The sequence below is a fragment of the Streptomyces sp. NPDC001514 genome, from assembly GCF_053597075.1.
On the sequence record NZ_JBSFHO010000006.1, the window covers coordinates 1 to 115343 of the forward strand.

Annotated in this window: 92 protein-coding genes, 1 pseudogene and 1 riboswitch (1 of these 94 running past the window's edge); of the genes and pseudogenes, 55 read left to right on the plus strand and 38 right to left on the minus strand. The window is 71.0% G+C overall.

What is annotated here, in order from left to right; genetic code table 11:
- Window positions 1-113 precede the first annotated feature (113 nt).
- From ACWCXB_RS08995 to dhaK, 8 genes are all read right to left on the minus strand, one after another.
- Window positions 114-2129, minus strand: coding sequence for an oxidoreductase (locus ACWCXB_RS08995; protein WP_450720597.1), 2016 nt, complete (start codon window positions 2127-2129; stop codon window positions 114-116).
- A gap of 94 nt (window positions 2130-2223) precedes the next feature.
- Complete coding sequence (locus ACWCXB_RS09000) at window positions 2224-3060, minus strand: energy-coupling factor ABC transporter ATP-binding protein (protein ID WP_450720599.1); 837 nt, start codon at window positions 3058-3060, stop codon at window positions 2224-2226.
- On the minus strand, window positions 3057-3806 hold the full coding sequence (cbiQ, locus tag ACWCXB_RS09005) for a cobalt ECF transporter T component CbiQ (protein WP_450720601.1): 750 nt from the start codon (window positions 3804-3806) through the stop codon (window positions 3057-3059). The genes ACWCXB_RS09000 and cbiQ overlap by 4 nt, the downstream gene beginning before the upstream one ends.
- 6 nt (window positions 3807-3812) lie before the next feature.
- Window positions 3813-4235, minus strand: a complete 423-nt coding sequence (locus ACWCXB_RS09010) for an energy-coupling factor ABC transporter substrate-binding protein (protein WP_450720603.1) — start codon at window positions 4233-4235, stop codon at window positions 3813-3815.
- Window positions 4232-4927, minus strand: coding sequence for an energy-coupling factor ABC transporter permease (locus tag ACWCXB_RS09015; RefSeq protein ID WP_450720605.1), 696 nt, complete (start codon window positions 4925-4927; stop codon window positions 4232-4234). The genes ACWCXB_RS09010 and ACWCXB_RS09015 overlap by 4 nt, the downstream gene beginning before the upstream one ends.
- A gap of 29 nt (window positions 4928-4956) precedes the next feature.
- Window positions 4957-5176, minus strand: a riboswitch (cobalamin riboswitch).
- A gap of 17 nt (window positions 5177-5193) precedes the next feature.
- Complete coding sequence (gene dhaM / locus ACWCXB_RS09020; protein WP_450720607.1) at window positions 5194-5595, minus strand: dihydroxyacetone kinase phosphoryl donor subunit DhaM; 402 nt, start codon at window positions 5593-5595, stop codon at window positions 5194-5196.
- Window positions 5592-6188 (minus strand): dihydroxyacetone kinase subunit DhaL, encoded by a 597-nt coding sequence (gene dhaL / locus ACWCXB_RS09025; RefSeq protein ID WP_450720945.1) that lies wholly within the window; start codon window positions 6186-6188, stop codon window positions 5592-5594. The genes dhaM and dhaL overlap by 4 nt, the downstream gene beginning before the upstream one ends.
- A 27-nt stretch (window positions 6189-6215) precedes the next feature.
- Window positions 6216-7208, minus strand: coding sequence for a dihydroxyacetone kinase subunit DhaK (gene dhaK, locus ACWCXB_RS09030; protein WP_450720609.1), 993 nt, complete (start codon window positions 7206-7208; stop codon window positions 6216-6218).
- A 260-nt stretch (window positions 7209-7468) separates the two neighbouring features.
- On the opposite strand from dhaK, the gene ACWCXB_RS09035 reads away from it, so the two are divergent.
- Window positions 7469-7954, plus strand: coding sequence for a hypothetical protein (locus ACWCXB_RS09035; RefSeq protein ID WP_450720611.1), 486 nt, complete (start codon window positions 7469-7471; stop codon window positions 7952-7954).
- A gap of 142 nt (window positions 7955-8096) precedes the next feature.
- On the opposite strand, the pseudogene tnpA reads toward ACWCXB_RS09035, so the two are convergent.
- Window positions 8097-8491: pseudogene (gene tnpA / locus ACWCXB_RS09040) on the minus strand (IS200/IS605 family transposase).
- A gap of 50 nt (window positions 8492-8541) precedes the next feature.
- On the opposite strand from tnpA, the gene ACWCXB_RS09045 reads away from it, so the two are divergent.
- Window positions 8542-9699 (plus strand): RNA-guided endonuclease InsQ/TnpB family protein, encoded by a 1158-nt coding sequence (locus tag ACWCXB_RS09045; RefSeq protein WP_450720613.1) that lies wholly within the window; start codon window positions 8542-8544, stop codon window positions 9697-9699.
- 116 nt (window positions 9700-9815) lie between these two features.
- On the opposite strand, the gene ACWCXB_RS09050 is transcribed toward ACWCXB_RS09045, so the two are convergent.
- The 6 genes from ACWCXB_RS09050 to ACWCXB_RS09075 form a co-directional block, all read right to left on the minus strand.
- Entirely contained in the window at window positions 9816-10409 is a 594-nt protein-coding gene (locus ACWCXB_RS09050; protein ID WP_450720615.1) for a hypothetical protein, read from the minus strand.
- 49 nt (window positions 10410-10458) lie between these two features.
- Window positions 10459-11556 (minus strand): baeRF3 domain-containing protein, encoded by a 1098-nt coding sequence (locus ACWCXB_RS09055; RefSeq protein ID WP_450720617.1) that lies wholly within the window; start codon window positions 11554-11556, stop codon window positions 10459-10461.
- A 122-nt stretch (window positions 11557-11678) separates the two neighbouring features.
- Window positions 11679-12167, minus strand: a complete 489-nt coding sequence (locus ACWCXB_RS09060; RefSeq protein ID WP_450720619.1) for a DUF1269 domain-containing protein — start codon at window positions 12165-12167, stop codon at window positions 11679-11681.
- 81 nt (window positions 12168-12248) lie between these two features.
- Window positions 12249-13127 carry an alpha/beta fold hydrolase gene (locus ACWCXB_RS09065; RefSeq protein WP_450720621.1) on the minus strand — a complete coding sequence of 293 codons (879 nt, stop codon included), beginning with the start codon at window positions 13125-13127 and terminating at the stop codon, window positions 12249-12251.
- Between the two features lie 29 nt (window positions 13128-13156).
- A complete protein-coding gene (locus ACWCXB_RS09070; RefSeq protein ID WP_450720623.1) occupies window positions 13157-14191 on the minus strand; it encodes an extracellular catalytic domain type 2 short-chain-length polyhydroxyalkanoate depolymerase in 1035 nt (344 codons plus the stop codon).
- 59 nt (window positions 14192-14250) lie between these two features.
- On the minus strand, window positions 14251-15690 hold the full coding sequence (locus ACWCXB_RS09075; RefSeq protein ID WP_450720625.1) for a long-chain-fatty-acid--CoA ligase: 1440 nt from the start codon (window positions 15688-15690) through the stop codon (window positions 14251-14253).
- Window positions 15691-15939: 249 nt separating this feature from the next.
- Between ACWCXB_RS09075 and ACWCXB_RS09080 the strand changes: the two genes are divergently transcribed.
- The 14 genes from ACWCXB_RS09080 to ACWCXB_RS09145 all read left to right on the plus strand — a co-directional run bounded on the left by ACWCXB_RS09080 (window position 15940) and on the right by ACWCXB_RS09145 (window position 31989).
- Window positions 15940-16701, plus strand: coding sequence for an ABC transporter ATP-binding protein (locus tag ACWCXB_RS09080; protein WP_450720627.1), 762 nt, complete (start codon window positions 15940-15942; stop codon window positions 16699-16701).
- The gene (locus ACWCXB_RS09085) at window positions 16694-17434 is read left to right on the plus strand and encodes an ABC transporter ATP-binding protein (protein WP_450720628.1); all 741 of its coding nucleotides are present in this window, start codon (window positions 16694-16696) and stop codon (window positions 17432-17434) included. Before ACWCXB_RS09080 ends, ACWCXB_RS09085 begins: the two co-directional genes overlap by 8 nt.
- A 34-nt stretch (window positions 17435-17468) precedes the next feature.
- Window positions 17469-18719: an ABC transporter substrate-binding protein gene (locus ACWCXB_RS09090; protein ID WP_450720630.1), complete on the plus strand. Its 1251-nt coding sequence runs from the start codon at window positions 17469-17471 to the stop codon at window positions 18717-18719.
- 14 nt (window positions 18720-18733) lie between these two features.
- Window positions 18734-19600 (plus strand): branched-chain amino acid ABC transporter permease, encoded by an 867-nt coding sequence (locus tag ACWCXB_RS09095; protein ID WP_450720632.1) that lies wholly within the window; start codon window positions 18734-18736, stop codon window positions 19598-19600.
- Window positions 19597-20604, plus strand: a complete 1008-nt coding sequence (locus tag ACWCXB_RS09100; RefSeq protein WP_450720634.1) for a branched-chain amino acid ABC transporter permease — start codon at window positions 19597-19599, stop codon at window positions 20602-20604. The genes ACWCXB_RS09095 and ACWCXB_RS09100 overlap by 4 nt, the downstream gene beginning before the upstream one ends.
- A 15-nt stretch (window positions 20605-20619) precedes the next feature.
- Entirely contained in the window at window positions 20620-22440 is a 1821-nt protein-coding gene (locus tag ACWCXB_RS09105) for a helix-turn-helix domain-containing protein (RefSeq protein WP_450720636.1), read from the plus strand.
- A 33-nt stretch (window positions 22441-22473) separates the two neighbouring features.
- On the plus strand, window positions 22474-23160 hold the full coding sequence (locus ACWCXB_RS09110) for a FadR/GntR family transcriptional regulator (RefSeq protein WP_450720638.1): 687 nt from the start codon (window positions 22474-22476) through the stop codon (window positions 23158-23160).
- Window positions 23157-24587, plus strand: a complete 1431-nt coding sequence (locus ACWCXB_RS09115; RefSeq protein ID WP_450720640.1) for a hypothetical protein — start codon at window positions 23157-23159, stop codon at window positions 24585-24587. Before ACWCXB_RS09110 ends, ACWCXB_RS09115 begins: the two co-directional genes overlap by 4 nt.
- Window positions 24584-26452 carry an FAD-dependent oxidoreductase gene (locus ACWCXB_RS09120; protein WP_450720642.1) on the plus strand — a complete coding sequence of 623 codons (1869 nt, stop codon included), beginning with the start codon at window positions 24584-24586 and terminating at the stop codon, window positions 26450-26452. Before ACWCXB_RS09115 ends, ACWCXB_RS09120 begins: the two co-directional genes overlap by 4 nt.
- Window positions 26453-26556: 104 nt before the next feature.
- Window positions 26557-27843, plus strand: a complete 1287-nt coding sequence (locus ACWCXB_RS09125; RefSeq protein WP_450720644.1) for an ATP-binding protein — start codon at window positions 26557-26559, stop codon at window positions 27841-27843.
- A gap of 196 nt (window positions 27844-28039) precedes the next feature.
- Window positions 28040-28501 carry a cyclic nucleotide-binding domain-containing protein gene (locus tag ACWCXB_RS09130; RefSeq protein WP_450720645.1) on the plus strand — a complete coding sequence of 154 codons (462 nt, stop codon included), beginning with the start codon at window positions 28040-28042 and terminating at the stop codon, window positions 28499-28501.
- Window positions 28502-28531: 30 nt separating this feature from the next.
- On the plus strand, window positions 28532-28819 hold the full coding sequence (locus ACWCXB_RS09135; RefSeq protein ID WP_450720647.1) for a dsRBD fold-containing protein: 288 nt from the start codon (window positions 28532-28534) through the stop codon (window positions 28817-28819).
- 175 nt (window positions 28820-28994) lie between these two features.
- On the plus strand, window positions 28995-31379 hold the full coding sequence (locus ACWCXB_RS09140) for a phosphoketolase family protein (protein ID WP_450720649.1): 2385 nt from the start codon (window positions 28995-28997) through the stop codon (window positions 31377-31379).
- Between the two features lie 142 nt (window positions 31380-31521).
- Entirely contained in the window at window positions 31522-31989 is a 468-nt protein-coding gene (locus ACWCXB_RS09145; RefSeq protein ID WP_450720650.1) for a universal stress protein, read from the plus strand.
- A 78-nt stretch (window positions 31990-32067) separates the two neighbouring features.
- Here ACWCXB_RS09145 and yczR read toward each other — a convergent pair whose 3' ends face one another.
- Window positions 32068-33555: a MocR-like transcription factor YczR gene (gene yczR / locus ACWCXB_RS09150; RefSeq protein WP_450720652.1), complete on the minus strand. Its 1488-nt coding sequence runs from the start codon at window positions 33553-33555 to the stop codon at window positions 32068-32070.
- A 102-nt stretch (window positions 33556-33657) separates the two neighbouring features.
- On the opposite strand from yczR, the gene yczE reads away from it, so the two are divergent.
- Together yczE and ACWCXB_RS09160 are read left to right on the plus strand one after the other, a co-directional pair.
- Entirely contained in the window at window positions 33658-34437 is a 780-nt protein-coding gene (yczE, locus tag ACWCXB_RS09155) for a membrane protein YczE (protein WP_450720654.1), read from the plus strand.
- A 141-nt stretch (window positions 34438-34578) separates the two neighbouring features.
- Window positions 34579-35316, plus strand: coding sequence for a helix-turn-helix domain-containing protein (locus ACWCXB_RS09160; protein ID WP_450720656.1), 738 nt, complete (start codon window positions 34579-34581; stop codon window positions 35314-35316).
- A gap of 61 nt (window positions 35317-35377) precedes the next feature.
- Here the strand turns inward: ACWCXB_RS09160 and ACWCXB_RS09165 are convergent, their stop codons facing one another.
- Genes ACWCXB_RS09165 through ACWCXB_RS09175 form a run of 3 tightly spaced genes read right to left on the minus strand, consistent with a single transcriptional unit; the run spans window position 35378 to window position 37992 of the window.
- Window positions 35378-36400 carry an Acg family FMN-binding oxidoreductase gene (locus ACWCXB_RS09165; protein ID WP_450720658.1) on the minus strand — a complete coding sequence of 341 codons (1023 nt, stop codon included), beginning with the start codon at window positions 36398-36400 and terminating at the stop codon, window positions 35378-35380.
- A 6-nt stretch (window positions 36401-36406) separates the two neighbouring features.
- The gene (locus ACWCXB_RS09170; RefSeq protein WP_450720660.1) at window positions 36407-37273 is read right to left on the minus strand and encodes a universal stress protein; all 867 of its coding nucleotides are present in this window, start codon (window positions 37271-37273) and stop codon (window positions 36407-36409) included.
- A 29-nt stretch (window positions 37274-37302) separates the two neighbouring features.
- Entirely contained in the window at window positions 37303-37992 is a 690-nt protein-coding gene (locus tag ACWCXB_RS09175; protein ID WP_450720662.1) for a CBS domain-containing protein, read from the minus strand.
- 242 nt (window positions 37993-38234) lie between these two features.
- Between ACWCXB_RS09175 and ACWCXB_RS09180 the strand changes: the two genes are divergently transcribed.
- Window positions 38235-39959, plus strand: coding sequence for a GAF domain-containing protein (locus tag ACWCXB_RS09180; protein ID WP_450720664.1), 1725 nt, complete (start codon window positions 38235-38237; stop codon window positions 39957-39959).
- 101 nt (window positions 39960-40060) lie between these two features.
- Here the strand turns inward: ACWCXB_RS09180 and ACWCXB_RS09185 are convergent, their stop codons facing one another.
- The 6 genes from ACWCXB_RS09185 to ACWCXB_RS09210 all read right to left on the minus strand — a co-directional run bounded on the left by ACWCXB_RS09185 (window position 40061) and on the right by ACWCXB_RS09210 (window position 45674).
- Window positions 40061-40759, minus strand: coding sequence for a response regulator (locus tag ACWCXB_RS09185; protein WP_450720666.1), 699 nt, complete (start codon window positions 40757-40759; stop codon window positions 40061-40063).
- A 195-nt stretch (window positions 40760-40954) separates the two neighbouring features.
- Window positions 40955-41548 (minus strand): Rv1733c family protein, encoded by a 594-nt coding sequence (locus ACWCXB_RS09190; protein ID WP_450720668.1) that lies wholly within the window; start codon window positions 41546-41548, stop codon window positions 40955-40957.
- A 4-nt stretch (window positions 41549-41552) separates the two neighbouring features.
- Window positions 41553-42065: a flavodoxin domain-containing protein gene (locus ACWCXB_RS09195; protein ID WP_450720670.1), complete on the minus strand. Its 513-nt coding sequence runs from the start codon at window positions 42063-42065 to the stop codon at window positions 41553-41555.
- 72 nt (window positions 42066-42137) lie between these two features.
- The gene (locus tag ACWCXB_RS09200; RefSeq protein ID WP_450720672.1) at window positions 42138-42644 is read right to left on the minus strand and encodes a hydrogenase maturation protease; all 507 of its coding nucleotides are present in this window, start codon (window positions 42642-42644) and stop codon (window positions 42138-42140) included.
- Window positions 42645-43656: 1012 nt separating this feature from the next.
- Window positions 43657-44874 carry a nucleotide disphospho-sugar-binding domain-containing protein gene (locus ACWCXB_RS09205; RefSeq protein WP_450720674.1) on the minus strand — a complete coding sequence of 406 codons (1218 nt, stop codon included), beginning with the start codon at window positions 44872-44874 and terminating at the stop codon, window positions 43657-43659.
- On the minus strand, window positions 44871-45674 hold the full coding sequence (locus ACWCXB_RS09210; RefSeq protein ID WP_450720676.1) for a MerR family transcriptional regulator: 804 nt from the start codon (window positions 45672-45674) through the stop codon (window positions 44871-44873). Before ACWCXB_RS09210 ends, ACWCXB_RS09205 begins: the two co-directional genes overlap by 4 nt.
- 182 nt (window positions 45675-45856) lie before the next feature.
- Between ACWCXB_RS09210 and ACWCXB_RS09215 the strand changes: the two genes are divergently transcribed.
- On the plus strand, window positions 45857-46192 hold the full coding sequence (locus tag ACWCXB_RS09215) for a hypothetical protein (RefSeq protein WP_450720678.1): 336 nt from the start codon (window positions 45857-45859) through the stop codon (window positions 46190-46192).
- Here ACWCXB_RS09215 and ACWCXB_RS09220 read toward each other — a convergent pair.
- A complete protein-coding gene (locus ACWCXB_RS09220; RefSeq protein WP_450720680.1) occupies window positions 46151-47350 on the minus strand; it encodes an RNA-guided endonuclease InsQ/TnpB family protein in 1200 nt (399 codons plus the stop codon). The two genes, ACWCXB_RS09215 and ACWCXB_RS09220, sit on opposite strands and share 42 nt — an antisense overlap.
- A 26-nt stretch (window positions 47351-47376) precedes the next feature.
- Here ACWCXB_RS09220 and merB point away from each other — a divergent pair, with 26 nt between their 5' ends.
- Window positions 47377-47934: an organomercurial lyase gene (merB, locus tag ACWCXB_RS09225; RefSeq protein WP_450720682.1), complete on the plus strand. Its 558-nt coding sequence runs from the start codon at window positions 47377-47379 to the stop codon at window positions 47932-47934.
- A 654-nt stretch (window positions 47935-48588) separates the two neighbouring features.
- Here merB and ACWCXB_RS09230 read toward each other — a convergent pair.
- Together ACWCXB_RS09230 and ACWCXB_RS09235 are read right to left on the minus strand one after the other, a co-directional pair.
- The gene (locus ACWCXB_RS09230) at window positions 48589-49311 is read right to left on the minus strand and encodes a 2OG-Fe(II) oxygenase (RefSeq protein WP_450720684.1); all 723 of its coding nucleotides are present in this window, start codon (window positions 49309-49311) and stop codon (window positions 48589-48591) included.
- 98 nt (window positions 49312-49409) lie between these two features.
- Complete coding sequence (locus tag ACWCXB_RS09235; RefSeq protein WP_450720686.1) at window positions 49410-50408, minus strand: extracellular catalytic domain type 1 short-chain-length polyhydroxyalkanoate depolymerase; 999 nt, start codon at window positions 50406-50408, stop codon at window positions 49410-49412.
- A gap of 70 nt (window positions 50409-50478) precedes the next feature.
- On the opposite strand from ACWCXB_RS09235, the gene ACWCXB_RS09240 reads away from it, so the two are divergent.
- The gene (locus ACWCXB_RS09240; RefSeq protein WP_450720947.1) at window positions 50479-53796 is read left to right on the plus strand and encodes a BTAD domain-containing putative transcriptional regulator; all 3318 of its coding nucleotides are present in this window, start codon (window positions 50479-50481) and stop codon (window positions 53794-53796) included.
- A gap of 305 nt (window positions 53797-54101) precedes the next feature.
- On the opposite strand, the gene ACWCXB_RS09245 is transcribed toward ACWCXB_RS09240, so the two are convergent.
- Window positions 54102-54971, minus strand: a complete 870-nt coding sequence (locus ACWCXB_RS09245) for a siderophore-interacting protein (protein WP_450720688.1) — start codon at window positions 54969-54971, stop codon at window positions 54102-54104.
- Window positions 54972-55224: 253 nt separating this feature from the next.
- On the opposite strand from ACWCXB_RS09245, the gene ACWCXB_RS09250 reads away from it, so the two are divergent.
- A complete protein-coding gene (locus ACWCXB_RS09250) occupies window positions 55225-56403 on the plus strand; it encodes an acyl-CoA dehydrogenase family protein (protein ID WP_450720690.1) in 1179 nt (392 codons plus the stop codon).
- Between the two features lie 288 nt (window positions 56404-56691).
- Here the strand turns inward: ACWCXB_RS09250 and ACWCXB_RS09255 are convergent, their stop codons facing one another.
- The 3 genes from ACWCXB_RS09255 to ACWCXB_RS09265 all read right to left on the minus strand — a co-directional run bounded on the left by ACWCXB_RS09255 (window position 56692) and on the right by ACWCXB_RS09265 (window position 60642).
- The gene (locus ACWCXB_RS09255) at window positions 56692-58005 is read right to left on the minus strand and encodes an MFS transporter (RefSeq protein ID WP_450720692.1); all 1314 of its coding nucleotides are present in this window, start codon (window positions 58003-58005) and stop codon (window positions 56692-56694) included.
- Between the two features lie 106 nt (window positions 58006-58111).
- A complete protein-coding gene (locus ACWCXB_RS09260) occupies window positions 58112-59506 on the minus strand; it encodes a pyridoxal phosphate-dependent aminotransferase (protein ID WP_450720694.1) in 1395 nt (464 codons plus the stop codon).
- A gap of 98 nt (window positions 59507-59604) precedes the next feature.
- Window positions 59605-60642, minus strand: coding sequence for an NAD(P)/FAD-dependent oxidoreductase (locus ACWCXB_RS09265; protein WP_450720696.1), 1038 nt, complete (start codon window positions 60640-60642; stop codon window positions 59605-59607).
- Between the two features lie 654 nt (window positions 60643-61296).
- On the opposite strand from ACWCXB_RS09265, the gene ACWCXB_RS09270 reads away from it, so the two are divergent.
- The 13 genes from ACWCXB_RS09270 to ACWCXB_RS09330 all read left to right on the plus strand — a co-directional run bounded on the left by ACWCXB_RS09270 (window position 61297) and on the right by ACWCXB_RS09330 (window position 76163).
- Window positions 61297-62445 (plus strand): hypothetical protein, encoded by a 1149-nt coding sequence (locus ACWCXB_RS09270; RefSeq protein ID WP_450720698.1) that lies wholly within the window; start codon window positions 61297-61299, stop codon window positions 62443-62445.
- 86 nt (window positions 62446-62531) lie between these two features.
- A complete protein-coding gene (locus tag ACWCXB_RS09275) occupies window positions 62532-63269 on the plus strand; it encodes a class I SAM-dependent methyltransferase (RefSeq protein WP_450720700.1) in 738 nt (245 codons plus the stop codon).
- On the plus strand, window positions 63266-64555 hold the full coding sequence (locus ACWCXB_RS09280) for a preATP grasp domain-containing protein (RefSeq protein ID WP_450720702.1): 1290 nt from the start codon (window positions 63266-63268) through the stop codon (window positions 64553-64555). The genes ACWCXB_RS09275 and ACWCXB_RS09280 overlap by 4 nt, the downstream gene beginning before the upstream one ends.
- Before the next feature lie 4 nt (window positions 64556-64559).
- Entirely contained in the window at window positions 64560-65174 is a 615-nt protein-coding gene (locus ACWCXB_RS09285; protein ID WP_450720704.1) for an SET domain-containing protein, read from the plus strand.
- Between the two features lie 128 nt (window positions 65175-65302).
- Window positions 65303-66922, plus strand: a complete 1620-nt coding sequence (locus tag ACWCXB_RS09290; protein WP_450720706.1) for a class I tRNA ligase family protein — start codon at window positions 65303-65305, stop codon at window positions 66920-66922.
- A gap of 35 nt (window positions 66923-66957) precedes the next feature.
- Entirely contained in the window at window positions 66958-68286 is a 1329-nt protein-coding gene (locus ACWCXB_RS09295; protein ID WP_450720708.1) for a lysine N(6)-hydroxylase/L-ornithine N(5)-oxygenase family protein, read from the plus strand.
- The gene (locus ACWCXB_RS09300; RefSeq protein ID WP_450720710.1) at window positions 68286-68630 is read left to right on the plus strand and encodes a cupin domain-containing protein; all 345 of its coding nucleotides are present in this window, start codon (window positions 68286-68288) and stop codon (window positions 68628-68630) included. Before ACWCXB_RS09295 ends, ACWCXB_RS09300 begins: the two co-directional genes overlap by 1 nt.
- A 40-nt stretch (window positions 68631-68670) precedes the next feature.
- Window positions 68671-70053, plus strand: coding sequence for a KamA family radical SAM protein (locus ACWCXB_RS09305; RefSeq protein ID WP_450720712.1), 1383 nt, complete (start codon window positions 68671-68673; stop codon window positions 70051-70053).
- Window positions 70044-70967, plus strand: a complete 924-nt coding sequence (locus tag ACWCXB_RS09310; protein ID WP_450720714.1) for a GNAT family N-acetyltransferase — start codon at window positions 70044-70046, stop codon at window positions 70965-70967. Before ACWCXB_RS09305 ends, ACWCXB_RS09310 begins: the two co-directional genes overlap by 10 nt.
- The gene (locus ACWCXB_RS09315; RefSeq protein ID WP_450720716.1) at window positions 70964-72247 is read left to right on the plus strand and encodes an ATP-grasp domain-containing protein; all 1284 of its coding nucleotides are present in this window, start codon (window positions 70964-70966) and stop codon (window positions 72245-72247) included. The genes ACWCXB_RS09310 and ACWCXB_RS09315 overlap by 4 nt, the downstream gene beginning before the upstream one ends.
- Complete coding sequence (locus ACWCXB_RS09320; protein WP_450720718.1) at window positions 72248-73930, plus strand: serine hydrolase domain-containing protein; 1683 nt, start codon at window positions 72248-72250, stop codon at window positions 73928-73930. It begins immediately after the preceding gene.
- Window positions 73927-75333, plus strand: a complete 1407-nt coding sequence (locus ACWCXB_RS09325; RefSeq protein WP_450720720.1) for an aminotransferase-like domain-containing protein — start codon at window positions 73927-73929, stop codon at window positions 75331-75333. The genes ACWCXB_RS09320 and ACWCXB_RS09325 overlap by 4 nt, the downstream gene beginning before the upstream one ends.
- Window positions 75330-76163, plus strand: coding sequence for a DNA-methyltransferase (locus tag ACWCXB_RS09330; RefSeq protein ID WP_450720722.1), 834 nt, complete (start codon window positions 75330-75332; stop codon window positions 76161-76163). The genes ACWCXB_RS09325 and ACWCXB_RS09330 overlap by 4 nt, the downstream gene beginning before the upstream one ends.
- 220 nt (window positions 76164-76383) lie before the next feature.
- Here the strand turns inward: ACWCXB_RS09330 and ACWCXB_RS09335 are convergent, their stop codons facing one another.
- The 3 genes from ACWCXB_RS09335 to ACWCXB_RS09345 form a co-directional block, all read right to left on the minus strand.
- On the minus strand, window positions 76384-77991 hold the full coding sequence (locus tag ACWCXB_RS09335) for a right-handed parallel beta-helix repeat-containing protein (protein WP_450720724.1): 1608 nt from the start codon (window positions 77989-77991) through the stop codon (window positions 76384-76386).
- Between the two features lie 343 nt (window positions 77992-78334).
- Complete coding sequence (locus ACWCXB_RS09340; protein WP_450720726.1) at window positions 78335-80011, minus strand: IS1182 family transposase; 1677 nt, start codon at window positions 80009-80011, stop codon at window positions 78335-78337.
- A 137-nt stretch (window positions 80012-80148) separates the two neighbouring features.
- A complete protein-coding gene (locus ACWCXB_RS09345) occupies window positions 80149-82407 on the minus strand; it encodes an LPXTG cell wall anchor domain-containing protein (protein ID WP_450720728.1) in 2259 nt (752 codons plus the stop codon).
- Between the two features lie 236 nt (window positions 82408-82643).
- Here ACWCXB_RS09345 and ACWCXB_RS09350 point away from each other — a divergent pair, with 236 nt between their 5' ends.
- The 4 genes from ACWCXB_RS09350 to ACWCXB_RS09365 all read left to right on the plus strand — a co-directional run bounded on the left by ACWCXB_RS09350 (window position 82644) and on the right by ACWCXB_RS09365 (window position 87590).
- Window positions 82644-83348 carry a DUF6333 family protein gene (locus ACWCXB_RS09350; RefSeq protein WP_450720730.1) on the plus strand — a complete coding sequence of 235 codons (705 nt, stop codon included), beginning with the start codon at window positions 82644-82646 and terminating at the stop codon, window positions 83346-83348.
- Between the two features lie 75 nt (window positions 83349-83423).
- Window positions 83424-83768 (plus strand): transposase, encoded by a 345-nt coding sequence (locus tag ACWCXB_RS09355; RefSeq protein ID WP_450720732.1) that lies wholly within the window; start codon window positions 83424-83426, stop codon window positions 83766-83768.
- Window positions 83769-84225: 457 nt separating this feature from the next.
- Window positions 84226-86199, plus strand: a complete 1974-nt coding sequence (locus ACWCXB_RS09360) for a collagenase (RefSeq protein WP_450720734.1) — start codon at window positions 84226-84228, stop codon at window positions 86197-86199.
- Between the two features lie 512 nt (window positions 86200-86711).
- Window positions 86712-87590 (plus strand): universal stress protein, encoded by an 879-nt coding sequence (locus tag ACWCXB_RS09365; RefSeq protein ID WP_450720736.1) that lies wholly within the window; start codon window positions 86712-86714, stop codon window positions 87588-87590.
- 100 nt (window positions 87591-87690) lie between these two features.
- Here ACWCXB_RS09365 and ACWCXB_RS09370 read toward each other — a convergent pair whose 3' ends face one another.
- The gene (locus tag ACWCXB_RS09370) at window positions 87691-88359 is read right to left on the minus strand and encodes a CBS domain-containing protein (protein WP_450720738.1); all 669 of its coding nucleotides are present in this window, start codon (window positions 88357-88359) and stop codon (window positions 87691-87693) included.
- Between the two features lie 462 nt (window positions 88360-88821).
- Here ACWCXB_RS09370 and ACWCXB_RS09375 point away from each other — a divergent pair, with 462 nt between their 5' ends.
- The 9 genes from ACWCXB_RS09375 (at window position 88822) to ACWCXB_RS09415 (ending at window position 105210) form a co-directional block, all read left to right on the plus strand.
- The gene (locus tag ACWCXB_RS09375) at window positions 88822-89910 is read left to right on the plus strand and encodes a zinc-dependent alcohol dehydrogenase family protein (RefSeq protein ID WP_450720740.1); all 1089 of its coding nucleotides are present in this window, start codon (window positions 88822-88824) and stop codon (window positions 89908-89910) included.
- 569 nt (window positions 89911-90479) lie between these two features.
- Window positions 90480-91307, plus strand: a complete 828-nt coding sequence (locus tag ACWCXB_RS09380) for an FAD binding domain-containing protein (RefSeq protein ID WP_450720742.1) — start codon at window positions 90480-90482, stop codon at window positions 91305-91307.
- Entirely contained in the window at window positions 91304-94033 is a 2730-nt protein-coding gene (locus ACWCXB_RS09385; RefSeq protein WP_450720744.1) for a molybdopterin-dependent oxidoreductase, read from the plus strand. Before ACWCXB_RS09380 ends, ACWCXB_RS09385 begins: the two co-directional genes overlap by 4 nt.
- Complete coding sequence (locus ACWCXB_RS09390) at window positions 94030-95001, plus strand: antibiotic biosynthesis monooxygenase (RefSeq protein WP_450720746.1); 972 nt, start codon at window positions 94030-94032, stop codon at window positions 94999-95001. The genes ACWCXB_RS09385 and ACWCXB_RS09390 overlap by 4 nt, the downstream gene beginning before the upstream one ends.
- A 194-nt stretch (window positions 95002-95195) precedes the next feature.
- Window positions 95196-98570, plus strand: coding sequence for a pyruvate carboxylase (locus ACWCXB_RS09395; RefSeq protein WP_450720748.1), 3375 nt, complete (start codon window positions 95196-95198; stop codon window positions 98568-98570).
- 88 nt (window positions 98571-98658) lie between these two features.
- Window positions 98659-99555 carry an oxygenase MpaB family protein gene (locus ACWCXB_RS09400; RefSeq protein WP_450720750.1) on the plus strand — a complete coding sequence of 299 codons (897 nt, stop codon included), beginning with the start codon at window positions 98659-98661 and terminating at the stop codon, window positions 99553-99555.
- The gene (locus ACWCXB_RS09405) at window positions 99537-101786 is read left to right on the plus strand and encodes a tetratricopeptide repeat protein (protein WP_450720752.1); all 2250 of its coding nucleotides are present in this window, start codon (window positions 99537-99539) and stop codon (window positions 101784-101786) included. The genes ACWCXB_RS09400 and ACWCXB_RS09405 overlap by 19 nt, the downstream gene beginning before the upstream one ends.
- A 463-nt stretch (window positions 101787-102249) precedes the next feature.
- Complete coding sequence (locus ACWCXB_RS09410) at window positions 102250-103587, plus strand: DUF2252 domain-containing protein (RefSeq protein ID WP_450720754.1); 1338 nt, start codon at window positions 102250-102252, stop codon at window positions 103585-103587.
- A 57-nt stretch (window positions 103588-103644) separates the two neighbouring features.
- Complete coding sequence (locus ACWCXB_RS09415) at window positions 103645-105210, plus strand: phytoene desaturase family protein (RefSeq protein WP_450720756.1); 1566 nt, start codon at window positions 103645-103647, stop codon at window positions 105208-105210.
- Window positions 105211-105293: 83 nt separating this feature from the next.
- Here the strand turns inward: ACWCXB_RS09415 and ACWCXB_RS09420 are convergent, their stop codons facing one another.
- Complete coding sequence (locus ACWCXB_RS09420) at window positions 105294-106622, minus strand: ROK family transcriptional regulator (RefSeq protein ID WP_450720758.1); 1329 nt, start codon at window positions 106620-106622, stop codon at window positions 105294-105296.
- Between the two features lie 151 nt (window positions 106623-106773).
- On the opposite strand from ACWCXB_RS09420, the gene ACWCXB_RS09425 reads away from it, so the two are divergent.
- From ACWCXB_RS09425 to ACWCXB_RS09440, 4 genes are read left to right on the plus strand one after another with little or no spacing between them, the layout of a single operon-like run.
- The gene (locus tag ACWCXB_RS09425) at window positions 106774-108084 is read left to right on the plus strand and encodes an ABC transporter substrate-binding protein (RefSeq protein ID WP_450720760.1); all 1311 of its coding nucleotides are present in this window, start codon (window positions 106774-106776) and stop codon (window positions 108082-108084) included.
- Window positions 108085-108103: 19 nt separating this feature from the next.
- Window positions 108104-109120 carry a carbohydrate ABC transporter permease gene (locus ACWCXB_RS09430; RefSeq protein ID WP_450720762.1) on the plus strand — a complete coding sequence of 339 codons (1017 nt, stop codon included), beginning with the start codon at window positions 108104-108106 and terminating at the stop codon, window positions 109118-109120.
- Entirely contained in the window at window positions 109113-109988 is an 876-nt protein-coding gene (locus ACWCXB_RS09435) for a carbohydrate ABC transporter permease (protein ID WP_450720764.1), read from the plus strand. The genes ACWCXB_RS09430 and ACWCXB_RS09435 overlap by 8 nt, the downstream gene beginning before the upstream one ends.
- Window positions 109989-110023: 35 nt before the next feature.
- Window positions 110024-111388, plus strand: a complete 1365-nt coding sequence (locus ACWCXB_RS09440; protein WP_450720766.1) for a GH1 family beta-glucosidase — start codon at window positions 110024-110026, stop codon at window positions 111386-111388.
- A 75-nt stretch (window positions 111389-111463) separates the two neighbouring features.
- Here ACWCXB_RS09440 and ACWCXB_RS09445 read toward each other — a convergent pair whose 3' ends face one another.
- Complete coding sequence (locus ACWCXB_RS09445) at window positions 111464-113278, minus strand: serine hydrolase (protein ID WP_450720768.1); 1815 nt, start codon at window positions 113276-113278, stop codon at window positions 111464-111466.
- Window positions 113279-113440: 162 nt separating this feature from the next.
- Here ACWCXB_RS09445 and ACWCXB_RS09450 point away from each other — a divergent pair, with 162 nt between their 5' ends.
- Together ACWCXB_RS09450 and ACWCXB_RS09455 are read left to right on the plus strand one after the other, a co-directional pair.
- Window positions 113441-114550: a nitronate monooxygenase gene (locus ACWCXB_RS09450; protein WP_450720770.1), complete on the plus strand. Its 1110-nt coding sequence runs from the start codon at window positions 113441-113443 to the stop codon at window positions 114548-114550.
- Window positions 114547-115343 carry the 5' portion of an acyl-CoA synthetase gene (locus ACWCXB_RS09455; RefSeq protein ID WP_450720772.1) on the plus strand. It continues 769 nt past the right edge of the window, so only the first 797 of its 1566 coding nucleotides appear in the window; the start codon lies at window positions 114547-114549; its stop codon lies beyond the right edge, outside the window. Before ACWCXB_RS09450 ends, ACWCXB_RS09455 begins: the two co-directional genes overlap by 4 nt.

The following is a 115343-nucleotide window of genomic DNA, read 5'->3' on the forward strand; positions in this document are numbered from 1 at the left end:
CTCGGACAGCACGATCTCCACAGCAGAAGGTCCCGGATGCGACATGCCAACAAGGTACTGACTAACACTCAGGATTTCAGGCGCATGACACTAGGGAGGGTGTCCGACAGGTCCTAGATCGCCGCCGCCAGCCGCGTGCCCTGGTCGATGGCGCGCTTGGCGTCCAGCTCCGCGGCCACGTCGGCGCCGCCGATGAGGTGCACGGTGTGTCCGGCTGCGGCCAGCTCGTCGTACAGATCGCGCCGCGGCTCCTGGCCCGCGCACAGCACGACCGTGTCCACGGCGAGTGTCGTGGACGTGCCGTCGACGGTGATGTGCAGACCGTCGTCGTCGATCCGGTCGTACGTGGCCCCGGCGACCATGGTGACCCCGCGGTGCTTGAGCTCGGTGCGGTGGATCCAGCCGGTCGTCTTGCCGAGGCCCGCGCCGACCTTGCTCGTCTTGCGCTGCAACAGATGCACGGTGCGCGGCGGCTCCGGCCGCTCGGGGGCCCGCAGCCCGCCCGGCGTCGCGTATGCGGTGTCCACGCCCCACTGCCGGAAGTACGTCTCCGGATCCAGGCTCGCACCCTCGCCCCCGTCGGTGAGGAACTCCGCGACGTCGAAGCCGATTCCGCCCGCGCCGACGATGGCCACGCGGTCGCCGACCTTGGCCCCGTCGCGCAGCACGTCGAGATAGCTGACGACGCTCGGGTGACCGACGCCCTCGATCGCGGGCGTGCGGGGCGAGACTCCGGTGGCGACGACGATCTCGTCGTACCCGGTGAGCAGCTCCGGCGTGACCAGGGTCTTCAGCCGCACGTCCACACCGCGCAGTTCGAGCTGGGTACGGAAGTAGCGGAGCGTCTCCTCGAACTCCTCCTTGCCCGGCACGCGCTTGGCGATGTTGAGCTGCCCGCCGATCTCGTCGGCGGCGTCGAAGAGCGTCACCTCGTGCCCGCGTTCGGCAGCCGACACGGCAAAGGCGAGGCCCGCGGGGCCGGCGCCGACGACGGCGAGGCGCTTGCGCAGCCGGGTGGGGGAGAGGACCAGCTCGGTCTCGTGGCACGCGCGCGGATTGACCAGGCACGAGGTGATCTTGCCGCTGAAGGTGTGGTCCAGGCAGGCCTGGTTGCAGCCGATGCAGGTGTTGATCGTCTCGGCGCGGTCCTCGCGCGCCTTCGCGACGAAGTCCGGGTCCGCCAGGAAGGGCCGTGCCATGGAGACCATGTCGGCGCGTCCCTCGGCGAGCAGCTGTTCGGCCACCTCGGGCGTGTTGATCCGGTTGCTGGTGACCAGCGGGACCGACACCGCGCCCATCAGCTTCTGTGTCACCCAGGTGTACGCGCCGCGCGGCACCGAGGTCGCGATCGTCGGGATACGGGCCTCGTGCCAGCCGATACCGGTGTTGATGATCGTCGCGCCGGCCTCCTCGATCTCCTTGGCGAGGGCGACGACCTCCTCGAGCGAGGAGCCGCCCGGCACCAGGTCGAGCATCGAGAGACGGTAGATGATGATGAAGTCCTCGCCGACGCGCTCGCGCGTGCGGCGGACGATCTCGCGCGGGAAGCGCGTCCGGTTCGCGTACGAGCCGCCCCAGCGGTCGCTGCGGCGGTTGGTGGCGCTCGCGATGAACTCGTTGATGAGGTAACCCTCGGAGCCCATGATCTCGACACCGTCGTAGCCCGCGGACCTGGCCAGCTCCGCGGCCCGTACGTAGTCGTCGACCGTCCGCTCGACCTCTTCGTCGGTGAGGGCGCGCGGGACGAACGGGCTGATGGGCGCCTGGAGCGCGCTGGGCGCGACGAGCTGCGGGTGGTACGCGTACCGGCCGAAGTGCAGGATCTGCATCGCGATCCGGCCGCCCGCCGCGTGCACCGCGTCGGTCACCGTGCGGTGCTGTGCGGCCTCCTCCTCGGTGGTGAGCTTGGCGCCGCCGTCGTAGGGACGCCCCTCCTCGTTGGGCGCGATACCGCCGGTGACGATCAGGCCGACGCCGCCGCGCGCGCGGGCGGCGTAGAAGGCGGCCATCCGGTCGAAGCCGTTCTCCGCCTCCTCCAGGCCGATGTGCATGGAGCCCATCAGCACCCGGTTGGGGAGCGTCGTGAACCCGAGGTCGAGCGGGCTCAACAGGTGCGGGTACGGGGTCATCCGGCGCCTCCTCGCGCAGTGTCGTCGTCCCCCTTTGTAGACGCCGAGGAGCCGTTGTGCAACAAGTTGCACAACGGGCGTGGAGTGAGATGCGCTACGCCGGCACCGCCCAGCGGTCCAGTTCCTCCGGGGTGCGCGGGCCCGGAGCGTCCCCGGTCAGCAGGCCGTGCGCGCGCAGCACCTCCGTCGCCGCCATCGCCCACGGCCTGCGCAGCCGTGCCGCGTCGAGGAGCTCCTGGTCGGCGAGGAGCTCGGCGATCGGGCCCGTGCGCAGGCCCGCGGGGGACAGGACCGCCGCGTCGTCGGCCCAGCGCAGGGCGAGGTCCACGTCGTGCGTGGCCATGACCACGGTCGTGCCCGTCTTCCGGAGCCGGTCCAGCACCTCAAGGAGGCGCTCCTGGCCATGCGGGTCGAGGCCCGCGGTCGGCTCGTCCAGGATCAGCACCCGCGGCCGCATCGCCACCGCGCCCGCGATCGCCGCCCGTTTGCGCTGACCGTAGGAGAGGAGATGCGTCGGCCGGTCCTCGAGCGCCGTGATGTCCAGCGCCTCCAGCGCCTCGGCGACCCGCGCCCGTACCTCGTCCTCCGCCAGCCCCAGATTCATCGGCCCGAACGACACGTCCTGGCCGACGGACGCCGCGAAGAGCTGGTCGTCCGGGTCCTGCACGACGAGCTGCACGGTCGTGCGCAGCCGGGTCAGCCCGGCGCGGTCGTACGCCACCGGCTCGCCGTCCAGGAGCAGCCGCCCCTGGCCGCACTGCAGCCCGCCGCTGAGCAGCCGCAGCAGGGTCGTCTTGCCGCTGCCGTTGCGGCCGAGCAGCGCCAGCGAGCGGCCCGCGGGCACGGCGAAATCGACGCCGGCGAGCACCTGTGGTCCCTCGGCGTACGCGTACCCGGCATCGGCCAGCTCCACCACGGGTGACGTGCTCATAGAACGGACCTTTCCAGTACGAGGGTGAGGGCGACGATCCCCGCGAGCAGCCCGCCGGTCGCCGCCAGGAAACGCCCGGACACCGACGCCGGCGGCACCAGCACCCGCAGCGTCCCGTCGTAACCGCGCCCGGCGAGCCCCGTCTGGAGCCGCTGGGCCCGGTCGAAGGCGCGCACGAACGCGGTCGCCCCGAGGCCGGCGAGCGAGCGCCACGTCGCCGCGCGGGAGGTGTGGCCGAGCCGGGCCGCCTGCGCCTCGCGGATCCGGTGCACCGCATCGAGGAGCAGGAAGCTGATCCTGTACATGACCAGGGCGACATCGACCACCGGTGCCGGCACGCCCGCGCGCACCAGTCGGGGCAGGACGTCGGACACCGGGGTGGTGAACGCGAACAGCAGCACCCCGAGCGACGCCGCGGACGTCCGCAGCAGCAGCCGCCCCGCGTGCAGAGGCCCGTCCGGTGCGAGCGCCACGAACCCGTCCGGTCCGCCCACCGCGAAGAGCAGCGGCACCGCACCTGTCACACAGAACCCGAGCGGGATGCGCCAGGCCCGCCACAGCTGCCGCGGCGCGACCCCGGCCGGGCCGAGCAGCACGGCGACGGTGGCCGTCGCGACCAGCACGGCACCCGGCCACGGCGGCAGCGAGACGGCACAGACCGTCAGCCCGAGCCCGAGCACCGCTTTCTCACATGGATGGCGGCGGCGCCAGCGACTGCTGTGCGCCGCCGCGTCGATCGGCAGCATCGGCGATCAGCCGGCGGGACCGTCGGCGGCCGCGCCCGCCTTCGCGTCCGCGTCGGCCGCCGCGTCCGCCTTCGCGTCCCCGTCGGCCGCCGCGCCCGCCTTCGCCTCCTTGGCGGCCGCCGCCGCGGCACGGGCCTCGCCCTGCCGCCGGCCCTTGCGCAGCCCGAAGTAGTACGCCAGGACCCCGGCGCCGAGCGCGGCCTGCAGGGAGAACAGCGCGGACTCGATCTCCCCGGACGGCGGTTCGTACAGCGGGGAGAACCAGGGCTCGTAGTCCGGATCGATCTCGGTGATCGCCGCCTCCGCCTGCCCGTCGGCACCGGTGAACGGCTCCTCCTTGTCGTCCCCGAGCCCGAGGGCGAGCGGCAGGACGGCCAGCGCGGCCACGACCACCAGCAGCAGCGTGTTGATCTTCGCGTTACGGCTCATCGGACCGCGGCCTCCGTCTTCTTGTCCCCGCCCTGGAGCAGCACACCGAGCCGGGTCAGCTCACCCTTGCTGGACTGCACCAGCAGCCGCATCACCAGCACCGTGAGCAGCCCCTCGCTGACGGCCAGCGGGATCTGGGTGACCGCGAAGATGCCGCCGAACTTGGCGAGCGCGCCGATGAAGCCGCTGCTCGGGTCCGGGAACGCCAGCGCCAGCTGCACGCTGGTGACGCAGTACGTGGACAGGTCCGCCACGAACGCGCCGAAGAACACGCCCACCATCAGCGGCAGTCCGGACCGCCTCAGCAGCCGGTACGCCGCATATCCGGCCCACGGCCCGACGATCGCCATGGAGAAGACGTTGGCGCCGAGCGTGGTGAGCCCGCCGTGCGCGAGCAACAGCGCCTGGAACAACAGGGTGATGGTGCCGAGCACCGCCATGATCGGCGGTCGGAACAGGATCGCGCCCAGACCGGTACCCGTGGGGTGCGAGCAACTGCCCGTCACCGACGGAATCTTGAGCGCCGACAGAACGAAGGTGAAAGCACCCGACGCGCCGAGCAGCAGAGTCGACTCGGGATTGGCCTTGACCTCGCGGGTGAGCGCCCGCACGCCGTGAACGACGAACGGAGCGGACGCGGCGCCCCAGGCGGCCGCGTGCAACGGGGGCAGGTACCCCTCGGCTATATGCATGGTCGGGAGACCCTCTCCAGCACCTCGTGGATGGACAACGCGCCTTGGCCGGTCTCCTGGCTGACGGGTAGTGCCGCCCGGGCTCCGCCTTCCCGGACACCGGGGTCTCCCGCGGCGGTCCAGTGGCTTCCTTGCGGATGGAGCCGGACTTCCCGATCACAGTGGCGAGGGCCGCACCGGTACTCCACCGGTTTCCCGTTCACCAAGGCGGTGCGACATTAGTGCTTTGACCAGGTACATCACAAGTCGCGCACGGATGCGCGCAGTCACACCTTGTGATAGCCGTACGCCTCCTTGGCCGCCGCCTCCACCGCGTCCAGATCGCCGCCCGCCGCCGCGGTGACCACCGCGGCGACCGCGCCCTCGACGAAGGGCGCGTCCACGAGCCGGGTCCCCTCCGGCAGTTCGTCGCCCTCGGCCAGCAGGGATTTCACCGTCAGCACGGCGCTGCCGAGATCGGCCAGTACGGCCACGCCCGCGCCCTGGTCGACCTCCTGCGCCGCGGCGGCGATCAGCTCCGAGCTGGTGCCGAGACCGCCGTCGGGCGTACCGCCGGCGGGTGCGACCGGCACCGTCGCGGCGCCACCGGCGAGCCCCCGGGCGAGTTCGGCGACGGACGCGGCGAGCTGTGCGCTGTGCGACACGAGGACGATGCCGACCGGGCTCATCGCGCCGCCTCCTCCAGAGCCGCGATCAGCAGCGCCGAGGACGTGGCGCCCGGGTCCTGGTGCCCGATGCTGCGCTCGCCCAGGTAGCTGGCCCTGCCCTTGCGCGCCAGCATCGGCACGGTCGCGAGCGCGCCCTGCTCGGCGGCCTCCCGGGCGGCGGCGAACGACTCGCCCAGCGCCTCCACGGCCGGCTCCAGCGCGTCCAGCATCGTCTTGTCCCCCGCCTTCGCCCCGCCGAGCTGCGCCACCGCGGCGACCCCCGCGCGCAGGGCATCGGCGAGCTGCTCCGGCGACACCTCGGTCGCGTCGCCGAGCACCTTGCCCGCACGGCGCAGCAGAGTCCCGTACAGCGGCCCGGAAGCCCCGCCGACCGTCGAGATCAAGTGCCGCCCGGACAGGGTGAGTACGGCTCCCGGGGTGCCGGGCGCCTCCTTCTCCAGCACGGCCATGACGGCGGTGAACCCGCGCTGCATGTTGTTCCCGTGGTCCGCGTCACCGATCGCCGAGTCCAGTTCGGTGAGGTGCCCGGCCTCACGGTCCACGGCGGCGGCGGTGGCGTTCATCCACCGGCGGAAGAAGCCGGTGTCCAGCACACGCGCTTCCGGTTCCTGTGCCATGGATCAGCGCCCCCAGCGCAGCGCCGGCGTCTGCACGGGCGCATCCCACAGCCGCAGCAGCTCCTCGTCCATCGCGCAGATCGTCACCGAGCAGCCGGCCATGTCGAGCGAGGTCACATAGTTCCCGACGAGCGTACGAGCCACCGGCACGCTCCGCTCGCCGAGCACCCGGTGCACCTCGGCGTTGAACCCGTACAGCTCCAGGAGCGGCGTCGCCCCCATGCCGTTGACGAGCACCAGGACCGGAGTGGAGGGCTTGAGGTCCTCCAGTACCGCGTCCACCGCGAAGTCCGCGATCTCCCGCGACGTCATCATCGGCCGCCGCTCCCGGCCCGGCTCGCCGTGGATGCCGATGCCCAACTCCAGTTCGCCGGGCGGGAGGTCGAAGGTCGGACTTCCCTTGGCGGGTGTCGTGACCGCGCTCAGCGCCACGCCGAAGCTCCGCGACCGCGCGTTCACCTCCCGGGCGATCGACTCGACCCGCTCCAGCGGCATGCCCTCCTCGGCCGCCGCGCCCGCGATCTTCTCCACGAACAGCGTCGCCCCGGTCCCGCGCCGGCCCGCCGTGTACAGACTGTCCGTCACCGCCACGTCGTCGTTCACCAGCACCTTGGCGACCTGGACGCCCTCGTCCTCGGCCAGCTCGGCCGCCATGTCGAAATTGAGGACGTCGCCGGTGTAGTTCTTGACGACGAACAACACCCCGGCCCCGCTGTCCACGGCGGCCGCGGCCCGGACCATCTGATCGGGCACGGGTGAGGTGAACACCTCCCCCGGACAAGCCGCGGACAGCATCCCCGGACCGACGAACCCCCCGTGCAACGGCTCGTGCCCCGACCCGCCCCCGGACACCAACGCCACCTTCCCGGCGACGGGCGCGTCACCCCGCAGCACGACCCGGTTCTCGACGTCGACCGCCAGCTCGGGATGCGCGGCGGCCAGTCCCCGCAGGCCATCGGCGACAACCGTCTCGGGCACATTGATGAGCATCCTCATGGGAACCTCCTGATGAGACTGGTAACGATCACTCTGGACGGGGTCTGCTCAGGTCGGACGGGGCCGGTATCGGGCTGCACGCCGTGGTCCTGCCAGTATCGGCGCAATCGGCCCGCGGGGCGCAGGACCCGCCCGGCCCGATTCGGCCGTTCACCGCCGCCCGCCGTCCGCGGGCGTACTACGGCGGGGTCACCCGGGGGGCGACGGCTGCCGCTTCCCCGCCGGAGAGCTCGTCGAGCGGGGAAGACCTCGGCTCCCGCTTGATCGCGCACGGGCTGGAAGAGCGGGTGCTGGAAGTCGGAGAGACGCTGCAGCTGGCGCTGGAGGCGCTGGTCGCAGCCGCCCCGGACTGGCTGACGCCGTTGATCGACTCCGAGTGGGTGGAGCGCTACGGGGCCAAGATCGACCACTACCGTTTTCCGAAAGGGGAAAACGTCCGGCGGGAGTGCGCCGAACAGGTCGGCCGGGAGGGGTTCACGCTCCTGGACGCCATCGCCGATCTCTACTCTCCGGCCTGGCTGGGCGAGCTCCCCGCGGTGCGGATCCAGCGTCGGGCCTGGGCAGAGCAGTATCACCGGGACGGGCAGGGGGTGCGCTGGCGGGAGGCAAGGACCTCCCGCCGGCCAGAGACCGGCTGTCCTCGCCGTATGACACCGACGCCCACTACGGCATCAAACGCGGATCGGGCTGGTGCGGCCAGAAAGTCCATCTCAGCGAGACCTGCGAACCGGACACCCCGCATCTGATCACGAATGTGGAGACCACCAGCGCCCCCGTCAACGACACCGAGGTCACCGCGACGATCCACGAGCGGACGGCGGCACGGGCCGTCTGGACTGCTCTGCCCCGCACGTACGCTCGGGCCCGTGCTGTTGACCTGAATCCAGGTCAGTCGGGGTGTTTCTGGTTTTCGATGTACTCCTTGATGATGCTGAGTGGTGCTCCGCCGCGGGAGGCGGCGAAGAGGAGGGCGGCCAGAGATGATCACCCCGCAGGTATCGGCGGATGTGGGCGGGGAACTCCTGGCGGAGGCGGCGGGCTGAGACGCCGTGAGGGAGCCGACCAGCCGGGACAGGGAAACTTTCGGCGGGTAGTGCACAAGCAGGTGAACATGATCGCTCTCGCCGTTGAACGCGACCAGTTCGGTTTCGAAGTCCGCGCAGTCGCACATGACTTCCTCGCAGCGTCGAAGGATCTCGTCCGTGATCGGCCCGCGCCGGTATTTGGGCGCGAAGACCAAGTGCGCGTGGAGGGTGTAGGACGACGGTACGGCCCCTGCGGATATGGGGATTTGGCTCCCAGCGTGGTGACGTAGATCGATACGATCAGGTCCATGAAGATCGTCGTGCGAGTCAAGCTGATACCGGAGGCCGACCAGGCTCCCGCGCTGTCGGCGACCTTGCACGCGGTCAACGAGGCAGCGAACTGGGTGTCGGCAGTGGCCTTCGAGCGCGGGGTCCCGCGTGAGTACGAGCTGCGCAAACACACCTACGCTGAGCTGAAGTCGCGGGGCCTTGGGTCGCAGTCCGCTCAGCATGTCATCAAGAAGGTCCGCGACGCCTACACCACACTGAAGGCCAACATCAAGGCCGGGAACCTGGGCAAGCCGGGCTCCAATCGACGCATCAAGGCCGAGATGAAGCCGATTGCTTTCCGTCCCGAGGCGGCTCAGCCGTATGACGACCGGTGTTTGAGCTGGCAGTACGATGCGCAGACGGTGTCCATCTGGACCATCACCGGGCGCATCAAGAGCGTACCTTTCGCCTGCTCCCCGGATGCGCTCAAGGCGCTGAGGGAGTACCGCAAGGGCGAGTCCGACCTGATCCAGCGCGACGGCGTGTTCTACCTGGTCGCCACCTGCGACGTGCCCGAGGCCGAGCAGTATGAGCCGGACGGCTTCATCGGCGTGGACCTCGGCATCGTCAACATTGCCACCACGTCCACCGGCTACAAGGCAGCCGGGCGCGGCCTGAACCGGCACCGCAAGCGGCAACTCGACCTGCGCCGCAAGCTCCAGAAGAAGGGCACCAAGTCCGCCAAGCGGCTCCTGAAGAAACGCAACCGGCGCGAGACGCGCCATGCCGCCAACACCAACCACATCATCGCCAAAACGATCGTGACCGAGGCTGAACGCACCTCGGCCGGGATCTCCCTGGAAGAACTCAAGGGAATCCGGCAGAGGGTACGGCTCCGCAAGCCCCAACGGGTCGCACTCCACTCCTGGGCCTTCGCCCAGCTCGGGGACTTCATCGTCTACAAGGCCCGCAGGGCCGGCGTGCCCGTGGTCTTCGTCGATCCCGCCTACACCTCGCAGCAGTGCTGCGAGTGCGGCCACATCGACAAGAAGAACCGGGCAAGCCAGGCCCTGTTCACCTGCCGGAACTGCGGGGTCGTTGCCCACGCAGACCGGAATGCCTCCCGCAACATCGCCCGCAAGGGCAAGGCTGCGTGGACTGCGGGGCGTGAGTCACGCGTCCCTGCCACCCCATAGGGGTGTCTGGACGGAGGAGTCCACCCAGCAGCCAGTTGGGGCACTACCTCCAAGCCTGGCCCTTCAGGGCCGGGTCAAGTTGACTAGCGCTGTGCCTTGGCGACCGTGGGGGTCAGTCAGATCATGTCGGCCGGCCTCCGGCTGATGGCGAGGGGCTGGGCCTGCTCGCCGGGGTCGAGATCCTCCGCACCGACGACACGGCTCTCCACCACCTTGCCCGAGGAGTCGGTGAAGTCGACCTGCACGGCGTACGAAGCCTTCTGCTGTGTGCGGTTGGTGATGGTGACCACCACGACCTGCAGGCCGCCCGTGTCCGCCGTCGGCTTCCCGGTGAGCGAGACGTCGGACCGCGCGTTGCCGCCGCCCTGCACCCCCTTCAGGGCTTCGGCGGCCGCCGCGTTCGCCCGGGCCACCTCGGCCGAGACCGATGCCTCGAGCGACGACGCGGCAGCGGACGCGGACGACGCCGCCGCGGAAGCCCTCGCCCGGGCGGAAGCCTCGGCGGAGGCCAGGGCGGACGGCGGGGTGCCCGTGAACGAGGCGGTGCGGGGCGGTGTCGGGCGCGGGCTGAACGGCGATGTGCCGCCCGGCTCGCCGCCCTGCGTGTCGCACGAGACCAGAGCGGTCGTGCCCGATGTCGCGGCGATCAGCGTCAGCACCGCCGCCGCCAACCGCCGCCCGGCCGACGGGCCCTTCCGGCATGAGGCCATGAGGTTCTGTCCTTTCACCACCGGTGATCGGGCCACCCCTCGGTCGCGCTCAGTAGCGCAGAGTGCTCGCGATGCCGCCCACCTCGGCGAGCGTGCCGTCGGGTACGAAGTGGACCTCCGCGCCCGTCTCGAGGGACTGCTCGACGATGTCGTCGACGATGTCGTCGACCGCGTCCAGATCCCCGGGTTCCGCGGGAAGGAGATGGCCGCCGGAGTCGCGTACGGTCTCCCGGTAGTTCTCCTCGACGGCGAGCAGCGCGACTCGGCCGTCCTTCACGTTCTGCCGGATCTCGTCGACGCCGGCGGCGAACGCCCGGCGTCCGCGGGCCTTGTCCAGCTCCTCCAGCACAGCGGCGACGTCCTTCTCGGCCTGCGCCTCGACGAACGGCCGCACGGCCTTCCACACTGCGTCGGCCGGACCCGAGGCCAGCCCGCCGTGGGGGACGTGGGCGGCGGCGCCCTTGGCCAGGGTGCCCACGTCGCCGAGGAGGGAGAGCGCGGCCGCCTCACCGGCCACGTACAGCGGCCGGGGGTCGGACTTGAGTACGCCGCTCATCGCGTGGTCCGCCTCCCGCAGGAAGTGGCGGGTCTCCTCGTCGGTGAACGCGCTGGGCACGTCGCCGATCTGCTCCTCCCGCTCGGCGTCCTCGTTCTCGCGGACCCGTGTCATCGGGAAGGGGCCCGTGCTCTCCTCGGTGACACGGTCCGGGCCGCCGCTCCACAGGGAGACCCGGTCCGAGGACACGGCCAGCACCCAGAAGGGCCGCTCGACGGCCTGTGCCGAGACGAGATTGCGGGTGAGGAACGTGTCCGAGAGCACGACCCGCTCCGGCACGGTGCGGCCCAGCGTCCAGACCTCGTGCTCCCCCTGCGCGGCAAAGACGACCAGGCCGTCCTCGGCATGCACCAGGTCGATCTCCGCCGCTGCCTGGTCGAGCTGTTTGATCACGTCGATCCGCGTCTCACGGGTGACGGACGGATCGGATTCGAGCTGCTCCTTGGCCTGCGCCAGCAGATTCCGCAGGCGGACGGGATCCTGTGCGCTGTCCGGTTCACGACGGTGCGTGGGCATCAGGACCGACACCGCCGGATAGGGGCGCTGCCGGCGCAGCCGGGCGAGAGTATCGGAGCTGAGAACGGGGTGCATCGGGACCCTTCCAGAGCAAGCAGGGAACGCTGAAGAGGCGGGCGTACGCCCTCCAGGGGGCCGCGCCCCACAGGGACGTGCCCACAGGGCCTCGCCCGCACAGGGAGGAGCCGCGGGCGGGCCTATGCCGAGCCGGCCAGCTGCTCGGCGAGCTCCTTCTCCTCCTTCTCGGGGAGCGAGGTCTTGAGGATCGTGCCGCCGTGGCGCTGCATCTCCGTGAACGCGTCGTCGCCGATCCTCGAAGCCATGATCACGACAGCGGCGGAGCCGGGCCCGAGGAGGGACTGGACCTTCTCGCGGAACGTGTCGTCGACACCCATCTTGCGCAGCTTCCCGAACAGACCCCCGAGCGCTGCGCCGACCAGGCCGAGCCCCGGGGTGGCGACGAGGATGCCGATGACCAGGGCCCACAGGGCACCGGCGGTGGCCGACATGGCCACCTTCTCGTCCCTGCGGGGCGTGTCGACGTGGGTCTCGCCGTGCTCGTCGACCTTGACGACGGCGAGCCCGGTGAGGTCGACGACCTTGTCCTGCTCCAGCTTCTGCACCGCCCGGAAGGCTTTCTCCGCCGCGGCGGGGTCGTCGTAGCCGATCACGATGAGTTCGGACATCAGCGCCTCCTTGGCCGTCGGACCGGCACCTATGCACCATATGTCCGATTCTCGACGGGCGCGCCCGGATGTACCACGCACCTATTGAACGAAGGAGGTCAGACGGTCCGCGACGGTGCTGGCCGGAGAACCCATCAGGATCGTGTAGTGGTTGCAGTCCGGGACCGGCTCGGCGGCCAGCAGCGGCACCCGGGCGGTCCACTGCGCGACCAGAGGGGCCGGGAGCATGCCGGGCTCCGTACCCATCAGCCCCCGGGGCGCGTGCAGCAGCAGGGTCGGTACGGACAGACCTGCGAGGTCCTCGCCGAAGGACGCCGCCGAGGTGAGGAGTTCCCGGCCGTCGTGGCGGACGGCACCCTCCTGGGCGCGGGAGGCACGGGCGCCGGCCGGGCCCGTGATGTCGTAGCGGACGTAGGCCTCGATGTCGTCGTTCCAGTCCGGTCCGAGCGCGGGGTGGGCGCGGAAGAAGGCCACGTACGCCTCGTCACTCTCGTACGTCCGCGAGAGCCGGGCGATCACCGGGCCGAGTGACGCGTCGAGGAGGGCGTCGGGGTCGGCGTCCGGCGGGATGGGCAGCGGCAGGCCGCCGTCGACGAGGAGCAGCCGGTCGAACAGCTCCGGGCGGCGGGCCGCGGCGCGCAGCGCGACGCACGCCCCCATGGACTGGCCGGTGAGGGCGACGGGCCGGCCGCCGCCCCACCGTTCGGCGGCCGCGCAGAGGTCGGCGGCGTGGGTGTCGAGACCGTACGGTCCGGGGGTGGACGCGCTGTGGCCCCTGCCCCGCAGGTCGAGGGCGAACAGGGACCAGTCCGGCGGCAGATGGCGGGCGACGGCGGCGAAGGACATCCCGGACGCGGTGATGCCGTGTGCCGCGACCGCAATGCGGGGTCCCTCGCCGAAGCGCAGGACGCGCAGCGTCCCGCCGCCCGCCGGGAGGTCGAGCTCGGCCGGCTTGGTCATCTGTTGTTCCCCTTCGGGTGCTGCGGCGGTCAGCCGCCGAGTGCGTGGATCTGGTTGACGATGGCGCGCATCTGCGGTGCGGACTTCTGGGCGTAGTCGCTGCCCGTGTAGCCCCACCAGTCCCAGCAGCCCTGCGGGTTGAGCCGAGCGATGCTGATGTCGGTCTGCGGATAGAGGATCACGAGGTTGTTGGTGTCGGCGTACTCGTTGAGGTGGGACTCGCGGGCGAACCGGTCGCCGACGAACTTGTTGTCGCTGAGACAGCCGTGCAGGGCGACCACCAGCTTGCACTCCGCACCCTGGGCACAGGAACGCGGGGTGTAGAGAAAGCTCTTGGTGCCCAGGCTGTACCACTGTGCCCAGCCGCCGGGAACGTACCGGTCCTGGTCGTGCTCGCGGAGCGTGCCGGTCTGGCTCGCGGACGGCGCCTTCACACTGCCCAGCCAGTGGGTCAGCATCTCGCCCTGCGGGTCGTTCCCGCAGTTGATCAGGAACGGGTAGAAGGTGGTCCCGCAGGACAGCGGCGCGTACGGGGTCGGCCAGCCGTGCCCCGCCGGGTCCGTGTCGTGGTACAGCGTCCGGGCCCCGAAGTCCCGGTAGAACTGCACCCCTTCGTCGCTGACCCGGTCCTGGACCAGCGGGTCCTTCGTCCCGTGGTACGTGTAGACGGGCTTGCCCGCGAGATTCGCGACCGGGTCGATCCTTCCCTCGGCCGACCAGCGGCGGGCGATGTTCTCGATGCCGTCCGGGTCGGTGGAGATCAGGCCCGTACCGCAGGCGATCAGGCCGGTGACGATGCCTCCCTTGCCGCAGTAGTAGGGGCCGGCGGCGAACACGCCCGCGCCCTTGAAGGTGCCGGAGTAGGCCACCTGCAGCTGGGACGCCATGAAACCGCCGGAGGAGATTCCGGTGATGTAGGTGTCGGTGATGTTGAGTTGGGGCAGGGCGGGCTCGAAGGCCGCCTGGGCAGGCGTGGCGAGCCCGAAGGTCGCGGCCAGGGCGGCGGCGAGGGTGACGACGGCGGCTCTCAGGTTCTTCAGTCGCTTCTGCGAGCGGAACCTCATCGTTCGTGCTCCTTCGGCTTGTTGTGGGGGGCCGAAGGGACCCGGGGCCCGTGCAGGCCCTAGGGGATCGGCAGCGCGGGCGGAGTGATCTCCCGCTTGAGGATCTTGCCGGTGGGTCCCTTCGGCAGCGCGTCGGTGATCCGCACCAGACGCGGGTACTTGTACGGAGCGACGCGCGCCTTGACGAACTCCCGCAGTTCGTCGGCGGCGACGGCCGCTGCGTGCCCCGGCTTGAGCGCGACCACGGCGGTCACTTCCTCGCCCAGCTCGGGATGCGGGGTGCCGAGCACCGCGGCCTCGGCGACCGCCGGATGCTCGTACAGCACCTCCTCGACCTCACGCGGGTAGATGTTGAACCCGCCGCGGATGATCATCTCCTTCTTGCGGCCGACGATCCGGAACAGTCCGTCGGGGTCGCGCACGCCCAGGTCGCCCGTGCGGAACCAGCCGTCCTGGATCGCCTCGGCGGTGGCATCGGGGCGGTTCCAGTAGCCCTTCATGATGTTGTGGCCGCTGATCACCACCTCGCCCGGCTGCCCGTCGGGAACCTCCCGTCCGGCGTCGTCCTGGATCCGGATGCGGACGCCCTCGATCGGCACGCCGATCGTCCCCGCCCGGCGCGGGCCCTCGGGCCGGTTGAAGGCGGCGACGGGCGACGTCTCCGACAGGCCGTAGCCCTCCAGCAGCGGGCAGTCGAACGCCTCCTCGAAGGCGTGCAGGATCTCCACGGGCATCGCCGCGCCCCCCGACGCGGCGAGCCGTAGATGTTCGCGGTGTGCGGTGGTCCGCGAGGGGTGGGCGAGCAGCGCCGCGTACATCGTCGGTACGCCCTCGAAGACGGTGACCCGGTCCCGCACCAGCATCTCCAGCGCCCGGCCCGCGTCGAAGCGCGGCAGCAGGGTGAGACAGGCGCCCGCCGCCACCGCGCAGTTGAGGGCGCAGGTCTGGCCGAAGGAGTGGAAGAGGGGGAGCCCGCCGAAGATGACGTCCTGCTCGGTGAGGCACAGCAGCGAGGCGTTGGCGGCGGTGACGTTCCGGAGCAGATTGCCGTGGGTGAGTTCGGCGCCCTTCGGTCGGCCCGTGGTGCCCGAGGTGTAGATGATGACGGCGGTGTCGTCGGGGGAGCGGTCGACGACATCGTCGTACGGCTCGTGCCCGGCCAGCACGGCCGGCCAGTCCGGCTCCCCGCCCAGCAGGTGCTCCGCGCCCGAGTCCGCCAGGTAGTAGTCGGTCTCCCGGTCCTTGAGCAGCGGGTTCATCGGCACGACGACACCGCCCGCCCGCAGGATGCCGTAGTACAGCACCGCGAACGCGGGCACATTGGGCAGGCACAGTCCGACCCGGTCGCCCGGACGGACACCGAGCGAGCGCACATACGATGCGGCGCGTGCGGCGTCCCGCTCCAGCCGCGCGTACGACACCACGTCGTCGTCCAGGCGCAGGGCGGGACGGCCGGGGTGCCGGGCAGCGGTGTCCGACAGCAGACGTGCGAGATTCACGAAACCCTCCGGGGCTGGGCGGTCGTGCGGCGGTACGAGGGCACGGAACCTCCAGGAAGCGTGGTGGTGACTGTCCGGTAACGTCCGACATCGTTCGCTGTCGCACGCACCGGGCGCCATGGAGCGGTTCCACGCTGTCGCGTCCGCAGGAGTGGAGACTTTCTCCGTCGTCGTGCGACGCGGCTCGTTCCTACGGTCTGAGCCACACCGGCGACCGCCGGTGTCGAACCCGGAACATTCGAGGTCGGCATGACCCTGAGCAGCCGCCCCGTCCTGGAAACCCGAGCGCTCACCAAGGACTACGGGGGTTTCACCGCCGTGGGCCCGGTCGATCTGCGGATCTCCGAAGGCACGGTGCATGCACTGGTGGGCCCCAACGGCGCGGGCAAGACCACGCTCTTCCATCTCCTCACCGGCCATGTGAAGCCCAGCGCCGGCCGGATCCTCCTCGGCGGCCACGACATCACGGGGCGCCCGCCCGAGCGCATCGCACGGCTCGGTGTGGCCCGCTCCTTCCAGGTCACCAGCCTCTTCGAGCACGCGAGTGCCGTGGAGCACCTGGAGCTGGCGCTGATGTCCGGCAGCCCGCTCGGCCGCGCCTTCTGGCGCTCGGACCGGGCCCTCGCCCGGCACCGCGAGCGGGCGCAGGAACTGCTCGACCAGGTGGGCCTCAGCCGCTGGGCGGACGAACCCGCGGGACGGCTTCCGTACGGGCGAGGACGCGCCCTGGAACTCGCCCTCGCGCTCGCCCTCGACCCGCGGCTGCTGCTGCTCGACGAACCGACCGCGGGCATGGGCGTCGAGGACGTCGAGCGGACGGTCGAGCTGATCGGCCGGGTCAGGGAGGGCCGCACGGTCGTGCTCGTCGAGCACAACATGCAGGTCGTCGCCTCGCTCGCGGACCGCGTCACCGTGCTGCAGCGGGGCCGCATCCTGGCCGAAGGCCCGTACGACGAGGTGCGCGCCGACGAGCGGGTCGTCGAGGCATATCTGGGGGCGGGCCATGAGTGACGCCGCCACCGCCCGGCCCGAACCGACCGCGCCCGCCCCGGCGCTGAGCGTTGGGGGCCTCGACGCCTTCTACGGGCAGGCCCAGGCCCTGCACCAGGTGTCCCTGGATGTCGCCCCGGGCGAGATCGCCACCCTCGTCGGCCGCAACGGCGCAGGCAAGACGACCCTCCTGCGCTGCGTCATGGGCCTGCACCGGCAGGCCACCGGGCGCATCGCCCTTGCCGGCCGGAGCGTCGACCGGCTCCCCGCCCACCGCCGCGCTCGCCTCGGCCTCGGCCACGTCCCCGACGACCGCGGTATCTACGCAGGGCTCAGCGTCGAGGAGCATCTCGCCCTCCCGTACAGCGACCGGGCGCATGGCTGGCCGCTGGAGCGCGTGCACGACACCTTCCCCGTGCTGGCCGAGCGCCGTCGCACCCCGGCCGCCCGGCTCTCGGGCGGTGAGCAGCAACTCCTCGCACTGGCACGGGTGTTGCGGATGGGTTCGCGGATCATGCTGTGCGACGAGCCGACCGAGGGCCTGGCCCCCGTCATGGTCCAGCGCATCGGCGAAGTCCTGCGCGAGGCCAAACGGCACGGCGTGACCGTGCTCCTCGTCGAGCAGAACCTCCGATTCGCCGTCACCGTCGCCGACCGGCACCACCTCCTCGACCGCGGCCGCGTCGTCGAGTCCCTGGACAACTCCGTCGTACGCGACCGGGAGCACGAACTCCTCGACCGCCTCGGCCTGTAGCTCACCCTTGCGCACCACCCTCGAAAGGAATGCCATGACCCACGTTCGGCATGCCCTCACGGCCTCGGCCGCGGCGACCGTGCTCCTCGCCACCCTGGCCGGCTGCGGCGGAGGCGGCCCGCAGTCCTCCGGCGGAAAGGTCAGCGGCGGCAAGGTCACCCTCGGAGTCGTCACCGACCTGTCCGGCGTCTACGCCTCGCTGTCCGGCCCCGGCTCCGTCGAGGCCGTGAAGATGGCCGTCGACGACTACCGGAAGAAGTACGGCGACAAAGCCGTCGCCAAGGACATCGAGGTCCTGTCCGCCGACCACCAGAACAAGCCTGAGACGGCCTCGACGAAGGCCCGTGAGCTGTACGAACGCAAGGGCGCCGACGCGCTCTTCGACGTCCCGACCTCCTCCGCAGCCCTGGCCGTGCAGACCGTCGCCGGTCAGGCGAAGAAGCTGTACTTCAACGTCGGCGCCGCGACCCCCGAACTCACCGGCAAGGCCTGCAACCCGTACACCTACGCCTGGGCGTACGACGCGTACATGCTCGCCCACGGCACCGGCTCTACCGTCACGGCGGAGGGCGGCAAGAGCTGGTACCTGCTCTACCCGGACTACGCCTTCGGCGAGGCGATGAGCGCCGGATTCGAGGCGGCGGTCAAGGGCGCCGGCGGCACGGTCGTCCAGAAGGACCCGACCCCCTTCCCCAACGACAACTTCTCCACGTTCCTCCTCAAGGCCTCGTCGATGAAGCCCGAGCCGCAGGTCCTCGGCGTCCTCCAGGCGGGCGGCGACCTGGTCAACGTCGTCAAGCAGTACGACCAGTTCAAGCTGAAGGACAAGGGCATCGGCCTCGCCATAGGGCTGATCTCCGACACCGACATCCAGGCGATCGGCGCCGACAAGCTGGTCGGCGCCCAGTTCACCAGCGCCTGGTGGTGGAACATGGACGCGAAGGCCAAGGCCTGGTCGAAGGGCTTCACGGAGCGCACCGGCAAGGTGCCCAGCTTCGACCACGCCGGCAACTACTCCGCCGCCACCCAGTACCTGGAAGCGGTCCAGCGGGCCGGCACCGACGACCCCGCCGCCGTACGGGGGCAGCTCGACGGCATGGAGTTCGAGGACGTCTTCGCCCGCCATGCCACGGTCCGCGCCGCCGACCACCGGGTCACGCACGACGCCTACCTGGCCCGCGTGAAGGAGCCCGGCGGCGACGAGGCCGACACCACCGAGCTGGTCAGTACGATCCCGGCCGCGCAGGCCTTCGCGCCGGCCGACCCGGCGTGCAAGCTGTCATGACGGCCCAATTCACCTTGACAGGCAGCCTTCAGCAGGCTTTCAACGGGCTGGTCAGCGGCGGCTTCTACGCGCTGCTGGCCCTCGGCCTCGCCGTCATCTTCGGCATGCTCCGGGTCATCAACTTCGCCCACGGCGCCGTCTACACCCTCGGAGCCTTCGGCGCGGTGTGGCTCGCGGACGCCGCCGGGCTCGGCTTCTGGTGGGCGCTGCTGCTCGTCCCGCTCGCGCTGGGGGCCGCAGGGGTCGTCGTGGAGCGCACGCTCATCCGGCGGATCGCCGATCTCGATCCGCTCTACGGCTTCCTGCTGACCTTCGGCATCGCGCTGGTCTGCCAGGACCTCCTGAGGGCGGAGTACGGCTCGGCGTCCCGGCCGTACACGAGCGGGCCCTTCCCCGGTTCGCTCGACCTCGGCGCCTTCACTTTCCCCGCGTACCAGGTCTTCGCCCTCGGCGTCTCGGCGGTGGCGTGCTGTGCGGTGTGGCTGCTCCTCGCCCGTACGAAGGCGGGCACGATCGTGCGGGCCGCCACCGAACGCCCCGAACTGACCCGCTCCCTGGGCATCGACACGGGCCGCTGGGTCACCCCCGTCTTCGGCTTCGGGGTCGCGCTCGCCGCCTTCGCCGGGGTCCTCGCGGCGCCCATGCGCGCCGTCAACTCCCAGATGGGCGCGGACCTCGTCATCACCGTCTTCGCCGTCGTCGTCATCGGCGGCCTCGGCTCGGTGCCGGGGGCTGTCGCCGCGGGCTTCGCCATCGGCATGCTCCAGGCGCTCGGCAACCTCTATGTCCCCGCGCTGTCACAGACCTCGGTGTTCCTGCTGATGGCCGTCGTACTGCTGGCCCGCCCGGCCGGACTGTTCGGCAAGGAAGGGCTCACGTGATCGTCAAGTACGTCGTGGAGCGCGGCGGCCTGCCGCTGTTCGTCGCCGGGCTCCTGGGTGCGCTCGCCCTGCCCTGGCTGCTGTACCCGCCCGTCGCCACCGACATCCTGTGCTGGGCGCTGTTCGCCGTGGCGCTGGACCTGCTCATCGGATACGCCGGACTGCTCTCGTTCGGTCACGCGGCCTTCTGGGGTGCGTCGGCGTACGCGACCGGGCTCATCGCGATCCACACCGGCCTGCCGTTCCCGGTCGCCGTAATCGGCGGGGCGCTGGTCGCGGCCGCTCTTGCCCTGCCGATCGGCTACCTCGCCGTACGCCGCACCGGCATCTACTTCGCGATGGTCACGCTCGCCTTTGCCCAGCTCGTCTACTTCACCGCCAACCAGTGGAAGGACGTGACCGGCGGCGAGAACGGCCTGCAGGCCATCCCGCGCAACCTCCCCGGCGTCGACCTGAACGACAGCTTCGTCTTCTACTACGCCGCCCTGCCGCTGGTGCTCCTCGCTTTCTTCGCCGCCTGGCGGACCGTGCGCTCACCCTTCGGCCGGGTCCTCACCGCCGTACGGGACAACCCCGAGCGGACACGCGCCCTCGGCTACGGCGCCGACCGCTACCGGCTCGCGGCCTTCACCGGATCCGCCTTCCTCACCGGGATCGCCGGCGGACTGTACGCGATCAACCACGGCTTCGCCTCGCTCCAGGAGGTCTACTGGACCACCTCCGGCAAGGCTGTGGTCATGGTGCTGCTCGGCGGCATCGGCACGCTGTGGGGTCCTGTCGTGGGCGCCGCCGTCGTCGTACGGCTGGAGGACTGGCTGTCCACGGCGGGCTTCGAGTCCGTCCAACTCGTCACCGGCGCGGTCTTCATCGGGGCGGTGCTGCTGCTGAGGCGCGGAGTGTGGGGCACGGCGGCCGGTCTCCTGACCCCGCTCATGGAGAAAACCTCCACCGCAGCACGGCCAGTCACGGAGGATGCGTCCATATCGGAGAAACAGCGGGTGTGAGGTATCACTGGCCATGTGACGACGACGCACACGCCCACCGGGTCCCTGCTCCGACTCCTGCGGGAGGAGGCGGACGAATCGGCGTTCCACGCAGTCGAGGCGGACGGGCCGCTGGTCGACGACGCCCTGGAGATACGCTCCCGGCTCGCCGCCCACCGCCGCCGCGAGGCCGCGCTCGCCGGGCTCTACGAGACGGCAGGCGACCTCGCCTCGCTGCGCGACCTGGAGGACGTCCTGCAGGCGATCGTCCGCCGGGCGCGCACCCTCGTCGGCACGGACGTCGCGTATCTGCTGCTCTCCGACCCGGAGGCGGGCGACACGTACGTCCGCGTCACCGACGGCATCACGACCGAGCCTTTCAAGAACGGGCGGCTCGCGGTCGGCACCGGGCTCGGCGGGCTCGTCGCCGAGACCGCCCAGCCCTACCACACGGCCGACTACCCCAACGACGAGCGCTTCGCCCACTCCGACTACGTGGACGGAGTCATCGCCGCCGAGGGGCTGGTGGCCATCCAGGGCGTGCCGCTGAAGTTCGGCGACCAGGTGTACGGCGTGCTGTTCGTCGCCAACCGGCGCGTACGGCCGTTCTCGCCCGAGGAGGTCGAACTGCTCATCTCGCTGGCGAACCATGCCGCGCTGGCCATCGAGAACGCCACACTCTTCGAGGAGGTGCGCAAGGCCGCCGCCGTCCACGAGCGGCTGACCGCGGTCGCCCTGGAGGGCGGCGGGGCCGCCGGGCTCGCGCAGGCCCTCGCCGAGGTGCTGCGCGGCAGTGTCCTGGTGCTCGACGCGCACGACCGCCCGCTGGCGGCCGCAGGCGAGGAGCCGCCGGAACCGGCTTCGTGGAAACGGGAGCTGAGCGAATTACGTGCCCGGCGGGCCTCCGTGACCCGCGGGGGCATGTGCGTCACCCCCATCGTCGCGGTCGGCGAACACCTGGGCACGCTCTTCTTCGTACGCGACGGACTCGACGCCACCGATGTCCACGCCCTCGAACGGGCCGCCCAGTCGGCCGCGTTGATGCTGCTCGGGGAGCGGTCGGTCGCCGAGGCCGAGCAGCGGCTGCGCGGCGAGATCCTCGACGACCTGCTGGGCGCGCCACACCGCGACCCCGACGGGCTGCGCCGCAGGGCCGCTCTCGTCGGTCTCGACCTGGAGGAGGCGCACACCGTGCTGGCGGCGCGTGGCGAGGACCCCGACCGCCGACGCCGGATCACGGAACTGGCGAGCGTGCACGCCGGGCGGCTCGGCGGGATCGCGGGCGAGTACGGCGGCAACACCGTCGTGGTCCTGCCCGGCGCCGACGCCCCGGGCAGGGCCGCCCGCACCCTCGCCGAGGTCCTGACCGCCGGGAGCGGCGGGGGCAGGGTGACCGTGGGTGCGGAGGCCGCCGTGCCGGGCGCGGCGGCCGTGGTCGAGGCGCACCGCGACGCCGCCCGCTGTCTGGACGTGCTGCTCGCTCTCGACCGGGCGGGGGAGGGCGCCTGCCGCGACGAGCTGGGCATCCACGGCATCCTGCTCGGTCAGGCGGACCGCCGCGAGCTGGACCGATTCGTGGCCCGGACGATCGGGCCGCTCGTGGAGCACGACGCGGCGCGCGGGAGCGAACTCGTCCGTACGGCGCTGGAGTACTTCGCCTGCGACGGCAATCTGTCGCGCACCGCCGCCGCCCTGTACGTCCACGTCAACACGCTCTACCAGCGCATCGACCGGATCTCGGTGCTCATCGGGAAGCAGTGGCGCCACGGCGACCAGGCGCTGCAGGTGCATCTCGCGCTGAAGACGTATGCGGCACGTCCTGACAAGCCATTGACTTCGCCAACTCGCATTGGTTGAGTGGCTCATCCACTGAGCCACGGGAGGAATGGCGTGGAGGCACTGCCCCGCGAAACCATCGTCGATGTCCTGGAAAGCCGACTGCGTGAGGACATCCTCACCGGGCGGCACCCGGCCGGCAGCTATCTCCCGCCGGAGCGCCGGCTCGCCGACGGCTACGGAGTCACCCGGACCACCCTCAAGCACGCCTTCGGCCGGCTCGTCCAGGCCGGACTCCTGGAGACCCGGCACGGGGTCGGCACGCGAGTGCGCGACTACGCGCGGCTCGGCGGCGCCGATCTGCTGCCCATGCTCGTGCGCCACAGCCCCGACTGGATCGGCGAGATCTTCGAAGTGCGCCGCAGCATCGGCGCGTTGATCGCCGAGCGGGCGGCCGCCCGTGCGACCGGACAGCACCGGACCGAGCTGCGCACCCTGTTGGACGCGGTCCGGGAGGCCGAAGGCGGCGACGCGGTGCAGCTCGCCGACATCGAGGTGCACCGGGCACTGGCCCGCGCCACCGGCAACCGTGTCTACGTCCTGCTGACCAACACCCTCTTCAACGCCTATCTGCCGGTGCGGGCCGCGCTCGTGGGCCCCTTCGTCGACGCCGGCGTCGCGTACGGGCGGCTGGAGCCGGTGGTCGACGCGGTGGCGGCCGGAGACGAGTGCGGCGCGCGGCGTGCTGCCGAGGAGTATCTGACGGCGACCGAGCGGATCATGCTGGAGGGTCTCGCATGAGCAGCAGCGACCGTAAGGGCACGAGCACGAGCAGGGGCACACGAGGCACCTCGTTCAGCGAGACGATGCTCGGCACGGTCCGGCTGGACGGCGAGGACCGGACCCGCAAGGTCCGCCTCGATCTCCAGGTGTCGGCGGACCGCGTCATGCGGCTTCTCGGCACCACCGAGGCGCGGACCACGGGCCGGATACGCATCGCCGGATGGGCCGACGACCCCCGCGCCGAGGGGGAGTTGGAGATCTCGCCGGTGGCCCGGCGGCGTATCCGCTACCGCATCTCGTTCACCGCCGACGGCCGCCGCCTCACCCTCGACGGCTGGAAGTCCGTGACCGCGCGCAGACCGCTCGCGTCGATGACCGTTCTGCCGTACTCGCTGTACGAGGACGGGGTGCAGGTCGGAGCGGGCACACTGCGCTTCCCGGTGACCACGCGGCTCCTGCCGTTCCTGGCGAGCTTCCGCTTCCCGCGGAGCGAGAACCCGCAAGCACTGATGGCCCCCCGCTGGAACGGCGAGCCCGGCCGCACCGAGGTCTGGTACACGACGCTCACCGACCCGGCGACCGGCACCGGGCTCTGGCTCCACCACGAACTCACCGCGCCCGCAGACGGATCCGAGCCGTACGCGCACGGCTGGGCCGCGGTGTTCCCGAAGGACGCGCCGGTACGGCACGCCCGCTTCGGCCCCGCCAAGTGGACCGGGGGCGAGGCCGGCTTCGCCGCGGACGGGGTGTCCGCCCTGCCCGGACGGCTAACCGGCTCGGCCGGCGCTCTGCGCTGGGACCTCGCAGAACAGGCCGCGGACACGCCGCTCTTCACCTTTCCCCGCTGGTCCTGGCGCCGCCCCCTCCTGCCGGCCGCCCAGATCCTGCCGGCCGCACGGTCCTCGTACGACGGGACCTTCACGTACGACGACACGACCCTGACGCTCGACGGGGCGCCCGGAGCCTCCGCCCGGATCTACGGCCACGGCAACGCCCGCCGCTGGGCCTGGTTGCACGCGGACCTGGGCGGCGGGGACGTCCTGGAGATCGTCGCCGCGGTCTCCATGCGGCCCGGCCTGCGACGCCTGCCGCCCCTGGTCTTCCTGCGCCTGCGCCGGGGCGGCCGCACCTGGCCGCGCAGGCCGGAGCGTACAGCCGTCGGCTGGGCAGGACCCGGTCGCTTCCGCGCCGCCATCGGGCTGCCGGTGTGGACCGTGACCGGGCGTGCGGGACTGCGCCGCATCCGCGTCGAGGTCACCCAGCCCGAGAACCGCACCCTCGCCCTCGACTACACCGACCCGGACGGTGCACAGGCGGTCTGCCGCAACAGCGAGAGCGCGGACGCGGTGGTGCTGCTGGAGCGCTGGTGGTGGCCGGGCGGCTGGCGTACGGAGGCGGAGTGGACCCTGAAGGGCACGGCTCACGCGGAGGTGGGCACCCGATGAGCCTCGGTGGACTGGTGGCCGCCCTGATCGCCGACGACGGCCCGGCGAACGGCACGACCGACGACACCGTCACCGGCGGCGACTGGCCCGCACGCGTACCCCGGAGGCTGGAGACGGTCCTCGACTCGATGCCGTACCCCGCGCGCGCCGGTGTACGGGGCGCGGCCCGCGCCATCGACGCGTACGCCGTGGCACGGACCGGCCGCAGGCTCGCCGCGCTCACCGGCGCCGAGCGGGAGGCCGTGCTCGGCGGCCTCGGCGCACGCCCCGCGCTCCTGCCCCTGCTCGACGTGCTCAAAGTGCCTGTGCTGCTTGCCGCCGGGACCGAGCGGATGCTCCAACAGGGCCTTCGGAAACCGTCATTGACCCGAAAGGATCCTCCGCTCGACTGCACGCCCGCCGATGCGTGGCCCGCGCGCTCCACCACGGATGCCGTCGTGATCGGCTCCGGGGCCGGCGGTGCGATGGCCGCGCGCACACTGGCGCGGGCCGGGCTGCGTGTCGTCGTGCTCGAGGAGGGACAGCACCACTCCACCGAGTCGTTCGGGCGGCGCACCCCGCTCGACCGGTTCGCGGAGCTCTACCGCGACGGCGGCGCCACCGTCGCCCTGGGCAGCCCGCCCCTGCTGCTGCCTGTGGGCCGGGCCGTCGGCGGCACCACCGTCGTCAACTCCGGCACCTGCTACCGCACTCCCGGCCATGTCCTCGCGCGCTGGTCGAAGGACTACGGCTTCGCGCTCGCCGACCGCTTCGGCCCGTACCTCGACGAGGTCGAGCGCACCCTGCACGTGGCCCCCCAGCCCCTCGACGTCCTCGGCAACAACGGCCGGATCGCCCTCACCGGAGCCGAGCGCCTCGACTGGCGCGCCGCGCCCCTGCGCCGCAACGCGCCCGGCTGCAAAGGCTCCTGTCAGTGCGTCGTGGGGTGCCCGACCGGCGCGAAACAGAGCGTGCAGCTCTCCGTGCTCCCCGACGCCTGCGCCGCGGGCGCCCGGATCGTCACCGGCGCACAGGTGCGGCGGATCCTCGTGGACGGCGACCGCCCCGGAGGCCCGCGTGCGGCGGGCGTACGCGTACGACGGGAGGGAGGCGGCGAGTTCGAGATCCTCGCCCCGCTCGTCGTCGTCGCCGCGGGCGCCCTGCAGTCACCGCCCTTGCTGCGCCGCTCGGGGCTCGGCGGACACCCGCGCACCGGCCGCAATCTCAGTGTCCACCCGGCCACCAGCGTCGCCGGGCGCTTCCCCGAGCCGGTCACCGCCTGGGAGGGCGTCCTCCAGAGCGTGGGCGTCGAGGAGCACCACGACGGCGGCGTACTCATCGAGGCCACCGCGACCCCGCCCGGCATGGGCTCCTTCGTCCTGCCCGGACTCGGCAGCGAGCTCCGGCGCGAACTGGAGGACGCCGACCGGCTGGCCACCCTCGGCGCCATGATCGCCGACCGTCCGTCGGGCCGCGTCATCGGCCGTGACCGCACCCTCCTCCGCTACGACCTCGACCGCCGTGACGCGGGCCGCCTGATGCGGGCCGTGCGCGCCATGGGCGAGCTGCTGTTCGCCGCCGGAGCCGATGAGGTCCTCACCGGCATCCCCATGGCCCCGCGCGCCCGCACCCTCGCCGTACTGGACGACATCCTCGCCCGCGTGGGTCCGCGGCACCTGCACCTCTCCGCGTACCACCCCACGGGGACGGTCGCCGCCGGCGTCGACCCGCAGCGATTCCCGGCCGATGCGACGGGACGGCTGCGCGGCGTGCACGGGGTGCTGGTCGCGGACGCCTCCGTGCTGCCCGGCTGCCCCGAGGTCAACCCGCAGCTGAGCATCATGGCGGCGGCGCTCGCGGTCACCGAGGCCCACCTGGAGCGGTGAGACCGGGGACGGGGCGGTGAGACCGCGGGCGGTCGGACCGGCCGGCAGCCTCGACGGGTCGCAGGGCACGTACCAGGAGAAAATGGCCCCGTGAGGTGAGGACGATGGCTCCGTGGCGGGTCCGGGATCTGGAGGAAGGCGACCTCGACCAGGTGGTGCGCATCTGGGAGGAGGCCCGTGACACCCCTGCGGACCCGGCCGTGACGCTCGCCGAGGTGGTCAGCGCCATCCGGGTGGACACGCCCGCGGTCGTCGCCGTGGTGGGGGACGAGGTCGTCGGTGCCGCGGTGTCCTCGACGGCGCAGGAACGCGCCTGGGTACTGCGGCTGGCCATCGCCAGGCAGTGGCGTCACCACGGCATCGGGTCCGCGCTGCTGGCCGCCCTCGAGGAGCGGCTGGCCCATGCGGGAGTGCGCCGCATAGGGGCGCTGCTGCCGCGAGGGGAGGCCGGCGAGCAGGCGTTCGTGAACTCGGGGTACACCGGCCGACCCGATCTCAGCTACTTCGAGAAGGTGCTGTCCGCGGATTCGGCGGAGGCCACCCTGCTGGAACAGCTCGGCGGCGCGGTGCCCGAAGCCGGGCTTTGGGACCACATCGCGGGGATGGACGGGGAGAAGAGCCTGATCGAGCGGCGGCTCGTGCTGCCGCTGGAGCATCCGCTGGACGCGGAGCGCTTCAAGCTTGCGCCGCCTCGTGCCGTGGTGCTGTTCGGGCCACCGGGCACGGGCAAGACCACGTTCGCCCGGGCGGTGGCCTCCCGGCTGCGCTGGGCCTTCATCGAGGTGTTCCCCTATCAGCTCGCCGCCGAGCCGCACGGGGTGGCCGCCGGTCTGCGGCAGCTCTTCTCACGGGTCGACCACCTGGAGCAGGTGGTGCTCTTCTTCGACGAGGCCGAGGAGATCGCCTCCGAGCGGCGTGATCCGACCACGCTGGCCCACCGCGTCACCAACGAGCTCCTCAAGCTCATCCCGCAGTTCCGCCGCAGGGATCGCAGACTGCTCATCTGCGCGACCAACGCGGTCCGTAGCCTGGACCCGGCCTTCCTGCGGCCGGGACGGTTCGACTACCTCATCCCGGTCGGCCCGCCGGACGCCGATGCCCGGCGCGCCATCTGGACCCGCTACATCGGGCCCGACCGGTCCGCGGCGATCGACCTCGACGCGCTCGTCGAGGCCAGCGGCCGGTTCACCCCCGCGGACATCGAGTACGCGGCACGCACCGCCGCGCAGAGCGCCTTCGAACGGCACCTGGCTGCGGGCCCGCAACAGCCCGAGGACCCGGCCCGGCTCACCGACGACTACCTGCAGGCGATCGCACACACCCGCACCTCACTCACGGAAGAGGACATCCGTGCCTTCGACCGCGACCTGAGGGCCGCGGCCCGCGTGTGAGCCGCAGACCCCCTCGGCGGGTGCGTCGTTCGGCCCGATCCCGGATCCGTTCGGGCCCTCGGCCGACCCGAACGGCCCATGCCCTCGGCGTGCCCGTGGGCGCAGGCTGGTGGCGTGAACGAGGCCGGTGGCCCCGCGCGAGGCCGTGGGCCCGCCCGAGGAGTCACTGCCGGTGCCCGGACCTGGGAGGCAGCACATGCACAGCGCATTTCTCCATGGACTTCCGCCGGACGGACACGACCGCCTGATGGCGCTCTCCCACGAGGTCGCGTTGCCCGCAGGCACACGGATCTTCGACGAGGGCGACCCCGCGGACCGGTTCTGGATCATCCGCACCGGCTCGGTCACCCTCGACCTTCAGGCGCGCGGCCGCCGAGCGGCCACGGTCGACACCCTGGGCCATGGTGATCTGCTCGGCTGGTCGTGGCTGGTCCCTCCGTACGCCTGGCGGCTGGGTGCCGAGGCCTTCAGCCTGGTCCGGGCCCATGAATTCGACGCCCAGGCGGTGCGCGCCCTGTGCGAAGCGGATCCCGTGCTCGGTCTGACCCTCACACGCCGCGTACTCGAGGTGGTCTCACACCGGCTGCAGACCACCCGGATCCGGCTTCTCGATCTCTACGCACCCCACGGCAGCGGAACGATGCAGGTGCCGCAGTGAGCCTGCGGCGCGCGCACGGAGTGGGCCGTCATGACACGAACGGCGGAGTGGAAGATCCGGCTGTACCTGTTCGAGGAGGACAGGACCACGAAGGCACGCGTGGACCTGGACACCGGAGCTGCGCTGCTCACCGGCCACGGAGTCGCCCGATGCAGGCCCGAGGACTGGGATGTTCCGGAAATCGGTGACGAACTGGCCGCGAGCCGTGCCGTCCAGGACCTCGGACGCCAGCTGATGATCGCGGCCTACGGCGACATGGAAACCCTGCGCGGCGCAGACCCGGCGCCGCTGACGGACGCGCGCGGCGGCGCCGGTTGAGCGTGACGTGCACAGGGCCGAACGGCCCTCATAGGGCCCCGGTCGCCCCTCTCCGCGGCCCCGCCCGAGTGCCACGGCGACACCGGGACCCTGCGCGGTCCCTTTTTCGCGGCGGGACTGAAGACAGCCGGGATGTGCGATATGTCTGCTGTGCAACGACGTTACGGAGGGTCCGATGGGCAAGCTCGTGCGTCATGGCCGGACGGCGTTGAGCCGGCAGGAACTGCGCGACCTGGACGCACACTGGCGGGCGGCGAACTTCCTGGCCGCAGGCCAGATCTATCTGATGAGCAACGCGCTGCTGACCGAGCCGCTGCGGCCGGAGCACATCAAGCCGCGCCTCCTCGGGCACTGGGGCACCTCTCCCGGGCTCAACCTCGTCCATACGCACCTCAACCGGGTGATCAAAACGCGTGGTCTGCCGGCCCTGTGCATCTGGGGCCCCGGCCACGGCGGGCCCGCCGTCCTGGCCAACTCCTGGCTGGAGGGCAGCTACAGCGAGACGTACCCGGACGTGAGCCGGGACGAGGCCGGCATGAACCGGCTCTTCCGGCAGTTCTCGTTCCCCGGCGGGGTGCCCAGCCATGTCGCCCCCGAGACACCCGGCTCCATCCACGAGGGCGGTGAGCTGGGCTACGCCCTCGCACACGCCTACGGCGCCGCCCTGGACAACCCCGAACTGCTCGTCGCGTGCGTCATCGGCGACGGAGAGGCGGAGACCGGACCGCTGGCCGCCTCCTGGCACTCCAACAAGTTCCTCGACCGCGTCCACGACGGGGCGGTACTGCCCATCCTGCACCTCAACGGGTACAAGATCGCGAACCCGGCGGTACTGGCCCGTCTCCCGCAGACCGAACTCGACGACCTGCTGCGCGGTTACGGCCACGAACCCCTGCACGTCACCGGCGACGAGCCGCTGCACGTCCACCGTGCCATGGCCGCCGCGATGGACCAGGCGCTCGACCGCGTCGCCGAGATCCAGCAGACCGCCCGCAACGGGAAAACGGCCGAACGGCCCCGATGGCCCATGATTGTCCTGCGCACCCCCAAGGGCTGGACCGGACCCTCCCAGGTCGACGGCGAACCCGTCGAGGGCACGTGGCGCGCCCACCAGGTCCCGCTGGCGGGCGTCCGCGACAACCCCGAGCACCTGGCGCAGCTGGAGGCGTGGCTGCGCTCGTACCGTCCGGAGGAACTCTTCGACGAGGCGGGCCGGCCGCGCCCCCATGTGCTTGCCTGTGTCCCGGACGGCGACCGCAGGCTCGGCGCCACCCCGCACGCCAACGGCGGCCTTCTCGTACGGGAGCTGCCCATCGCGCCGCTGGAGCGCTTCTCCGTGCCCGTCGACAAGCCGGGAGCGACCCTGCACGAGCCCACCCGGGTGCTCGGCGATCTGGTCGCCCAGGTCATGCGGGACTCCGCGGCGCACCGGAACTTCCGGCTGGTCGGGCCGGACGAGACCGCCTCCAACCGGCTGCAGGCGGTCTTCGAGGCCACGGGAAAGGCCTGGCAGGCCGAAACCGTCCCGACCGACGAGCACCTGACCCGCGACGGCCGGGTGATGGAGATCCTCTCCGAGCACTGCTGCCAGGGCTGGCTGGAGGGATATCTCCTCACGGGACGGCACGGACTGTTCTCCTGCTACGAGGCCTTCGTCCACATCGTCGACTCGATGGTCAGCCAGCACATCAAGTGGCTCAGGACATCGCGGCAACTGAACTGGCGGGCGCCGGTCGCCTCCCTCAACTACCTGCTCACCTCGCACGTCTGGCGCCAGGACCACAACGGCTTCTCCCACCAGGACCCGGGCTTCGTCGACCACGTCCTCAACAAGAGCCCCGAAGTGGTGCGCGTCTATCTGCCGCCGGACGCCAACACCCTGCTGTGCGTCGCCGACCACGCGCTGCGCAGCCGGGACTACGTGAACGTGATCGTCGCCGGCAAGCAGCCCTGCTTCGACTGGCTCACCCTGGACGAGGCGCGCACGCACTGCGCCCGCGGCGCCGGAGCCTGGGAGTGGGCCGGGACGGAGACCGGGGAGCGTGCCCCCGACGTCGTCCTGGCCTGCGCCGGGGACGTCCCGACGCAAGAGGTCGTCGCCGCCGCCGGGCTGCTGAGGGCGCACCTTCCGGATGTCGCCGTCCGCGTCGTCAACATCGTGGACATGACCCGGCTCATGCCCCAGAAGGAGCATCCGCACGGGATGACGGACTTCGAGTACGACTCCCTCTTCACCCGCGACAAGCCGGTCGTCTTCGCCTACCACGGCTACCCCTGGCTGGTGCACCGTCTCGCCTACCGCCGCGCCGGGCACGGGAACCTGCACGTGCGCGGCTACAAGGAGTTCGGGACCACCACCACGCCGTTCGACATGGTCGTCCGCAACGACCTGGACCGCTACCGGCTGGTCATGGACGTCATCGACCGCGTGCCCGGCCTGGGCGTCACGGCGCTGGCCGTGCGCCAGGCCATGGCCGACGCCCGGATCCGGCACCATACGTGGATCCGTGAGCACGGCGTCGACATGCCCGAAGTCGCCGACTGGGCCTGGGGCGGCTGACCGGCGACCTGTGCCCCTCCTGCCCCTCCCGGGTCCGCCCCCCAGGCCCTGGGGGCCGTGCTCCTCGCGGCTGCCCTTGCCTGGCGGAATGCCCAGGAGTCGCGCAGCGTGGAACACGGAACTGCGAGAAAGGTGGAACGGCATGAGCACGAGCGATACGGTGCCGCGCATCGTCGTGGGCATCGACGGCTCGCCCTCGTCGTACGGGGCGCTGCGCTGGGCCGTCAAGCATGCCGGTCTGATCGGAGCCACGGTGGACGCGGTGGCGGCGTTCGAACTGCCCGGGGCCCACGGCTGGTCGGCCCCCGCGGTGGATGCCGACTTCGACGCGGAAGCCGCCAAGGAAGGTCTCGTCCGCGAGGTACGCGAGGTGCTCGGCGACACGGGTGAAACCCGCGTGCACGAGCGACTGGTGCGGGGCAACCCGACCGAGGCGCTGCTGGAAGCCGCCGAAGGGGCCGAGCTGCTGGTGGTCGGCTACCGCGGCCGGGGCGGATTCGCCCGCATGCTGCTCGGCTCGGTGAGCCAGCAGGTCGCCCAGCATGCCCCCTGTCCGGTCGTCATCGTCCGCCCGGAGGTCATGGCGGACGCCGGGGACGACGCGACGTGACCCGATGGGCCGCCCGAGCGTGTGATGAGCCGCCCCGAGCGCGTGTAACGGTGAAGCGCACGGCGGGGAAGGCCACGCTCAGGCGACCCAGTGCGGCCGTCGGGCGGTCGACGTGAGCGGGAGGCCGTCTGCGAGCGCGGCGGCCATGCGGTGCACGGCCTCGCGCAGGTCATCTGCGGACGTCGTGTAGGGGATGCGGAGCCGCTGTTCGAAGATGCCCGGGTCGGTGGCGAAGTAGGCACCGCTCTCGATCCGCACCCCGTGCTCCAGCGCCCGCTCGGCCAGCGCCGAGGCGACGGGCTCGCCCAGGTCGACCCACAGCGACAGACCGCCGGGCGGCAGCTGCCAGGTCCACTGCGGGATGTGCTCGGCCAGGGCAGCGGCCAGCGCAGCGCGCTGCCGGCGCATCTGCTCCAGTCGGGCAGGCAAGAGCTCCCCGGCCCGGCCCAGGAGCGCGAGGGCCAGGAGTTGGTCCAGGACCGAGCCGCCCATGTCGGTGGCGACCCGCTGGCCGGCGAGTTCGGTGACGAGCCGCGCGGGGGCACGCAGCCAGCCGATGCGCAGGCCGCCCCAGTGGGTCTTGCTCATCGAGCCGATGGTGATGACCTGGCCGGTTCCACCGGGCGTGGTGCGGGAGGCGAAGGGCGGCGGGGCAGGGACGTCGAGGGCGATGTCGGCCAGGGTCTCGTCGACGACCAGCCAGGTGCCGGAACGTTCCGCGGCGCGCAGGACGCGGAGACGCTCGTGCTCGGGCATGAGGCAGCCGGTCGGATTGTGGAAGTCGGGGATCAGATAGGCGAGTTGGGGCACCACCTGGCGCAAGGTCGATTCGACGATCTCTACGTCCCAGCCGCTGTCGGTCACGGGGACCGACACGGTGCGCAGCCGGGCGCGGCGCATCGCCTCCAGAGCGTTCGGGTAGGACGGATTCTCGACCATGACCCGGTCACCGGGGCCGCACAGCAGCCCCAGGACGAGCGTGAGTGCGTGCTGGGCGCCGGAGGTCACCAGGATCTGCTCGGGCACGGTGGCCAGGCCCCGCTCGGTGAAACGCTCGGCGATGGCGGCACGCAGGTCCAGCAGGCCGTAGGGGTGGTAGCCGGGCGTGTGCGCGTGCTCGGCCAGCTGAGGGGCGACCTGGGCGAGGGCTTCGGCGAGCGTCTGCTCCGGCAGTCCGGGTGCGGCTCGGGCCAGGTCGATCGCGGTGTCCTGGGGGCCGAGGAGGCGGGTGACGCCGCTGGGGGCACGGCCCTCGGGCAGGGTCGTCCAGGTGCCCGCGCCCTGGCGGCTGTGCGCGTACCCGCTCTCGCGCAGCAGGTCGTACGCGGCGGTGACGGTGGTCCTGCTTGTGTCGAGGGCGGCGGCCAGTTCCCGTTCGGCGGGGAGCCTGACGTGCAGGGCGATGCGTCCGTCCAGGATCAGCGTGCTGATGGCCTGGGCCAGGTGACGGTAGGCGGGCCTCGCTCCCGCCGGGTCGGGCAGCAGCGCGGCGAGCTGTCGGCTCCCCAGGGTGCGGTCCGTCCGGACCGCCCTGTCGACGAGCGGGAACGGATTCGGGTCAGCCACACCATTCTCCCGGGATTGGCCGTGTTGTCTGGGCCAATCACCTTACAGGGTTGCCGCCATTGGCCTTGAAGGCTCACGAGAACACGATGGAGGCACCCAGGCATGCGGCAGGACATCATGGGCACGGTCACGGAGCCGGGCACGGTGACGGAGCCGGGCACGGACAGGGACGCGGGCACGGACAGGGACGCGGGCACCGACAGGGACACAGCCGGTTCCGCGCACGAACTCCCCCTCACCTATGTCTCCCTCGGTGAGCGTCCGCTGAGACGCCTGCCCCAACTGTTCATCGGCCTCGCCCTGTACGGATTCAGCCTCTCGCTCATGGTCCGGGCCTCGCTCGGCCTCAGCCCCTGGAGCGTCCTGAGCGAGGGGCTGGAGAAGCGCACCTTCCTCAGCTTCGGCACGGTCACCGCCATCGTGGGTGCGCTCGTGCTGTTGCTGTGGATCCCGCTCAAGCAGAGGCCGACGTTCGGCACCGTCGCCAACGTCGTCGTCCTGGCGTGCTCGTCCGACCTCGGTCTCTGGCTCGTCCCCCAGCACCTCGGAGTCCCCGCCCGGGTCACCCTGCTCGTCGGTGGTGTGCTCCTCAACGGACTGGCGGTCGCCGTCTACGTCGGCGCCCGCTTCGGTCCAGGGCCTCGGGACGGCCTGATGACCGGCGCGTCCGCCCTGACCGGGCGCTCCATCCGGCTGGTCCGCACCCTGATCGAGATCACCGTGCTCGCCGTGGGCTGGCTGCTCGGTGGGAACGTGGGTCCCGGCACCGTTCTGTACGCGCTCGCGGTCGGTCCGACCACCCAGTTCCTCATTCCCTCGTTCGCCTACAGGACGGCGGCCGGTTGCGGCAGCGCACGTCGGCGAGACCCTGGAAGGGGCTGATGACGACCAGGACGCGCACGCGGCTGTCCTCGACCAGGGCCCCGGACGCCGGCCCAGCGGCCGACGGGCCCGGGCCATGGCCCCTCACGGCGTCGCCCGTGTCGACGCCGTGATCATCGAAGACCTCGGGACGTGAGAAACATGCAGAAGGCGACACCGAGGCAGTCCGGCGCCGGGAACGTGCACGGTCAGCGCACGGATCTCGGGCGGCGGGTCGCTGCCCGCCGTCAGGAGCTCGGACTGAGCCGGAGCGAGCTTGCCGAGCGCACCGGCGCCGCACCCGCCTACATCGAGTACATCGAGGAGCGGGCCGCCACTCCCGGGATCGGCGTCATAGTCCGGCTCGCCGACGCGCTGGAAACGACGGTCGCGGAACTCACCGGCAGCACGATCGATCAGCCGCCGGGCAGGGGGAGTGCGGCACGCACCGCGGAACTGCTCGAACTCGACGACGAGGAATGCCGTGAGCTGCTGTCCACGCACGGGGTGGGGCGAGTGGCCGTCTTCACGCCCGGCGGCCCGTCCGTTGTGCCGGTCAACTATCTGGTCGCCGGGGGAGAGATCGCGTTCCGCACGGCCATCGGTACGGTTCCGGCCGCGGCCGACGGCGCCGAGCTCGCCTTCGAGGTCGACCACATCGACGACGTCTTCAGCCAGGGCTGGAGCGTGCTGGTCGTGGGGCGGGGCCACGCCGTCACCGACCGCGACGGCGTGCGGCGACTCGAAGCCGAGGCACGCACCCGTCCCTGGGCCGGGGGAGAGCGCGGCCTGTGGCTGGCGATCACGCCGACGCGGATCACCGGCCGCAGGGTCGTGAACGCGCAGAGCGCCCCACCCTCCGAGGGGCGCCGCTCACCCCGCCGGGATCCGTCGGGCTGACCCGTCGACCGGACACCCGACGTGGCGCCCGTGACGCGTGCGGGTCACATGATCGTGCGGGTCACACGATGTCGAGGACGTCTCCTACCGGCCGGCGCGGCGTCGCAGGCCCCGTGGGGCCGTACCCGAGGCGGATCACCATCTGTACGTGCCCCATGGCCGATCCCGGATCGCGCACGGCCCATCGCAGCTCCGGCCATTCGAGTGGCTGGGACGTCAGGGACGTGACCAGCCCGTCGAGCGTGGCCTGGAGCAGCACCCGCTCCATCGCCTGGCCGGCTCGCAGCCAGTCCACGGGCAGGTCGGTCATCGTGCCCAGCAGGGCGAGGTGGGGCACCTTCTCGAAGGTGGCGGAGCCACGGCCAGGAACGGACTCCCGGCCGGCGAAGTCCCGCACGGGTGCCGTGACGTCACGTTGCCGGGGCCCGAAAGCATAGGCGGGGACCCCCTCCGGCCGCGGTGCCTCCTCCTCGGTACCCGTATGGGTCCAGCGGGCCGTCTCGGCGCGCGCCCGGGGATCCATGGACTCGCGGCCTTCCGCGTCGTGCACCAGGTCCAGCAGGGTCTGCACGTGCCAGGCATCGGGTACGTACAGATGCGCGCCCTCCAGCAGGGCGGCACCGCACAGCTCGTCCAGGAGGCCGCCCGGGACCTCCTCGTCCGTGAAGGGGAACCGGCTGGTGTGCCTGCGGCGGATCGCGGGATGCAGGACGGCGAGATCGTCGTCGGGAGGCACGGGTCCGGCAAGGCTCACCTCGGCGAGCAGCAAGGGATCGGCAGGATCGGGAAGCAGTGTGGTGACCGGTCCCCGGCCCGCGTGCGCGGCCACCACCCGCAGATTGAACAGCGCGGCGCCGCAGCCCAGATGGAGTGCACGGTCTGCCGGGTCCGTCCTCGGCATGGTGCGCTCGGTATCGGCTCGCAGCTGCATCGCGCCGGTGTCGCGCACGAACCGGAACTTCCAGGGCTGTGCGTTGTGCATGGACGGGGCCGCCGTGGCGTCCTCCACGAGGCTTGTCACTGTCGCGGTGTCGAGTGGTGGCGAAGGCACGGAAGTCTCCGGCCGGACGAAGCGGTCGGTCATGAGCGGTCAGTCATGGGCTACGACGGCGACCGGGGTGGCGCAGTGGTGCAGGACCGCGTGGGCGATGGGGCCGATGTGTGCACCCAGGGGAGCTCTGCGGATGCGCCGGCCGATGACGACCAGATCGGCATTGGCGGCGGAGTCCAGCAGCTGCTGTGCGGGGGAGCCGTTGAGCGTCTTCTCGACGACCTTCACCGACGGGAACCTCTGCCGCCAGGGCATGAGCAGGCCGCTGAGGGTACGGGCGACTTCCCGCTCCATGTCCCGCTGGACCCCAGGGTCGAGCGTGGGGGCGTATCCGAGGGCCGTCGTGAACGTCCAGCCGTGCACGGCTCGCAGGGCGCAGTCACGCCGTGCGGCCTCGTCGAAGGCGAAGCCGAGGAGCTCGTCGCAGGACTGGTGGATGTCCACGCCGACGACCACGTCGCGGTAGGGGCCCGTGTGGACGGGAGGCGGCTCGTCCGGCCGCTTCGGTGCCCGTACGAGTACCACCGGCTGCTCGGTGGCACTGATCGTGGCCATGCTGACCGAGCCGACGAGAAAGCCCATGAACCCGCTCAGCCCACGGGAGCCGAGTACGAGCACGTCCGCGTCGCCCGCCTCGACGGACAGGGCCGCGGCCGGCCGCCCGGCCAGCCGACGGGTGGTGACCTCCAACCCGGGCCGGCGCCGCCGCAGGTCGTCGGCGGTCTCGTTGAGCATCCTGTCCACCCAGCGGAGCTGCTCGGTCGGGCCGGCCACCGGAACGGCCGCCGACAGGGGCCACTCCTCGGAGTTCACGAGGTACAGGGGCACCTTGCGCAGCACAGCCTCGTCGGCGGCCCACTCGGCGGCGGCGAGGCTCTCCGGCGACCCGTCCATGCCGGCGGTCACGTGGTGACGGACCGGTGCCGTTTCCCCGCTCACCGGAGAACCCCGTGCGCGGTCCGGTCGCGCTCCGTCGGCGCGGAGTCGTCGACGCGCGCGGTCAGGCGGTCGTTCACCGACACCACCCCGTCCAGCTGCTCCGTCAGCCGCAGCAGCACGGGGATCGCGCTGCGCTGCTCCAGAGACCCCTCCAAGGTGACCACCCCGTCGATGACGTGGACGTCAACGGCGTCGGGCGCAAGCCCCAGCGTGTCCACGAGGACCTCTCCGACGACCCGGCGGCGGATTTCCGGGTCCGGGCGCAGGAACACCTGGAGGAGATCGCGGCGGGTGACGATGCCGACGAGACGTTCCTCCTCGTCGACCACCGGCAGCCGCTCCACACCGCGCAGGAGCATCGTCCTGGCGGCCTCCGCGACGGTGTCGTCGGCATGCACCGTGACGGCGGGCGCGGACATCAGCTTTACGACGGTGAGGGCGTCCCCCTTGCCGTTCCCGTCGTCGGCCGGGCCGGAGGCGCCCTGCCCCGTCGGCCCGGCCGACGCCTGCCGTACCAGGAGATCGCTCTCGGAGATGACGCCGACCACCCTGTCGTCCTCGTCCAGCACGGGCAGTCCGCTGATGTCGTGTTCGGCGAGAAGCTTGGCGACGGCCTTGAACGGTGTCGAGGGGACGACCGAGATGACGTCGTCCACCATCAGGTCTCCGACCTTGCTGTGCCTCATCTCCGCCACTCCTCTCCTGGGTCCCCAGGACCACGATCCGCCGGCGGCGGAGGCCGTTCGAGGGCCGAACGGGTCCACCGCCGGGACCGACAGGCCCCGAGCCGGTGGCGTCCGGACGGCGACGGTGTGCGTGCCCGGGCAGTACGGGCAGTAACCGGATGTACCGGGCACGAGCGCTCGCACCGAGCTACCGTGAGATGGCGCGCAGTGCACCATGATCGTTCGATACCGGCGGAGGAGTCATGGGCGGGGACGTCCCGGGCGACGGCGGCCGAGTTCCTCGATTGCGGCTCGACGAGCTCCTCGAAGAGCTCCAGGTCCGCATCGACGAGGTCCGCGGGACCAGGGACCGGCTGAACGGACTGCTGGAAGCCGTGCTCTCCGTGGGCCGGGGGCTGGATCTGCCGCAGGTGCTCTGCGAGATCGTGCAGGCCGCCGTGGTCCTCGTGGACGCCGAGTACGGAGCGCTCGGGGTGATCGGCGACGACAAGAAGCTGTCCCAGTTCCTGCCGGTGGGCATCAGCGACGAGCGCCGCGAACAGATCGGCGACCTGCCGTCCGGACACGGGCTGCTCGGGGAACTGATCAGGCACCCCCAACCGCTGCGGCTGCCGGAGCTGTCCGAGCACGCGGCTTCGTCCGGCTTCCCCGAGCACCATCCGCCGATGCACTCGTTCCTCGGTGTGCCCATCCGGGTGCGTGACGACGTGTTCGGCAACCTCTACCTGACGGAGAAGCGCGGCGGGGCCGAGTTCGACGCCGAGGACGAGGCGGTTCTCTCGACGCTGGCCGTCGCGGCGGGCATCGCGATCGAGAACGCGCGTCTCTACGAGGAGGTCCGCCTCAGGGAGCAATGGCTGGCCGCCAGCGCGGAGTTCAGCAGCGCCCTGCTCTCCGGTTCCTCGGAGGCCCAGGTGCTGGAGATGATGCTGGGCAGCGCCCGGCGGATCACCGAGGCCGAAGTGGGCGTCGTCTACCTGGCCGAGCGCGACGGCGCCCTGCGTGCCGCCCTCGCCCTCGGAGAAGGGGCGGAGAGACACCTGGGCGTGGTGCTGCCGAGCGGTGAGGGCACGTTCGCCAATGCCGCGCTGCTGAGCGAGGACGGCCTGGTCACCACCTCCGACGTGGCCAACGACCCACGGGTGACCTTCCGGCCGGGCCGGTGGAAGGGCTGTGGGCCCGCAGCGGCCGTTCTGGTGGGAGACAAGGAAGGTCTGCGCGGTGTGCTGATGCTCGCCCGGGGCGTCGGCCGTCCCGCTTTCACCGACACGGAGACAGCGCCCCTGTCGGGTTTCGCCGGCCAGGCCGCACTCGCCCTGGAACTGGCCGACCGGCGACGGGACGCCGAACAGATGATCCTGCTGGCCGACCACGACCGTATCGCCAGGGACCTGCACGATCTCGCCATTCAGCGGCTGTTCGCGACCGGCATGACACTCCAGAGCGCCCAGCGGTTCGTCCAGCACCCGGAGGCGGCCGAGCGCCTGGGGCGGGCGATCGACGACCTCGACTCCACCATCAAGATCATCCGATCGACCATCTTCGGCCTCCGTGAACACGAAGCACCCGGCGCATCACCCGGACTCAGAGTCCGTGCCGTAAGGGCCGTCGAGGAAGCGACCCCGGCGCTCGGCTTCGCCCCGGCGCTGCGTATGGAGGGTCTGATCGACACCGACGTACCGCGCCCGGCGGCCGACGAGGTCATCGCCGTACTGGGCGAGGCACTCGCCAACGTCGCCCGCCACGCACGGGCCTCGAAGGCCGAGGTCTCGATCGTCGCGCACACCGGGACGCTGACCGTGACCGTGATCGACGACGGTGTCGGCATCACGCCGGACGGCAGGCGAAGTGGACTGCGCAATCTGGCGGCACGTGCCGCGTCGCAGGGCGGCGAGCTGACCGTGGTGCCGGGGGCGGCCGGCGGCACGCGGCTGGTGTGGCGGGTGCCGCTGCCCGGCACGCGGTGAGGCCGGGCACACGGTGAGGCCGGGCACGCGATGAGGCCGAGCACAGGATGAGGCCCGGCACGCGGTGACGGTGACGGGCGGGGCCCTGCGGTGACCGCTCCTCAGCGGTGCGGTTCCTCGTGCTCATGGAACTGAGCCGCGATGACGGCGGCCTGGACGCGGCGCTCCACACCGAGCTTGGACAGCAGGCGCGAGATGTGGTTCTTGACGGTCTTCTCCGACAGGTAGAGCTTCTTGCCGATCTGACGGTTGGTCAGTCCTTCACCGATCAGATCGAGCACGGCGCGCTCCCGGTCCGTGAGCACGGCCAGCCGTTCGTCCTCGGCGCGGGGAGCGGTCTCGGGGGTGGTGGTGCGCAGCGAGCGCATCAGTCGCGCGGTCGTGGCGGGATCGAGCATCGATTGCCCGGTCGCCACGGTGCGTACGGCGGAGACCAGATCGGAGCCCTTGATCTGCTTCAGTACATATCCGGCGGCCCCGGCCATGATCGCGTCCAGCAGGGCGTCCTCGTCGTCGAAGGACGTCAGCATGAGGCAGGCCAGCTCCGGTATCCGTGAGCGCAGCTCGCGGCAGACCGTGATGCCGTCGCCGTCCGGGAGCCGGACGTCGAGGACCGCGACATGCGGGCGCAGCGCGGGACCCCGGGCCAGGGACTGCTCGGCCGTCCCCGCCTCGCCCACCACCTCGATGTCGGGTTCGGCGTCGAGCAGATCGTGCAGGCCGCGGCGGACCACTTCGTGGTCGTCGAGGAGGAACACCCTGATGGGCGCTTCCGCCGAGAAGACCGGTGCCTCGGACATGTCATCCCCCTGAAGCTCTGGTGGTCCCACTTGATCATGTCGGCTCGGCGAACGGCGCAACAGGGCCGAACGGTCCCTATCATCGGCCCACGACCACGACCACGACCACGGGCGCAGGCAGGTTGGGTGTGCGGTGGAGCAAGGCTGCCCGGATCGTTCGGCGGCAGGGGGCCACGTGGCCCGGCGCAGGGCCGGTCAGGCCCGTCGCCGGCTCCACTCGGGTTCCGTGCGGGACCAGTCCCGCTCCCACTCGGCCATCCGGTGCCGGTCGGCCGCCCGGCGCACGGCCATCCGCAGGCCGGCGACAACGAGCGCGGTGCAGGCCGCCGCTCCCGAGCCGGCGGCGAAGGTCTCCAGCCAGACGTCCGCGTCCCCCTTGGGAGACGCGGCGACACGGCCCTGCGCGTCCAGCCAGACGTCGGTGCGTTCTCCGCGTTTCGACCCGGCCGACACCGGCGCGACACCCACCTCGGTGCCGCCGTCCCGGGCGGTCCAGCGGACGGCGACCTGGTACTTCTCCACGTTGACGATCCCTTCGGCCGAGGGGATCGGCGGAGGTGCGTCCTGGAGCAGCACGGCCCGTACGCGTTCCCTGGACGCTGCCTGCTCCGCCGCCGTCGCCCGGTCCTGGGTGTACACCGACCAGCCCGCGGCCAGCGCCGCCGCAGGCCCACCGAGGAACAGGGTCGTCCCCAGGGCGAGTGCGGTCCAGGCCTCGACGGCATCCGACCTGCGGCGCAGCGCATTGCGCCGCCATCGCCACCGGTACCCCCGCAGCCGGGCGCCCATGGGCTCAACGCCGTTCCGGTTCGATCGCCACCAGATCCGCCGCGATGCGCTCGGCCCACTCGGCGATCTGCTTGAAGTCGCGGAAATCCCCACCGCGCCCCTGCTCGAGGAGCATCCGGGCGACACGCCCGCGCGCACCCGCCTGCAGTCGCCCCCCGAACGTGACATGCTCCTCCGCTCCCAGCCGGCGCTCCGCCCGGTGGGCCCCCGGCACCGGCGGGATCTCCCGCTCCGATGCGGAGGCATCCAGCGGGCCGCTGCTGAACAACCACACCGGCCGATCGGCCAGGGCGCGACGGTGGCGGCGGGCGAAGCGCCGCGCGTCCCGGTGCCAGCGCCGCCCGTAGATCGCACCGCCGAGCACGACGACGTCGTACGGACCGACGTCCCGCACCTCGGCTGCGGGCCGCACGTCGGCCCGCAGCCCTTCGTCGCGCAGGACGGACGCGATGAACCGGGCGATCTCCGCGGTGGAGCCGTTCCTGGTGCCGTACGCGACAAGTGCCGTACGCGTCATCGGGATCACTCCCTTGCCTCGAACTCCCCTGACTTCCAGAACCGGTGACTCGTGGCCTACGGCGGGCAACGCTCAGCGGCAGTCGGACAAAGCCGCGTCCCGGTGGCGGGCGATCTCCTCCTCGACTCTCCCGGCGACCGGCTCGACCACCGCGGCGATCGTGGGGGTGAGCCCGTTGCCCAGTGCCGAGTTGACGCCCTGGACGGCATACACGACGAGCCGTCCCGGCAAGCGTCGGAGGAGACGCGAAAGTTCGACGGCCTCGCCGAGAACACGTCCATGAGAGACGGCAGGCGCTGTGCTGGTGAGCTGCCGCCCGTCCAGTTCCAGGCGGGACACACGGCCGGGGTGATCCGGGTACGCGTGGCCGGCGTCCACGACCACCGCGAGGTCCCTCTCGTGCCACAGGCCGATGAGCCGACCTGGGTCTCCGTCGCAGGTGCTGAGCGCGGTTCCCGGTGGCAGCGGCCGGCCGGCGGCCCGCCTCCGCAGTTCGTCTATGACCGCCCAGCCCACCCCGTCGTCGTGCCGGAAATCATTGCCGAGGCCGATGAGGGCGATCCGTGTCGGGCGTTTCATCGTGCTTCCTCCCGTCGTGCACGACCCACGTTCGTCGTCCGCGCGCGACCCCGCATGGGCCGAACGGTCCCTGAAGCGGGGCCCGCCCTGCCCCTCTCGTCGCCCGGGCCGGGCGAGACGGCGAAGCGGATCTCCGCGGACGCATCGGCGGGAGGCGGCGGGATCGGTTAAGCGACCGCCGATCACAGGCCGATGGATCGGTCGCCCGCCATGAACGACCGCGCCGACCGGCAGCCGGCCTCGGCCACGGCGTGCCCTGCGGATCTTGCCCGGCTCGCGTGCCCTCCCGGGCCGCTCACCGTGACGACGGCAGCCACGGCCGCCGTCAACGCTCCCGAGGGGGATCCAGCTCAGGCGCGGCGAGACGGCCGCCGCCGAGGCCTCGTACAGCCGCGCCCACGAACTCGACCGCGACCCGCAGCCCGGCCTGGCCCCGTTGTGCCTGGCCCAGGGCAAGGCGGCCTCATCGGCCGCCGGGCTCCGCCTTGCCCTCGGACGAGAAGGCGGAAATGCAGGCCAGGGCGCGAACGAGCAAAGAGACGGAAACGGGAACGGCGCCCATGACACGGCCGGCTCGACCGTGGCCGGCTGCTCGCCGCCCAGGTCGAGATCTCGCTCGCCCTCGGCCGGCTCGGCGAGGCCCGAGCGGCGGTGGACGAGCTGGAGGCGATCGCCCGCGCGTGGGGGCGGCTGCGCGAGTCCGCGCCCACCGTGCTGCACGAGCCGCGGAGGCGAGCAGCGCGGTCGCGTTCGCCGACCGCGTCCCCGAGCGTGCCGTGCGTGTGCTGCGCGAAGCGCCGGCGCTGTGGCTGGAGCTCGGGGTCCCGTACGAGGCCGCGCAGGTCCGCATGGCGCCGGCCGCAGCCGACCGCGCCGCAGGAGACGACGAAGGCGCTCGTCCGGAGCTCGGCGCCGCGCGGGCCGCCTTCGAGGCGCTGGACGCGCTGCCCGACGCCCGCCGCGCCGCGGCCCTGCTCAGGCTCCCGGCGAGCTCACCGAGCACGCCGGCGGCTCAGCCGGCGAGCTGCTCGACCGCCTTCACGACCTGCCCCGCCCCGTCCTCCATGGCCATGGGACGAGCCGCCGCGGCAGCTGCCGCCGCGTACGACGCCTCCTGTACGGCACGGCTCAGGGCGTCCGCGAGGCGCGCCGCCGTCAGCCTCCTGAACGGCACGGGCGCGGTCGCCGCGCCCAGGGCGGCCAACCGGCCCGCCCAGAACGGCTGATCCGCCGCCACGGGCACCGGTACGGACGGCACTCCGGCACGCAGGGCCGCCGCCGCGGTCCCGGCGCCCGCATGGTGGACCACCGCCGCCGTCCGCGGGAACAGCAGGGCATGCGGCAGCTCCCCGACCGTGAGGATGCCGTTGCCCTCGACGGAGATCCCCGCCCGCCCGGACTGCACGATCCCGCGCAGCCCGGCCCTGCGCAGCGCCGCGACCGTCAGCGCGCCGAGCCGCTCGCCCTCACCGCCCCCCATGCTGCCGAAGCCGATGAACACCGGCGGCGGCCCCGCCGCGAGAAAGTCCTCGACGGCGGGCGGCAGCTCAGCGGCCGCGTCGTGGTACGGCCACCAGTTGCCGACGACCTCCAGCCCTCCCCGCCAGTCCGCGGGCCGCGGCACCATGGCCTCGCTGAACCCGTACAGGACCGTCCTGCCCTCCGCCTCGTGCCGCCTGCGCAGCTCCGCGCCGGACACCGGGGACAGCCCGAGCCGGGCGCGCAGGTCCGCCTCGGCGGGGGCGAAGACACGGTCCACCATCCTCAGCGAGAATCGGCCGAGCGCCCGGTTGCCCGAGCCGCCCAGTGAACGGGCACCCCCGACCGGCGGCGGAAAGTCCCGCGTCGGGGCGTCCGGCTGGAGCCGCACGTCGAGGGAGCGGATCTCCCGGGCCTCGGCGATGTGCCGCGCCAGAGGAGCCGTCGTGGTCGACATCAGCAGCAACTCGGTGCCGTCGCCGTCCGGTACGGCATCCACGAGGCCGGGACCGAGCCGCCGGGCGAACTCGACGGCAGCGCGCACGAGTTCCCGTCCGCCCGCGGCCGGACCGTGACCGCTCGGGTCCGCGGGCAGCGGCCGGAACGCGAGACCCGCGTCCCGTACGAGCCCGGCGAACGACTCGTGCGCCGCGAGCGCGACCTCGTGCCCGCCCTCCCGGAGCCGGGCGCCCAGTCCCGTGTACGGGGCGACGTCCCCGTACGAACCGGCCGTGGTGATCAGGATCTTCACCGGTCTCCTCCAGAAAGGGCCGGCCCGGCGGCATCGGCATGGACCGCATTGGCGTGAACGGCGGCCCGCAGATAGGCGGCCAGCCCGGGCCGCTGCTGCGACGGCGGCACGACGAGGGCGAACGCACGCGGACTCGAGGCGAAATCGTCGGCGATGCGGATGTGCATGTCCTGCGGGCACGGGGTGAACCAGCGGGCGATGTGCTGCCGGTGCTCCTCGGCGAGCTCCCTCGCCCGCTCACCGTCCGCCGGCTCCCCGTCGTCGAACGCGGCCAACAGGTCCTTCCGCCAGACGGCCGCCTCGCCCATGAGCCGCGCCCAGTCCTCCTTGGTGTGCGCGGCGGCGCTCGCCATGGCCTGCTGGTGGCCCTCGCTGTGCTGCCACTTCACCTGCGCCTCCGTGGCGTAGCTCAGATCGAACGCGATCTCCCCGAACACCTCGAACCGCTCCTCCGGCGTCAGCCGCACACCCGTCTGCTGCACCTCCATCGCATGCTCCGCGACCTCCACCAGCCGCCGCAGTTTCTCGATCTGCTCACCGAGCACCCTGTGCCGGGCCCGCAGTTGCTCCAGGACATCGGCCTCCGGGTCCTGGAGAAGGGCGGAGATCTCCTCGAGCGAGAAGCCGAGCTCCCGGTAGAAGAGGATCTGCTGGAGCCTGGCCAGATCGGCGTCGCTGTACAGGCGATAGCCGGCAGCACTGCGCTCGGTGGGGGAGAGGAGCCCGGTCCGGTCGTAGTGGTGCAGCGTGCGCACGGTGATCCCGGCGAAGTCGGAGACCTGGCCGACGGAGTAACTCATGGTGGTCCTGCCTTTCGTCGCGGTACAGCGTGAAGCCTGACGTGGCGTAAGGGTCAAGCGGCGACCGGACCCGCGACGCACACCGGCGTTCAAGACACACGCGCCCGCCGCGGCGCACGCTGGGCACGTACCCCGAGCACCCAGCACGCCCCGCCCACCTCGCGTACGGACAGGAACCAGCGATGACCGACCAGCACCCCGCACCGGATCCGGCCGAGGACGTCCGCCTCGCCGTCTACGACGCCTTCGCACGCACCGGACGGCCCGCGGACACCGCTGCCCTCGCCGCCGCAACAGGCCGGAGCCCCGCCGAGGTACGGCAGGCTCTGCGGGCCCTGCACGAGCACCGCGATCTCGTCCTCGACGACCCGCAGACCCCCGGCGGCGAGCGGGTCGTCATGGCCCACCCCTTCGCCGCGGTCACCCTCGGCTTCTCCGTCGTGACTCCTCCCCCGCGTGAACGCGGGGGCTTCTCGCTATGCCGGTTGGGCGTCGCGACGGGCCAGCCCGGTCCGTAGAACGTTCTGGGCGCCCACCGTGTCCGCGTGTGCCTGGTGGCCGCACGCGGTGCAGTGGAACTTCTCCTGGGTGGGCCGGTTCTCCTTGGCGGTGTGCCCGCATTCGGGGCACCGCCGGGAGGTGTTGCGGGGTTCCACGGCCATCACTTCCCGTCCGGCGCTTTCAGCCTTGGCGTTCAGGATCGTCAGGAACACCCCCCATCCGGCATCAGCGATCGAACGGTTCAGCCCCGCCTTGGCGGCGGCCCCGTTGGGCAGGAACGCGCCCGGCTGGTCGGGGTCGGGCTTCGGCGTGGGGGTCTTGACCATGTTGCGGATCTTGAGGTCTTCGTGCGCGATGAAATCGTGTTCGCGCACGAGGCCGAGAGCGGTCTTGTGTGCGTGGTCCAGGCGCTGGCGGCGGACCTTACGGTGCAGGGTCGCGACGCGCTCGACGGCCTTGCGACGGCGCTTCGAACCGCGCTTGCACCGGGAGAGGGCCTGTTGTGCGGCTTCGAGTTTCGCGGCTGCCTTGCGGCCGTGGCGCGGGTTGGCGACGCGCTGACCGTTGGATGTGGTGAGGAACGAGGCTATGCCCATGTCGATGCCGACCACGCTGCCGGTCGCGGGCAGCGGCTCGGGCTCGGACTGCTCGGCGGTCAGCACCACGTACCAGCGCTTGCCCTCGCGCTTGGCCGAGACGGTCTTGACCTTGCCGACCACGGCGCGGTGCTGGTGCACCCGGACGTGCCCGATGCCCTGGAGGCGGACGCGGGTCACCGGGTCATGCGGGGTGGAGTCCCAGCGGCAGCCGTCCCCGTCCTTGGGAAAGTCCACCGTGTCGAACCGGCCCACCCCGCGAAACCGGGGATAGCCAGGCTTCTCTCCGGCTTTGACGCGGCGGAAGAACGCGGCGAACGCCTTGTCCAGTCGGCGAAGCGTCGCCTGCTGGGACGAGAACGACCACCGGCCCTGCCGCTGCGGGTCGAATGCCCGGATGTCCTTGAGCTGCGCGGACTGCTGCCCGTACCGGACCATCGTCCTGGAGACATGCCGGTAGGCATCCCGGCGCTCCTGCAACGCCCCGTTGTAGAGGGAGCAGTGATCGCGCAGCATCTCGCCGAGCGCGATCTGCTGGCCCACGGTGGGCCGCATGAGGAACTTGTACGCACGCATCACCCGACCCACCCCCCTTCGGCCCATGTGTGATCAACCTAGCGGAGGCCACTGACAACGAAGAGAACTCCGGCGCTTCGCACCTCCGCGCCAAGGATGCGTTTCCCTCCCCGGCCGAAGCCGGGGACACCCACGCAAGATCAAGGATGGGCACCCGGACACTGTGGTGGGGCGGCTGCGCCTGGGACTCCTTCGCCGTGCCGCATCTGCTCACCGGTGAACCCGACGTCCTCGTCGCCACCCGCTGCCGGGCCTGCGACACACCGCACGCCTGGGTCGTCGGACGCGCAGCCCCGCCGCCCGGGGCCCAGGTGGCGCACTTCCTCGTCCCCGCCGACCACGTGTGGAACGACGTTGTCCACGCATGCGCCCACCAGCGGTTGTTCTGCTCCACCGACTGCGTCGACGGCTGGCTGGGGCGGACCGGCGAGTCACGCGGTTACGTCATGGACCTCGCCACACTCTGGCGGCTGGCCCGCGGCTGGTACACGGGCCGACTCGACCGCGGCTACCGGCGCCGCGACCCGGCGACCGCGGCGGCCTACTTCGCCGAGGTGGGCCTGAGCGGGCCCTTCTGGGGGCTCTGAGAGCCGCGGTGCGGGTACCGGGTGGGCCGGTGTGTCCGTCCTCAAACGCCGGACGGGCTGTGCGCGCCGGTACCGCGGGCGCGACCCGGGTGTCCGTCCTCAATCGCCGGACGGGCTGGGTGGTCGGGGGTGCCCGGTACCTGGCGGTTGCCGTCCCGGGTCCGCTCCGGGGCTCGTATCCGGGACGGCATGATTTACGGCGCGCGCAAACCCCGGACCCACCAGTCATCGCCCACGCCGCGCGCCACAAATCACGCTTTAGTGTCCCGAACACGACCCCTGCGCGTCCCCGGGGATGGTCACCGGTCGTGGCTCGCCCCGGTGGGCGGGTTTGTGCCCACCCGTTCCGCCCTGCGGAACGACTGCCCACAAGCCACGGGGTCACCCCCCCGACCTGCAGTCGGGGGACGGCCGGGGCGGGGCCGTGCAGGGTCGCCCCCGCAGGAAATCGGGCGGTGGTACCGGACGACGCCGTACCCACCGATTTCCGAGGAGGCGAGCCCGGAGGGGCCCCGACCCGCCACCCACCGACAGCAGCCGCACCAAGCCCGTCCGGCGCTTGAGGACGGACACCCCGGGCGCCCACCCGGTACCGGGCGGGCCCGGGCGGGCCCGAACCGCCGGAGGCGCCCCGCACCGAGGCCCGTACCTCGGTCAGGCCGCATCGTGGAAGACCAGCCCAAGCGCATGCCGTCGCCCCGAGCGGACGACGCTCACTCCGTGCCGCATCGCCCCCGCCGACCAGCCGCGCGCCGAGCGCACCGGCCGGTCGCGGGTGGTGAAGACCAGCCCGTGGCCCTGCCGGAGCGGGGTGGCGGTACCCCGTGACTGTGCCCGCGCCCGCTGCTCGACCAGCAGGAACTCGCCGCCCGTGTAGTCCGTGCCGTACGCGTCCAGGCCGATCACGACCTGGAGCGGGAAGACCATCTCGCCGAACACATCACGGTGCAGGGCGTTCCAGTCGCCTGTCCCGTATCGGAGCAGGATCTGCGCCGACCGGTCCTGTCCGGCCTCGTGGCACTGGGACAACCACTCCTCCAGGCTGTCGGGCCACGGCGCCGGACGGCCGAGCCGCGCCGCCCAGTCCCGGGCGACGGGCAGCAGGCGCGGATACAGCGCGTCCCTCAACTCCCGGACGACATCCGGCAGGTCATGAGTGAAGTAGCGGTACTCGCCGGAGCCGAAGCGGTGCCGGGCCATGTCGACGGCGGTGCGGAACCGCTCCTCGTCGTCGTACAGCCCGGCAACGCCGCGGCACTCCGCGGGAGTGAGCAGCCTGGGCGTCGGCGCGCAGCCGAAGGCGTCGAGCTCCGCGGCGACAGCCGCCCAGTCGGCTCCGGCCACACGCCTGTTCATCCTGGTGGGGGAGACCGTCATCGGTCCGTCAGTCCTCTCTGATCCGTGTGTTCCACCCCCCCAGGGTGCGTCGTGCCGGTCCGCGTGACCGGCGGAATTCGGACATGGAGATCGTCGACTCAGCCGAGACCCCAGCCATGGCCCAGCCGGTACGCCGCGCACAGATTCACATCCAGCAGATACGCGCCCGCCGTGCCGCACTGCGTCGCCGCGGTGCCCGGGTCGACCGGCTGGCCGTGGCCCATCCCGGTGATCGAGTACGTCTCGACGACTGCGTTCCCGGCCGGGTCGCGGTACGCCCGGTGGGGGTGACCGGCGACGGTGTCGCTGGTGTCGGGGGCCTGGTCGGCGCCGTGGACGTCCGTCCACTGCCGCATCAGATCGTCCATGTTCACGGGCTTCACGGTGTAGTCCGCCGTCCCGTGCACGACCGTGAGCGCGGGCCACGGTCCGGTGTACCCGGGCCGGGCGGCCCGTACCCGGTCGCCCCACTGGCGGGGTGTCTGCGTCGCGCCGACGTACATGCACACGTACGGGGAACCGGCCGCTTGCGCGCAGCCGTACGGCAGCCCCGCGACGACGCCGCCGGCGGCGAACTTCTCCGGGTACGCGGCCATCATCACCGCGGTCATGCCGCCACCGGCCGACAGCCCGGTGACGTACACGCGCGCCGGGTCGCCGGACGCGTCCGTGAGCTGGCGGTCGGTCATCTGGGCGATGGAGGCGGCCTCGCCCTGGCCGCGGGCGATGTCGCCCGCCTGGAACCAGTTGAAGCACGAACTCGCGTTGTTGGCGGGAGTCTGCTGCGGCAGGACGAGCGAGAAGCCCCAGCGGTCGGCGAGTTCCGTCCAGCCGCTGCCGGTGCCGTAGCCGGTGGCGTTCTGGGTGCAGCCGTGGAGGACCACGACGACGGGGCGGCCGGCGGGCAGGCCGTCGGGGACGTAACGGAACATCCGGAGGGCACCGGGGTTGGATCCGAAGCCGGTGACTTCCTGGACGGCCGGGGCGGCGGCTGCCGGGGCCGACGGGAGCGGTAGGACGGCGAGGAAGGCGACCGAGGCGAGCACGGACAGCAGTCGGTGGCGCAGGCGATGTGACGTGGCTCTCAGTGAGTTCATGGAGCCGGACGGTAGAGGCGGCACCCGGGACCGGGACATGGAGCGGGACCCCACTTCCCGGGCAGCCGGCATGTCGGCCGGGCCCGCAGCCTCGTGCGGGGGAACGGCCGCAGGGCGCGAGAATGACCGGGTGACCTACCGCTACCGCATCCTCGGCGCCACGCATGTGCTCCGCCCAGACGGAAGCGAGGTGCCGCTCAGCGGCGCCCGGCTGCGCGCGCTGCTGACCGCGCTGGCCGCAGGCGGCGGGCGGCCGCTGCGGGCCGGTGAGCTCATCGACGAGGTGTGGGGCGGCGACGACGAGCAGCCCGCGGACACCACCGCCGCGCTCCAGGCCTTGATCGCACGGCTGCGGCGCGCTCTGGGCCGCGACGCGATCACCTCGGTCCCCGGCGGCTACCGGCTCGCGGCCGAGCCGGACACGATCGACCTGTACGGCTTCGAGCGGCTGACCGAGCAGGGTACGCAGGCGCTCCGCGCGGACGACCCCGCTCGCGCCGCGCACCTCCTCGACGAGGCCCTCTCCCTGTGGCGCGGCCCCGCCCTGGCGGATCTGCCGGGCCATGACGTCGGCCCCGTCGCCGTCCGCGCCGAACGCCGCCACGCCGAGGCGCGAAGGGCACGCGCGGCCGCCGACGTCGCCCTCGGCCGTCCGGAGGCCGCCCTCGCGGACCTCGCCGAACTGACTGCCGCGCACCCGCTCGACGAATCCCTTCACGCCCTCCGCATCCGCGCCCTCCGCGCATCAGGCCGCCCGGCGGAGGCCCTCCAGGCCTACGAACACGTCCGCGCCGCCCTGGCCGAGAGTCTGGGCACGGACCCGGGCCCGGAACTGCGCTCGCTGTACGAGGACTTGCTGGGCCCATCGGGCCCGGCGGCTCTGTCGGCCCCGGCCGCTCAGGGGACACTGACGGGCTTTCCCCGCCACGGCAATCTGCGAGCCCGGCTCACCTCCTTCGTGGGCCGCGACCGGGAACTCGAGGCGCTCCGTGAGCAGTTGGCCAGCCACCGGCTGGTGACTCTCGTCGGAACCGGCGGGGTCGGTAAGACGCGGCTGGCGTTGGAGGCGGCCGACGGTGCGCGCGGTGCCGCCGACACCGTCTGGGTGATCGAACTCGCCTCCGTACGGGACGGTGCGAGCGTGACCGAGGCCGTGCTGACGGCACTCGGGGCGCGCGAGCCTCACGTACGAGCGGCGGGGGACCCGCAGGGCCGGGGCCCGGAGCCGCCGGCGCAGCTCGTGGAGGTCTGCGGGGCGCGGCGGATGCTGCTCGTCATGGACAACTGCGAGCACGTCGTCGACGCGGTCGCCGGGCTCGTCGAGACCGTGCTCACCCGCTGCCCCGGCGTGTCCGTGCTGGCCACCAGCCGCGAGCCGCTGGGCGTGCCCGGGGAGGCCGTGCGGAAGGTGGAGCCACTGACCCGGGGCGGGGCGCTGCGGCTGCTCGCCGAGCGAGGGGCGGCGGCCCGCGACGGGTTCCGCACGGACGAGGACCCGGAGGCGTGCGCGGAGATCTGCCGCCGCCTCGACGGGCTCCCGCTCGCCATCGAACTCGCCGCCGCCCGCCTCCGCGCGCTCTCGCCGCGCCAGATCGCCGACCGCCTGGACGACCGCTTCCGGCTGCTCAGCACCGGAGGAAGGACCAGCAGGACCGCACTGCCCCGGCAGCAGACCCTGCGGGCCGTCGTCGACTGGTCCTGGGACCTGCTCGACGCGCCCGAACGCGCCGTACTGCGCCGCCTGTCCGTCTTCTCGGGCGGCTGCGCCCCGGAGCAGGCCCAGACCGTGTGCGGGGACGCGGAGTTGCTCGCCTCCCTGGTCGACAAGTCGCTCGTCGTCGCCCGGCCCGACGGAGCGGCCGGACGGATGAGGTACCGGCTCCTCGACACCGTCGCCGCCTACGCGGCGCGCCGCCTCGACGAGGCCGGTGAGCGTGACGCCGTCGAACGCCGCCATCTCGTGGCGTACCGGGAGCTCGTACGGACCGGCGACCCCCTGCTGCGGGGCCCGGGCCAGGCGGAGTGGCTGGAGCGGTTGGAGACCGAGCACGACAATGTTCGGGCCGCCCTGCGCACCGCGACCGCGCGCGGCGACGAGCAGGACGCGCTCTGTCTGACGCTGTCGATGAGCTGGTTCTGGCAGCTGCGCAATCATCAGGCGGACGCCCGCCATTGGGCCGCCGCGGTCGCCGCGCTCGGCCCCGACCCGTTCGCGGCGCCGGTGCGACACGCCGCGCCACTGCCCGAGCGGTGCACGGACACGCCGCCGCCCTGGGAGCCGGAGCAGCTGTGGGAGGCGCGCAGAGGCGTACGGCTGCTCATGCTCGCCGCGGGCGCCGCGGGACCTGACCTGTCCGGGATCGTCGCCGCGTACAGCCCGGGCCTGCCGCAGAACTGCCGCCAGCCCGGGTCCATGTGGTACTTCGCGCGGCTGATGACAGGCGAGTTCACCGGGCTCCGCGAGAGCATCGACGCCTTGGTGCACGGATGCCGCGTGCACGGATACGACGCCTGGGACCTCGGCCTGGCCCTCCTGATGCGGGCGAAGCTCCTCGATGACGGCCCGGGCGACGCCGACGAGGCCCTCGCCGTCTTCGAGCGCGCCGGTGATCTGTGGGGTGTCGCCGAGTCGCTGTCCGCGCGCGGTGAGGCACACGAGAGCCGCGGGGCGTACGAGACGGCCGCCCTGGACTTCGAGCGGGCGATGAAGACGTCCGCACGGATCGGCGCGCATGCCCAGGTGCCGGTGTTCAAGGCGCGCCTCGCCTCCGTACGTCTGGAAGCCGGCCTGGAACGAGCCGGCGAAGAGGCGGCGGAGCACCTCCTGCGCGAGGCCGTCGAGGAGTCCCGGGCCTTCGCCGGACAGGCGGTCAAGCCGGCCAGGCTGCTGCTGGCACGGCACTATGGCCGCACCGGCCGTACGGACCCGGCCCGTGAGCAACTGCGGCTCACCGCCGAGGAGTTCCCGGCGGGAACGCCCCCGCTGTTCACCGGGACGGTGGCCGGGATGCACGCCTGGCTGGACTGCCTCGACGGCGCGTACGAGCCCGCCGGCGCACACGCCCGTGACGCCGTACGCGAACTGGCGAGCCTGGCGTACCTGGTCGCGCCCGGGCTGATCGTCGACCAGTTCCCGGTCGCCGCCTGCGCCGGTGCCCACCTGGGGCGCGCCGAGTCCGCCGCCCGCCTCCTCGGCGCCTACGACGCCCACCGCGCCGCCGCGTCGGGCGGCTTCGCCGGCTTCCGCCCGTTCCCGCCGTCCGCGGAGGGGCCGCTGCGACGCCTGGCGGAGACGGAGGTACGCGCGGCGCTGGACCCGGAGAAGTACGCGCGAGCGTACGAGGAGGGCGCCGTCCTCACGGTGGAGGAGGCCGCGGCCCTCGTCTGACGTGTGCCTCTGCGGCCCGATGGGTGGTTCCCTGCGGAACGACTGCCCACAAACCAACGGGGTGCGGCCACCCACCGGGGCGATCTGGCGCCCGCAGCTCGCGCGAAGCGCGGTGACCACGCGGCGGAGCCGCATATCGGATGCAGCGCAGTCCAGGACACGCCGGAGCGGACCGGGACGGCACCGACCCGGCACGGGGCACCCCCGACCACCCAGCCCGTCCGGCGATGGAGGACGGACACGCCGGTCACCGTCACGGCACCGGGCAAGCCGGACCGCCACGACGTCGCGCACACGGTGCAGGCCTACCCCTGATCCCGCGCCTGCGCGAGCCGCTCGCGCGCCTCCGCGAGGTCCGCCTCGGTCGGGGCGTCGTCCTGGCTCAGCCGCTGCCGCCAGTAACCGGCGAAGTCGACCGACCGCTTGTCGACGCCGCGTTCGCCGACCAGGTGGCGCCGCAGCGCGCGGACCGCGCTCGCCTCGCCGCCGAGCCATGCGTACACCGGTCCGGGCGGGAACGCGGCCGTGCGTACCGCGCCGACCAGCGGCCCGCCAGGTCCGGCCGGACGCCCGTTCCGGTGCAGCCAGTGGACCGTCACCTCGCCCTGCGTCGCGAGGCGCTGCTCCTCGGCGGCGTCGGCGACCTCCGCGTACACGAGGGTGCGGGTTCCTGCGGGCAGCCACTCCAGGATCGTGCCGATCGCGGGCAGCGCCGTCTCGTCACCGGCGAGCAGCACCCACTGCGCCGCCCCGAGGTCGATGGGCCGGGTGAAGTACGCCGAGGGACCGAACATGCCGAGTGTGTCCCCGGGGCGGGCCGCCGCGGCCCACCGCGTCGCGGGACCGGCGTCCTCGTGCAGAACGAAATCGATGTCGATCGTTCCGCGTCGCGCATCGCACGCCCGGACCGTGTAGCTCCGCATCCACGGCCGCTCGGCCTCCGGGATCGCGCTGAACGCCGCGTACCAGCGCATCACATCACCGTCCGCGCCCGGTTCGGGCAGGCGCGGCGCCCGCTGCCCGGGGCGCGGGAAGTACAGCTTCACCTGCTGGTCGGGTGCGTCCAGGGTGAACCCGGTGAGATCCGGTCCGCCGAAGGTGATCCGAGCCATGCGCGGCGTGAGCCGGCGGACACCGGTGACCTGGACGAAGCGGAGCGGGAGTGTGTGATCCATCGGGACTCCACGGGAGGAGGGGCAGGGACCTCGACCGTTCCAGCCCCGGCCGACACGCCACCGACACGCCACCGACGCGCCCCCTCGTACGGCCCGACGCGCGCCCTCGGCGCCCCCTCGTACGGCCCGACGAGCCCGCTCGTAGGGCCCGACCGCCGCCACCGCCTGTGCCCGCACCCTTCCGAATTACTGCAACACGTTCTACTGTGTCCGCGCCGCAGCGACCGGAGCGAGCGAGACGCCTGGAGGGGCCGTGCACCTCGAATACACGCCTGAGCAGCAGCAGTTGCGCGCCGAGCTGCGTGCGTACTTCGACGGGCTCGTACCGGACAACGCCTACGCCCGCTACGCCGACCCCGCCGCCCAGAAGCGCTTCTACCGGGAGACGATCCGCCGGCTCGGCACCGACGGCTGGCTCGGCGTCGGCTGGCCGAAGGAATACGGCGGCCGCGGGCTGACCCCGATGGAGCAGTTCATCTTCTTCGACGAGGCCGCCCAGGCAGGCGTACCGCTGCCACTGATGGCGCTCAACACCGTCGGGCCGACGATCATGCAGTACGGCACCGACGAGCAAAAGGCGTACTTCCTGCCGAAGGTCCTCTCCGGCGAGATCGACTTCGCCATCGGCTACAGCGAGCCCGACGCGGGCACCGACCTCGCCGCGCTCAAGACCCGGGCCGTCCGTGAGGGCGACGAGTACGTCGTCAACGGCCAGAAGATCTGGACCACCAACGGAGACACCGCCGACTGGGTATGGCTCGCCGTCCGCACCGACCCGGACGCCCCGCCGCACAAGGGCATCACCATGCTCCTCGTGCCGACCTCCGACCCGGGCTACTCCTGCACCCTGATCAACACCCTCGCCTCCCACGACACCACCGCCAGCTATTACGAGAACATCCGCGTCCCCGTCTCCCGCCGCGTCGGCGAGGAGAACAAGGGCTGGCGGCTGATCACCAACCAGCTCAACCACGAGCGCGTCACCCTCGCCGCCCACGGCACCATGGCCATCCGCGCACTCCACAACGTCCAGCGGTGGGCGTCCGGGACCAAGCTCGCGGACGGCCGCCGCGTCATCGACCTGGGCTGGGTCCGCGGCCGCCTCGCCCGCACCCACGCCAAGCTCGACGCGATGAAGCTGCTCAACTGGCAGATGGTGAACGCCGTCCAGGAGGGCAGCCTCACCCCGCAGGACGCGTCCGCCGTCAAGGTGTACGGCTCCGAGGCGCGCCGCGACGCCTACGCCTGGCTGATGGAGGTCGTCGGCGCCGCCGGCCCGCTCAAGGAGGGCTCCGCGGGCGCCGTCCTCCACGGCGAGCTGGAGCGCGGCTACCGCTCCGCCGTGATCTTCACCTTCGGCGGCGGCAACAACGAGATCCAGCGGGAGATCATCTCCTGGATCGGGCTCGGGATGCCGCGGGTACGGCGTTGACCGCGTGTGACCACAGATTTTAGTTGTCACATACCAGAGCTGGTTGGCACCAGGTGGACCCGAAATCAGGCTAGCGGGCGCCGGTGGTGACTCGGCAGCCAGACGGAGCCGTGAACCGTCGCGTGCCGTCCGGCGGTTCGTACGCGAGCGGCCCCGGCTCAAGACCGCAGCGGTGCGCACTCTCCAGTCGGTCGGCAAGGTGCGCGACCGCCACCCGTGAGCAGGTCCCTCAGGCCCCCTCCCGCCCGGTGCAGGCTCCCTCAGCCCCCTCAGGACTCCTCAGCCCCCTCAGGACTCCTCGGACGAGGCGGCCGCAGCCGTTTCCGGCGTCAGCGTCCCCCGCCACGTCGCGACGCTGCCCAGGAAGATCGCGAACAGGCCCACCGCGGCTCCCCAGAACAGGAAGCGTGGGCCCTGGGAGGCGATCAGGGCACCACCGATGGCCAGTCCCAGGGGTTCCACGCCGAACGACAGGGTGCGGAAGGCGCTGTTGACGCGGCCCTGGAGGTGGTCCGGTGTGGCCGACAGCCGGTAGGTCACCAGGGACACCGCGAAGATCGGCCACAGCAGGTTCGTGATCAGGACGCCGGCGGCGAGGAGGACGATCGACGGTGCGGCGGCCATCGCGGCTGCCGCGACGGCCCACAGGGCGACGGAGCCGAGTGCCATGGTGCGCAGGCTGATGCGCTCACGCAGCCATGATGCGGCGAACGCGCTGACCACCGTGCCGAGGCCGACCGCGGCGAGGATGAGGCCGATCAGTCCGGCGTTGATGTCGAGGTCCTCGGTGGCGAGGACGATGGTGGCCAGATTGAGCGGCGCCTGAAGAAAGTTGATCAAGGTGACCATCACCATGAGCAGGCGCAGCAGGCGCTGCCGCCAGAGGAACGACATCCCCTCCTTGAGGTCGGCCATCACGGAGCGCTGTTCGTCGGCCGGCCGCTCCTCCTGGAACGACTTCCGTACGAACAGCAGCGAGGCCCCCGAGAGTAGGTAGGTGACGGCGTCGACGGCGTAGCTGTAGACGGCGCCGAGCGTGGAGTTCCTGGCCAGGCCGATCAGAGCGCCGGAGAGTGCGGATCCGCCGACGCCGGCTGCGGAGTCGGCCACCTCGTTGAGGGCGTTGGCGGAGGCCAGCTGCTCCTGGGGGACCAGCTTTGACAGGGCGGACAGGTGGGAGACGGCCGAGAAGACGTGCCCGACGCCCTCCAGGAAGGCGACCGCTGCCAGGTGCGCGATCGTCAGGCTGTCGAAGGCGTAGGCGACCGGGATCGTCGCCAGCGCGGCGAAGCGGCCCAGGTCCGCGACGATCATGACGCGGCGGCGGTCCCAGCGGTCGATGAACACGCCGGCCAGGAGGTTCAGCAGTAGGTAGGGGGCGAGCCGGGCGGCTCCCACGAGGCCGGCCATGGTGGGTGAGCCGGAGAGACCGAGGGCGAGGATCGGCACGGCCAGGTTGGAGAGCGCCGTGCCCACCGACGAGACGGTGAACCCGCCCCAGACGATCACGAAGTCGCGGTTCGTCAGCAGCCCGCGCCAACGGCGCTCGGGCGTCGCGGCCGGCGCCGGCTCCGCCACCGACGTGGTGTCCTCTGTTGCCATGGTTACGTCCGTCCGTTCCTTGTTCTTCCGTCGCAACACTGTCCGGCCCGCCGCACGCCTCAGCAGTGGCCCGCCGCACACGCCCCAAGAGTGGTTCGCGCACGCCTCAGGCGTGGTCCGTCAGGAACGTGCGCAGTGCTTCGATCTGGGCCTCGAAGACGGGCCGGTCGCTGGCGCAGGTGATCCGCAGCCAGTGGGCACCTGCGGGGCTCTTGGCCGCGGCCAGCTCGGTGTCGGCGGTGAAGCAGGCCAGGGGGAAGCAGGAGACGCGGCTCTCGTCGTAGAGGCGCCGGCCGAAGGCGAGGGGATCGGCGTCCGGGCCGGGTAGGCAGGCGAGGTAGTTGAAGCCGGCGTGGAGCGGTGTCGCGGCGAGCTGCCACGGCGGGAGCGTCTCCTGTGCGAGCCGCCTGTTGTCGGCGATGGTCTGGTACATGTCCCGCAGTTCCAGCCGGTACTCCTCGACCTCGGAGGTGTCGCTCACGGCCAGCAGCTCGCGGGAGGCGTCGTTGAGGCCCTTGAAGCGCTGCCAGAGGGCTTCCGAGACGCCGCCTCCCCCGAGCTGCTCTCGCCGCAGGTGCGCGGAGTAGGCCAGGTCGCGGGCGATGCCCGACACGGCGACGAGGGGCGGACACCCGCCGAAGCGCTGGTTCTCGATGAATTCGACGAATTCCGGGGAGCCCATGGCGTAGCCGAAGCGCAGGCCGCTGACCGCCCGCCGTTTCGCCAGCCCGTCGACCACCAGCGTCCGGTTCCAGTAGTCGTGCCGGTCCAGTGCCGCGCCGTAGTTGAGGACCCGGATGTCCGGGTGGGCCGCGAAATCGGCGCTGACCTTGTCGAGTACGAGGTGCGTACCCCGCTGCTTGAGGATTCCGACGATCTCGTCGAATTCCGCTTCCGAATGCTGTTCACCGGAGGGGTTGTTGGGCTCGGTGAGGAACAGCACGGTGGCGCCGGAGGCGTCGAGTGCCGCCTCGATTTCCGCCGGACTCGGCAGGAAAACCCCTTCGCGGTCCGTGAACACCTCATGGAACGTCAGACCCGCCGAGAGGATGGTCTGGTGGACGATGGAGTACTGGGGCCCTGCGACCAGTACCTTTTCCGCTCCGCGGACCCGGCGGAGGAAGTCGAAGGAGAGCCGTACGCCTTCGGCCGCGCCGACGGTCAGCGCGGTGTCGACGGGCGCGTCCAGGGGGCTTCCTTTGAGGCTCTCCTCGTAGACCAGGGCGCCGCTGCGGAGGATGGATTCGCCGAGGGGGCCGCAGTAGCAGTTGATGTACTTCCAGTCGCGTGCGTCCTCGGCGATGCTGCGCAGGATCACCGACGGCGGGCGCAGGTAGTTCACACCAGACGAGATCATGTGGACGGTGCCGCCCTGATAGCTGGAGTAGTCCACCGTGTTGTGGTGGATCTCGAGCTGGTGGATGAGCGACTCGTTCCACGAGATCTCGGCGACCTCCTGTCCGACCCGGGCGGATGCGGACGGCTGGTGGTTCGTGGTCATGCTTGTCGAAGCCTCTATCCCGTGTGTGTACCGGTCAAGGATCAGGGGCCGGGCCCGCCCCGGCGTCAGCACGAGGGCAGGGGCCCGCCCCCGTCGCGTCAGCGTGCGACCAGGTCCGCGACGGCGGCGGCCGTCGCGGGGGCGAAGCGGTAGCCCGAGCCGCTGGAGGCGCCGGCGAAGACGAGCCGTCCCGCAGGGTCGAGGGGCTCGACCAGCGGCGCGCCGTCCGGGCTGTACGCGTCACAGAAGACCCGGCCGGCCGTCGCGGCCGCCCGCAGGTGCGGTGCGTAGCGGTGGAGCAGTTCGCGGGCCTCGGCCACGTTTCTGCTCGACAGACTGGCGGAGACCGTGTCGGGGCTGACGTCCCACTCCTGGCAGGTGTAGCTGAACAGCCAGTACCCGCGCTGCACCATGGGGAGGAGGAAGGCGTCCTCGTCGTCGAAGACGAGCACAGGGTCCTCTTCGGTGGGCCGCTGGTCGATGTGGAGCGCGACGATCTTCTTCACCCGCGCGCCGAGCGGGGCCACCAGCTCCTTCCACGGGCCCGTGTGCAGCCAGGGGCCCGGTGCGAGGACCACGCGGCCGGCACGGATCGTCCCGCCCGTACTGAGCCGGAGCGTGCAGCCGTCGCCGTCGGGTGACAGGCCGACGACCGCCACGCCCTCCCTGAGTTCGACGCGGTCGCGCAGCTGTCCGGCGAGCAGGCGGGTGAGCGCCGGGACGTCGGCGTAGTGGCAGCCGCTGCCGTGCCATACGGCGGAGTCCGCCGGAAGGTTCACGAGGGGATGGGTGCCGCCGCCCCTGACGAGGCGGGCGTGATCCAGGTACTTCTCCGACAGCGCCGGGGCACGGGCTTCGCGGGCGACGACGGACACGTCGAGTGGGAAGAGGGGCCAGGACGGGTGGTCCATGAGCAGTTGCGCGTAGTAGTCGTGGCTGTATGCGGCGAAGGCGCGGGCGCGCGGTGTGACGCCGCGGGGGAAGTGGACCCCCGCGGAGCGTCGGCTGGCACCGCCGGCCAGATCGCCGGACTCGACCACCACGATCGACCGGGTGGGAGTGCGGGCGGATAATTCACGGGCCGTCAGGATTCCGGTGATTCCCGCCCCGACAACGGCGACGTCCACCTGCTTCATGAGCGGGCGGAGGTGTCGATCCCCGCTCTCTGCTCGTTTCTTCTCATCGCGCTTGACGCGTACGTCATGGAGCTACGCCGGCCGTGTTTTGGGCGCGTTAAATACTTCACTGTTTCCCCCGTAATTTTCGGGCCTGCGAGCTTGGTTCGCCCGGGCATTGATCTCGGCCTGTCGCCGCTTTTGCGGGATCGCCGTGAATTGCTCTCGATGTTGGTCCCAGTGATTCAACTACATGAAATCTGGAGTGTCAACGGAGATCGTTTGGGATCGCCGATTGGCCAGATCGACGCCCTCTTGCCCGGGTAAACCTGTATGAAATCGGGCATAGTGCATGGCGCAAAGTGAGGGTTGACGAGGAACGGTCGTGACGTAGGCTTTGATCATCCGGGCCTTCGCGATTTGGTAAAGGTCGCTCCGGATGTTGATGACTCTCCGAGCAGCGTGACCATGTCGGGCCTCAGTCGCCGCGACTCTCACTCTCGGGTCCACCGACTCACCACCATCGGTCGACAGGTGTTTTTGACACCCGGGACCTGGCTGCGTTCAAGACGTTCAATCGGCAATCGCCTATATTTCCGCCACCCCATGAACTCCAGATCTGACCGCTCTGGACGGGCCATGCGGTACGGCGTTTGCGACAGGGAGGAAAGCGCAGTGCGCGGAACGCTGATCAATCCGGCCATCAGTGAACGGAACGTCAACTGGATGGTGTGCGACTGGGACCTGGCGGAACTCGACCAGAACCTCGTCTGGCAGGCCGGCCTTGCGGCCGCCCGGGTGCGGGCCTCCGGCGAATTCACCGATGCCCTCAAGCTTCTCGTCAACGGCTCGTTCGTCGCGGATCCGGCCGCCTGGCCGGGCGGGACCGGTGCCACGGAGACCCCCTGGGAGTGGCTCGACCGCACCGTACGGTCCGTGGAGGGCGAGGCGGACGCCGTCCTCTACTACGCACGCGGCCTGCAGGAGTACCACCGGGGGCTCTTCGAGGTACTCGTCGGCGGGCTCGCGCCGCTGCTCACCGCCGTGGGCCTGCCGCGCGGATACATCGAGTCGGAACTGTTCCTCGGCCGCTACTCGGCCACGCCCGGCGGAATCCACCGCGAAGGGTGCACCAACCTGCACATGGTGCTCCAGGGCAAGAAGGTGATGCACCTCTGGAACACCAGCGACTGGATCCCCGAGGGCACCGATGTGCGGGCCGACACCGACCCGCTGGGCAACGTCGAGGAGGAGTACCTGCCCGATCTCGCCGTGGCCGACGTCGAGCACCTGACCACGACCACCCTCCGCCCGGGCGCCGGGCAGGCCATGTTCTGGCGCAGCGGCATCTGGCACGTCGGCGACACCCCGGAGCCCTCGCTCTCCTTCAACGTCGCCATGTACACCGGCAGTTTCAACAACCCCAGGCCGTGGACCGACGTCCCCGTCGGCACGGACGGGCAGCTGCGCCGCGCGTGGCTGGCCGAGTACCGCGAGTTCGCCGGCCTCGCCGAGACCGACGCCGAGGCGCTCGCCCTCGTATCGGCGATCGGCATGCGCGGCATCGCCCCGCAGGACCCGGAGCCGCAGCACACCCCGGCGGCGATCCGGCGCCGGACGCCCGCCCCGCTGCTGTGGACGCACGACGACGACGGCGCCCTGCTGGTCGCCACCCACGGAGCGGTGCGCCGGTTCCCCGCCGAAACGCTCGACTGGCTCGTCGGCCTGGTCGGCTGCTCCGTGGACGAGGCCAGGGAGGTGCCCGCCGAGGCCGGGGACCTGGCCCGCTGGCTGACCTGGCAGTCGTTCGCCGACGCGGTCTGACCCCGCGGCGCTCAATGTTCCCCGGCCCGGGCCGGCCGGCACGGCGGCCGACCCGAGCCCACCCCTCAGGACGGAAAGGACTTGGAGTGACGACCTCGGAAGAGGATTGGAACGAGCAGGACTCACAGGACTTCATCAGGTACGGGGAGTACTTCGTACCCGAGCGCGAGGCGCAGGCGGGCGTCATCGCCTCGGTGATCCCGGCTCCGCCGGCCGGCGCCCGGATCCTGGACCTGTGCTGCGGCCAGGGCCGGCTCAGCGCCGCGCTGCTGGAGGCCTTCCCCGAGGCGGAGGTCGTCGGCCTCGACATCAGCACCACCATGCTGGACACCGCGGGCCGCGAGCTCGCCCGGTACGGCGACCGCTTCCGCACCGAGCGGTTCGACCTGGCCGCCGGCGACTGGCGCAAGCGGGACGAGGCCCCCTGGGCCGTGGTGTCCTCCCTCGCCGTCCACCACCTGGACGGCGCAGGCAAGCAGCAGCTGTTCGCCGACGTGCACGCCATGCTCCGTCCCGGCGGAGCCTTCGTCCTCGCCGACCTCGTGGAGGCGACCGGCCCGCTCGGGCACGAGCTGGCCCGCCGGATGTGGGACGACGCGGTGCGCGAGCAGAGTGCTGCGGCGGGCGTCGGCGAGGCGTACGAGAAGTTCCACGAGCTGGAGTGGAGCCACTACCACTACCCGGACCCCCTCGACCGGCCGTCGCCACTGGGCGACCAGCTGAACTGGCTGCGGGACGCCGGATTCACCCACGTCGACGCCTACTGGATGAAGGCCGGCCACGCCGTCTTCGGGGGCATCAAGCAGGAAGGACCCACCGCATGACCACGCGCGAACACCCGCGGCTGATCTTCGGTAACTTCGTCAACGAGCTGATGGTTGCCACCCCCACGGCGCGGCACGCCAAGGCCCTGGTCGCGGTCTCCCCGCGCAAGATCTGGCTCACGCAGCCGGGCGACGTGGTGGTGCTTCCCACCGCCGCCTCCGAGCCCCTCTGGGAGTACGCCTGCGCACTGCTCGGGTTCGCCCGCTCGGAGGTCACGTGCGTGGCCGCCCCGTCCGAGGACCTGATCACCCTCACCGACGCCGTCCGCAAGGCGGGCCTCACCGAGCGCCTGCGCTTCCTGGCCGAGGCCACCCCCGGCCTGCGGTTCCAGCCCTTCGCCCTGGACCGCCCCGCGCTCGACATGGCGGCCGAACTCAGCCTCCCCGTCGACGGATACGACCACGGCAAGCCCTCCGAGACGGTCCTCGAAGCCGTGTACCGGATCAACACCAAGCCCGGGTTCCGCGACGTCGCGGCCCAGCTCGGCATCCAGGTCGCGGCGGGCCGCGTGGCCGCCGACCGCGACGAACTCGTCACGGCCGCCCGGGAGACCGTCACCTCCTACGGCGGAGCGGTGGTCAAGCCGGTCCGCGGGTCCAACGGCTACGGCGTACGGTTCCTGTCCACCGAGGACCTGCCGGGCCTGGAGGCGCTGGTCGACTCGTACCTCTCCGAGGTGTCCGACCAACCCCGCGGCTGGGTCGTCGAGCAGCGCCTGGACCTCGCCCGCGTGGTGACCGTGGAGATGGAGGTCACCGAGGTGGGCCCGCAGGTCCTGCACGTGGGGGAGATGCGCACCCCCAACGGCAGCTTCAGCGGCCAGGTCACCCCGCTGGAGGAGAATTCCCCCGCCGTGGACCGGCTGACCGCCGACGGCCTCGCACTCGGACGCCACCTGGACCAGCTCGGCTACCGGGGCCCCTTCGACATCGACGGCGGCATCACCGGCGACGGTCAGCTGTACGCCACCGAAAGCAACCTGCGCCGCACCGGCGCGACCTACCTCGACCTGCTGGTGCGGCGGTTCCTCGGAGCCGAGGGCGCCGCCCGCGCGGTCTGGCTCGCGGACTCCCGCCCCGGCGGCGTCACGCCCGACTTCGCCACCGGCCTCGGCCTGGTACGCGAAGCCGGCCTGGCGTTCGAGCCGGGTGCGACGGAGGGCGTGGTGCTCACCGCCGACACGCTCGCCTTCGACGGCAAGTGGCGCTACCTCGTCATGGGCACCAGCCACCGGCGGGTCGAGGAGATCGAGAAGCACCTGGCCGACGTCCTCCGGCTCGCGTGACCCGGTGCTGACCTCCGGAATCGACATCCGGCCCAGTACGACGGACAACGTGGGCCTGTTCGCCACCGAGCCGATCCCGGCCGGCACCGTCGTCTGGCTGCCCTGCGCCAAGTGCCCCACCTGGTCCGCCGACGAGCTGGGCGCCGTACCGGCAGAACGCTTCGGCCTCCTCGACAAGTACGGCCACCTCCTGGAGGACGGAAGTCTCCTGCTGCCCTGCATGGGCGCGTTCCTGATGAACCACTCCTGCGCGGCCAACGTCCTGGACACCGGCCTCGACTTCGGCGTGGCGGTCCGCGACATCGCCCCCGGCGAAGAGGTCACCTGCGACTACGCCACGTTCACCGCGGACATCGGCTGGTCCATGGAATGCAACTGCAGCACCCCGGAGTGCCGCGGCACCATCACCACCGAGCAGGGCCACGACCCGGCGCTGCGCGCACGGCTGACGGACCGGATCGACCGGATCCTGCCGCGCGTCGCCGCGGTGGACCAGCCGCTGCACGACGTGGTCTCCGCCGTCAGCCCCGCCTACGCACGTCTGCGCCAGGGCGCCGGCAGCGTGGCGGCGGCCGGCACCGGAACCACGGTCTGCGCACCGTCCTTCATGCCCCGCTGAGGACACCCCTCAAAGACCCGCGGCGCTGCCCCTCCCGGCAGCGCCGCGGGATACCCCACCACCCCACGCGACGGAACGCATCCGACATCCGGCCGCCGCACCCACCCGATGGACCGAAAGGACCGCCCGTGACGGGGAACATGCTGGTCACCGCCACTCCGCCGACCCCCAACGGGGAGCTCCACCTGGGGCACCTGTCCGGCCCCTACCTCGCCGCGGACGTCTTCGCCCGCCACCAGCGCCGGTCGGGCACCACCGTGGCCCACCTCTCCGGCATCGACGACCACCAGAGCTACACCGAGGCACGCGCCGTCCGCGAAGGCACCATCACCGCCGCGCACGTGGCCGACCACTACGGCGAGCGCATCGTACGGGCGTGGGCCGACAGCGGAATCCGGCTCGACGTCGTCGGTCGCCCGCGCGCCATGCCGCTGCACCGCGAGCTGACCCGGCGGATCTTCGCCGAGCTGTACGAGCGCGGCGACATCGTCGCGCGCACCCGCCCGCTGCCGTACTGCGTGCCCTGCGACCGATGGGCGTACGAGGCGTACGTGTCGGGCGCCTGCCCGTACTGTGGTAGCCAGTCCGGCGGGAACTCCTGCGAGTCGTGCGGCCGGTCGAACGACTGCGCCGACCTGATCGAACCCCGCTGCACGATCTGCGGGACGGAGTGCGAGACCCGCTCCTGCGAGCGCCTGTACATGCCCCTCGAACGGCACCGCAAGGCCCTGGAGGAGTTCTGGGGCGACACCGCCATGAACGGCCACCTCACCGCCCTGTGCCGGTCCCTCTCGGACGACGGACTGCCCGAGATAGCCGTCACCCACCCCGCGGACTGGGGCATCGAGGCCCCGGTCGAAGGCTTCACCGACCAGCGGATCTACGTCTGGTTCGAGATGGCGGCCGGTTATCTGGCCGGCGCCGGCGAACTCGGGGACTGGCGCGCGTGGTGGACGGGCGACGCGCAGGTCGTGCAGTTCTTCGGCTATGACAACGGCTTCTTCCACGCCGTGCTGTTCCCCGCGATCTTCTCGGCGTGGGACCCGGCGATCACCCTGCCCAAGGCGCTGGTGTCCAACGAGTTCTACCGCCTCGACGGTTTGAAGTTCTCCACCAGCCGGCAGCACGCGATCTGGCTCCTGGACGCCCTGGACCGGACGCCCGCCGACCACCTGCGGCTCTTCCTGTGCTGGGACCGGCCCGCCGCCGCCCAGACCAGCTTCACCCAGGAGGCGTTCGACTCCTTCCTCCACGGCGACCTGCTGCCGCGCTGGCACGGCTGGCTGAAGGAACTGGCCCGCCGGGCCCGGACCGCGGGCACCGCCACGGCGGACCCCGCGCCCGAGCCGGCCGCGGCGGAACGTCTGCGCACCCGCACCCGGCGACTGCTGGAGCTGGTCGGGGAGGCGTACTCGCTGCCGGGGTTCGCGCCGCGCTCCGCGATCGCGCTGCTCGACCTGCTGGTCCGCGAGGCGGCGGAGGCAGGCCAGGACGGCGACCACCTCGCCGGCGTGCCCGGGCTCGCCGACGCCCACGCCCGGGGCGTCTCGGCCCAGCTGTCGGCGGCCGCGGCCCTGGCCGTGGGGCTCTGCCCGATCGCGCCGGCCATGGCACAGCAGCTGTGGGCCGCCCTGCAACTGCCTGGCGACGTCGCCGATGTGCCCTGGGACCGGGCCCTCGACGGGATCGGGGTGCCCGCCGGGACCGGTGACCTGAGCACCGCCTGTGCTCTGTTCGCACCGCGCTGACGGTGCTCACGACGTACGAACCGACAGGGGGCCGCATGGAAGACGTGGAACAGTACGACCTCGTGGGGATCGGGACCGGCCCCACGAACCTGAGCCTGGCCGCGCTGGCCGAGCCGGTACCGAATTTCTCCGCCCGGTTCCTCGACGCCAGACCGGAGTTCCGCTGGCATCCGGGGATGATGGTGCCGGACGCCGAACTCCAGGTGTCCTACCTCAAGGACCTGGTGACGACCGTCGATCCGACGAGTCGCTTCTCCTTCCTCAACTACCTCGCCGAGAACGGGCGCCTGTTCCGGTCGCTGATCGCCAACCGCGACCGCTGCACGCGGCAGGAGTTCGAGCAGTACTACCGCTGGGTCGCCCGCCAGCTGCCCAGCCTGCGGTGGAACCGGCCGGTGGACGAGGTCCGGCTGCGCCGGAACCGGCTCGAAGCGGTGTCCGGCCGCACCCGGTACTCCACCGGCTCGCTGGTCCTGGGCACCGGGCGCACCCCCGCACTGCCCGGCTTCGCCGAACCGTTGCAGGGACCCACGGTGCTGCACGGCGCCGACCTCCTCCACGTGGCTCCGAAGGTGCGCGGCAAGGACGTCCTCGTCGTCGGAGGGGGCCAGAGCGGCGCGGAGGTCGTCAACCACTTCCTCGGGCCGGACACGGCACTGCCCGGACGGCTCACCTGGATCTCGAGCCGGGCCGGGTTCCAGCCCCTGGACGACTCGCCGTTCACCAACGAGTGGTTCGCACCGGACTACGTGGACCACTTCCACCGGCTGCCCGCCGAGCGCCGGGCGGAGCTGCTGCGCCGTCAGCGGCTTGCCAGTGACGGCATCACCGAGTCCCTCCTCGAAGCCATCTACCGGCGCCTCTACCAGCTGGACTTCCTGGCCGGCGCTCCCGTGCAGCACCGGCTGCTGACCTGCCGGCGGGTCGTCGGGCTGGAGCGCGACGGAGACCGGCTCGTGGCGGCCGTGCACGACCAGGACCTCGACCGCGAGGAGGTCCACACCGCCGACGTGGTCGTCTTCTGCACGGGCTACCGCAGCGCCCTGCCCGCCTGCATGGACCCGCTCGCGGACCGCCTGCTCAACGCGCGCGGCGAGCTGGAGGTCAACCGGGACTACTCGCTGGAGTGGGACGGCCCGGCCGGCGTGCGCCTCTACGTCCAGAACATGTCCGAGCCCACTCACGGCGTGGCCGACCCCAACCTCAGTCTCGCCGCATGGCGCAGCGCACAGATCCTCAACGCGGTCACGGGCCGCAAGGTGTACCGCGTCGACCACGAGACGTCCACCACCGCCTGGGCCGGCGGCTTCCCACCGCCCGGTGCCGCACCGTCCGAACCGTTGCCGACCGTGAGGAGCAGCTGATGTCCGGTCCCGTGAAGGTGGCCTTCGCCCCCGCCGAGAGCATGCCCGGGATGCTCGTGGAATACATGTCCCTCAGCCCGGGCGGGTCAGAGGCGCCCCCGCCGTTCCAGGGCTCCCGGTTCCGTGTGCCGCCCGGCGAGACCAGCGAGCCGGACGAGCACGCCGTCGCCGAGATCTGGCTGGTCCGGTCCGGTACGGGGACGGTCCTGTCCGCGGGCAGCCGCACCGACATCGGCCCCGGGGACGCCCTCTACTACCCGCCCTGGGTGCCGCACCAGGTCACCGGCACCGGCGCTGAACCGCTCGAGGTCTTCAGCCTCTGGTGGACCCCGCAGCCGCAGTGACGGCCGGCCCGTGTCGCCGTCCGAGAAAGGAGCATGCCGCGTGATTCCCACAGCGGTTCAGCCGTACACCTATCGCAGGAAGGAGCTGACGGAACCCGACTGGAGGCGTTTCCCGGGCTGGCGCGACACCACCCGCGCCGACTGGGAGTCACCGCAGTGGCAGCGCCTGAACTGCGTGCGCAACGCGAAGCAGTTACGGGCCGTGCTGGGCGACCTCGTCGACGATTCCTTCTACGCCGACCTGGAGCGCGATCGGGCCGAGCGGGCCACCATGTCCGTCCTGCTGCCGCCCCAGATGCTGAACACGATGGCGAGCGGGGTGACGGTCGCGGGGGCCGGCAGCCTGACCGACGCCTTCTACGCGGACCCGGTACGCCGCTACATGCTGCCCGTCTTCTCCGACCGGCGCGCCGACTGGCCGTCGCACCCGCGGGCCTCACGGGACGCCCTGCACGAGCAGGAGATGTGGGTGGTGGAGGGCCTGACCCACCGCTATCCCACGAAAGTCCTCGCCGAGATCGTCGCCACCTGCCCGCAGTACTGCGGCCACTGCACCCGCATGGACCTGGTCGGCCAGTCCACCCCGGTGGTGAGCAAGACCCGGTTCGCCGCGAAGCCGCAGGACCGCCTGGCCGCCATGGTCGACTACCTGCGGACGCATCCCCAGGTGCGGGACGTCGTCGTCTCCGGCGGGGACGTGGCCAACGTCCCGTGGCCCCGGCTGGAGGCCTTCGTGTCGGAGCTGCTGGACATCGACAGCATCCGGGACATCCGTTTGGCCTCCAAGGCGCTCGTCACTCTGCCCCAGCACTGGCTGTCGGGAGAGGTCCTCACCGGCATGGAACGCCTGGCGAAGGTCGCCCGCGACCGGGACGTCCAGATCGCCGTGCACACCCACGCCAACTCCGCCGCCTCGGTCACCCCGCTGGCCGCCCGTGCCGCCCGCGCGGTCCTGGAGACCGGCATCCGCGACGTACGCAACCAGGGCGTCCTGATGCACGGCGTCAACGACACCCCCGAGCAGCTGCTCGACCTCTGCTTCACCCTGCTCGACGGCGCGGGCATCGTGCCGTACTACTTCTACCTCTGCGACATGATCCCCTTCAGCGAGCACTGGCGGATACCGCTGTCCCGGGCCCAGGCGCTGCAGGACGACATCATGGGCTACCTCCCCGGGTTCGCCACGCCCAGGGTCGTGTGCGACGTGCCCTATGTCGGCAAGCGGTGGGTGCACCAGGTCGCCGAGTACGACCGGACGCTCGGCATCTCGTACTGGAGGAAGAACTACCGCCTCCCCGGCGAAGCCCAGGACGCGCAGGCACTCACCCGCCGGCACGAGTACCTCGACCCGATCCACACCCTGCCGCAGGCAGGCCGCGACTGGTGGCGCGCGGCCGTCGACGAAGGCCGAACATGGAACTGACGACACACCACGACCTCCGCATCGCCGTACTCGACGCCGCCGACGTGGCGAGCGGCGCGGCGCTCGGACACACCGGCGACGCCGACCTCCTGCGCATCGTCGACCCCACCCCGGAGCAGTACGCGGAGCTGACCCCCCACGGGTTCCTCCTCAAGCCGCAGTGGCTGTTCTGGACCCGTCCCGTGTACCCCACCCTCGACGCGTACGTGGACACCCTCCAGCCGCGGATGCGCAAGTCCACCCGGCACGCGATACGCCAGACCGAGTCCGGCCACCGGCTGGAGGTGGAGGAGGCGATCGACCCCGCCCGGCTGGACACCTGGTTCGCGCTGTACGAGCACCACATCGCCTCCCTGCCCCGGGGAACCCTGTACGCCGCCGAGGACCTGGAGTGGTTCCGGACCCACCCCGAGCAGGTCGTTGGCATCTACCTGTACAGCGGCGACCGCATGGTCGCCGGACTCCTCTGCATGAAGGTGCCCCGGCACAACATGCTGCGCATGACCTACTACGCCTGCGACCCGGACCACCCCGACCACGGCACCACCCGCTTCATGTACGTCCAGGTCGGAGTGGTCGCGGCCGAGCTCGGCTACGAGGTCCTGTCGGCCGGCGCCGACCCGAACTTCTACGGCCACGACGTCGCCACCGGCCTGTACCTGCTCAAGCGGCGCCTGGGGTTCCGGGCGGACCCGCTGTGGCGCTACGAGACGGACGACCCGCCCGTGCTGGAGAAGGTCCTGTCCCTGGACCGGTGCGAGGACCCGTCCTTCTGCGTGGGCTACGGGGACTACGACGTCCAGCGGGCCCCGCTCACCGGGTACGTCATGTCCCGCACCCCGGGCCCCGCAACGGAACCCTTCCACGCGCCCATGCTCGCTTCCGTGGTGCCCCACCACCTTTCCGACCGATGAGGGGACAACCGACCGTGCCCGGACTGCTGATCCTGGACTGGGACCCGCACTACCGCTCCTACGTCCTGGAGTCGTGCCTCGCCCTCGGCATCGAGGCACACCTGGTCATGCGTGAAGCGCCGGCCGTATTCCCCGCCGGGGCCGAGCGGGTCCATGTACTGCCGGGCCTGTACGACGACCCGCTGCAGTGGGTCGGTGAACTCGCGGAGTACGTACGCCTGCACGGGCTCTCGGGCGTCTTCACGCACGAGGACGAGCTCGTCGAGCTGAGCGCCGCCCTGAGCGACGAGCTCGGCTTCCCGGGCGCCTCCCTGCCGGCGGTACGCCTGTGCATGGACAAGTCCGCCACCCGCGACCGGTTCGCCGCGGCAGGGGTCCCGGGGCCCCGCTACCGCGTGGCCTCCTCGCTCGACGAGGCGAGGCAGGCGCTCGACGAGCTGACCCTTCCGGTCGTGCTGAAGCCCGTGGCCGCCTCGGGCGGCCAGGGGGTGACCCGCCTGACGGACGCGAGCGCCCTGCCCCAGGCCTGGGACTGGGCCGTCGAACCGTACGGATACCTGCCGGCCGTCTACCACCGGGTCATCATCGAGGAGTTCCTCGAAGGGCCCCTGGTGAGCGTCGAAGCTGCGGTCGTCGACGGCGACGTGCACGTCATCACCGCCACGGACGGGCTCCAGACCATCGAGCCGGTCGGCCCGACCCAGTCGCGGTTCGTCTACGACGCCCTGCTCGTCCCGACCCGGCTGCCCGCCGAGGACTACGAGGCGATGGCCCACTGGACCCGCGAGGCCGTCCGGGCCCTGGGCATCCGCACCGGCATCGTCCACACCGAGTTCAAGCGGACCCCGCACGGGGTGCGCATCGTGGAGGTCAACCCCCGGCTGCCCGGCGTCTACATCCCCGAACTGGTCCACCGGGCCCTCGGCATCGACCTCGCCGGCGCGGCCCTGCAACTGGCCTTGGGCCGAAACCCCGACCTGACCGAGAAGCACCACGGAGCCGCATGCGCACGGCTCCTGCTGGCCCGCACGTCCGGACAGGTGCACGCAGTGGAGGGCGCCGACGAGGCGGCCGCCGCACCGCACGTCGTCAGGGCGTGCCTCTTCGTGGCACCCGGCGACGCGGTCGCGCCGCCCCACGAGGGGAACATCGAAGTACGGCTCGGCTACGTGCTCACCGAGCACACCGATCCGCACGGCGCGCTGCGGGCGGCCGACGAGGCACTCGCCCGGATGACCGTGCGGATAGAGGACCCCGAGACCGTACAGGCGGCCCCGTAGATGCCCGCCGGCGAAGGCGGGGGAGCGGACACGCGGAGGGAAACCGATGCCCTGCTCCGGCACGTGGAGGCCGAGCGGAGCCGACACGGGATACCGGGCCTCGCCCTGGCCGTCGTGGACGGGACGGGCGTGCTGCACGCGCAGGGCTTCGGCCGCACCGGCGCGCAGGACGAAGCGGAGGACGTCTCGGCCGCGACCCTGTTCCGGCTCGGCTCCGTCACCAAGCCGCTGACGGCGACCGCGGTGCTCCGGCTGCACGACCGCGGGGTGATGGACCTCGACCGGCCCGTCGTCGACCTCCTTCCCGCACTCGCCGACTGCGGCTACCCTGCGGTCGAGCGGATCACTGCGCGCATGCTCCTGGGCCACACGGCCGGACTCCCGCACGACTTCTTCCCCACCGGCGGCGCCGACCCGGCCGACCTGCCCGGCGTGGTGCTCCGGCTGCTGCGGACGTACGGGCCGGTGGCCCCGCCGGGCACCGCGTACTCGTACAGCAACCCGGGCTACGACCTGGCCGGGGCCGTGGCGGCAACCGCGGCGGGGACGCCCTTCCCGCAGCTCGTCGACGAACTGGTGCTGCGCCCGCTCGACATGGCGTCGACGACGTTCGATCCGGCCGTGGCCATGACGCACCCGCTCGCCCTCGGCCACCGGTACGGCGCCGACGGGATCCCCGTCGTGGAGCGGCAGGTCGCCGACAACGTCGCGCACTACCCGTCCGGGTTCGCCTTCTCCAACGCCCTCGACATGGGCCGCTTCGTGGCGGCACACCTGGGCGCCGCCACCGGACGTCCGGACCGGCTGCTCACCGAGGAGTCGCAGCGGCTGATGCACACCGCGCACGCCCGCCTCTTCCTCCCGGACGACACCGAGAGCACCCTCGGCTTCCACCGGTGGCGGTGGCAGGGGCACCCGGTCCTCGGCCATGTGGGCGACATCTGCGGGTACGGGGCGTGGCTGGCCATGCTTCCCGACCGCCTCGGAGCCGTGCTGCTGGCCAACGCGATACCGCCCGGCTTCGACGGGATGTCCCTGGTGCACCGGATCCTGGCGGCGTACGCCCCCGGTCCCGACCGGCCGGGTCCCGGCCCCGCCGCCCGGCCGGGCGGCGGAGAGCAGCCGGCCGACGCGTACCCCCGCGGCGGTGCCGGCGTGTTCGTCGGCCAGGCCACGGGCATGGTACGCCTCGCCGAGGAGGCGAGCGGCCTGACCGCGGAGATCAACGGGCGGCACCTCAGGCTCCGCCCCGCGGGGGACGGCCGCTTCGAGGGCGGCGGACCCGGCGACGGTCCCCTCGTATCGCTGGGCTTCCCCGGAACGGGGCCGGACCGCGCTGCCCACGTGATGGTCGACGGGGAACTGTGCGAGCGGTTCGACGAGAGCCTGCTCGCCACACCGGAGCCGGCCGACCTCGCACGCTACGCCGGCACGTACGCCCGCCTCGACGAGGTCACGGTCTTCGTCCGGGACGGGCAGCTGTACCTGTACTCCCTGGAGGACCTACGCGAGTTCAGGTGTCTGCCGCTGACACGCACGATGTTTGCCTTCGAAGGAGGGGTGATCGATTTCATGGTCGACGAAACCGGTGAGGCCCGTGCCATCCGGGCCCGCAATGCCGTCACTCTCCACAGGACCGGCGCCCGGCCGTGCGCCGACGCGACCGCGGGAGCCGGCCGGTGACCGCCTCGCTCACGGCACCGGGCGAGGTGCGCGCGACGCGGCCCGGCGATCCGCACCCCGCCGCGTTCCGACTCGACACCGCGGGCCTCCACGCCTCTGTGACCGACCCCGCCCTCACCTCCATGACGCTCCTCAACGACATCGCCGGGCGGTTTCCGCAGGCCGTCTCCTTCGCGGCCGGCCGCCCCTACGAGGGCTTCTACGACACCGGCTCGCTGCCCCGCCAGCTGCGCGCCTTCGAGGAACACCTGGAGAAGGAGGCGGGCCTCGGCCCGGACGACGTCCGCCGGACCTTCTTCCAGTACGGCCGCACCAAGGGGTTCATCCACGAGCTGATCGCCCGGCACCTGGAGCTCGACGAGGCGCTGACTGTCGACGCCGAGTCCATCGTGGTCACCACGGGCGCCCAGGAGGCGATGGTCCTGGTCCTACGCGCGCTCCGCCGCGACGCGCAGGACGTCGTCCTCGCCGCCGCACCGGCCTACGTGGGGTTCCTCGGCGCGACGCGGCTGGTCGACATGGGCGTGCGGCCCGTGCGCGAGGGCCCGGGCGGCATCGACCTGGACGACCTGACCGAGCAGATCCGCCGGGCCCGGCAGGAGGGGCTGCGGCCCCGCGCCTGTTACGTCGTACCGGACTTCGCCAACCCGAGCGGCGCCAGCATGTCCCTGGAGGACCGGCAGCGGCTGGTAGACCTCGCTGAACGGGAGGACATCCTGCTCCTGGAGGACAACCCGTACGCGTTCTTCCACGCCGGCACCTCCAGGCTCCCCACGCTCAAAACCCTGGACCGGGCACGGCGGGTCGTCTACTTCGGGTCGTTCTCCAAGACCGCCTACGCCGGCGCCCGCATCGGCTACGTGGTCGCCGACCAGCCCGTGACCGGGGACGGCTCGGGGGCCGTCCTCTTCGCCGACCAGCTGGCCCGCCTGAAGAGCATGCTGACGCTGAACACGTCCACCGTCGCCCAGGCGGCGATCGGAGGCTTTCTCGTCGAGAACGGGTGCAGCATGGAACGTGCCACCCGGCGCGTCGCAGCCGTCTACCGGCGAAACCTGCGGGCCGTGCTCGACGGCCTCGAAGAGCGCTTCGGCAGCCGCTCCGGCTTCCGCCCGGCCGGCGCGGTCTCGTGGAACACCCCGAGCGGCGGCATGTTCGTGGTCGTCACCCTCCCCTTCGTCGCGGACGACGCGGCGCTGGAACGCTCCGCAGCGGAGTTCGGCGTGCTGTGGACCCCGATGCACCACTTCTACGGTGGCGCAGCCGGGTTCCACCAGATCCGCCTCTCCTTCAGCGTCCTCACCCCGGAGCAGATCACCGAGGGCCTCGACCGCCTTGCGTCCTTCGCCGCCACCGGACCCCGGCTCGACCGTCGAACCATGACAGAACGGACCCCGTCATGACCGAACCCACCGAGGCCGGCAGCACGGCTCTCGCCACGGTCCACACCACAGACCACGGCACTCTCACCTGCGGTGACGCCCTCGACTGCCTGCGCTCCCTGCCCGCCGACAGCGTCCGTCTCATCGTCACCGCCCCCTGGTTCCAGGGCCCTTACGTCATCGACTCGACGGACCCGACCTCCCCCCGGTTCGGGGACTGGCTCGTGACGTTCATGGAGGAGTGCGAGCGCGTCCTCCTCCCCGATGGCAGCGTCGTCCTGGAACTGGGATGCACTTGGGCGGCCGACCGACCGGTGCGCACCATCCAGCACTACGCGGCACTGTCCCGGCTGGTCGGCGAGCACGGCTGGCACCTGCTCCAGGAGCTGTACTACTACAACCCGCAGCTGATGGGTGCCTGGGACACCTGGGGAGGCCCGGGCGCCTCACGACTCAATGATTGCGTCAGCAACTTCTACTGGCTCTCCCGCACCCCCGACGTACCGGTGGACACCGCCCGCACCCTCGAGTTCCAGAACACGCTGCTCAACCAGTCCGGAAACCTGCTGGCCCTCGGGGACACGTACGTCGACCACCTCCACCTGCGCCAACGCGCCTCCGAGGGCAAGCCGCCGGAGCCCGAGCGCAACCCCGTCTCGGTCCCCCTCTACTTCATCGAACTGCTCACCCGGCCCGGCGACCACGTGGTCGACCCGTTCGGCGGCACGGGCTCCACGGCCATCGCTGCCGAACTGACCCGGCGCCACTGGACCTGCAACGACCTCTCCCGGGACGCCGTCGACATCGCGAAGGACCGCCTCACCCTGCTCGACGGCCACACCGCGCCCTGAACACTGCGGCCCCGCACCTTCGGGGACGCTGTTGGTTAATTCGGGGGCTCGCGTGACGTGACGTCGGTCTCCAAGACCCGGTTGTGGCGCTCGGCCCCGCCGAGCTGAAGCTCAGCGGGGCCGAGTAGAGCTGCCCCCGAATTGACCAACAGCCTCCCAGCCGGGGCGGGGAAATAGGTTGGCTCATGCGCGGCCGTTGTGGCTGCCCGAGCAGCGTGTGTCAGCCGAAGCAGCTCGGGACGGGGTTGCTGGTGGGTGAGTCGCAGTTGGTGGGCACGTTGTCGATGATCTTGACCCTGCCCTTCGTGACGACCGTGCCCCTGTTCTCGATACCGCCGGCGGGCTCGTCGGATGTGTTGTCCTTCACCTTCGAGTCGGTGAGGGTGACGGTGGTGCTGCCGCTGAAAATGAAGATGCCGCCGCCACTGGAGCCGTTGCCGGGAGCCCGGTTTCCGGTGATCTTGGTGTCGCGGATCGCGACCTCCTCATTTGCACTCAGCGAGACGGAGATGCCACCGCCGATGCTGGTGGCGGCGGTGTTGTCGGTGATCTTGCTGTCCTCGATCACTGTAGACGCGTTGAGGACGAGGCCTCCTCCTTGTCCGGTCGTGGTGTTGTTGCTGATGGTGCTCTTGCGTACGTAGAGCGCACCGCCGACGTGGCGGATACCGCCCTGGGAGCCGCCGAAGTTGTGGGTGATGGCGCTCTGCTCCACCTCGGACAACCCGCCGCTGTTGAAGAGGGCACCGCCGAAGAGGGCGTGGTTGTGGCTGATCAGACTCTTGGCGATCTTTGTGGTCCCGCCGTCGTTGGCAACGGCGCTGCCGTCGTCGTTGGCGATGTTGTTGGTGAACTCGGATGTGCTGATGTCCAGCCGGCCCCGGAAGTTGTTGATGGCGCCGCCATCCCTCGCGGAGTTCTTGTTGAGGGTGCTGTTGTGGATGGCGGTGATGCCTTCGTTGTAGATGGCGCCGCCGTCGAAGTTCCCGAAGTCGCTGAGGGTGTTGTTCTCGAGGGTGACGTGGTCGAGGTCGAGCCGTCCTGCGGCGTTGACGTTGATGCCGCCACCGTCGTCACCGTCTGCCTTGCCGCGGGTGAGGGTGAGGTGGCGGAGTTTCAGGTCGCCGCCGGCGCCGACTTCGAAGATGCGGAATTCGGCGGCGTTGGCGGCGCGGGCGATGGTTGCGCCGTTGCCGAGGATGGTGATGGGCTGGGTGATCTTGGGCAGGCCGTTGCCGTCCTGGGTGGCGGTGAGTGTGTAGGTGCATTTCTCCGCCAGCTTCAGGCGGCTGGGTCCCTCCAGTTCGTTCGCCTGCACGATCGCCGAGATCAGGTCGTCCGGGTCACACTCCACGAACGTGGTCTTGTCGTCGTCCCCGTCGTGCGACCCACGGCGGTGGTCGTCGTCGTGGCCGTCCCGGCCGCCGGAGTCCTTCTCCTCGTCGTGGTCCTCGGAGTCCTTCTCCTTGCCCCCGTTGCCCTCCTTGCCCCCGGAATCCGAGTGGTCGTCCTTTTCCTTGCCGCCGCTGCTCTCGCCGGGGTTGCCCGCGTGACCGGCCCAGTAGTCGCCGTCCCCGCCGTCGGCGTCCATGCCGTCGCGTGTGGCACTCACGGTCTGAGGGTTCGTCCTGGCCTTGCCGCCGTCCTTGGCTGCCGAGGCGGGCTTCGCCTCGGCAGCCCCGTCGTCCGAGACCGCCACAACGGTCGTCGCGCCAACGATCGTCGCGAAACCGGCCGCAGCCAGAACCGCGATCTTCCAATGACCGCTCAGCGCCGCGGTCTTCGCCGGGCGCTCGGTGCTCGTGCTCGTGCCCTGTGATTCAGACATCCGACGCTGCTCTCCTTTGATGTGACGCCGTCACGCCCCTTGCCCCAGGGGGCGAAAGTGGGTATATCGAATCACAGGAAAAGACGCAAATAGCACAATAGAAACAAGGTGGGAGTGTCGACCGAGCGCCAGCCTTCTCCGGGACGCCGGGCCTGCGCCCGCTCTCGCCCCCCGTCCGCCAGACCCGCAGCGACTGAGCCGGATCGGCCTGAGGCCCCCAGCCTCCAAGGTGCACATGCGCCCCGCCCCCGCCCCGGCTGGGAGGCTGTTGGTTAATTCGGGGGCAGCTTTACTCGGCCCCGCTGGGCTTTAGCTCGACGCTGTTGGTTATTCGGGGCTGGTCCTACTTCGCCCCGTCGAGGATGAGCTCGGCGGGGCGAAGTGCTGCGAAGTGGCTCGTGCGGGTGCGGGCTCGGGGGGTTGCGGTGATGTGGGCGTCGATGCGCGCGAGGTTGATCGCGGCGCCGGTGAGCTGGTGCTGAAGGCTGGTCTTGGCCAGCCCGCGGTAGCGGGATCTGCGCAGGCCGCAGCGTTGGACGGCCTGGGACATGGTGCCCTCGACCCCCGCCCGGACTTTGTAGCGCTCCTTCCAGGCATCGGTCTGCTGCTCGGTCCTGGTGGCCTGGAGCGCGTGGTGCTCGTCGTGGCGGCGTAGTCGCAGTTCGCGGGGTCGTTTGAGGTTGGGCGTGTTGATGCAGGCCTGCCGCATGGTGCAGGGGCGGCAGTCGCTGACCGAGAACACCACCCGCAGCACCGGCTGGCCGCGTTGGGAGAGTCGTTCGCTCCAGTTGGTGCTGGTGCGACCGCCGGGGCAGGTGGCCTGCTGGTTTTCCCAGTCGATGGTGAAGGAGTCCTGGGCGAAGCCGCCTTCGGCGCTGGCCTGGGCGCTGTTGTCGGCCTGGATAGGGCCGTGCAGGGCGATGCTGTGGTCGCGTCGGGCACTGACCAGGGCGGGGGCAGTGGGGTAGCCGGCGTCCACCCAGTGCTCGGCGGGCAGGCAGTCACGGGCCGCGGGCTGGTGGTGGATGGTCTCGACCATCGACCGGTCCTGGACGGTGGCCACCGTCGTGGCGACGTTCGTGATCAGATTCGGGACGTCCGGCTCACAGGTCTCGGTGAAGTGGACTTTGTAGCCGTCCCACATCGTGTCGCGTTTCACACTGCCCCGTGCGTCGGTGTCATGGGGGGTGACCAGGCGCAGCGCGCCCGGCGGACAGTCTTTTGGGCCCCTGCGCTTCACCTCGCCGTCCACGTGGTGGAAGTGCTGGACCCACATCTGCCGCAGGGTTTCCACCTCGGCAAGCCCACGCAGCCCGGCGGGGGCATCGGCGCTGAAGACCGTCGACAGCAGACGCGTCCCGTCCCGGCCGATCCGTTCTCCCACCTCGTCCCGCTTCACGCGGCTGGTGGGGAATCGGGTGTCCTCCGCCCTCGTGGCGTAATGCCGAAACCATTCCGGCTCGGCCACCCCCGACAACCAGGCAGGGGCAGCCTGAGCGAGCGCGTTCAACGCCGAACGCAGCGTCTCTGCCACCATCTCCAGCCAGCACAGTTCACGCGCCGCCGACAGCACGTGCGTGGAGTCAGTACGGGCCCGGCCCCCGCTCTTGAGCAGCCTCTTCTCACGGGCCGCGGCCAGGATGCCGTCCAGCACCCGCCGCCCCGCGTCCGCCCCTGCCAGCCGGTCACGGAACTCCGACAGCACCGAGAAGTCAAAGCCCGGGTCGTCCAGCTCCAGCCCGAGAGCGTATTTGAAGTCGATCCTGGCCCGCACCGCTTCAGCGGCCTGCCGGTCGGTCAGCCCCTCCACAAACTGCAACACCGACACCAGCGCCAGCCCGCCCGGCGACCATGCCGGCCTGCCCCGCACTGGGAACAGGTCCGCGAACTCCTCGTCCCTGAACAACGGGCCCAGCTCGTCCCTCACTCGGATCGCCAAGCTCCCCTTCGGAAACGCGGCCCGAGCCACCCGCACCGTCTCCGCCGGAATCTCCTCAGATCCCTTCGGCTGCATCGACATCCGCACCCACCCCAAACGACAACGTCGGCCTTCAAGACCACAACCAGGTCTCGAAGGCCGACGTCACGCGCGGCCCCGAATAAACCAACAGCGTCCCTTCGGGTGCGGGGCCGGAGCATTTTGCGGGATCGGTCAGGCTATTCCTGTGCGGCCGTCTGGCGGCGCTTCCACCAGATCAGTCCGCCGCCCAGGGCCGCGAGCACGGCGGCGATGCCCGCGATCAGGCCGATGGGGGTGTCGGAGCCGGTGTCGGCGAGGTCGCCGTCCGGGTCCGGGTCGTTCTGGCCGCCGGTGTTGCCGCCCGTGGCGGGCGGCGTGGACGGGTCAGGCCCGGGGGTGGTCGGCTTGTCGGTCGGCTCGCCCGGCTTGGTCGGCGTCGGGTCCGGTCCCGGCTCGTCACCGCCTCCGCCGGTGTCGGTGGAGGTGGTGTTGCCGCCCAGGAGCAGCAGGTTGCTGTCGCTGTCCTTGGCGTTGTCGGTGAGGGTCTTCACCGACGTCTGGGTCTGGCGGGGAAGGTAGCGGTGCTCGACGGTGAACCGGGTCTTGGTGATGTTGCGCTTGGGCTGCTTGGAGAAGTCGACGCCGCCGACGATGTAGACCATCACGCCTTCGGCGGTGTCCACGTCGTACTGGAACTCGCCGTTGAGGAAAACCTTCCGGTACTTCTGGAACAGCTCGTTCTTGTCCCAGTTCTGGTTGGGGGCGCGCAGCGGCCACGACTTCACGTCGTTGCTGTTGATGATCTTGCGGTAGTCGGTGGGCGTCTTCGCGTCCTGGAGACGGATCCACTCGGCAGCCACGCGGGCGGTGTAGACGCGGCGCAGATCCGCGTACTGCGGGGCGGTGTTGATGGTTTTCTCGACCTCGGGGACGATCATCCGGTCGATGACCCGCTGTGCCTGATCCCGTTCGGCCTTGGACGGGTTGCAGATCCGCTCGCCGCCGGGGTCGGTGGCGAAGTCCTGCGGGGTGGACTTCAGCTTCAGGGGGGCGTCAAGGATGTAGATGCCGCCGTCCTGCTCGCGTACCGTCGCGGTCTTCGGCTCGATCCAGTTGCGGATTCCGGCGAAGCACGGGCGGCCGTTCACCTTGGGCAGGGACGCCCAGAACCGCTTGCCGAGATCGGTCTTGGGGTCCATCGCCTTGAAGAAGTCGTGCTTCATCTGGAGATCGGCTTCGAGGAGGATCCGGCCGGCGTCGGTCTTCCCGAACTGGGCGTCCATGACCCTGTTGGGCTCGTCCGGGTTGAGGTTCACCCAGAACTTGTCCGGAGTCAGCGCCAGCCACGTCAGGAAGGCGTCCGAGATGAGCTGCGCCTTCTCCTTGCCGCCCCAGCCGGACTTCTCCTCGGGGTCTTCCTTTGCGGAGAAGCCGTAGTCCAGGCCCTTGCCCTTGACGGGCTTGCCGACGTAGCGAAGTTCGAGAGTGGTGAAGTCCACGCCCCCCGGACTGCGTGGGGAGAGCCGGTTGGGGTCGGCGGCGTTCTTCCGGTTCAGGAACTCGCCCATGCTCTTGGGATTGGGACGGGACTCGCGGATCAGGTCGTTCGCGCCGCCGCCCGTGGTGGCGGGCTTGCCGGGGGGCTGCATGTTGGTCGACTTCGCGCGCACGCCGCCGCTGGGGGCCTTCTCGACCTTGTCGGAGCGGTAGTTGTACTCCGTGACCCGGTTGGCGCCCGCGTTCTTACGCAGCTCTTCCTTCAGGTCGATCGCCGATTTTTCCTGCTTCTCGGCGTAGATGTACTTCATGGACGTGTGGCGCCAGTTTTTGTCCTTGGACCACGCGATGTCCTTGGGGATCTGCTTGGGGTCGGGCTGCCCGTTGGACTTGATCTCCAGGATCTGCCCGGTCTTGGTGTTGTAGGCGTCGAGCTGCCTGCGGTGGGTCTTGCCGGTGTCCGGGTCCTTGAATTCCACCTCCTTCTGGCAGATCCACTCCGGGCCGGTCAGCCCGTGGTCCTTGATGACCTTCTTCTCGAACGCCTTGCCGCGCGGGTCGTTGCCGGCGTTGCGGATCAGACGGACATCGCGCCAGTGGGACCAGTCACCCCACGCGTTCGCGTTGGACTTGCGTGCCTGGAGCCACGTCCAGTAGACGCGGTCGATCGGCTTGGACTTCGGCGGCTGCTTCTCCAGGTTCTCCAGCCGGTCGATGTCGGCCTGGCTGGGCGGGCCGAGGCCGTCCCACTTCTTACCCGGGTTCTCGTACTCGTACGTGTCCCACTGGGACTTGTCCCGGGAGGCGTCGAACTCCGGGAGTTCGGCGATGGCCTGGATGTCGTCGGCAAGGTCGTAATAGTCCTTGCACGGCATGCCCGGGTCCAGCGGCTTCGGCGGCCTGGGAGCCGCGCCCGCGTCGCCGGTCAGGCCGGGAAGCCCGGTGAGGACAACGCCCACTGCCGCGACGACAGCCGCAGCGGAAGCCAGACGCGCCCTGACGCGTAAACGTATCGCTTTCAAACTCTTTGTCCCTGCTCGTGGGGGGCTATGGGACAGATATGGGGCGGTGTGAGCCCCCGTGACATGACACCGCCAACCCCACACCCTACGGCTGCAACTCCTCGGTGAATCAAGGAGTTTGGGAATCGACACGCCGATCGTTGCCCGACGGTGCCCTGGCCTAGGCTCCCCCCATGAGCCCGAACCCGCGTATCGCCTGGCGGCAGTCCACCCTTCAGATCACCCGCATCCACCCGCCCTACCGCGCCCCCTACGACCAGCACACCATCCACCACGCGCCGGCCCACGACCCGGTCCGCGCCCGCGCTGTCGTCGCCGAACTCTCCACCGTCTCCACCGTCGCCGAAGAACTCGAGCCCATGCTCCGCCGGGACATAGGCCACCCCCGGCACATTGGCGACCTCGACTACGTCGCCGTCGGATGCTGGGGCAACATCGTCCAGATCAGCGACCCGGCCTTCGGTGAGGACGGCATCCTCTCCACCAACCTCGACGCCGCGTTCGATGCCCAGGTCAAAGCTCACCCCGAGGCCCGCATCACCGCCGTTTGTGAGATGTACTCGGCCGAGAACTACGGCAAGTACCTCGCCCATATCCCCGGGCAGTCCCGCCTCTCCGCTGACGGCTGGGACGACCAGGACGTCACCGGCAACCCCGCGCAGCTCCTGCGGGCCGTCGGCGTCAACCCCGGCGACCCCGGGTCCGAGTACCTCAACACCGACCAGGACGAGCCCTTCATCGGTGTCGAGTACCTCAACCTCCTCGCCTGCGGCCTGCACTCCATCTACGGCGAAGAGAAACTGATGGTGTCCGTCTTCAAGGTCACCCGCACCGAGGACGTCCAAGACGCCATCGACGACGTCTGGTGCCAGGACTGAGGCCGGCAGGCGGCCCGTCCCAAGCGGTGGCCCGGTACCCGTGAGGGGTGCCGGGTCGCTGTCGTTTCCGAGGGAGTGGCGACAAGGAACCTTGCGTCCCTCATAAAGATCTTTTTAGCCGTGGTGCTCGGTGACCGCGGCTACGACCACGACACGTACCGCCGTCTCGTCCGGGCGCTCGGCGTGAAGCCTGTGATCGCCCGCCGCGGTACCGAGCACGGCTCTGGTCTGGGCAAGCAACGCTGGGTCGTGGAGCGCGCGTTCGCCCACCTGCACTGGTTCCGCCGCCTGCCGATCCGCTGGGAGATACGCGACGACATCCACGAAGCCCTCACCCTCGGATGCGCACTCATCTGCTGGAGGCGCCTGAAGTCATTGGGTGAGGAGTTCTTAGGGATGATCGGCGAAGTTCTACGGTGATGCCGACCTGTGTGAGCAGCCGGAGGACGTCGTCGACGTACGGTGTCTCGCCCGCCGTGTCCACGCTCGGTGACGTGCTGGCCGTCGAGGTGCCGCACGGGGTCGGGCAGCGGCCGCCCGGCGCCCTGGCGGGCGGCGGCGAAGGCGGCCCACTCGGCCCGGCCCTCGGGCGGGAACGCGGCCCACGACCCGGGCTCCGTCGGCGGTCCCTCGAACCAGGCGTCCCACACCGGACGGACCGCCGGTACGGGCCGGACAGATCCCTCTTTGATGGCTCATCAGTTTCTTCTGTTACTTGCCGCCCTCTTTCACTGCCATGTGAACTGTGAAATTGTACGGTCACACTTTCCGCGGGCATGACAGCTCCGGGAGTGCTCAACTTCCGCTGCCATCACGGTCCGCACCCCCCACCGCCGTGCCCCACGCACGGCTGCCGACCGGCCTGGAGGCCATCGCTATGCGCAGACCCCCCACCCTCAGGAAACTCGCCCAGCTGCTGATACCTACCGTGGCCGCCGCCGGCCTGGGGCTCACCATGCTCGCCCCCAATGGCGCGGCGGCCCCGGCCGGCGCCCGGGCACCCAAGCCCGCACCGAGGTCGGCCCCCGCCCCACAGCCCGCCTCCGCCACCGTGCTTGCCGCCGATCTCGCACCCGGACACGCCGCCGACCCCGTGCGATCGGCCACGAAGACCTCGAACCCCGCGCTCCGCCCTCCGCTCCCCGCGGCCCAGAGCGCCGCAGAGCGCAAGCAGGCCCGCTCTGCGGCGAAGGCCGCGGCGGACTGCAACGTCAGCGACTTCACCTCGAAGACCGGCGCTGCCCTGGTCGAGCAGATCAAGCAGTCGGAAACCACCTGCATCAACACGCTGTTCAGCGTGACCGGTGAGGACTCCAAGGCTCTCTTCCGCGAGGAACAGATGGTCACGGTGGCGAACGCACTCAGGGATGTCGCGACCAACTACCCGGGGGACAACAGCACTTTCGCAACCCAGGTGGTGCTGTACCTGCGCGCCGGCTACTACATCCAGTACAACCAGCCGGAGAACGTCGGCGAATACGGCCCGACGCTGAAGAGCGTCATTCAGGGGGCCCTGGATGCCTTCTTCGGCTCGTCCCATGCCTTCGACGTCACCGAGGCCAACGGAGAAACCCTGGCCGAGACGGTCACCCTGATCGACAGCTCCGGAGAGAACGCCCGCTACCTCGACGTGGTCAAGCGTCTGCAGAAGGACTACAACTCGTCGTACGACCAGTTCTACGGGATGCTCGCGGCGGTCAACAACACCTACACCGTGCTCTTCCGCGGCCACCAGCTGCCGGAGTTCGTGGAAGCCGTGAAGGCGGCCCCGAGCGTCCTCACAGGACTGCGTGACTTCGCCGTCGCCCACGATGATCTGCTCGGCACCGACAAGTCCTACCTGGCCGGCAACGCCGGACGCGAACTCGGCCGATTCCTGCGGCACGCCGACCTCAAGGACACCGTCAAGCCGTTGGTCAAGGAGCTGCTCGGGCGCAGCGAGATCACTGGACGCACCGCCCCGCTCTGGGTCGGCCTTGCCGAGATGACGGACGAGTACGACAAGGAGAACTGCGCCGAGTACGACACCTGTGACCTGCAGAACCGCGTGCGCGACGCCGTGCTGACGGTCAAGCACGTATGCAGTCCGAGCGTGAAGATCCTCGCACAGGAGCTGACCGCGTCCGAACTGTCGGCCACGTGCGACAGCGTCCTCAAGCAGGACCCGGTCTTCCACAACATCGTCAAGGACAACGGTCCGGTCAAGGACGACAACAACACCAGCATCGAGATCGTCGCCTTCAACTCCAGTACCGACTACAAGACCTACGCCGGTGTCGTCTTCGGAATCGACACCAACAACGGCGGCATGTACCTGGAGGGCGACCCGGCCGCCGAGGGCAACCAGCCGCGCTTCATCGCCTACGAGCAGCCGGCCCAGGACGGCGCCTTCCAGATCTGGAACCTCAACCACGAGTACACCCACTACCTCGACGGCCGCTACGACATGTACGGCGACTTCGCAGCCGGGCAGACCACCCCGACCGTGATGTGGATCGAGGGTTTCGCCGAGTACGTCTCCTACTCGTACCGCGGCATCACCTACGACAGGGCGATCGAGGAGGCGGGCAAGAACACCTACAAGCTCAGCCGGCTCTTCGGGACCACCTACGACAACGCCGACACCACCCGTATCTACCAGTGGGGCTATCTGGGCGTCCGCTACATGCTCCAGTCGCACCCCGAGGACGTGGCCACCCTGCTCGGCCACTACCGCGCGGGCGAGTACGACGCGGCCCACAGCCTGCTCCGCGACACCATCGGCACCAAGTACGACGCCGACTTCGCCGACTGGCTGAGCAAGTGCGCCGGCGGCGACTGCGGCCAACTGCCGGCCCGGAGCGGCCGGTGACCGGGGCCTCGGTCACCGGCAAGAACTGAGCCAGGAGAGCCTGGTGTCCCGCGCATCGTTCGTGCGCGGGACACCAGGCTTCTCAACTGTCCCGGTTCATCTGTCAGGCCCCTGAAAACGTGGCGGTGAACCCGCAGGGTCCTCACCGTGCCGCGCCGTCCGACCCGGTCGGGACGATTCCGGGTCGCCGTCGCAGGCTTCCAGCTCCCTCCCGGATGGCAGCGAAACGGCCGTTGCACCGCCCGCTCCCGGAGCATGGCGAGGACGGCCCAGCCGACTACGTCGTCATGCCGGAAGTCGTTGCCGGCCGACGCCAATGACGGTGATGTGTGCCCGGGGCTGCATCGAGGCTCCTTCCCTCGCCACAGGCCCACCTCGTAGTGGTCCACGCGCGTCGCCTGGGCCGAACGGCCCCTGGGCACGTCCGGTCGTCCCTCGCGGCGATCACGACCGCGTGCGACGGTGAGGACGTTCCTCCTTCAGCGGCCGGCCGGAGAAAGGCGGTGGGTACGGTGGAGTCACCCCTGGTTGTAGGAGTCGACGGCTCCGACTCCAGCCTCGACGCACTGGACTGGGCCGTCGACGAGGCCGCCCGTCACTCGCTCGCCCTGCGCCTGGTGTACGCGTCCCGGTGGGAGCGGTACGAGGGTGCCGCCGCCCTCGTCGACGACCTCGAACGGCCTTCGGAGCAGGAGCTCATCGACGCCGTCGTCGCTGGGGCCGTCGAACGTGCCCGCCGCCGCGACCCGGACGTCGAGGTCGTCGCAGAGGTTCTCGCGGAGGACACCGTGACGGCCCTGGTGAACGAGAGCCGGCACGCGGCGATGCTGGTCACGGGCGCGCGCGGCCGGGGCGCCCTCACAGGCCTGCTGCTCGGATCGGTGTCGCTGGGCGTGGCGGGGCGAGCGCACTGCCCGGTGGTCGTGGTCCGCGGTGACAAGGCCGGCCGGGAAGGCACCCATGGGTGCGTCCTGCTGGGCGTCGCCGACACGGAGCAGGGAGCCGGCGCCACCCGTTTCGCGTTCTGGGAAGCCGCGGCACGTACCTGCGAACTCGAGGCGGTCCGAGCCTGGCGCCGTCCGGCACACGAGTCCGCCGACCACACACTGCTGGCCGCCGACCCGGGGATGTACTACAGGGAGAGGGCCGCCACCCAGATCGACGCCGCTGTCGCGGTTGAGGCGCACGAGCATCCGGACGTCGCTGTCCGTCGCTCGACCGTCGAAGGCCCGGCCCACAAGGTGCTCGTGCAGCGCAGCGCCGCGGCGGACCTCGTGGTCGTGGGGGCGCACCGCAGGGAGGGGCACCTCGGTCTGCAGCTCGGGAGAGTGGCCCACAGGTTGCTCCATCACAGTGGATGTCCCGTTGCCGTGGTGCCCCAGGCGACATGACAGCGTCGGCCATGCACCGCAAGGCCGTCCTCGTCGGCGACGTGATGACCCGCCGCGTGGCCGCCGTCCGCGGTGCACGGCACGGTAATCGGCGGCGGTGTCACTCGGCGGGTGCTCCGCTCGCCGGAGGACCGGTGAGCGAGCAGTTGACGCCGACCACGCCGTCGACCGCGTGCGTGAGGCGGGTCGCGACGGGGATGAGTTTGCTGTCGCGGACCCTGCCGGTGAGCGTGACCACTCCCTCGCTCACGTCGACCTGGATGTCCCGGCGGGACACCGCGAACAGCCGGTCGACGACCTCACGGCGTACATCGGCCGCGATGGCGTCGTCCGGGCGGAGGAAGACCTTCAGCAGGTCGGCGCGGCTGACGATGCCCTGAAGGATGCCGTCGGCGTCGACCACGGGCAGACGCTTGACCTGGTGCCGCGCCATGACACGGGCCGCCTGAGGGAGACTGGCTCCGGCACGGATGGTCACCGCAGGTGTCGTCATGAGGTCCCTGGCCATGACGGCGCCGGCTTTGGCGGTGTCGTCCAGGCGCCGCATCTGCTCGATCATGCCCTGATCGCTGCCGCGCAGCTCTCCCTTGGCCAGCAGATCCGCCTCGGAGACCACGCCGACGACGCGGCCTTCGCCTTCCAGCACCGGCAGGGCGGTGACCTTCCACTGCTCCATGGTGGCGACGATCTCCTTGAACGGCGCGTCCGGGGCGACGGCCACGACAGTCCTGGTCATCACGTCGTTCACGGTGTAGGGGCTGTGGTCCATGACGGGATCCTCTTGGAACGCGGGTCGGTTCGGACACGGGCGGTTCTGCCTTCGACCCTCCCCTCCACTGTGGACCCCTGCCTGTTGGCCCACCAAGCCTGGCGGGCATGCCGTACGGCCCGAACGGCCCGGCTCAGCGGACCAGGACGGCCTCGCCCGAGCGGAGCACGACGACGGTCGGCCACGCCGCCGAGGAAGGCGAGGAGCGCCGGTCTGGACCGAGTGGCCGTGGGCGCCGTGGCTGTGTTCAGGCTGTCTCGTCCTTGGCGGCAGCCTCCTCGGACGGTGAGGGTCGCCCTTCACCCTTCACACGCCGTGGGCCCTGGTGGATGGGCCGAGAGGCTCTGCCGGAGGCCCGTCCGGCCCAAGCGGTCGTCACGCTTCCAGGCACAACCTGGTGGTGACCACAGTCGAGCACTTCGCGAGAAGCCACGAGCACCCGCGGGAGGCAGGGGCGGCGTCATGAAGGCACTCGTCTTCCAGGGACCGGGCAGGACCGCGTGGCAGGACGTACCGGATCCAGGTGTCAAGGACGCGGCGGACGCGATCGTCCGCGTCGACGCCGTGACCATCTGCGGCACCGATCTGCACATCATCAAGGGCGACGTACCCGAGGTGACCCCGGGGAGGATTCTCGGGCACGAGGCCGTGGGCGAGGTCATGGAGACCGGTGGAGACGTCCGCACGGTCCGGCCAGGTGACCGGGTGCTGGTGTCCTGCATCTCCGCGTGCGGGCGCTGCCGCTTCTGCCGTGAGAACAGGTACGGCCAGTGCCGGGGCGGTGGGGGCTGGGTCCTCGGCCATCTGATCGACGGCACCCAGGCGGAATACGTCCGCGTGCCCTACGCCGACCTGTCCGTGCACCCGCTGCCCAGCGCCGTCGACAGCTACGACGCGGTTCTGATGGCCGACATCTTCCCCACCGCGTACGAAGTCGGCGTGCTGAACGGCAACGTCAGCCCGGGTGACACCGTCGTGGTGGTCGGCGCCGGCCCGATCGGGCTCGCCACCGTCGCCACGGCACGCCTCTACACCCCGGGCCGGATCGTCGCCGTCGACCTCGCCGATGCCCGCCTGACCGCGGCGCGTGAGCTCGGCGCCGACGCGACGGCGCGCGTCGACGAGCAGCCGGAGCAACTGGTCGACGACCTGACCGAGGGGCTCGGCGCCGACGTCGTCGTCGAAGCCGTGGGCGTGCCGGAAGCCTTCGAGATGTGCACCCGCATGGTGCGCCCCGGTGGGCGTGTCGCCAACGTCGGCGTCCACGGCAAGCCCGCGGCCCTGCACCTCGAAGATCTGTGGATCAAGGACGTGACGATCACGACGGGCCTCGTCGACACGTGCTCCACGCCGCTGCTGCTGCGGATGATGGCGGCAGGCCGTCTGCCTTCCTCGTCGCTGGTCACCCACCGCTTCGAGCTGGGGCAGATGAAGGAGGCGTACGACGTCTTCTCCCGCGCCGCCGACACCGGCGCGCTCAAGGTGGTACTCGGCGGTCCCCAGCACGACGTGGTCGCCCGCCCTGCACAGCCGCCGTCACAAGGGACGTGAGGAACATGCCGGAAGCGACGCCCGGGCAGTCCGGCGCAGGCACAGTGCACGGTCAGCACACGGATCTCGGGCGGCGGGTGGCTGCTCGTCGTGAGGAACTCGGGCTGACCCGCGAGGAGTTGGCCGAGCCCCGTACTCGGTGACGAGGAGTGCCGTGCGTTGCTGTCCACGCACGGAGTGGGGAGAGGCCAACAAGATTGGACACCGTGTGCATACTCGCTGTTCGATGTCAGAGATGGCGCCGCGCAGCCTGGAAGCCCTGACTTGGCGAGGCCGGCCCGTTCTCGATATGCTTGAGGGGAATCTCTGTGCCCGCCGGTTCTTCCTCGAGCAGTTCGACCGCAGCGGCCGAAATTCGATTCTGTCGCTCCGAGGTTGCGCCGCTCCCGGAGCGCATGGTGACCCGTCGACATTCGACGAGTGCATCGAGCCGAATGTCCGCAATCGAAAAGGTATGTTCGCGGGCCTCCCTGCAACGACCACGAACGCGAGCGGCGCCACACGCTGGTTGATCGAGTTCGGTAGGAGGTCCGTCACACGCATTGTCGTCGTGAGGGAGGTCAGTTTCCGTGGACCTCAACACCATCACGGAAGTCGTCCGGCGGCCGTCCGATCGGCCAGGCGCGGACTGGCGCGAAGGCGACGCTTGGCTCGCAGGCGGGACGTGGCTGTTTTCCGCGGAGCAGCCGAGCCTGCGCCGCCTGATCGACCTGACAGCGTTGCGTTGGGATCCCCTCGTCCCGAGCGACACGGGCCTCGAAATCGGTGCGACGTGCACCATCCGCGACCTGTATGCCTTTGCGCCGCCAGGTGATTGGATCGCCGGCACCCTTTTCGCGAAAAGCTGCGAGGCGTTCTTGTCCTCGTTCAAAGTCTGGAACTCGGCGACCGTCGGCGGCAATATCTGCATGTCTTTGCCTGCCGGCCCGATGGTCACGCTGACGGTCGCACTCGAGGCGAAGTACGAGCTGTCGGCTCCTGACGGGTCCTCGCGCATCGTCGATGCCCTCGACTTCGTAACCGGCAACAATCTGAACATTCTCACTCCCGGAGAAATCTTGCGGCGCATCGACATTCCGGCGCGTGCCCTGAGGAAACGCACCGCGCACCGCCGCTTCACGCTGACCCACCTCGGCCGTTCGACGGTATTCCTCATCGGTACTCAAACGCCAGGAACGAGCGACCTGCTGCTCACCGTCACAGCCGGCACCACACGGCCTGTGCGCATTGCTTTCGACGCGGTTCCCGATGCCCGAACTCTGCAGCAGAGCATCGACGTCATCCCCGCTCACGTCTGGTTCGCCGATCCCAACGGGACCCCCGACCACCGTCGTCACCTGACAAAGCACTTCGCCGAAGAGATTCGTCGCGAACTCATAGCCGGGGGCCGAGCATGACATACAGCGTGAACGGCAAGAGCTTCAACGAAGAACCGGACCCCGGCCAGTGCCTGCGCACTTTCCTCCGCTCACTCGGCCACTACGGCGTCAAAAAGGGTTGCGACGCAGGCGATTGCGGCGCATGCACGGTGTGGTTGGACGGCAATCCGGTACACAGTTGCATCACCCCTGCGTTCCGCGCGGACGGTTGTGAGGTGACGACGATCGAGGGCATCGGATCACCCGGAAACCTGCATCCGATGCAGCGACAGTTCCGCGACGCCCCGGGGTTCCAATGCGGTTTCTGCACCGCAGGGATGATCATGACGTCGGCAACGTTCACCGAAGCCCAGAAAGAGGACCTACCACGGTCGTTGAAGGGCAACCTCTGCCGCTGCACCGGCTATCGGGGGGTCGAGGATGCGGTGAAGGGTGTTGCCGGGGTGGAGACAGCCGCGCCGGGAAAGGCCGTCGGGACGAGCGTCGGTGCGCCGGCAGCCGACGACGTGGTCACCGGGCGCGCCGAGTTCACGATGGACACCCACATCGAAGGCATGCTGCACCTCAAGGTGCTGCACTCACCACACGCGCACGCCCGGATCGTCTCGATCGACAAGACCGCCGCACTCGCAGTTCCCGGCGTGCATCGCGTCTACACCTGGGAAGATGTGCCGCGCAGGCGCTTTACCACGGCGATCCACACCGACCATCTCGTCGATCCGGACGACACCTTCATCCTCGACAACACGGTCCGTTTCGTCGGCCAACGCGTCGTTGCGGTCCTGGCCGAGACGGTCGGGGCGGCGGAAGAAGGCTGCCGTAGAGTCGTCGTCGACTACGAGGTGTTGCCGGCGGTGTTCGACCCCGAGGAGGCCATGGCCGAGGGGGCGCCACAGCTGCACGGCGGCACGCACGATCCATTCATCCGCGACCCCGTCCGCAACATCTTGGTCGAGATCCATTCGCACATCGGCGATGTCGACGCAGGGTTCGCCGAAGCCGACGTGATCCACGAAGGCACGTACTCCTCACCGCGAGTGCAACATGCGCATCTCGAGACCCACGGCTCGATCGCCTGGATGGAGGACGGTCGTCTCAACGTCCGCACCAGTTCGCAGTCGCCGTCGATCGCGAAAGTCAAACTCGCGCATCTGTTCGCGCTGCGCCCGGACCAGCTCCGTGTGTTCTGCAAACGCGTCGGCGGCGGCTTCGGCGGCAAACAGGAAGTGATCTCGGAGGATCTGGTCGCGCTCGCCACCCTGGACACCGGGCGGCCCGTCTGCTTCGAGTACACGCGTGAAGAGGAGTTCACAACGGCTTCGCCACGGCATCCGATGACGCTGACGGTCAAGCTCGGCGCGAAGGCCGACGGAACACTCACCGCGTTCCAGGTCCGCAATGTGTCGAACACGGGCGCCTACGGCAACCACGGCGGCGAAACGTTGTATGCAGGCGGCGCTGCCGTCATGATCTACCGCTGCCCCAACAAGAAGTACGACGCGTTCTCCGTCTATACGAACACCGTTCCGAGCGGGGCGCTGCGCGGTTACGGGATGACGCAACCGGCGTACGCCGTGGAATCGGCGATGGACGAACTGGCACTCGCCTTGAACGTCGATCCGCTCGAACTGCGGCGACGCAATATCGTGCGACCGGGTGATCCACTCGTCGCCACGCATGACGGCCCCGACGACGTGATGTTCACCGAGGACGGACTCGCGAAGTGCATCGATCTGGTGGACGACGCCATGGCCCGTACAGCCGATGAGCCGTCCCCCGGCCCCGAGTGGCTCGTCGGGGCCGGCGTTGCGAGTTCGCTGCACGAGACGGCACCCCCGACCGAACACATCTCGGAGGCCTGGGTCACGCTCGGCGACGACCTCATGTACGAGTTGGCCGTCGGGACAGTCGAATTCGGCGAGGGTACGTCGACCGCCCATGTCCAGATCGCAGCCGGCCAACTGGGCACGACACCCTCGCGGATTCGCCTGGTGCAGTCCGACACCGACCGCACGGGATTCGACACCGGCGCCTTTGCCAGTGCAGGCCTTTTCGTCTCTGGGAATGCGGTACTCCGAGCGGCCGGCGCTGTGCGCGACCGCATCCTGGAATTTGCCGCCGCGCACACGGATGTCCATGTCGTGATGTGCTCGATGGACGACGAAAGTGTCGTCTGCGGCGACCAGCGCGTGTCGTTGGCCGAGCTCGTCGCATCGGCCCGAGCGCGCGGAATTCGATTCACCGCCGCACGCAAGGCCTACGGCTCACCCAGAAGCGTCACCTCCAATACGCAGGGGTTCCGGATCGCCGTCCACCGGGTGACGGGCGAGATCCGTATCCTTTACAGCGTCCAGGCGACCGACGCAGGCGCAATCATCAACCCCGCGCAGGTCCGGGGGCAGGTGGAAGGCGGTGTCGCCCAGGGAATCGGCTTCACACTGACCGAGAATTACCAGGTCGACGCGAACGGTGTCATGGTCAACCCGAACTTCCGTAACTACCGCATCCCCACCTACGCCGATGTCCCCCGCACCGACGTGCTCCTGGTGGACTCGGCGGATTCCGTTGGGCCCATGCGGGCGAAGGGGATGGCGGAATGCTGCATCAACCCGGTGGCCCCCGCGTTGGCGAATGCGCTCCACGACGCCACGGGCGTCCGTTACCGTGCGCTGCCTCTGACGCCGGAACGAATTTACAGCCGGCTCGACGAACGCCAGTCGGCGCGGACGGGCCTGAGCAAATGAACACGGACAAGCTCGAAGAAATCGCTGCGACGGCGATCATCGGTCAGAAGGTGCTGCCCGGACTGGAGCGGGAGTTCAAAACGTGGCAGGAGGAGCTCAACGCCGCTGCCGCCGACTACGCCGGGTACCTCGGGGCCGAGATCTCCCCGCCGACACCCCTGCAGCCCGACTGGGTCGTCGTATACCGATTCGACTCGATAGCCCATCTGCAAGCGTGGATCAACAGCGCAACCAGGCAGAGGTTTCTCGATCTTGGCAGCAAATATTTTGACGGTCCCGCAACCCAGCAGGTCGTCAGCGGTGGCAGGCAATCACCGGATCCGCTGGTGACCGTTGTGGTCACTCACCGCGTTCACCCGGATCACGTCGACGACTTCCTCGATTGGCAGCACCGCATGAGCCAGGAGGAGAGCAAATTCGAAGGCTTTCGCGGAACCGAGGTTTTTCGCCCGGTCGAGGGGCTGCAGGACGAATGGACCACGCTGTACCGGTTCGACAGCGCCGAGCACCTCGATGCCTGGCTGACGTCGGGCAAGCGGCAGGAGTTGCTCTCTGAAGGCGAGAAGTTCAACGACTACAAACTGCGCACGATCGACAACTCGTTCGGCAGCTGGTTCGCCTTCGAAGAGAACGGCAAGGAAGCCCCGCCGCCCTCGGAGACCAAGACCGCCATTGCGGTCTGGGTCGGCCTGTACCCGACCGTTGTGCTGCTGACGCTCGCCCTGTCGCCGCTGAAGATGCCGCTCTGGCTCGGGCTGCTCGTGGGCAATCTGCTTTCGAGCCTGATCATGAGCTTCCTCACGATGCCCTACTACGTGAACCCGCTGCTCAAGCGGTGGCTGCGGCCCTCAGCCGACGAACCCGCGGCGAAGGGCAACCTCGTCGGCCTCGGGATCGTCGCCGCGGTAATGGTGTTCTGGGGCGTCGTCTTCTACGTCGTGACGACCCAGATCTGGACGCTGCCCTGACGGCGGCGTGGCGCTCGTCCGGATCCCAGGGGTGCCAGGGACAGAGCGCGTCGTCCTCGGGCGCCGTACGACGTGATCGACGCCACGCGGCATTGGCCGGCTGATCGCCGCTGGACTCTTGACGTTACCGCCGGGTACGGCGTGGGGTGGCTGACACCATGGGGTATGTCGCCGCCAGGTCGAAGGGATCCAGGATGTTCCGCAAGGTGCTGGTCGCCAACCGCGGCGAGATTGCGATCCGCGCGTTCCGCGCCGGCTACGAGCTGGGCGCGCGCACCGTCGCCGTCTTCCCGTACGAGGACCGCAACTCGCTGCACCGGCTGAAGGCCGACGAGGCCTACGAGATCGGCGAGCCGGGGCACCCCGTACGGGCCTACCTCTCCGTCGAGGAGATCGTTCGTGCCGCGCGCCGGGCAGGCGCGGACGCCGTCTACCCAGGCTACGGATTCCTGTCGGAGAACCCGGAACTGGCCCGGGCCTGCGAGGAGGCGGGCGTCACCTTCGTCGGGCCGAACGCCGCAACCCTCGAGCTGACCGGGAACAAGGCCCGGGCGGTGGCCGCCGCCCGCGCGGCCGGCGTGCCCGTGCTCGGCTCCTCCGAGCCCTCCACCGACGTCGACGAACTGGTCCGTGCCGCCGAGGACATCGGCTTTCCCGTGTTCGTCAAAGCGGTCGCCGGTGGAGGAGGACGCGGCATGCGCCGCGTCGAGGACCCGGCCGCCCTGCGCGAGTCCATCGAGGCGGCCTCCCGCGAAGCGGCGTCCGCTTTCGGCGATCCCACCGTGTTCCTGGAAAAGGCCGTCGTCGATCCGCGCCACATCGAGGTACAGATCCTCGCCGACGGGGACGGCAACGTCATCCACCTGTTCGAGCGGGACTGCTCGGTCCAGCGCCGTCACCAGAAGGTGATCGAGCTGGCACCCGCGCCGAACCTCGATCCGGCGCTGCGGGATCGGATCTGTGCCGATGCGGTGCGGTTCGCCCGCGAGATCGGCTACCGCAACGCGGGCACCGTGGAGTTCCTGCTCGACCGCGAGGGCAACCACGTCTTCATCGAGATGAACCCGCGCATCCAGGTCGAGCACACGGTGACGGAGGAGGTCACCGACGTCGACCTGGTCCAGTCCCAGCTGCGCATCGCGGCCGGCGAGACACTGGCCGATCTCGGGCTGTCGCAGGAGACCGTCACTCTGCGCGGCGCCGCGCTGCAGTGCCGTATCACCACCGAGGACCCGGCCAACGGCTTCCGCCCGGACACCGGCAGGATCAGCGCCTACCGCTCGCCGGGAGGTTCCGGCATCCGCCTGGACGGCGGCACCACCCACGCGGGTACGGAGATCAGTGCCCACTTCGACTCGATGCTGGTCAAGCTCACATGCCGGGGCCGGGACTTCGAGGCAGCCATCGGCCGGGCCCGGCGGGCCGTGGCCGAGTTCCGCATCCGCGGCGTGGCCACGAACATCCCGTTCCTGCAGGCCGTCCTGGACGACCCGGACTTCCGGTCCGGGCGGGTCACGACGTCGTTCATCGAACAGCGGCCTCACCTGCTCACCGCACGCCACTCCGCCGACCGCGGCACCAAGCTGCTCACTTACCTCGCCGACGTCACGGTGAACAAGCCCCATGGCGAACGGCCCGACCTGATCGACCCGGTCACCAAGCTGCCACCGCTTTCGGCCGGGGAGCCGCCCGCGGGCTCCCGGCAGCGACTCGTCGAACTCGGCCCGGAAGGCTTCGCCCGATGGCTGCGCGAATCGCCGACCATCGGGGTCACCGACACCACCTTCCGCGACGCCCACCAGTCGCTTCTCGCCACCCGGGTCCGCACCAAGGACCTGCTGGCCGTCGCCCCGACAGTGGCGCGGACTCTGCCACAGCTGCTGTCGCTGGAGTGCTGGGGCGGTGCCACCTACGACGTCGCCCTGCGCTTCCTCGCCGAGGACCCCTGGGAGCGCCTGGCGGCACTCCGTGAGGCCGTTCCCAACATCTGCCTCCAGATGCTGCTGCGCGGCCGTAACACCGTGGGCTACACGCCGTACCCGACCCAGGTCACCGACGCCTTCGTGCAGGAGGCTGCGGCCACCGGCATCGACGTCTTCCGGATCTTCGACGCGCTCAACGACGTGGGCCAGATGCGGCCCGCCATCGACGCCGTACGGGAGACCGGTACGGCCGTCGCGGAGGTCGCCCTGTGCTACACCTCCGACCTGTCCGACCCCTCGGAGCGGCTGTACACGCTGGACTACTACCTCCGCCTGGCCGAGCAGATCGTGGACGCCGGTGCCCATGTCCTGGCCGTCAAGGACATGGCCGGTCTGCTGCGCGCCCCGGCCGCGGCCACGCTCGTGTCGGCACTGCGTCGCGAGTTCGACCTGCCGGTGCACCTGCACACCCACGACACCGCGGGCGGCCAGCTCGCCACTTACCTCGCCGCGATCCAGGCCGGCGCGGACGCCGTGGACGGCGCGGTCGCGTCCATGGCGGGTACGACCTCGCAGCCGTCGCTGTCGGCGATCGTGGCCGCGACCGACCACTCTCAGCGCCCCACGGGCCTGGACCTCCAGGCCGTCGGCGACCTGGAGCCCTACTGGGAGAGCGTCCGCAGGATCTACGCACCGTTCGAGGCCGGCCTGGCCTCACCGACCGGACGCGTCTACCACCACGAGATCCCCGGCGGACAGCTGTCCAACCTGCGCACTCAGGCAGTCGCCCTCGGCCTGGGGGACCGCTTCGAGGACATCGAGGCGATGTACGCCGCGGCCGACCGGATCCTCGGGCGGCTGGTGAAAGTCACTCCGTCGTCCAAGGTGGTCGGCGACCTGGCCCTGCACCTGGTCGGCGCCGGGGTGGCACCGGAGGAGTTCGAGGCCACGCCCGACAGGTTCGACATCCCCGACTCCGTCATCGGCTTCCTGCGCGGCGAGCTCGGCACCCCGCCCGGCGGCTGGCCGGAGCCGTTCCGCAGCAAGGCGCTGGAGGGCCGCGCCGAGGCCAAGCCGGTGCATGACCTGACGGCCGAGGACCGCGCGGGGCTCGAGAAGAACCGGCGGGCCACGCTCAACCGGCTGCTGTTCCCCGGCCCGACGCGCGACTTCGACCACCACCGCCAGGCATACGGCGACACCAGCGTGCTGGACAGCAAGGACTTCTTCTACGGGCTGCGGCAGGCGAAGGAGTACGGCGTCGACCTCGAGCCCGGCGTGCGTCTCCTCATCGAGTTGCAGGCCGTCGGTGAGGCCGACGAACGAGGCATGCGCACCGTGATGTCCACCCTGAACGGCCAGCTGCGGCCCATCCAGGTGCGCGACAAGGCGGTGGCCTCCGACGTACCGGTGACCGAGAAGGCCGACCGGTCCAACCCCGGCCACGTGCCCGCGCCGTTCGCCGGCGTCGTGACGCTGGCGGTTGCCGAGGGGGACGAGGTGGAGGCCGGTGCCACGGTGGCGACCATCGAGGCGATGAAGATGGAGGCCACCATCACCGCCCCGAAGGCGGGGCGGGTCACCCGGCTGGCCATCAACCGGATCCAGCAGGTGGAGGGCGGCGACCTCCTCGTCGAGATCGCGTGACTCGCCTCTCGTCGCGGCCGGACCGACCGGAGCGTGCCCGGCTCACCCCGGGCGCGGCGTCGACCGCGCACGGCGCTACCGTCGAAGCATGAACGGCGACGCGGACCCGGGCCTCTTCGGCCCCGACTCGGTCACCTGGCAGATGCACGGCGACCCCATGATGTGGGTCGCCGGCGTCCGTGCGCTCTACCTCCAGGCCCTCCACCCGCGCGCCGTACGTGGAGTCATGATCAACAGTGACTTCCGCAAGGACGCCTGGGGCCGCCTCATGCGCACCGCCAACTTCGTCGGCACCATCACCTACGGCACCACCGAGGCCGCCGAACGGGCCGGAGCCCGCGTCCGGAAGATCCACCGGCTTCTGGGCGTGGACGAGCCCGATCTGCTGCTGTGGGTCCACTGCGCCGAGATCGACTCCTATCTGGGCGTGGCACGCCGCTCCGGCCTTCCGCTCAGCGACGCCCAGGCCGACCGCTATGTCGACGAGCACCGCGTCAGCGCCCGCCTCGTCGGCCTCGATCCGGCCGATGTGCCCGCGTCCACCGCCGAACTCGCCGCCTACTTCGCGACCGTGCGGTCCGAACTCGCGGCCGGAGCCGACGCCCGCACCGTCGACGGCTTTCTGCGCCGCCCGCCCGTCCACACCCTCCTCGTCCCGGCGCGCGAACTCCTCTGGCGGCGCGTTGCTGCACTCGCCTACAACGCACTGCCTCCCTACGCCCATGAGCTCTACGGCAGGCCCGCGCCGACGCCCGACCGGGTCACCCACCAGCTCCTCGCCACCGGGAACGCGCTGCGCGCCATACCCTCCCGGTTGCGCTGGCAACTGCCACCAGGTCACATCTTGAAGGCGATGGCGCGACTCGGGCCCGGCAGCAGGCCCGCACCGTACAAACTCCGCAGACAGGCGGCCATACTGGACGGGCCGGGGAGGGCGCAGCGAAGCGACGGGGGCGACAGCACGAGATGGCGGACACCAGGCTGATCCAGGGCCGGTACCAGCTGCTCGATGTGATCGGGCGTGGGGGCATGGGGGAGGTGTGGCAGGCCCGCGACGAGTCGCTCGGCCGGCGTGTCGCGGTCAAGTGTCTCAAACCGCTGGGCCGGCAGCACGACCAGTCCTTCACCGGTGTCCTGCGGGAACGCTTCCGCAGAGAGGCCCGGGTCGCCGCCGCGCTGCAGCACCGCGGCGTCACCGTCGTCCATGACTTCGGCGAGCACGAGGGCGTCCTCTATCTGGTGATGGAGCTGCTGGACGGCCGCAACCTCAGCCAGCTGCTGGAGGACAACAAACAGCATCCGCTGTCCGTGACCGACATCGTCGACATCGCGGAGCAGGTTGCCGATGCCCTCGCTTACACCCATGAACAGGGCATCGTTCACCGGGACTTGAAGCCGGCCAACATCATGCGGCTCACCGACGGCACGGTGAAGATCTGCGACTTCGGCATCGCGCGCCTCGGCCACGACGTCGGCTTCACGTCGCGGCTCACCGGCACGGGCATCGCCATGGGCACGCCGCACTACATGTCGCCCGAACAGATCAGCGGTGCCAACGTCGACCACCGCAGCGACCTGTACTCGCTGGGCTGTGTGCTGTACGAAATCGCCACCGGTGTCCCGCCGTTCGACCTCGAGGACGCCTGGTCCGTACTCGTCGGGCACCGTGACACACCGCCCGAGCCGCTGCGCACGCACCGCGCCGAACTGCCCCCGTTCCTCGACCGGATCGTCCTCGACCTGCTCGCCAAGACGCCCGACGCCCGTCCCTCAGACGCCAAGGAGCTGCGCCGCCGCATCACCGCGGCCCGGTCCGCTTCGGGGCCGGAACAGCCCCCAGTGCCGATCCCCGGGATCCCTGGGCAGCAGCAGTCGCCGTCCGTCCGCGAGCGCCGGCTGCCGTCGTGGACGGAGGGGATGACCACCGGCCACAAGGCGACCGGCACCTCCGTGCTCCGCCCCACCCCGCCCGACTACACCGCGGGCCTCACCGGCGAGTGGACCACGGGCGTGGCGCTGCGCGGGCCTGTACCCGTGCAACTGCCCCGTCCCGAGCGCCCCACCCCGCCGCCCGAGCTGCTCGCCGTCCTCGCCAGCCGCCACGACGCGGGGCTGAGCCTCGGCCGGCTCGGCCGCTGGGAGGAGGCGGGCGAGGTGCACCGCGCGGTCGCCGCCGAGCGCGAGCACGCGCTCGGGCCCGACCATCCGGACACCCTTGCCAGCCGTTACGAGGTCGGCTTCACCCTCAGCATGACCGGGCGCACGGCGGACGCGCTGCGTGAGTTCACCCGCGTCGCCGACGGCCGCGAGCGCACGCTGGGCCCCGACCACCCGGAGACCCTGGCCGCCCGGCAGGAGGCGGCGTACGTACTCGGCAGGCTCGGCCGGCACTTCGAGGCGCACCAGGTGTACTCGGCGGTGCTGGCGTCCCGCGAGCGCACCGTGGGCCCCGACCACCCCGACACCCTGCGCTGCCGCCACAATCTCGCGTTCAACCTGAGCCGGCTCGGCCGCCTCGAGGACTCGTACCGGATGGCGTACGAGGTCGCCACGGCCCGGGCGCGCGTCCTCGGCGCCGGGCACCCGGACACCCTCGTCACCCGCTACGAAGTCGCCTACGCGCTGGGACAGTTGGGTCGCTGGGCGGAGGCCCTGCAGACGTACCGGGAGGTCGCGGCCGCCCGCGCGCAGGTGCTCGGCCCCGACCACCCCGACACGCTCTCCGCCCGCTACGAGGTCGGCATCAGCCTCGGCCGACTGGGCCGCAGCGCGGAGGCCCTGGAGCTGTACCGCGCCCTCGTCGACGACCGCACCCGCGTGCACGGCGCCGCCGACCCCGAGACCCTGCGCGCCCGCCACGGGCTCGGCGTCAACCTCGGGCGGCTCGCCCGCTGGGAGGAGGCGCTCGCCGAGGCCCGTGATGTCTGCGCGAGCCGCGAGCGCGTGCTCGGCCCGGACCATCCCGACACGCTCGTGAGCCGCCGCGAGGTCGCCGTCGGGCTCGGCTGGCTGGGGCGCTGGGCCGACGCCCTCGCCGTCTACCGCCAGGTCGCCGAGGCCCGCGAACGCGTCCTCGGCGCCGACCACCCCGACGCCCTGGCCAGCCGCAACGACGAGGCCCACTGCCTGGAACAGCTCGGCAGGGGCGCCGAGGCGGTCGAGCTGTACCGCCGCGTGGCGGCCCTCCGCCGGCAACGCGGCACCCGGACCCCCTGACCCTCGGCGTTCCCGGGCCCTGCCCGCGACCAGGGCTCCTCGCGGCATGGACATCCCTGCACCCTGCGGGTTCCCGCGTCGCGCGGGCAGCCTCGGTCCCAAGGCGTGCGAGTCCTCGCGCCACGGCCCCCGCGGGGGTGCGCGGCCCGCGGGCGTTCGGACCCTGCGGGTCTGCCCGGCGAGGTGCGCGGCCCCGCAGAGCCCCATCACGCGCGGCCCATCGCCACTCGCGGTCCCTCGCCACTCGTGGGGTCGGCACCGCGAATGGCGCGGCGCCGGAGACCCTCGGCAGCCGTAGGTCTCGGCACCGGCGAGGTGCGTGGGCCCGCGGACCTCCGCCCCGCCCGGTGCGCGGACCACCGGCGCCCAGCGGCCCCGGGCCCGCCGCCCACCACGCGCCCCCGTCACTCGAACGGCCCCGCTCCGCCGTTCCCGGCGCGGGCCTGCGCGCAGACTGGTCAGCATGACGGACCCGGCCGGACAGGCGCGGCGCGGTCGCGCCGCACGGAAGCAGGCGCCCCGGTCAGCGCACGGGCGCTGGATCCCCGCCGCGGACCGGCCCGATCCGCTGCAGATCCTCGAGGAGCAGGCCAGGACCCGTGTCCCGGAGCTCGTGCCGATCCGCTACGGCCGGATGGCCGTCTCCCCGTTCCCGTACTTCCGCGGCGCACCCGCCGTCATGGCGGCCGATCTCGCCGCGCAGCCGCACACCGGGCTCACCGTCCAGCTCTGCGGCGACGCCCATCTGCTCAACTTCGGGGCCTACGCCGCCCCCGACCGCGAACTCGTCTTCGACCTCAACGACTTCGACGAGACCCTGCCGGGCCCCTTCGAATGGGACGTGAAGAGGCTGGTCGCCAGCGTCGCCGTCGCCGCCCTCGACAACGGTCATCCCGAAGGGAAGGTCCGGCTGGCCGCCCAGTCCGCGGCGGAGTCATACCGGACGACGATGCGCCGCCTCGCCGGCCTCGGCGAGCTCGATGTCTGGTACGAACGGATCGGCGTCCCGGACATCATGCCCCTCGTACAGAACCTCGACCGCGCGCGCCTGGAGGCCCAGATCGCGAAGGCCCGCCACCGCACCAATCTGCAGGCCATGGAGAAGCTGACCGAGCTCGTCGACGGACGCCGGCGCATCGTCTACGACCCGCCGCTGCTGGAATCCCTCGACATGCCCGACGCCGCGTCCGTACGCAAGATCCTCAGCGACTACCGCAGCACCCTGCCCGAGGAGCGGCGGGTCCTGCTGGACCGCTTCCAGTTCGTCGAAGCGGCCCGCAAGGTCGTCGGTGTCGGCAGCGTCGGCACCCGCTGCTTCGTGGCGCTGATGACCGGCCGGGACGACCGGGACCCGCTCTTCCTGCAGATCAAGGAGGCCCAGCGGTCCGTGCTCGAACCGCATCTGCCGAAGTCGTCGTACAAGCACCAGGGCCAGCGCGTCGTCGCGGGACAGAAGCTGCTCCAGGCGGCCAGCGACATCTTCCTCGGCTGGGTCAGCGGGCCCGCGGGCCGTCACTTCTACTGGCGGCAGCTGCGCGACATGAAGGGTTCCGCGGCGGTCGCCGGCATGTCCCCGGGCCTGCTGCGCGCCTACGCCGGGCTGTGCGGCTGGGCCCTGGCCCGCGGCCACGCCCGGACCGGGGAGCGGATCGCCATCGCCGCGTATCTCGGCGCGTCCGACACCTTCGACCGGGCCATGGCCGACTTCGCGGTGGCCTACGCGGACCGGACCGTCGCCGATCACGCCGCGCTGAAGGCGGCGATCGCCGCCGGTGACGTGACGGCCGTACTGGACGTCTGACGAGCGGGTTTTCCCGTCACCCCTGGTCCGGGCGGTGATCGCGTGCTACGAAGAGGCATGCCAGCAGCCGAAGCGTTCTCCCGAGCCGTGTACGACGCCGTCATCGTGGGCGGTGGTCACAACGGACTGGTCGCCGCCGCCTATCTCGCCGGAGCAGGGCGTTCCGTCCTCGTCCTGGAGCGTCTGGGGAACACCGGGGGAGCGGCCGTCTCCACCCGCCCGTTCGCCGGGGTCGACGCCCGCCTGTCCCGGTACTCGTACCTCGTCTCCCTGCTGCCCGACAAGATCGTCCGCGACCTCGGGCTGCGCTTCGCCGTACGGAAGCGGACCGTCTCCTCGTACACGCCCACCGTGCGGGACGGCCGTCCCACCGGTCTTCTGGTGGGCGGCGGGACGGACCGCACCCGGGAGTCGTTCGCGCAGCTCACCGGCTCGGACCGGGAGTACGAGTCGTGGACGCGGTTCTACGAGCAGACCCGGCAGGCCGCCGAGCGGATCTTCCCGACCCTGACGGGGCCGCTGCCGACGCGTGACGAACTGCGGGCCGGCGTCGGCGACGACGAGACCTGGCGGATGCTGTTCGAGGAGCCGATCGGGGTCGCGGTCGAGGAGCGCTTCACGGACGACCTGGTCCGTGGCGTCGTCCTCACCGATGCGCTGATCGGCACCTTCGCCGACGCCCACGACCCCTCACTGGTGCAGAACCGCTGCTTCCTCTACCACGTCATCGGCGGCGGCACCGGCGACTGGGACGTGCCCGTGGGCGGCATGGGGGCGCTGACCGACGCGCTCGCCGACGCGGCGCGTCGCGCGGGCGCCGAGATCGTCACCGGTCACGAGGCCATCCGGATCGACACGGACGGCGATGCCGCGGAGGTCGTCTTCCGGACGGAGGACGGGGAAGGCGCGGTCGCCGCGCGCAAGGTGCTCGTCAACGCCTCACCGCAGGCCCTGTCCGCGCTGCTCGGCGATGAGCCCCCGGCCCCGGCGGAAGGCGCCCAGCTCAAGGTCAACATGCTGCTGCGCCGCCTGCCCCGGCTCCGCGACCGTGCCGTCGACGCGCGCCAGGCGTTCTCCGGCACCTTCCACATCGCCGAGGGGTACGGTCAGTTGGCAACCGCGTACGCCCAGGCCGCGTCCGGACGTCTCCCCGAGGCGCCGCCGTCGGAGATCTACTGCCACTCCCTGACCGATCCGTCGATCCTCGCCCCCGAGCTCGCCGCCCAGGGCTATCAGACACTGACCCTCTTCGGCCTCCACACCCCGGCCCGCCTCTTCGCCGACGCCCCCGACGCGACCCGCGACGCCCTTCTCAAGGCCACCCTCGCCGAACTCGACGCCCACCTGGACGAGCCGATCGCCGACTGCCTGGCCCTCGACGAGGCCGGCCAGCCCTGCATCGAGGCGAAGACCCCGCTGGACCTGGAGCGCGACCTACGGCTTCCCGGCGGGCACATCTTCCACCGTGATCTGGCCTTCCCGTACGCGGACGGGTCGACGGGGCGCTGGGGTGTGGAGACCGTCCACCCGAACGTGCTGCTGTGCGGCGCGGGCGCGGTGCGCGGAGGCGGCGTGAGCGGCATCCCGGGCCACAACGCGGCCATGGCTGCGCTGGGCCACTGACGCCACTCGGTCCCGGGGCCGCACGAAGCCTGCCGGGCGGTCCCGGGCCGCGCTGAGCCCCGTCGCAGGCCCGGGTGGGGCGTTCAGTCCGCGGTCCTGCGCGTCGCCGCCAGTCGCCTGCCGGTGCGCGCGGCGGGCGCAGCGTCTTCCGACCCGAGCGGTTCCTGCGTTGCGGCGGGCCGGGTTCCGCCGGTCGCGAAGAACTCGGCCAGCGGAAGGGTTGCCGCGCCCACGGTGACCGCGTCCTGACCGAGCCGTCCCAGCTCGATCGTGGTGTGTGAGGCCGGCTGGCGCAGCGCGTAGGCGGCGGCGTACTCCCGTACGGCGGACAGCAGACGGGGTCCGAGCTGGAGCCCCGCCCAGCCGCCGATCAGGATGCGTTCCGGGGCACAGAGGTTGATGAGGTCCGAGAGGCCCGCACCCACATACTCGGCTGTCTCGTCGAGCAGTTGACGCGCGCCCCGGTCGGGGTCCGCACCGCTCGGCGGATACGCGGCGGCGATCAGCGCGGCGATCCCGGACTCCTCGTCGATGTCCTCGGCGACGGGCCCGCCGGCCTCGCGCCAGCGCTCCAGGATCGCCTCGGCGCCGATGTACGCCTCGAGACAGCCCCGCGCGCCGCACCGGCAGCTGCGGCCGCGCAGCGCCACGGTGGTGTGCCCCCACTCGGCGGCGCTGCTGTGCGCGCCTCCGTAGAGCGTGCCGTCGCTGACGATGCAGGCGCCGACGCCGGAGCCGAGCAGCACGACCACGGCGTCCCGCGCGCCTCGTCCGCCACCGAACCACATCTCGGCCTGACCGAGCGTCCGGGCGCCGTTGTCGATGAAGTACCGGGTCCCGCCGGGCGGTTCGATGTGCGTACGAAGCAGCTTCTCCAGCGGCACGGCATCCCAGCCGATGGTCTGGCCGTGCACGACGGCGCCCGCGGGAGAGCCTCGGTCGACGATGCCGGGGACGCCGACGCCCACGCCGAGCAGCCGGTCCGGGGGCACGTCGGCGCCGGTCAGGACGGCGGCGATTCCGTCGCGGATGTGGTGCACGACGTGGTCGACGTCGTAGTGGCGGGGCGGCAACGGCAGTTCGGTGCGAGCGAGTTCGGTCAGTGTCAGATCGAAGAGCTCGACCCTGACCCGGGTCTCCCCGACGTCCACACCGATCAGCCGGCCGCCATCCGGAGCGACGCGCAGCAGGGTGCGCGGACGACCGCCGTCCGATTCGACGACCCCGGCCTCCTCCAGCAGACCCTCGTCGATCAGTTCGGCGACGACATTGCTGACGGACCCTGAACTCAGGCCGGTCGCGGACCCGAGCTCCAGGCGGCTCAACGGCCCGTCGAAATACAACCGTTGCAATACGGCACTTCGGCTGCCGCGCCGCAGGTCGCGAACCGTCCGCTTGTTGGGCTCAGCCATGAGTCCCCCTTCCGGTGCGCAACATACCCCTGCGGCAGCTCTTGACCCACCCTTCTCTCAGGTCTTAACTCACGTCCTGAAATAAGCCATGAGGTTGTTCAGGGACTGAACGCGATCACCATCCGGACCCCTTGGAAGGGGCGATCCCGCCATGCGCAGACTCCGAGCCGCAGCAGCCCTCGCCACGGTCATCGCCCTCGCCGCCGTCACGGGCTGCGGGGGCGGGACCGATCCCGACGCCGGCGGCAACAGCTCACCGAAGACCCTCACCTACTGGGCCTCCAACCAGGGCCCGGACATCGAGGCGGACAAGAGGATCCTCGGACCCGAGCTGAAGAAGTTCGAGGAGAAGACCGGCATCAAGGTCAAGCTCGAGGTCGTGCCGTGGTCCGACCTGCTCAACCGGATCCTCGCCGCCACCACGTCGGGCCAGGGTCCCGACGTGCTGAACATCGGCAACACCTGGTCCGCCTCGCTCCAGGCCACCGGTGCCCTGATGCCGTGGGACGAGGCCGCCTTCGCGAAGGTCGGCGGCAAGGACCGCTTCGTGGAGTCCGCGCTCGGCTCGGCCGGCGCCCCCGGCCAGGACCCGGCCGCCGTCCCGCTGTACTCGATGGCGTACGCGCTCTACTACAACAAGCAGATGTTCCAGGAGGCGGGCATCGAGAAGCCGCCCGCCACCTGGGACGAGCTCGTCGCCGCCGGCAAGAGGATCTCCAAGGACGGCAAGTGGGCCCTCGGCGCCGAGGGCGGCAACCTCTCCAACAACATCCACCAGGCGTTCGTGCTCTCGCAGCAGCACGGCGGCGCCTTCTTCGACGGCGCGGGCAAGCCGACCTTCGACACCCCCGAGAACGTCGCCGCCGTGAAGCAGTACGTCGACTTCATGGCCAAGGACAAGATCACCGCGCCCGGCAACGCCGAGTACGCCCAGAACCAGTCCCTCCAGGACTTCGCCAAGGACAAGACGGCGATGGTGCTGTGGCAGAGCGCCGCCACCTCGTTCACGGCCCACGGCATGAAGCCGGACGAGTGGGGCGTCGCCCCCGTGCCCGTCCCCTCCGGCGCCCCCGGCACCGGCACCCGGACCAACTCCATGGTCGCCGGCATCAACATGGCTGTCTTCAAGAACTCCAAGAACCTCGACGGCGCGATGAAGTTCGTGGAGTTCATGACGAGCGACGAGGAGAACACCCTCCTCAACAAGACGTACGGCTCCATCCCGCCCGTCAAGGCCGCCCAGCAGGACGCCGCGTTCTCCGGTCCCGACCTGGCCGTCCTCCGCGACACCCTCGCCAAGAGCGCCACGCCGCTGCCGCAGGTCCCCGCCGAGTCGCAGTTCGAGACGGCGGTCGGTACGGCGATCAAGGCCCTGTTCGCCGACGCGGCCGCCGGGCGGGCCGTGACCGACGAGTCCGTCAAGGCCGCCCTGTCCAAGGCTCAGCAGCAGATGCCCAAGTGAGCGCGGGGAGACGACGCACGTGACCACCGCAGCCAAGGACTCCGTCCGCGGCCAGGCGCCGCCGGGCCGCCGCACACCGCGGCCCGGCGCGGGCCCGTCCGCGCGGCGCTCGCCTCGCCCGCCCGGACGCCTGCGCCGAACCGGCCTCCCGTACCTCCTGCTGCTGCCCGCACTCGTCCTCGAACTCCTCATCCACCTCGTGCCGATGGCCATCGGCATCGTGATGAGCTTCCGCGAGCTGACCCAGTTCCACATCCGGGACTGGACCACCGCCCCCTGGGCCGGCCTCGACAACTACCGGATCTCCGTCGACGTCGACGGACCGGCAGGACAGGCACTGCTGCACTCGTTCTTCGTCACGTGCCTGTTCACCGTGCTCACGGTCGGGCTGTGCTGGCTGCTGGGCACCGCCGCCGCGATCTGCATGCAGGACCGCTTCCGGGGCCGGGGCCTGCTGCGGGCCGTCTTCCTCACTCCGTACGCCCTGCCGGTCTACGCGGCCGTGATCACCTGGGCGTTCATGTTCCAGCGCGACAACGGTCTGGTGAACCACGTCCTGCACGACCAGCTCGGCCTCACCGACGACCGCCAGTTCTGGCTGATCGGTGACAACAGCTTCACCGCACTGGTGGTCGTCGCCGTCTGGAAGAGCTGGCCGTTCGCGTTCCTCATCGTCACCGCCGCCCTCCAGGCCATCCCCAGGGAGCTGTACGAGGCCGCGGCGATCGACGGGGCCGGAATGATCCAGCAGATCCGCCGGATCACTCTGCCCTCGCTGCGCTCCGTCAATCAGGTCCTCGTCCTCGTGCTGTTCCTGTGGACGTTCAACGACTTCAACACGCCGTACGTGCTCTTCGGCCGTGCTGCACCCGAAGCGGCGGACCTGATCTCCATCCACATCTACCAGTCGTCCTTCGTCACCTGGAACTTCGGCACCGGCTCGGCCATGTCCGTCCTGCTGCTGCTCTTCCTGCTGCTCGTGACCGGGACCTATCTCTTCGCGACCTCGCGGGGAAGGAGGACGGCAGATGGCTGACACCCGTGCCGGGGCCCGCCGTTCACCGACCGCACCGCCCCGCTCCTTCCTGTGGATCAGGGGCATCTTCCTCGGCCTGCTCGCCGGCTTCGTGCTGCTGCCCGTGTACGTCATGGTGAGCAGCTCGCTCAAGCCGCTCCAGGATGTCTCGGGCGAGTTCCGCTGGCTGCCGAGCGCGCTCACGATCCGTCCGTACATCGACATCTGGGAGACGGTCCCGCTCGCCCGGTACTTCGGGAACTCGCTGATCGTCGCGGGCGCCGCGACCGTCTGCTCGGTCGTCGTCGCGGTCTTCGCCGCGTACGCGGTCAGCCGCTACCGCTTCCGCGGCAAGCGCGTCTTCACCGTGACCGTGCTGTCGACACAGATGTTCCCCGGAATCCTCTTCCTGCTGCCGCTGTTCCTGATCTTCGTCAACATCGGCAACACCACAGGAGTCGCGCTGTACGGATCGCGCGGCGGCCTGATCCTCACCTACCTCACCTTCTCGCTGCCGTTCTCCATCTGGATGCTGATCGGCTACTTCGACTCGGTGCCGCGCGAGCTCGACGAAGCGGCACTGGTCGACGGCTGCGGACCCCTGCGCGCGCTCTTCCGGGTCGTCGTGCCCGCGGCCACGCCCGGCATCGTCGCCGTCGCCATCTACGCGTTCATGACCGCCTGGGGCGAGGTGCTCTTCGCGTCCGTGATGACGAACGACACCACCCGCACGCTCGCTGTGGGACTGCAGGGCTACTCGACCCTCTTCGACGTCTACTGGAACCAGGTCATGGCCGCGTCCCTCGTCGTCAGCGTGCCCGTCGTCGCGGGATTCCTGCTGCTCCAGCGCTATCTCGTCGCCGGTTTCACCGCGGGAGCCGTCAAGTGACCCATCTCCGGACGACCAAACCCGAGAGGAATTCCGTGTCCGACCCGAACGAACTCGGCCGCCTGCCCGAGGACTTCGCATGGGGCGTCGCCACCTCGGCGTACCAGATCGAGGGAGCCGTGGCGGAGGACGGCCGCAGCCCCTCCATCTGGGACACGTTCTCGCACACCTCTGGGGCCGTCGACAACGGTGACCACGGTGATGTCGCCTGTGACCACTACCACCGCTGGCCCGAGGACATCGCCCTGATGAAGGAACTGGGCATCACGGACTACCGGTTCTCGATCGCCTGGCCACGCGTCGTCCCCGGCGGCGACGGACCGGTCAATCCCGCGGGACTCGACTTCTACCGGCGCCTGACCGACGCCCTGCTCGACGCCGGCATCACCCCGCACGCCACCCTCTACCACTGGGACCTGCCCCAGGCGCTCCAGGACCGCGGAGGCTGGCCCGCCCGCGACACCGCCGAGCACTTCGCCGCGTACGCGTCCGTCGTCGTCGGCGCGCTCGGCGACCGCATCACCCGGTGGTGCACGCTCAACGAGCCGCTGTGCTCCGCCTGGATCGGTCATCTGGAGGGGAGGATGGCCCCCGGTCTGAGCGACATCCGGGCCGCCGTGCCCGCCTCGTACCATCTGCTCCTCGGCCATGGACTTGCCACCCAGGCGATCCGCGCCGCGTCCCCCGGCGCGCGCGTGGGCCTCGTCACCAACCTCAGCACCGTCGAACCCGCCACCGGCTCCGATGCCGACCTCGAAGCCGCGCGCCGCATGGACGGCCACACCAACCGCTGGTGGCTCGACCCCGTCCACGGACGCGGCTTCCCCGCCGACATGAGGGAGGTGTACGGAGTCGAACTCCCCGAACGCCCGCGGGATCTCGCCATCATCGCCCAGCCGCTCGACTGGCTCGGCCTCAACTACTACTTCCCGATGACCGTGGCCGCCGATCCGGCCGGCCCGCCGCCGTTCGTCCACCAGGTCCGCCGCCCGGGCGTCCCCCGGACCGGCATGGACTGGGAGATCGACGCGAGCGGCCTGGAGAGTCTGCTGATGCGCCTCACCGACGACTACGGGGCACGCGAGCTGTACGTCACCGAGAACGGCTCGGCCTACCCCGATGTCGTCGGCCCCGACGGCCAGGTGCACGACCCGGAGCGCATCGCGTACCTGGACGAGCATCTGGCCGCCTGCGCCCGTGCCGTGCGCCGGGGCGCACCGCTCGCCGGATATTTCGCGTGGTCGCTGCTCGACAACTTCGAGTGGGCGTACGGCTACGACAAACGGTTCGGGCTCGTCCATGTCGACTACGGCACCCAGCGGCGCACCGTCAAGGGCAGCGGACGGCGCTACGCCGACATCATCCGACGCCACCGCCGGGCGAGCCGCCGTGTCGCATGACACCAGGCCGCCCCGGACGATGTCGTGTCGCCCGGGGCAGCGTCATGCCGGCCAGGTGAAGCCGGTCGGGCCCCGTCAGTCCCCGGACACCGTCCAGCCCAGCGCCTCGATCCGCCCCGCATCGCCCGGACGCCGTTCGTCGAAGAGGACGCGGTCGCCGTCCTCGACCCGGAGCCCGTCGACGTACACCCCGCGTCCCACGTAGAGCTGGTCCGTCGCATACCGCCACCGCAGCCGGACCGGCCGGCCGCGCCAGGGACCCAGGGATGCGTCGAGGCGGTGCCACACGCGCCCGGACCAGCCGGTGGCCGAACCCGTCGGATGGAGCTCGGCTCGCTGCCCTGCGCGTACGGTCGTGAAGGGCAGCGGCTGCCAGGTGGTGCCCCCGTCGGACGAGGCCTCCAGGAACACCGCGTCCGAGCCGGGCTCGGTGTCCCACCACAGCCCGCAGCGCAGACCCGCTCGGTCGGATTGCGGGGTGACCTCGGGCAGGGCGAGCGTCGCGGTCGTGGCGCCCGTCATGCCGGAGAACCAGGCGGTGCGGCCGTGGTCCGGGCGTACGGGGACCGCACGGGCCAGGTTGTTCGCGGCGGCGACGCGCGGGGCGCTGCCCGAGCGCCATGTGCGCACCGGGTGGACGGAGTTGCCGAGTACGACGAGGAACGAGTCGGTCGACGGGTCGAGCACAAGGCTGGTGCCGGTGAATCCGGTGTGCCCGGCCGTGCGCGGGGTGGCCATCGCGCCCATGTACCAGTGCTGGTAGAGCTCGAAGCCGAGGCCGTGCTCATCACCGGGGAAGGCGGTGTTGAAGTCGGTGAACATCAGCTCCACGGACGCCTCGGAGAGGATCCGGGACCGTCCGTACGCCCCGCCGTTGAGCAGCGTACGCGCCAGCACGGCCAGGTCCCAGGCGCACGAGAACACGCCGGCGTGGCCCGCGACCCCGCCGAAGCCGTACGCGTTCTCGTCGTGCACCGCGCCCCAGACGAGCCCCCGGTCGAGCCCCGACCACGGCAGCCGGGCGTCCTCGGTCGCGGCGATCTTCGGTTTCCACGAGAGCGGCGGATTGAAGCGAGTGCGGTGCATCCCGAGCGGAGCAGTGATCTCGTCGTGGAGCAGCGCATCCAGACCGAGACCGGTGATCTTCTCCAGGACCAGCTGAAGCGAGATCAGATTCAGGTCGGAGTACAGGTACTTGCTGCCGGGCGGATTCGCCGGGGTCTCGTTCCACAGCAGGCGCAGCTGCCCCTCCCGCGTCGGCTCCTTGTACAGCGGGATCCACGCCCGGAACCCCGACGTGTGCGTGAGCAGCTGCCGTACGGTGATGTCCTGCTTCCCGGCCGCACCGAACTCCGGGAGATACGCGGCGACCCTCTCCTCCAGCTCCAGCGCGCCCCGCTCGATCTGCTGCACGGCCAGGATCGACGTGAACAGCTTGGACACGGACGCGAGATCGAAGACGGTGTCCTGCGCCATCGGGATCTGCTGCTCGGCCGGGAACTCCACGCCCGTGTCGGTCGCCGCGTCGTACGCCGCGTACCGCACCGCCATGCCGATGGGCCGGTGCAGGGCCACCGTCCCGCCGCGGCCCGCGAGCAGTACCGCGCCCGCGTACCAAGGGTGCCTGGGGGAGGGGGACAGGAACTTCTCGGCGTCCGCGACCAGCTTGTCGAGGTGCGTGGGGATGAGCCCAGCCTGCTCGGGAGACCCGCGCCGCAGCGTCGTACGTCCGTCACGAGGTCCTGGCTCCGCCGCTGCCGCGCCGCCCGGAAGCGGTCCGATCACCAGCGCACCTCCCAGTGCCAGCACCCCGCCGCCCAGCCGGCGCCGACTGATCCCGCTGCCCAGCCGGCGCCGGCGGATCCCGCTGCCCGCCGAGTCCTCTGTCATAGCTCAGCCTCCCTGAAAGATTCCTTCGGGCCATCACGCAACACGTGAAACTTTCTTACCGGGGTGAGGGAGCGTCACGACAGCCCCCGGCGTTCCCAAGAATCTGACACAGCATCAGAAAATCTCTTCCCTCGGCCGTTCCGCTGCGGCATCCTGCCGCCCATGGAGACGGAGCTGAGCAAGAAACTGGGAGTCGAGCACGCCATCTTCGGCTTCACGCCGTTCCCCGCGGTCGCCGCCGCCATCACCCGGGCAGGCGGCTTCGGCGTCCTCGGCGCGGTCCGCTACACCGCCCCCGACGACCTCGCGCGCGACCTCGACTGGATGCAGGACCACACGGGCGGAAAGCCGTACGGCCTGGACGTCGTCATGCCCGCCAAGAAGGTCGAAGGCGTGACCGAGGCCGAGGTCGAGGCGATGATCCCGGAAGGCCACCGCCGGTTCGTCGAGGAGACCCTCGCCAAGCACGGCGTACCGCCGCTTGCCGAGGGCGAGGTGTCGGGCTGGCGGATCACCGGCTGGATGGAGCAGGTCGCCCGCAACCAGCTCGACGTCGCCTTCGACTATCCGATCAAGCTCCTCGCCAACGCCCTGGGCTCCCCGCCCCCCGACATCGTCCGCCGCGCCCACGACCACGGCGTCCTCGTCGCCGCCCTCGCCGGCAGCGCAAAGCACGCCCGCCACCACGCCGACGCGGGCATCGACATCGTCGTCGCGCAGGGCTACGAGGCGGGCGGCCACACCGGCGAGATCGCCTCCATGGTGCTCACCCCCGAGGTCGTCGACGCCGTCGCACCGCTGCCCGTACTCGCCGCCGGCGGCATCGGCAGCGGCGAACAGATCGCCGCCGGACTCGCACTCGGCGCCCAGGGCGTCTGGCTCGGCTCGATCTGGCTCACCACCACCGAGGCCGACCTCCACTCCCGCGCCCTCACCGGGAAGCTGCTCGCCGCCAGCTCCGGCGACACCGTCCGCTCCCGCGCCCTGACCGGCAAGCCGGCCCGCCAGCTGCGCACGGAGTGGACCGACGCCTGGGACGATCCGGCAGGGCCCGGCACGCTGCCCATGCCGCTCCAGGGGCTGCTCGTCGCCGAGGCCGTCTCACGGATCCAGAAGTACGAGATCGAACCGCTGCTCGGCACACCCGTCGGCCAGATCGTCGGCCGCATGAACGCCGAGCGCAGCGTCCAGCAGGTCCTCGACGACCTCACCAGCGGCTTCGAACGCGCCATGGACCGCCTGAACCGCATCGCCGGAAGGAGCCCGTCATGACGCAGCCGGTCACGAGCGAAAAGCCCAACGGCTTCTGGGCCCAGGCGACCGCCGACCCCGGCCGCACGGTCCTGATCGCCCCCGACGGCGAGGAGTGGACCGCCGGTCGGCTGCACGCCGACGCCAACCGGCTCGTCCACGGGCTGCGCGCGGCGGGGCTGCAGCGGGGCGACGCCTTCGCCGTCGTCCTCCCCAACGGCGTCGAGTTCTTCACCGCGTATCTCGCCGCGTCCCAGGCCGGGTTCTACCTCGTCCCCGTCAACCACCACCTCGTCGGCCCCGAGATCGCCTGGATCGTCGCCGACTCCGGCGCCAAGGTGCTCCTCGCACACGAGCGCTTCGCGGCGACGGCAACCGCCGCCGCCGACGAGGCCGAGCTGCCCGCGAGCCACCGCTACGCCGTCGGCAGGATCGACGGCTTCCGCCCGTACGCCGAACTCCTCGACGGACAGCCCGAGTCGGTGCCCGACGAACGCACCCTCGGCTGGGTCATGAACTACACGTCCGGCACCACCGGCCGGCCGCGCGGCATCCGCCGCCCCCTGCCCGGAAAGCTCCCCGAGGAGACCTACCTCGGCGGCTTCCTCGGCATCTTCGGCATCAGGCCCTTCGACGACAACGTCCATCTCGTCTGCTCACCGCTCTACCACACCGCCGTGCTGCAGTTCGCGGGCGCGTCCCTGCACATCGGCCACCGGCTGGTGCTCATGGACAAGTGGGCGCCGGAGGAGATGCTGCGCCTGATCGACACGCACGCCTGCACGCACACCCACATGGTGCCGACCCAGTTCCA

What these genes read in the sequence shown, in the direction of transcription:
- ACWCXB_RS08995 (WP_450720597.1), bottom strand. Translation starts at nt 2,129, where the DNA reads ATGACCCCGTACCCGCACCTGTTGAGCCCGCTCGACCTCGGGTTCACG.
- ACWCXB_RS09000 (WP_450720599.1), bottom strand. Translation starts at nt 3,060, where the DNA reads ATGAGCACGTCACCCGTGGTGGAGCTGGCCGATGCCGGGTACGCGTAC.
- cbiQ (WP_450720601.1), bottom strand. Translation starts at nt 3,806, where the DNA reads ATGCTGCCGATCGACGCGGCGGCGCACAGCAGTCGCTGGCGCCGCCGC.
- ACWCXB_RS09010 (WP_450720603.1), bottom strand. Translation starts at nt 4,235, where the DNA reads ATGAGCCGTAACGCGAAGATCAACACGCTGCTGCTGGTGGTCGTGGCC.
- ACWCXB_RS09015 (WP_450720605.1), bottom strand. Translation starts at nt 4,927, where the DNA reads ATGCATATAGCCGAGGGGTACCTGCCCCCGTTGCACGCGGCCGCCTGG.
- dhaM (WP_450720607.1), bottom strand. Translation starts at nt 5,595, where the DNA reads ATGAGCCCGGTCGGCATCGTCCTCGTGTCGCACAGCGCACAGCTCGCC.
- dhaK (WP_450720609.1), bottom strand. Translation starts at nt 7,208, where the DNA reads ATGAGGATGCTCATCAATGTGCCCGAGACGGTTGTCGCCGATGGCCTG.
- ACWCXB_RS09045 (WP_450720613.1), top strand. Translation starts at nt 8,542, where the DNA reads ATGAAGATCGTCGTGCGAGTCAAGCTGATACCGGAGGCCGACCAGGCT.
- ACWCXB_RS09050 (WP_450720615.1), bottom strand. Translation starts at nt 10,409, where the DNA reads ATGGCCTCATGCCGGAAGGGCCCGTCGGCCGGGCGGCGGTTGGCGGCG.
- ACWCXB_RS09055 (WP_450720617.1), bottom strand. Translation starts at nt 11,556, where the DNA reads ATGCACCCCGTTCTCAGCTCCGATACTCTCGCCCGGCTGCGCCGGCAG.
- ACWCXB_RS09060 (WP_450720619.1), bottom strand. Translation starts at nt 12,167, where the DNA reads ATGTCCGAACTCATCGTGATCGGCTACGACGACCCCGCCGCGGCGGAG.
- ACWCXB_RS09065 (WP_450720621.1), bottom strand. Translation starts at nt 13,127, where the DNA reads ATGACCAAGCCGGCCGAGCTCGACCTCCCGGCGGGCGGCGGGACGCTG.
- ACWCXB_RS09070 (WP_450720623.1), bottom strand. Translation starts at nt 14,191, where the DNA reads ATGAGGTTCCGCTCGCAGAAGCGACTGAAGAACCTGAGAGCCGCCGTC.
- ACWCXB_RS09080 (WP_450720627.1), top strand. Translation starts at nt 15,940, where the DNA reads ATGACCCTGAGCAGCCGCCCCGTCCTGGAAACCCGAGCGCTCACCAAG.
- ACWCXB_RS09085 (WP_450720628.1), top strand. Translation starts at nt 16,694, where the DNA reads ATGAGTGACGCCGCCACCGCCCGGCCCGAACCGACCGCGCCCGCCCCG.
- ACWCXB_RS09090 (WP_450720630.1), top strand. Translation starts at nt 17,469, where the DNA reads ATGACCCACGTTCGGCATGCCCTCACGGCCTCGGCCGCGGCGACCGTG.
- ACWCXB_RS09115 (WP_450720640.1), top strand. Translation starts at nt 23,157, where the DNA reads ATGAGCAGCAGCGACCGTAAGGGCACGAGCACGAGCAGGGGCACACGA.
- ACWCXB_RS09120 (WP_450720642.1), top strand. Translation starts at nt 24,584, where the DNA reads ATGAGCCTCGGTGGACTGGTGGCCGCCCTGATCGCCGACGACGGCCCG.
- ACWCXB_RS09125 (WP_450720644.1), top strand. Translation starts at nt 26,557, where the DNA reads ATGGCTCCGTGGCGGGTCCGGGATCTGGAGGAAGGCGACCTCGACCAG.
- ACWCXB_RS09130 (WP_450720645.1), top strand. Translation starts at nt 28,040, where the DNA reads ATGCACAGCGCATTTCTCCATGGACTTCCGCCGGACGGACACGACCGC.
- ACWCXB_RS09135 (WP_450720647.1), top strand. Translation starts at nt 28,532, where the DNA reads ATGACACGAACGGCGGAGTGGAAGATCCGGCTGTACCTGTTCGAGGAG.
- ACWCXB_RS09140 (WP_450720649.1), top strand. Translation starts at nt 28,995, where the DNA reads ATGGGCAAGCTCGTGCGTCATGGCCGGACGGCGTTGAGCCGGCAGGAA.
- ACWCXB_RS09145 (WP_450720650.1), top strand. Translation starts at nt 31,522, where the DNA reads ATGAGCACGAGCGATACGGTGCCGCGCATCGTCGTGGGCATCGACGGC.
- yczE (WP_450720654.1), top strand. Translation starts at nt 33,658, where the DNA reads ATGCGGCAGGACATCATGGGCACGGTCACGGAGCCGGGCACGGTGACG.
- ACWCXB_RS09160 (WP_450720656.1), top strand. Translation starts at nt 34,579, where the DNA reads ATGCAGAAGGCGACACCGAGGCAGTCCGGCGCCGGGAACGTGCACGGT.
- ACWCXB_RS09165 (WP_450720658.1), bottom strand. Translation starts at nt 36,400, where the DNA reads ATGACCGACCGCTTCGTCCGGCCGGAGACTTCCGTGCCTTCGCCACCA.
- ACWCXB_RS09175 (WP_450720662.1), bottom strand. Translation starts at nt 37,992, where the DNA reads ATGAGGCACAGCAAGGTCGGAGACCTGATGGTGGACGACGTCATCTCG.
- ACWCXB_RS09180 (WP_450720664.1), top strand. Translation starts at nt 38,235, where the DNA reads ATGGGCGGGGACGTCCCGGGCGACGGCGGCCGAGTTCCTCGATTGCGG.
- ACWCXB_RS09185 (WP_450720666.1), bottom strand. Translation starts at nt 40,759, where the DNA reads ATGTCCGAGGCACCGGTCTTCTCGGCGGAAGCGCCCATCAGGGTGTTC.
- ACWCXB_RS09190 (WP_450720668.1), bottom strand. Translation starts at nt 41,548, where the DNA reads ATGGGCGCCCGGCTGCGGGGGTACCGGTGGCGATGGCGGCGCAATGCG.
- ACWCXB_RS09195 (WP_450720670.1), bottom strand. Translation starts at nt 42,065, where the DNA reads ATGACGCGTACGGCACTTGTCGCGTACGGCACCAGGAACGGCTCCACC.
- ACWCXB_RS09200 (WP_450720672.1), bottom strand. Translation starts at nt 42,644, where the DNA reads ATGAAACGCCCGACACGGATCGCCCTCATCGGCCTCGGCAATGATTTC.
- ACWCXB_RS09210 (WP_450720676.1), bottom strand. Translation starts at nt 45,674, where the DNA reads ATGAGTTACTCCGTCGGCCAGGTCTCCGACTTCGCCGGGATCACCGTG.
- ACWCXB_RS09215 (WP_450720678.1), top strand. Translation starts at nt 45,857, where the DNA reads ATGACCGACCAGCACCCCGCACCGGATCCGGCCGAGGACGTCCGCCTC.
- ACWCXB_RS09230 (WP_450720684.1), bottom strand. Translation starts at nt 49,311, where the DNA reads ATGACGGTCTCCCCCACCAGGATGAACAGGCGTGTGGCCGGAGCCGAC.
- ACWCXB_RS09235 (WP_450720686.1), bottom strand. Translation starts at nt 50,408, where the DNA reads ATGAACTCACTGAGAGCCACGTCACATCGCCTGCGCCACCGACTGCTG.
- ACWCXB_RS09240 (WP_450720947.1), top strand. Translation starts at nt 50,479, where the DNA reads ATGTCGGCCGGGCCCGCAGCCTCGTGCGGGGGAACGGCCGCAGGGCGC.
- ACWCXB_RS09245 (WP_450720688.1), bottom strand. Translation starts at nt 54,971, where the DNA reads ATGGATCACACACTCCCGCTCCGCTTCGTCCAGGTCACCGGTGTCCGC.
- ACWCXB_RS09255 (WP_450720692.1), bottom strand. Translation starts at nt 58,005, where the DNA reads ATGGCAACAGAGGACACCACGTCGGTGGCGGAGCCGGCGCCGGCCGCG.
- ACWCXB_RS09260 (WP_450720694.1), bottom strand. Translation starts at nt 59,506, where the DNA reads ATGACCACGAACCACCAGCCGTCCGCATCCGCCCGGGTCGGACAGGAG.
- ACWCXB_RS09265 (WP_450720696.1), bottom strand. Translation starts at nt 60,642, where the DNA reads ATGAAGCAGGTGGACGTCGCCGTTGTCGGGGCGGGAATCACCGGAATC.
- ACWCXB_RS09280 (WP_450720702.1), top strand. Translation starts at nt 63,266, where the DNA reads ATGACCACGCGCGAACACCCGCGGCTGATCTTCGGTAACTTCGTCAAC.
- ACWCXB_RS09295 (WP_450720708.1), top strand. Translation starts at nt 66,958, where the DNA reads ATGGAAGACGTGGAACAGTACGACCTCGTGGGGATCGGGACCGGCCCC.
- ACWCXB_RS09300 (WP_450720710.1), top strand. Translation starts at nt 68,286, where the DNA reads ATGTCCGGTCCCGTGAAGGTGGCCTTCGCCCCCGCCGAGAGCATGCCC.
- ACWCXB_RS09310 (WP_450720714.1), top strand. Translation starts at nt 70,044, where the DNA reads ATGGAACTGACGACACACCACGACCTCCGCATCGCCGTACTCGACGCC.
- ACWCXB_RS09315 (WP_450720716.1), top strand. Translation starts at nt 70,964, where the DNA reads ATGAGGGGACAACCGACCGTGCCCGGACTGCTGATCCTGGACTGGGAC.
- ACWCXB_RS09320 (WP_450720718.1), top strand. Translation starts at nt 72,248, where the DNA reads ATGCCCGCCGGCGAAGGCGGGGGAGCGGACACGCGGAGGGAAACCGAT.
- ACWCXB_RS09330 (WP_450720722.1), top strand. Translation starts at nt 75,330, where the DNA reads ATGACCGAACCCACCGAGGCCGGCAGCACGGCTCTCGCCACGGTCCAC.
- ACWCXB_RS09335 (WP_450720724.1), bottom strand. Translation starts at nt 77,991, where the DNA reads ATGTCTGAATCACAGGGCACGAGCACGAGCACCGAGCGCCCGGCGAAG.
- ACWCXB_RS09340 (WP_450720726.1), bottom strand. Translation starts at nt 80,011, where the DNA reads ATGTCGATGCAGCCGAAGGGATCTGAGGAGATTCCGGCGGAGACGGTG.
- ACWCXB_RS09350 (WP_450720730.1), top strand. Translation starts at nt 82,644, where the DNA reads ATGAGCCCGAACCCGCGTATCGCCTGGCGGCAGTCCACCCTTCAGATC.
- ACWCXB_RS09360 (WP_450720734.1), top strand. Translation starts at nt 84,226, where the DNA reads ATGCGCAGACCCCCCACCCTCAGGAAACTCGCCCAGCTGCTGATACCT.
- ACWCXB_RS09370 (WP_450720738.1), bottom strand. Translation starts at nt 88,359, where the DNA reads ATGGACCACAGCCCCTACACCGTGAACGACGTGATGACCAGGACTGTC.
- ACWCXB_RS09375 (WP_450720740.1), top strand. Translation starts at nt 88,822, where the DNA reads ATGAAGGCACTCGTCTTCCAGGGACCGGGCAGGACCGCGTGGCAGGAC.
- ACWCXB_RS09385 (WP_450720744.1), top strand. Translation starts at nt 91,304, where the DNA reads ATGACATACAGCGTGAACGGCAAGAGCTTCAACGAAGAACCGGACCCC.
- ACWCXB_RS09390 (WP_450720746.1), top strand. Translation starts at nt 94,030, where the DNA reads ATGAACACGGACAAGCTCGAAGAAATCGCTGCGACGGCGATCATCGGT.
- ACWCXB_RS09395 (WP_450720748.1), top strand. Translation starts at nt 95,196, where the DNA reads ATGTTCCGCAAGGTGCTGGTCGCCAACCGCGGCGAGATTGCGATCCGC.
- ACWCXB_RS09400 (WP_450720750.1), top strand. Translation starts at nt 98,659, where the DNA reads ATGAACGGCGACGCGGACCCGGGCCTCTTCGGCCCCGACTCGGTCACC.
- ACWCXB_RS09405 (WP_450720752.1), top strand. Translation starts at nt 99,537, where the DNA reads ATGGCGGACACCAGGCTGATCCAGGGCCGGTACCAGCTGCTCGATGTG.
- ACWCXB_RS09410 (WP_450720754.1), top strand. Translation starts at nt 102,250, where the DNA reads ATGACGGACCCGGCCGGACAGGCGCGGCGCGGTCGCGCCGCACGGAAG.
- ACWCXB_RS09415 (WP_450720756.1), top strand. Translation starts at nt 103,645, where the DNA reads ATGCCAGCAGCCGAAGCGTTCTCCCGAGCCGTGTACGACGCCGTCATC.
- ACWCXB_RS09420 (WP_450720758.1), bottom strand. Translation starts at nt 106,622, where the DNA reads ATGGCTGAGCCCAACAAGCGGACGGTTCGCGACCTGCGGCGCGGCAGC.
- ACWCXB_RS09425 (WP_450720760.1), top strand. Translation starts at nt 106,774, where the DNA reads ATGCGCAGACTCCGAGCCGCAGCAGCCCTCGCCACGGTCATCGCCCTC.
- ACWCXB_RS09435 (WP_450720764.1), top strand. Translation starts at nt 109,113, where the DNA reads ATGGCTGACACCCGTGCCGGGGCCCGCCGTTCACCGACCGCACCGCCC.
- ACWCXB_RS09445 (WP_450720768.1), bottom strand. Translation starts at nt 113,278, where the DNA reads ATGACAGAGGACTCGGCGGGCAGCGGGATCCGCCGGCGCCGGCTGGGC.
- ACWCXB_RS09450 (WP_450720770.1), top strand. Translation starts at nt 113,441, where the DNA reads ATGGAGACGGAGCTGAGCAAGAAACTGGGAGTCGAGCACGCCATCTTC.